We start from the raw sequence: 115,343 nt of genomic DNA, 5'->3' as shown, positions 1-115,343 counted from the left end.
GCTCAGCACTCTGGAGGAGCGCTGGCGGGACGCCGGGTTCACCCGGATCCACCGCAGCACGCTGGTCGCGCTGGCGCACATCGACGAGATGCGCGTCGACGGCGGCCGGTGCGCGGTCCGGGTCGGCGGCGACTGGCTCCCGGTCAGCCGGCGGCACACCCGCGAACTGCGCGACCTCCTGGTCCGATCGACCTCCCTGCGATGAGCACTCCGGAGGGACCGCGCAGGGTTCGGGTCACCAGCCCGCGCACCAGCGCGGCACGACGTCCGATCATCCCCACCGGCACCCGCGAGATCGACGAGCAGACCCGGCTCGGCGAGATCTACATGCTCTCGCTGGTGCAGTCCCAGCTCCGGCTCACGCTGGCCGTGATCGGCGGCGTACTACTCGTCCTCGGCAGCATCCCACTGCTCTTCTGGCTCGTCCCACCGACCCGCACCCTGTCCATCCTCGGGCTACCGCTGCCCTGGGTGATCCTCGGCATCCTCGTCTATCCGGTGGTGTACGTGGCCGCCCGCATCTACGTCCGCAACGCCGAGCGCATCGAGGCGGAGTTCACCGAGTTCGTCGGACGGCAATAGATGTCACCGGCAATCAGTCTTAGCGCGATCGGTTTGGTGGTCGTGGCGACGATCGGGATCGGGCTGTTCGGGTTGCGGATCTCGCGGACCACCAGTGACTTCTACGTCGCGAGCCGTGCGATCACCCCGCGCTGGAACGCCTCCGCGATCAGCGGTGAGTACCTGTCGGCCGCCTCGTTCCTCGGGGTCGCTGGTCTGGTGCTGGTGAACGGCGCCGACATGCTCTGGTTCTCGGTCGGCTACACCGTCGGCTATCTGATGCTGCTGGTCCTGGTCGCGGCCCCGCTGCGCCGATCCGGTGCGTACACCCTGCCGGACTTCGCCGAGACCCGCTTCGAGTCCGCCGCCGTACGCCGGATCTGCGCCGGGCTCGTGGTCGGCATCGGGACGCTCTATCTCCTGCCGCAGCTGCACGGAGCCGGTCTCGCCGTCCAGACCGTCACCGGCGCACCGCCGCAGGTCGGCGCGCTGATCGTCGCCGTGATCGTGGTCATCAATGTCGCCGCGGGCGGAATGCGGTCGATCACCTTCGTCCAGGCGTTCCAGTACTGGCTCAAGCTGACAGCGTTGGCGACACCAATCTTCGTGATCCTGCTTGCCTGGCATCAGCCGACCGGCGTCCTCGACTCGCTGCACGGCGCGGCCGCCGAGTGGGCCGAGCCGTTGTCCCGCGCCGGCGGACGCGACCACCCGCTGTACGCGACGTATTCGTTGCTCTTGGCCCTTTGTTTCGGGACGATGGGCCTGCCGCACGTCCTGGTCCGCTTCTACACCAACCCGGACGGCCGCGCGGCCCGTCGTACCACGGTCGTCGTCCTCGCGCTGCTCGGCCTGTTCTACCTCTTCCCGCCGATGTACGCCGTACTCGGGCGGACGTTCACGCCCGACCTGGTGGGGAGCGGCGGGGACACCGTCGTACTCGAGCTGCCGGGGCGGGTTTTCCCTGGCACAGCAGGGGATCTGCTCGGGGCACTGGTCGCGGCGGGTGCGTTCGCGGCGTTCCTGTCGACGTCGTCGGGGTTGACTGTCGCGATCGCCGGGGTGATCGATCAGGACCTGTTGCGGAGCCGGCTGCACCAGTGGACCGGTGCGGACTACGTGGCCGTGAACAGCTTCCGGATCGCGGCGCTGATCGCCATGGTCGTGCCGTACCTCGCGTTCACGGTGACCGGCGCACTGAGTCTCGCGGACACCGTCGGTCTCGCGTTTGCCCTTGCTGCGTCGACATTCTGCCCCTTGCTGGTATTGGGCATCTGGTGGCGGCGGATGTCGACCACAGGCGCCGCGGCCGGGCTGGTCGTCGGCGGGATCGCGGCCAGCGCAGCCGCTCTGATCAACGTCGCGGGCGCGCCGCAGGGCGGCTGGCCGCGGGCGCTCGTCGGGCAGCCGGCCGCCTGGACGATGCCGCTCGCCTTCCTCACCGTCATCGTCGTCTCGAAGCTCACCCCGGACCGCATCCCGGCCGGAACCGCCCGCAGCATGGTCCGTCTGCACACACCGGAGGCAGTCGACGTCGACCGCGGCCTGCCACCTCGGTAGACCGCTCGTCGCGTGATTCCTACCGCTCGGCGCAGCTGACCGATCCACCGGACGACTGGTCTGCTCCGCTGAGCGCTCGGTGCGCGCCGGTGCTGTCGGCGGCTGGTGACCCACGCCACAGTACGACGTGCCAGGCCTCTTCCGCCCGGCTCGATCCACCCTGGAGGCTCGCCGATGAGTGATACGCGCGATCCGGACCTCACGACGTACCGAGACGTCCAGCTGTCGCCGGACTTCTCCGAACTGCGTCGCCGGTTCCGGCGGTTCGTGTTCCCGATGACCGCGTTGTTCCTGGTCTGGTACTTCGCCTACGTCCTGCTCGCCGCTTACGCGCACGGCTTCATGTCGCACAAGGTCGGCGGGAACATCACCGTGGCCCTGCTGTTCGGCCTCGGCCAGTTCGTCTCGACGTTCGCGATCACGATGATCTATGTCCGCTGGGCCGACCGCCGGCTCGACCCGGACGCCGAGAAGCTGCGCCACCAGATCGAGGGAGAACCGCAGTGACCGCCCCACTGATGTTGCCATTGGCAACAGACATCGGAAACCCGACCGTCAACATCGTCATCTTCGCGCTGTTCGTGGTGGCCACGCTGGCGATCGTGTTCCGGGCCTCCCGCAACAACCGGACGGCGGCCGACTTCTACGCCGGCGGCCGGTCCTTCACCGGCCCGCAGAACGGCATCGCGATCTCCGGTGACTACCTGTCCGCCGCGTCGTTCCTCGGCATCGCCGGCGCGATCGCGCTCAACGGGTACGACGGCTTCCTGTACTCGATCGGCTTCCTCGTCGCGTGGCTAGTCGCATTGCTACTAGTTGCAGAGCTACTACGAAACACCGGCCGCTTCACGATGGCCGACGTACTGTCGTTCCGGCTCAAGCAGCGGCCGGTCCGGATGGCCGCCGCGATCTCGACCCTCGTCGTCTGCTTCTTCTACCTGCTGGCGCAGATGGCCGGCGCCGGGGGTCTGGTCGCGCTGCTGCTCGGCGTCAGCCACCGGGCCGGACAGAGCATCGTGATCGCCGTTGTCGGCATCCTGATGATCACCTACGTCCTGGTCGGCGGCATGAAGGGCACCACCTGGGTGCAGATCGTCAAGGCCGTGCTGCTGGTCATCGGCGCCGGAATCATGACGCTCTGGGTGCTCGCGAAGTACACGTTCAACCTGTCCGCACTGCTCGGCGCGGCAGTCGACAAGAGCCCGGCGGCGGGCGAGAAACTCCTCTCACCGGGCCTGCAGTACGGCGTCAGCGGCATCACCAAGCTGGACTTCATCTCGCTGGCACTGGCCCTGGTGCTCGGCACCGCGGGCCTCCCGCACGTGCTGATGCGCTTCTACACCGTGCCGGACTCCAAGGAAGCCCGACGCAGCGTCAGCTGGGCGATCTGGATCATCGGCATCTTCTACCTGTTCACCCTGGTCCTCGGGTACGGCGCTGCCGCGATCGTCGGACCGGACCGGATCAAGGCCGCACCGGGCAAGGCCAACTCGGCCGCGCCGCTGCTCGCCTTCGAGCTCGGTGGCGAGGTGCTCCTCGGCGTCATCTCCGCGGTCGCCTTCGCCACGATCCTGGCCGTGGTGGCCGGGCTGACCATCACCGCGAGCACGTCGTTCGCGCACGACATCTACGGCCAGATCATCAAGAAGGGCCAGATCAGCGGCGACGGCGAGGTCCGCGTGGCGCGGTACACCGCGGTCGTGATCGGCATCGTCGCCATCATCGGCGGCATCTTCGCGAACGGCCAGAACATCGCGTTCCTGGTGGCGCTCGCGTTCGCGGTCGCGGCGAGTGCGAACCTGCCGACGATCCTGTACTCGCTGTTCTGGCGGCGCTTCAACACCCGCGGCGCCCTGTGGAGCATCTACGGCGGTCTGGCCTCGGCGATCATCCTGATCGTGTTCAGCCCGGTCGTCTCCGGCAAGGTGGACAAGAAGACCGGCGCGAGCCTGTCGATGATCACCGATACCAGCATCGACTTCCACTGGTTCCCGCTCGACAACCCCGGCATCGTCTCGATCCCGCTGGCCTTCCTGCTCGGCTGGCTGGGAACCGTCACCAGCAAGGAGCCGGTCGACGTCGACCGCTTCGCCGAAATGGAGGTCCGCTCCCTCACCGGAGCCGGCGCCGAGAAGGCGGTCCACCACTAAAGACCTGTCAGGCAGGCCCTGCTGAATCGACGCGGACCTGCCTGACAGCCCCAATCCACCCCAAACTCCGGGCGGTCAGGTAGGCGAGTACCTGATCGCCCGGCTCACGTTCCGGGGCCGGTAGTCAGAACTCGAGGGTCGGCCAGAGTTGGTAGAAGGCCTCGCGGGAGGTGTTGCCGCGGTGTTCTTCGGTGGCGTGCAATCGGCCGAAGGTGAAGGGGTTGCCGCCGTCGGCGTACACCTCGAGGGCCAGGTGGTGGAGGAGGTCGCGGGAGACGACGGAGTCCTGGTGTTCGCCGAGGATCTCCTGGACCTCTTCGGCAGATCCCGCCAGCACACTTCCGGAGTCGCCGAGGACGGGTACTGCGGACTCCGCGGCGTACCGCAGGCGCTTCGCGGCCTTGCGGACCTCGTGGAGCTCGTGGTCCTGCTCCGCAACGGTTTCCGCGGCCTCGGAGCGCTTGACGGCCTTGCGCATCCGTTTGCGGTCGTGGTGGAGGAGGTCGCTGATCTGCTTGCTCGCCTTGCGGTCGTCGTCCGTGATCGGCGGTTTCGCGATCAGCTCGTCGAGCGTGTCGAGCAGCCGGAAGTACCGCGGGCTCTCCAGCGCCGCGAGCGCGCCCGCGCGACCGTCCTTGTAGACCCGGCGCAGGTGGTCGTCGATCCGGCCGGCGACGCGGCCCATCACGAGCTCGACCGGCTGCTCCGCGACCTCGGCCGCGAAGTGTTCGCGCTGCACCTCGGCATCGCGCGCGACACCGAGTTCGCCGGCGAGCCACTTCAGTTCGGCCCGGATCTCGTCCCCCGCCTCGCGATCGATCACCGGCCGGTACGTCGCCAGCGCCGACCGTAGTCGCCGCGTCGCGACCCGGAACTTGTGGATCGAGTCCGGGACGTCCCGCCGTACCTCAGGGTCCCGCTCGTGGATCGCCTGCACCTGAGCCGCGGCGTACGCGCGGAACAGATCGGAGGTCCGCGGCTTCTTCGGCATCGTCCACTCGTCCGGCGCCGGCACCCGACCGCCGAGCGCGCGGGCCAGCTTGCTCGGACCGGCCGCGGGTCGCGCACCGGCCGACTTCAGCAGCTCCCCGGCGTCCTCGAGCAACAGCTTGTCCCCGCCGACCAGCTCGACCTCCCACTCGCGCCAGCTCTCCGGCTCACTGCCCTCGACCGTCGCGGTGACGTGATCGTCGGCGAGCTCCGCGAGTACGGCGCCGTCGGCGTCGAGCAGGCGGTGCACGACGCGCCTGGTCTGCAGCGTCACGACCGGCGAGAGCGTGTGGTCGCGTACGTGGACCCGAACTGTGCGCACGACCGCGATCGGCACACTGCGCGCCGACCGGCCGAGCGGATGATGCACCTCGAGCCGCTCACCCGACGACACCGGGAACTTGACGTGCCAGCCGTCGTCCTCACCACCGGTACGGCGGCGCAGGGTCACCTTGTTCGCGGCGAGGTCGAGGTCGGGGGTGTCGTAGTACACCGCGACCAGGTCCAGCTCGACCGGTTGGGCGACGCTCGCGACCCCGGGCAGCTCGTGCAGCGCCGGCAGGATCACGCTCTCGTCGACGTCGTACTTCGTCTCGATCTCAAGCTGCTCAGTCGGGGCCATCCTCCCTGTTTACCAGGCGTTCATGAACTGGTCAGGTGAGTGCTCGCAGATCGGCGACAAGTCGTTGCACATCACGATCCTCGATGCCGTTGACGGTCGGGCGGAACTGCTTGCGCTGGTTGCGATTCAGCGCCCGGCAGACCGCGGCGACGATGACGAGCAGTCCGATCATGTCCGACCGACCCCCTTGAAGAACGTGTAGTGGAAGGTGCCGCCGGGCCCGGCGGTCAACTCGAGATCGCGGATGCCCGCGTCCCATTCGGCCTTCGTCCGCAGACCGGCCGCGATCGCGCGGTCGCGAACGGACTCGACCATGGCGATGAACGTCTTGCGGGTGAAGCCGTCGACCAGGTGCGGGAGGGTCTGGTCGGCGTAGACGGTGCGCGGCTCGACGTGTACGTCGTCGTACCCGGCCTGCTCGAGGAGCGGCTGGAGCCGCCGGCCGATGAGCGAGTCACCGCCCGCCTCGGCCTGGAGGTCGACGAGACAGTCGACGGCGGCCTGGGCCTGCGAACTGCGTGGGTGGTAGATCGCGGAGCCGTGGTCGCCTTCGATCACCGTGATCGTGCCGCCGGGATTCAGAAGGCTGCGCAGCTTCAGCAGGGCGTGGTGCGGATCGGGGAGGTGCTCGAGGACGAAGCAGACGAAGATGTGGTCGAACTGCTCGTCGGGCAGGTCGTGGAGATCCACATGGCGCCAGTCGACCGTCGCTTCCGGCGCGTGCGCTGCGACGCGGGCCTTGGCCTGGGCGAGCGAGTCTTCAGAGACGTCGACAGATACCAGTGAGATGCCGGGGCTCCGGGTCACCAGCTGCACGGTCTGCGCGCCCACTCCGCAGCCTGCCTCCAGCACTCGGCTGCCGGGCGGGTAGGCGGTGCCGCTGTGGAGCAGGTCGGCCAGCGTCCCGGCCTGATCCGTCAGTCGGCGGGTCTCCGCCGGGGTGTACCCGTGGACGTAGTCAGTTCCCATACCTCTACGGTCGCGCCACAATGGTCCTGTGAACAGGTCCAATCCAGCTAGAAGTGGCAGGTCCATTGGAGGTGCCGACTTCCTTCAACTGGATCCGGCCGAGGCACCCGCCGGCGGTCTCGCGGACTGGCTCACCGACCGCCTCCGCACCGCCATCTCCACCGGCCACCTCCCGGTCGGCACCCGCCTCCCCGCCACCCGCACCCTCGCTGCCGACCTCGGCATCTCCCGCGGCGTGGTCACCGAGTCCTACCAACGCCTCACCGAAGACGGCCACGTCACCGCCCGGGGCCGCGCCGGCACAGTCGTCGTCGGCGCGCCGATCGGCACGAGTTCAGAGACCGCCAGTTCGACAGGACGTAGTCGTGTACGCATACGCCCTCGCCCGCCTGGCGCACCGACTGAAGTCGGCGGAACGGGCCATACCTCCTGTCCTTCGGCAGATCTGCACGACGCCGGACTCAAGATCTTCGACAACCTGCGGGCACTTCCGGCGCGGATCGACCTGACGCCGGGCGTGCCCGACCTCGCCGCGTTTCCGCGCAGCGCGTGGTTGCGGGCCGAGCGTGCGGTGCTCAACGATCTGCAGGCAGCGGACTTCGGGTACGGCGACCCGGCCGGCACACCCGCGCTACGACGGGCCGTCGCGACCTGGCTGACGCAGAACCGCGGGATCGCGGCCGACCCGGACGACCTGATCATCGTCGCCGGTGTCGCGCAGGCGATCGGCCTGGTGGCGCAGGTCCTCGATCAGCGTGGCGTGCACGAGATCGCGGTCGAGGACCCCGGCTCGCTCGGCTCCCGGCAGCACTTGCAGAACTGGGGCATGCACACGCCGCCCATCGCGGTCGACGACCGCGGCCTACAGGTCGACGTACTGCGGAAGTCCGGCGCCAAGGTGGTGATGGTGACGCCGGCGCACCACTTCCCGACCGGCGTCGTGCTCGACGGTGAGCGTCGGCGTGAGCTGATCCAGTGGGCCGCGGACGGTGGGCTGGTCATCGAGGACGACTACGACGCCGAGCACCGGTACGACCGCCCACCGGTGCCGGCGCTGCGCGCGATGCTGACGGACCAGGTGATCTACACCGGCAGCATCTCCAAGCTGCTCGCGCCGTCGTTGCGGATCGGGTGGATGCTCGCACCCCCGCAGTACAAGGACGACCTCATCGGCCGCAAACGCCTGGCCGACCTTGGCAACGCGGCGCTTCCGCAGCTCACCCTCGCGCACCTCATGGAGTCAGGCGAACTCGAACGCCAACTGCGCTTCCTCCGTCGCCGGCACCGCATCCGCCGCGACGCGATGGTCACCGCCATCCGCCACTACTTGCCCACCGCGACCATTCACGGCGCGGCCGCCGGTCTGCACCTCACCATCACGTTCGACGACGCGACCAACGACCTCGCCCTGGCAACACAGGCCCTGGAGAAAGGCGTCAAAACCCACCCTCTCTCCTGGCACAGCCAGCTCCCCCACGCACCCGGGCTGGTCCTGGGCTACGCCGCCCGCACCACCACTGAAATCACCGAGGCGATCGCCACCATCAGCGGGTGTAAAGCGAGGACATAGCCAGCGCGAACTGCGTCATCAGGTCCGGGTTGATCGCGCGCGCCGGGAGCGGGACGAGGTCGACGAGCTTGTCGTCACCGACGCGGATCGTGGTGCGGCCGGTCGCGGTGTCGACATACCCTTCGTCGCCGAGCGGGATCGACTGGGCCGTCGCCGCCTTGCGCATCGGGGCCATCAACGCCTTGGCCTGCGCCGTACGGCGGACCGAGGTGTAGAGCACATTCGTCGAGCTGACCCAACCGCAGACCGGGTCGCCCAGAAGCGTCTCACCGTCCCGCCGGACCATCGCCGGCGCGCCCATGACCTTCTCGGCCGCGGACGAACCGCGCTCACACTCCGCCCGCGTGACCAGCAGCTGCGGCTCGGGCAGCCCCGGCACCTGCCGGATCACTTCCTGACCGAGCACGGCGTACTTCGCCAGCGTCGCCTTCGGACCGGCGATCTTGTACAGCCTGCCGTCCAGCAGGAAGACCACGAACGTGCTCGTCCCGTACCCGCCCTCGCCAAGGACTACCGGCTTGGCGGGCTCGCGCTTCGTCGCGGCGTACGCCTTCTGGTTCGCCGCCAGCGTCGCTTTCGTTGCCGGAAGCACCGAAGTTTCGACGTTCAGCATCGGCCCGTTCGGAGCCGTGCTGAGCTTCAGCTGACAGACGTCGTACGTCGGGATCCCGAAGTCGGTCGGCGGCGTCTCGGGGTGGATGTTCGCGACTGGCACCGCGAGCGTCGACCGCACCAGCGTCGCGTCCATCCGCACGCACACCGTGTCCGCGACCTTGGCCGGCCCGCTCGGCGTCACGGACGGCGTTGCCGACGGGGTCTCCGAGGGCGTCTGCGACACCGACACCAGCGGCGGCGCACTCGGCGCATCCTCCTGCCCGGGACGGCTACAGCCCGCAAGGAGCACGGCGGCCAGCCCGGCGGCGATCAGGATACGCATGATGATTCAGAGCCTAACGGGCCGCGCGGAGGTCTCTTTCGCGGACGGCGTGTTCGTCGGTGCGGGCGTCGTAGCGCCAGAACTCGCGTAGCCAGGCGGCGGTCCCGACCACGCCGATGACGCAGAGGGCGCCGCCGCTGACGATCGCGGTCCGGACGCTGGTGAGGTCGGCGACGACACCGGATCGGGCCTGGCCGCCGAGCGGGCCGAGCGAGTACCCGAGCATCTCGATCCCGGCCAGCCGGCCGCGCATCTCGTCGGGGATCGTCTGGTTCCAGATCACCGAGCGGAACAGCACCGACACCATGTCGGCCGCTCCCGCCAGCGCGAAGAACCCGATCGCGAACCAGATGTTCGGCGCCAGCCCGGCGATCCCGACCGCGGCACCCCAGCACATCGTGGCCAGCACCACCGCCCGGCCCTGGTGATGGACGTGTTTGGCCCAGCCGCTGGTCAGGCTGGCACACATCGCCCCGATGGCCTCCGCGCTGTACAGGAGACCGAGCAGTTTCGGTTCCTTCAGGATCTCCGTCGCGAACGCCGGGAACAGCACGATCGGCATCGCCAGGAACATCCCGACCATGTCCACCAGGTACGTCGCCAGCAGGTCCTTGCGCCGGAACGCGTAGACGATTCCGCCACCGATCGCCCGCAGACTCGGCGCCGTGGTGTGATCGCCCGCCCTGTACGAGCCCAGTCGGGTGTAGAGCAGCGTGGCGAACACGATTCCGGTCAGCTCGATCGCAAACGCCCAGGTCACGCCCGCTGTGCCGACCAGAACGCCACCCAGCGCCGGACCGGCCAGCTGACCGATCTGCCCGGTCAGGGAGCTCAGCGCGACCGCCGCCGGGATCTCCTGGTGGCGGACCACTCGCGGGAGGAGCGCCTCCCGGCTCGGGCGCTGCAACGAGGACGCGATGGCGTTCAGCGCGCCGCAGACGTAGATCAGCCAGATCTGCGGGTTCGGCAGCAGGGTGTTGGTGACCATCAGCGCGGAGATGACGATCTGGGCCATGCCGGTGCCGACGAGCAGCTTCCGCCGTTCGACGTGGTCCGCCAGCGCACCGCCGTACAGCCCGAACACGACGAGTGGGGCGATCGTCACCAGGCCCATCGCCCCGACGGCGAAGTTCGATCCGGTGAGTTCGTACAGCTGGTACGGCAGAGCGACGTACCCGACCATGCCGCCGAGGAAGAAGACCGATCCCGAGACCAGCAGGATGCGGAAATCGCGGGAACCACGCCACGGGGTCAGATCGACGCGCAACCGGGCCAGTCGCGTGCGGAGACTTGCTGCCACCGGCCCATAGTGTCAGGTCCGACCGGCCTGGACGAACCTGATTTCCACCCACCCTTTCGAGCAGGGCCGAAACGTCCGGGGGCGGAACCCGCGGCGTCCTACGGTGGAGCCGGTTGGTTGCCTAGGGCGTCAATCTCCGGCCCGGACGGCCCGGCCGGATCCACCGTGGACAGGAAGAAGAACCGCATGATCTCGATCAAGTCGGCCGGCACCCGGCTGCTCGCCACGCTCGCCGCGGGCGCGGCGGCCGGTGCCACCCTGCTTGTTCCCTCCGCGGCCCAGGCCGCCGGTACGGCGTCCGCCGCCGCCACCAGCACGACCGCAGTCTCGTCCTTGCTCACGTCCGGCCAGTACCTGAAGCCGGGCCAGTACCGCCGCTCGCCGAACGGGATCTACACGCTCCTCATGCAGACCGACGGGAACGCCGTGCTCTACAAGGGCCGCACCGCGCTGTGGGCCTCGATGACGAACCGCAAGGCCTCCAGCCTGATCATGCAGCGCGACGGCAACCTGGTCGTCGTCTCCGGCCGTACGCCGGTCTGGGCCAGCAACACCGCGGGTAGCACCGGCGCGTTCCTCGCCGTGCAGAACGACTCCAACCTGGTGATCTACAACACCCGCAAGAAGGCCGTCTGGTTCCGGCACATGGTGATCGGCACGCTCGGCTCCGGCAGGCTGCTGAATCCCTACGACATGCTGTTCTCGCCGAGCCGGGTCTACCGTCTGCAGATGCAGACCGACGGCAACCTCGTGATGGTGAAGAACGGCAAGACCCCGGTCTGGTCCACCAAGACGATCAGCAAGGGCGCGTACGCCGTCATGCAGCAGGACGGCAACTTCGTCGTCTACAGCGCCGCCAAGCGTGCCCTCTGGTCCTCCAAGACGGTCCGCAAGGGCTCCGTGCTGCAGATGCGGGACGACGGCCGCCTGGTGATCGTGTACGGCCGCACCGCGATCTGGTCCACCTCGGCCCACTGATCGCCTGAGAACGTGTGCCGCGGCGCCAGCGGGGACGCCGCGGCACATTCACGTCCGGACCAGCGGCAGCAGGCTGCTGAGGTCGGTCCGCTCGCCGCTGGCGCGGAGTCTGCCGGTCAGACGGGCGTCGGCCCAGGTGGTGCGGCCCAGCGCCACGTCGATCCACAGCTCAGGCGGGAGCTCGATCACCGCGCCCGGCGTACCCCGGGTGTGCCGCGGACCTTCGATGCACTGCACCGCGCCGTACGGCGGGACGCGGACCTCGACGGCGTGACCTGGCGCCTTTGCCACCAGGAGTTTCAGCAGTTCCTTGGTGAGCAGTTTCAAGTCGGCGCGGTCCGCCGTACTGTCGTTGTAGCGCTGCAAGGCCTGCTGGAACGGGGGTTCGGACATCTCCACGACGTGCCAGCGTACGCGCGGGTTTGCGGTGACGCCCCTCTCGTCAGCGATAATCGGCCGGGAGAGAGGGAAGCGAGGTCGGGATGCTCACGCCCAGGCACCAGGCGCTGCTGATGACGCTGGCGGGAATGACCGTCGGCGTAGCCGTGTTCGGCACGGTGCTCGCCATCAACGGCGGCAATCCGTTCGCCGCCGACAACAACACCTCGGTGGGGATCGTGAGCTCGGCCCCGCCCAGCACCCCGGCCTGTGCCGGTTGTCTCCAGCCCGGCTCGCTGCAGTACGCCGTGCAGAACTTCGGCACCGACGACGACCCGGTGTCCGCCGAGGTCCCGACGGGGTGGAAGAGCCCTCAGGACGGCACCCGGCCGAAGTTCCTCGACCCGACCGGGGTCTGGCAGATCCGGTTCGACACGCGCGGCAGCAAGCAGACCCCGGATCAGTTGGTCGCGGGCCGCGAGCACAGCATCGACGAGCGCAACCTGAAGGTGCTCAGCCGCGATGACGGCACGCTGGTCTACACCTACACCGACCAGGCCCGCGGGCCGCGGATGGGCCTGTCGCGCTGGATCTCGACCGACGGCGGCAAGACCTCAGCGGTCGAGATCACCGTCGGCGGCCGCCCGCGGGACGAGGCCGGCCTCCGCGCGATCCTCCAGCACGCGACCGACACGCTCAAACTGCCGGTCGCGTCCGGCGACACCAGGCCCAACTAACACTTGATGTCGGTGGCCGGTGTGTTGCCCTGCACGAGGTAGCTCTCCACGACGTTCTTCACACAGGCGTTGCCGGACAGGTACGCCGTGTGCCCGTCGCCGTCCCGCGTGACCAGGACACCGCTTTCCAGCTGGTGCGCCAGGCTGACCGCCCACTCGTACGGCGTGGCCGGGTCGCGGGTCGTGCCGAGGACCATGATCGGCTTCGCGCCGGCGGCCTTGATCTTGTGCGGCTGGTTCACCGGCTTCACCGGCCAGTTCACGCACGACACCGACGACCAGGCCAGGAACTCGCCGAACCGCGGTGACGCCGTCTTGTACGCCGGCAGGTTCGCCTCGATCTGCGCGATCGAGGTGAAGTCCGGGTGATCGAGGCAGTTGATCGCGATGTTGACCTCGTTCGAGTTGTCGGCGTACCCGCTCTGCTGCCGGTCGGTGTACTCGTCGGCGAGCGCTAGCAGGCGGGCCCCGTTCCCGGCGAGTCCGTCGGCGACAGCGTCCTCGAGCCGCGGCCAGAAGTCCTTCAGGTAGAGCGGGTAGATCAGGCCGAGGATGACCAGGGCCTGGGTGACCTTGCGGTTCCCGTCGCCTGGCAGCGGGTTCGCGTCGCTGTCCTTGATCAGCTGGTCGACCTTGGCGAGGATCTCGGTCTTGCTGCTGCCGAGCTTGCAGGACCGCTGCGCGCAGTCCTCCGCGAAGGCGTCCAGCGCCTTGTCGAAGCCCTTCGCCTGCGCGATCCCCAGCTGCTCGTTGGTGATCGACGGGTCGACCGCGCCGTCCAGGACCATCCGGCCGACGTTCTTCGGGAACAGCTCGGCGTACGTCGCGCCGAGGTACGTGCCGTACGACATCCCCAGGTAGTACAGCTGCGGGTCGCCGACGATGCCTCGCAGTACGTCGATGTCGCGGGCCGCGTCCTTGGTCGACAGATGGGGCAGCAGGCGGCCCGAACGCTGCTCGCACGCGGCGGCGAACGTCTTCGCCTCCTTGTCGAGGTCGGCGATCTCGGTCGCGTTGTCCGGGCTGCCGTCGGCGGCGATCATCGTGTCCAGCTGCTCGGTGTCGAGACACTTGACCGGCGTGGAGTCGCCGACGCCGCGTGGATCCCAGCCGATGATGTCGAACTTGCGCAGCAGCGACGAGCCGAACAGCATCGGCGCCTGCCCGGCGAACTCCTGACCGGACGCGCCCGGACCGCCCGGGTTGATGAACAGCGTGCCGAGCCGGCCGCCGCGGTCCCGGGCCAGCACCTTCCGCGCCCGCAGCTCGATCGTCTGGCCGGTCGGTTTCGTGTAGTCCAGCGGGACGAGGATGGTCGCGCACTGCTGGTTGGAGCCGCAGCGTTCCCAGTCCGGCTTCTGCTGGTAGAACTTCTCCAGCCCGGCCGGGATGGGGCCGACAGGTGCGCTGGGCGGGTTGCTGCCGATGCCGGGCGCCGGCGCGCCGTCGTCCGCGTTCTGGGCGCGACTGGCAACACCGCATCCGCTCGCCAGGACCGCAAGAGTTGCCACCAGAACGGTCGACCTGCGGAATCTCACTGCGCGGTTTCTCCCTCGTCGTCATGGTGCAGGCGGCGGCGCCGGCGCGGTTTCCGGACCCGCCGCTCCTCGCGGGCCTCCTCGTGCTCATCCGGTGCTGCCTGCGCTTCCGGTACTGCCTGCGCTTCCGGTACTGCCTGCGCTTCCGGTACGGCGTCCTCGACCGGGGTCGTCGTACCGGGCGGTTCGACCGGGGCGGCGTCCGGGGTCGTCGTACTGGACGCCTCGTACTGCTGCCGCGGCGAGCACACGTCCGCCCGGCTGCAGGCGCAACGCCGGCCCGAGGCCGCCAGCCGGACGACCACGGTGTCGCTCGGCACGTTGTGCCCGACCACCACTCCATCACCCGCGGGGGTCTCCACCGCGGACCCGACCGCGGGAGCCTTCGCGTTGAACTCCTGGTACAGCGGGTGCTCGTACTTCAAGCAGCACATCAGCCGGCCGCAGGCGCCGGAGATCTTCAGCGGGTTCAGCGGGAGGTCCTGGTCCTTCGCCATCCGCACGCTGACCGGCTCGAAGTCCTTCAGGAACGTGGCGCAGCACAGGTCCCGCCCGCACGGCCCGATCCCGCCCTGCAACCTCGCCTCGTCCCGGGCGCCGACCTGCCGCAGCTCGATCCGGGCCCGGAGCGCCCGCGCGAGATCCCGGACGAGCTCGCGGAAATCCACCCGGTGCGGGGCCGAGAAGTACACGATCACCAGCTGGTCGACGTCCGGCCGCCGGTCGACGAAGTCGATCCCGACCACCTTCATCGGCAAGTCGTGCTGCCGGATCGTCCGCTTGGCGATCACCCGCGCGTCGGCCCGCCGCTGCCGGTTCTGCTCGTCCCGGTCCAGGTCCGCCCCGGTCGCGATCCCCTCACACAGCGGCAGCCCACCAACCTCCTCGGTGACGTACTGCGGCGCCCACACGCACTCCGCCACCTCGGGCCCGTCGTCAGTAGGCACGAGCACTTTGTCCCCCACCCGGGGCCGAAACTCACCCGGGTCCAGGTAATAAAGCCGCCCGTACCGCTCGAACGACACCGCCATCACCATACCCACGCCGTCAGAGTACTTGCAGAACCGCAATCCGCCCCACGAACCAGCCAGCGCCCAAGCCACGGGGACTGCGGACCAGCGGTGGGGACTGCGGACACGCAATGCCTTGTTCAAGGTCCCCGACAGCCGCACGAGGCTCGCCGAAGCAGCGGGCGTGCGTTGTGGATGGTCGGCGGTATCAGCGCGCGGCGATAGCTAGCGGTGGCTGTTTTTCACTGTGGTGGTTAGTTTTTCGTGGTCCGGGCCGTAGGCGGCGCAGACGACCATGCGGTCGTCGTGGGCCCAGAGGGACTCGGTGGGAGTCCAGTAGAAGAGGTCCAGCTCGGAGTCGTCGGGGGACTTGCCGATGTAGCTGGTGAAGTCGGGGGTACAGGCCCGGTCGGCTGCCTCGTCCACGCCGCTGTCGCCCGGGTACGGGCCGTCCGCGAGGGTGACGTCGGAGATGATCTCGCCGTCGTGGGCGGCCGTACACGGCTGGCGGACGACCTCGTCCTCTGCGTTGCCGTCGTCGAAGCACTCGCCGACAGCCAGGTCGTCGACGGTGGTCGTGGGGCCGCTGGAGTACGACGAGACCGGTTCGGGTGAGCCGTAGTCGTCGGCGGTGGAGCCGAGCGCGATCAGTACCCCGATCAGGACGACGTACCCGATGGTGACGAGCGAACCGATCACCAGCCCGGCGATCGCCATCCCCTTGCCGGCCTGCTGGCGACGATTGATCTGTACGAGCGCGGCGATGCCCAGCCCGATCGCGACCGGCGCGGACAGGCCGATGAAGATGCCGCCGATCCCGGTCGCCAGCGCCGCGGCCGCGAGCCCGTTGGTCCCGCCCGAACCCGTGTAGCCGTACCCGTACGCGTACGGCGCCGGCGCCTGCCCGTACTGCGGCGGATACTGCCCCGGACCGTACCCCTGCCCGTACGGAGCCTGCCCGTACTGCGGCCCCGGCGGCCCGTACGGCGCCTGCGCGGACTGTCCGTACTGCGGCTGTGCCTGTCCGTACTGCGGTTGCTCCGGAGCCGGTTGCCCGGGAGCCGGTTGTCCCGGAGCCACCCACGGCGAACCGCTCTGGGCCTGCTGCTGATGCGCCTGCTGAGGCCGCCCGTACGTCGGAAACGCCCGCGTCGGGTCCTGTGAAGGAAAGACCCGGGTCGGATCCTGCGACGGAAACGCCTGGGTCGTGTCCTGTGGCCGGTCTTGTGGTCGGTCCGGGCCTGGTTCGTCCGGGACTGGCTCGTACGGTGGCTGAGTCACGCTATCCCCACTGCTCCCCCGCGGGCATTACCGCTGTGATCCGCGCATCGTACCTGTCAGCTTGCTCCCCGGCATCCCGACCAGGCACAAGACGTTGCCGTCAGCAACGTCACGATTTTCCAGTACGACGTAGTACATGTCCAGCTCGGACCGCTCGTACGGCTTGCCCACGAACTCGACGAACGCGCCCGCGCACTGCTGCGTCGCCACCGTCCCGGTCTGCGCGACCGACAACCCGGCCAGCGCCGCGCTCACCTTCGCGTACGCCTCCCCGGTGTGCGGCGCGGCGCAGTCCGCGATCCGCACCAGTCGCAGCGCGTCGGCGTCCAGGTCCGCGTCGAAGCAGCGGCCGACACCGACCTGCGAGATCGACACCGTGCGGCCGATGCCGGCCCGGTGCTCACCAACCAGGTTGAGCGTCACCGCGACCCCGATCGCGATCACCCAGCACAGCGAGACCACCAACGCACAGTAGGCGAGCCGCTTCCCGCGAGCGCCGGTCCGCTTGACCCGGCGCAGCGCGATCCCGGCCAGCACAACAGCGATCGGCACGAGCCCGGGCAGGCTGGTCGCGAGTGCCGCGACGGCATACCCGTCCTGCCGCTGTTGTGCCGGGGTCGGGACTCCCTCAAGCCACGACTCAGCCGACGGCAACGGCTGCCGCACAGGCTGGATCTCGGACGGCGGCTGATTCATCGGTGTCCGTTCGGCGAAAAGTGCCGAGCGATCTGCTTCACCCGGACACCCAGTCATCGGACCCGCCGGTCTCGGTGTTACAGCACCTGCCCAGTTATCGGACGTGGACCCCAGAACGTGACCAACGCCTCAGCGCAGCACCCGGCGCGGGATCGTGAACCCGTCGCTGCGCCCCTCGAACAACGACACCGTCATGGCCTCGAGCGCGACCAGCGGTGCGACGTTGGCCTCGATCGCCTCGCGGCACATCCCGATCGCGTCGATCCGGCGTACGGTCTGCTCCGGCGTCGTCCGCGCCGCGAGCTGCTCGATGTTCCGCTGCAGCTCCGCGTTGATCAGCTCGGTGCCGGACCGCGTCTGCACCACCATCACGTCGCGGTACAGCGCCATCAGATCTACGAGTGAGCGGTCGAGGACGTCCCGTTCCCATCGTTTGGCGCGGGCCTTCTGCTGGTCCTCGAGCTCCTTCAGCGCGGCGTTCGCCTCGCGCGGTTTGGCGCCCTTCGTACCGACTCCGAGCGCCTGCTCGAGTGCGGCGCGTTCTTTCTCGTCGACCTTCTCGGCGCTGGCCTTCGCCTCCACCTTCGCGGCCTCGACCAGCTGCTGCGCCGCCTTCAGGCACGCTCCGAGGTCGCGCAGCGAGAACGGGACCTCGAGCACCTTGTTGCGCCGCTCGCGGACCTCTTCGTCGCGGGCCAACGCCCGCGCCCGGCCGATGTGCCCCTGCGCGGCGCGCGCCGCGAACCAGGCCAGGTCCTGATCCACCTGTAGCGTGCGGCTCAGCATCTCCGCGACGGCGGCGACCGGCGGCGTACGCAGCACCAGCAGCCGGCATCGCGAGCGGATCGTCGGTACGACGTCCTCGACCGTCGGGGCGCACAGCACCCAGACGGTCCGCGGCGCCGGCTCCTCGATGCTCTTCAGCAACGCGTCCGCGGCCTGCTCGGTCAGGCGGTCCGCATCCTCGACCACCATCACCTGCCAGCGGCCTTGCGTCGGGCTCATCGCGGCCCGGCGGACCAGTTCGCGGACTTCGCTGACGCGGATCGACAGCAGCTCGGTCCGGATCAACGACACGTCGGGGTGCGCGCCGCTGAGCGCCGTCCGGCACTCGTTGCACTCGCCGCAGCCTTCGTTGGCGCATTGCAGCGCGGCCGCGAACGCACGGCCCGCGTTCGACCGGCCCGATCCGGGTGGACCGGTGATCAGCCACGCATGCGTCATCCCGGCAACCGCCGCGCCCTTCTCTCCCCGCAACACCCCGGCCGCACCAGCGACCGCCTTCCGCAGTACTGCGACCGCGGGCTCCTGTCCGACCAGGTCGTCCCAAACACTCATAGGTCCACCTTCGGGAGGATCGGCTGCAGTCGGGCGCGGATCTGTCTGGCGATGTCCTCGCGGTCCTGGGCGGCGTCGATGACCAGGTAGTACTGCGGCTCGGCGGCAGCCAGCTCGAGGAACGCGTGCCGGACCCGCTCGTGGAACTCGTCGGACTGGGCCTCGATCCGGTCCCGCTCCTCGAACCGGCCGAGACCGCGCTTCGGCGGCAGGTCGAGCAGGATCGTCAGGTTCGGCCGGAGGTCGTCGGTGGCCCAGCGGTTCACCCGCTCGACGTCGGACACGTCCAGATCCCGCCCAGAGCCCTGGTATGCCAGCGCGGAATCGACGTACCGGTCGGTGATCACGACTGCCCCGGCCTTCAGCGCGGGTTTGATCACCGAGTCGACGTGCTCGGCCTTGTCGGCGGCGTACAGCAACGCCTCCGTCCGGTGCGAGATGTCGCCGGTCGCCGGGTCGAGGACGATCTGCCGCAACGTCTTGCCGAGCTCGGTCGCGCCGGGCTCACGCGTCAGCAGGACCTGTTGCCCCTGCTCCTCCAGCCACTTCACGAGCATCGCGGACTGGGTCGACTTCCCGGCCCCGTCGCCACCCTCGATGGCGATGAACAGGCCAGTGGTCGGATAGTCGCCACGCGTCTTCCCGAAGCTCCGTCGGACGTCGCGCCAGAACGGCACGCCCGGCCGGTCGTCCATCTGCCGCCAGGCGAGCAGACCGATGACCCCGGCCAGGATCGCGGCCGCGAGCATCGTCATCGAGGCGCCGTTGTACGTCGCCGAGCGCCCGCCGATCGTCCACGTGTGCCGGCCGATCGCACCGGCGGCGAACGGCGCGATCGCCAGCGTTACCGCGAGCACCGTGCGAACGGCGGACTGCACGAACGCGAACGTCCGCCCGCGCACCGCATCCGGCACCTCGAGACCGAGCAACGTGTACCCCGACACCCACGACCCGCCGGCGCAGAACCCGAGCAGGATCGCGATCATCGTCGCGATCTCGATCTGCTGGATCAGCGCGAGCCCGGCCAGGCAGATGCCCGACCCGACCAGCCCGGCCGCGAACAGCCGGCGCCGGGACAGGCCGGAGAAGATCCGCGGCGCGAACCCCATGCCGAGCGCCAGACCGCCGAAAACGGCGCCGAACAGCACGCCGTACCCAGGGTCGCCGGCGCCGAGATCCTCGACGTACGTCCGGCCCAGGCCGATCACGACCGCCCCGGCCGCGAACGCGCCGGAGATGCCGACCACGAGCCCGCGGACCACCGGCGTGCCGGTGACGTACGACCAGCCCTCGACCATGGTCCGCCACAGGGTCGGATGATCCTCGTGATCGTGGACCGCGCGGCCGATCTCGGCGACCGACACGATCGCGAACGCGGAGATCGCGAACGTCGCGGCGTTCACATACACGGCGAGGTCGATGGAGAAGTCGCCGGCCCAGCGCGTGACCAGGGTGATCGCGGTGAAGATCACCGCGGCCGGGAGCGCCGTGCCGTACGTCGTGATCAGGCTGATCTGGTTGGCCGCCTCGAGCCGGTGCCGGGGAATCAGGTTCGGCACGCTGGCGTCCTTGGCCGGACCCCAGATCAGGCTGACGATCTCGATCAGCACGGTCGCGATCAGCAGCCAGGTCAACGTGCCGACGATCGGGATCGTGACGAAGAACGCGGCCCGGATCAGGTCGCCGAGGATCATCGTCCAGCGCCGGTCCAGCCGGTCCGCGACCCAGCCGGCCACCGGGCCCATCACCAGCGCCGGCAGCACGCGCAGGAACAGCACGCTGCCGATGGCGAAGTTCGCCGCCTGGTAGTTGTCACCGGCGAACGACTTCGCCATCGCGGTCAGCGCCAGCAACCCGATCCAGTCGCCGAGACTCGACAGCCCGAACCCGATCCACAGCCGCCGGAACGCCCGGATCCGCAACACCGCGCGCACATCGTGCGCCGGTGCAGGATCAGTCAGCGGGTCGTAGGCCTCCGGCACGCCTAAAGACTAGTGGGCCGCGTGGACAGCCTTGCGCAGCGCGTCCAGTGCCACCTTCAGCTCCGCCGCCGACGGATACCCGAACCCGAGCCGGAACACCCGGGGCTCGTCCCCGAACCAGTCCCCGTCGGCCAGCCGCACGCCGAGATCCCCGGCAGCCACCCTGAACAGCTCGAGATCGACCGAAGGCTTCAACCGAATCACGCACAACGCCCCGGCATCCGGCCGAACCCATTCGACGACGTCGCTGTTCTCCCGAACCCAGTCCTGGGTGATCAGCAGGTTCTCCGCCAGCCACGACCTTCGTACACCGAGGATCTGCTCCTCCTGCTCGAGCACCCGCAGCGCAAGCGCCTCAGTCACCGGCGACGCAGACACAACCGTGTTGAACTTCGCCGTAGACAGCTCCTCCACCAGTTCGTCATCCGTGCTCACGACCCACCCGATCCGCAACCCGGCGGCCCCATGGCACTTCGACAACGACGCGACCGACACCACCTTCGGCCCGAGTTGTACGGCGGGCTCCGCGACCGCGTCATCGCCGTACGTCGCGACCCGGTACGTCTCGTCGACCATCAGATACGCGTCCGGGCAGACCTCGCTCATCGCAATCACTATCTCCTGCAGGGTTTCCGGCGAGATCGCCACCCCGGAGGGGTTCTGCGGAGTCGTCAGGCTGACCAGCTTCGTGTCCGGGGTCAGCTGCGCCCGGACGGCGTCGGCGGTCACGCGGTACCCGTCGTCGAAGGTCAGCGGAATCGCCCGCACGTCGGCGCCGAGCGACGCATAGACGTTACGCGTGTTCGGGAACAGCGGATTGGTCGTCACGACCTGCCCGCCGCGCTGCAGCAGCAGGTAGGAGAGCAGGAAGATCCCGTGCATCCCACCGATCGTGACGACGACCTGATCCGGGCGTACGCCGTGCCGGTCCGCGATCGCGGCGCGCAGCCGCGGGTCACCGGCCGCGGTGCCGTAGCTGAGCTCGAGGTCCGCCAGCTCCGGGGTCAGCAGGTCGGCCAGCCGGAGGTCAGGACCGTAGCTCTCGCCCAGTTCGTGCTGGGCCTGCTCGGCCGTCAGGGACATGATCTCGTTGCGCGGGAAGGTGGGCATATCTCCATCGTTCTGGGCTTCTACTGGCGGCCCCAGAGCCAATCGGGCAGAATTGGTTCGCAGATGAGACCAATCGAGGTAGTTGACCGCTTGGGCCGCTGGTCGTCCGGCCGCGGCCCGCTGTACCTGCTGCTCGCAGGCCGCATCCGCCACCTGATCGACGACGGTGAACTACCGCCAGGTGTGCTCCTACCGCCTGACCGTGCGCTGGCAGGTGCGCTGGCGGTCGGCCGTACGACGGTGGTCGCCGCGTACGACCTGCTCCGCGCCGAGGGGCGGATCACTCGCCAGCAGGGCAGTGGCACGCGCGTGGCCGGCGTACCGTCCGGAGGCCCGGTCGAGGATGCTCCGGTCGACCCGATCTTCCTGGACTCGCTGGAGGCGCGCGACGACGACGTACTGCTGGCCGTCTGCGCCGCGCCGGGCGATCCACCCCCGCAGCTTGCCGATGCGTTCCTGCAGATCGCTCCGGAGCTCAGCCGGATCAGCGACGACATCGGCTACTACCCGTACGGTCACCCGGCGCTGCGGAAGGCGCTGGCGGCCCGGTACACGGCTCGCGGCGTACGGACGTCCTTCGAGCAGATCCTGGTCACCAACGGGGGTCAACAGGCCCTGTCCCTGCTGGCGCATGCTCTGGTGTCGCCCGGCGACCAGGTGCTTGTTGAGGCGCCGACGTACCCGGGCGCCTTGGAGGTGTTCCGGGAGGAGGGCGCAGTACTGCGTGGGCTGCCGGTCGGGCTGGACGGGTTCGAAGCCGCCATGCGTGAGCGGCGTCCGGCGGTTGCCTACGTGATTCCGACGTACCAGAACCCGACGGGCTCGGTGCTGTCTGCGCTCGCCCGGCAGCGGTTGGCCGGGGCCGGCGTGCCGATGATCGAGGACGAGGTGCCGGCTGACCTCGGTTTTCCTGGTGCGGAGAAGCCTGTGCCATTGGCGGCGTACAGCGAGTCCGTCATCTCGATCGGCTCACTCAGCAAGAGCATCTGGGGCGGCCTCCGCATCGGGTGGATCCGCGCGTCCACGCCCCTGATCAACCGCCTCGCCCGCCTGCGCGCCGTACACGACCTTGGCGGCAACGTCCCCACCCAGCTGGCCGCAGTACATCTCCTGCCGCTCCTGGACGGCCCTGAGCTCCACCAGACCCTCAAGGCCCGCCACGACCACCTGCACGCGCTCCTCACCCAGGCGCTGCCCACCTGGGACATCCCCACGGTCTCCGGCGGCCAATGCCTGTGGGTCGGCCTCCCGTACGGCGACGGCGCGTCCTTCGCCCAGACCGCCCTACGCCACGGCCTGGCCATCCTGCCCGGCGGCGGCCTCGACGTCACCGGCGCCAGCGACTCCCACGTCCGCCTGCACTTCCGGGCGCATCCCGACGCCCTGACGGAGGCCGTCCACCGCCTGACCACCGCCTGGTCCGCCTACCACCCACCCATGCAACGACTGCACCCCCGCCCGACCATCGCGATCTGATCCGGAGAGGGCGGACCTGTGGCACTCACCAACCCGCTCGTTCGCCCCTACGCGGACCGCGGCTGAGCGTGGGGCTGCCCGGTAAGGGCTGCTTGATGAGTGGCACAGGTCCGGGGTGTTGCCGGTCGTCAGCTGGTGAAGCGGAGGGTGAGGGTCGCGGGGGCGGTCTTCAGCTTGTCCCGGTCGGGGAGGGCCGGGCCGCAGGCGGCTGTGCCTACGCCGGTCTGGGCGATGTCCAGGGTGACGTGGGTGGTGTCGCCGGGGACCAGGTCCGGGGTGTGCTTGGCCGTCTCCAACGCGTGGCTGGTCCAGTCGCGGACGGTCAGGCCGAACAGTTCGTCGACTGCCTCGATGCGCAGACCGTCCAGCTGGGCCCAGCGGGTGTCAATGCGGTGGCCGTTTTCCTGGGGGCGGACGTACGGCGTCTGCAGCTCGGCGACGGTGGCGGAGTACTTGCCAACCGCGGCAGCCTCCCGGGTGTCGACGTACGCCTCGTTGGGGCCGGTGCCGAACCACTCGACCCGCTCCACCTTCGGCAGCTCGAACGTGATGCCGAGCCGCGGCAGCACCTCCGGGAACAGGCCTTCCGGCACGATGCTGAGGTCGAGAAGCACGCCGATGTCGTCAGCGGTCCAACGCCACGTACTGCGCAGACCCCACTGCAGCGCGGGCGGCGCGGTCCGGGTGACAACCTCCCAGGCGCCGTCGCGCTCGCCCTGCGAAACGATCCGGTGCTGCACGCGGTGCAGCCCCTGCTCACGCCACGCCGCAGCAACCCCAGGAATCGCGTCGTTGTCGATCGGCGCCCGCCACACGTCCAGCCGAAGGTTCTGCAGACCGGAGATGTTGATCCCCTGCACACCAGCGGTTCCTTCAGCCGGCGAACCAGCCGGAGCAGCAGCAGCCGGAGCCGGCTCGTCCAGGCGGATCTGGCCCCAGGCGATGCGGTGGCCCGCGTCGGCCCAGGATGTCGACTCGGTAAGCGTCGCCCTGACGGTCAGCCAGGTCTCCGGCCGGCCGGCGTCACGGAGCTTCTCGATCGCCGGAGGCAGCTCGACCGAAACCGTGTCCCCGGCAGCGATCGCCGGCACCTGCAGCCCGCCGCCACCGACGATCTCGCCCTCCGCCTCGACGCGCAGCTCGAAGGTCAGATGGCTCGTGTCCAGCACCTCGTAGCGGTTGGTGATCGCGATACGGTTGCCATCAGCAACGATGCGCAGCGGCTCGATCACCTTCACGTACTCGTGCATGCCCGGCGACGGCGTCCGGTCGGGGAACAGCAGCCCGTCGCAGACGAAGTTCCCGTCGTGGATCGCCTCGCCGAAGTCCCCGCCGTACGCGTAGACCTCGCGCCCGTCGATCGTCGTCCGCAGACCGTGGTCGATGAACTCCCAGATGAATCCACCCTGGCAGCGCGGGTACTTCTCGAACACCTCGCGGTAGTCGAGCAGCCCGCCCGGCCCGTTCCCCATCGCGTGCCCGTACTCACACAGGATGAACGGCAGGTTCCGGTACTTCGAGGTGTCCGCGCCGATCTCCGCGCATCCCTCGGGCGAGGTGTACATCCGCGAGTAGATGTCGACGAACTCCGCCTCGGTGTCGCGCTCGTAGTGCACCGGCCGCGACGGGTCGAGCTCCTTCACCAGGTCGTACATGGCCTTGAGGTTCTCGCCCATCCCGCACTCGTTGCCGAGCGACCAGATCACGATCGACGGGTGGTTCTTGTCGCGATGCACGGTCCGGCGCATCCGCTCGACCAGATCGTCGCGGAAGCGCGGATCCATCACCGGGTTCGGCAGCTTCGGCGGTTGCGGCTCGTACCCGAACCCGTGCGACTCCAGGTCGCACTCGTCGATGACGTACAGCCCGTACTCGTCGCACAGCGACAGGAAGTACGGGTGCGGCGGGTAGTGGCTGGTGCGGACCGCGTTGATCCCGGCCCGCTTCATGATCAGGACGTCGTCGAGCATGTCCTGCTCGGTCACCGAGCGGCCGCGGTCCGGGTGGAACTCGTGCCGGTTGACGCCGTTGAAGAGCACCCGGTTGCCGTTGACCGTGAAGATCCCGTCGACGACCGCGACGGTCCGGAACCCGATCCGCAGCCGGACCTCGCCGCCGTCGGTCCGCAGTACGGCGTCGTACAGCCGCGGCACCTCGGCGCTCCACGGCTGGACGCCGTCGACGCGCACGTGCTCACCCGTCGGCACCGACAGGTCCAGCTCAGGCACCGTAACGGTGCCCGGTACGTCGGACTCGACGAGCAGCGTGCCCGCGCCGTCGATGTGGTCCCACGCAGCCTTGACGAACACATCGGTCGGCGCGCCCGGACGGAGCGCGAGCAGGTTGACCTCGCGGAAGATCCCGGACAGCCACCACATGTCCTGGTCCTCGACGTAGCTGCCGGCCGACCACTGGTGCACCCGGACCGCGATCCGCACTTCCTTGCCCGGAGCAACCAACGACGTGACGTCGAACTCCGAGGCCAGCCGCGACCCCGACGACCAACCGACCCACGAGCCGTTCACGTACACCGCGAACCGCGAGTCCACGCCCTCGAACCGGAGCACGATCCGCGCGCCGTCCCAGTTCGCCGGCACGGTCACGGTCCGGACGTAGTCGCCGGTCGGGTTGTCGGTCGGCACGTACGGCGGCTCGAGCGGGAACGGGTAGACCACGTTCGTGTACGCCGGGGCGCCGTACCCGCTCAACTGCCAGTGACCGGGGACCGCGATCGTGTCCCAGCCGGACGTGTCCGGGTCCTTCAGATCGTCCGGCGCGTCCGCCACCGTCGGCGACAACCGGAAGCTCCAGTCCCCGCTGAGCGGCAGCCGCCCGGAGTCGTCATCCAGCCAGGCGCGCGGCGCCAGCACGTTCTCACCGGAAGCAAAGTCCTCGACATAGGTCACAGCCACCGACCCTAAGCCAAGTCTGTTCATGAATCCACACCGATGAACAGATATGGACAGGGAGCCTCAGCCCTGGCAGTTCTTGCACACGCCGACGAGGGCCACCTGTTCGGGTGCGAGGTGGAAGCCGAGCTCGCGGGCGACCTTCTTGCGGGCCGATTCGAGGATGTCGCCGGGGGCGTCGTACACGGTGCCGCACTCCGAGCAGCGCAGGTGCAGGTGGCGCGGGGCGAGGTCCCCGGCCAGGTGGTACGTCGTGCCCGCGCGACCGAGGTGGACGTGGGTCACGAGGCCGAACTCGCCGAGCGCGTCGAGGGCGCGGTACACGGTCGCGCGGTGGATCCCGGGACGCAGCTGCTCGGCGCGTTCGCCGATCTGCTCGGCGCTCAGGTGTTCCTCGGTCCCCGCCAGTACCTCGACGACCGCGAGCCTGGCCGGCGTCACCCGCTCACCCCGCTCCCGCAACCGCTGGGCGCTGACCTCAACGGCACTGGTCATGGGGCTCCTTTGCGGTTGCGTCTCGGCCTACCTCGCGGCCACCAGGAGGCGGCGAACCCAATGTACTTTCCGGGTACCACATCTCACACCTGGGGGAACTCCGATGAGTGACCAGTCGAATGCTCTCGCCCGCCGGGGCGCCGCAGAGCTCCGCGGCGTCGTGCGGAACGTGCAGTTCCGCTCCGAGCGTCACGGCGACGAGGGCTCCGTACAGGTGCTGACCTTCCACCTGGAGCAGCACGACGCGGTCGGCAAGCAGCTGCAGCCGACGCTCGTCGAGCTGCGCGGGACCTCGCTGGAGGGTCAGGTGACCGACGGCGAGGAGGTGACCGTCGCCGGGAAGTGGCGCAAGGGCCGCATCGTCGCGAAGCAGGTGACCAGCCAGACCACCGGCGCCACTGTCGGCGCCCGGCGGCCTTCGGTCTGGCTGATCGTCCCGTTCGTGATCCTGCTGCTGGTCGTGCTGGCGTTCATCGCGTTCGTGATCCACGGGATGGTCACGAGCGACTTCTAGCTCTTCTTGGCGGCCGTCTTCTTCGTTGCCGTCTTCTTGGCGGCTGCCTTCTTCGTCGTGGTCTTCTTGGCGGCGGTCTTCTTGGCCGCCGTCTTCTTCGCCGTCGACTTCTTCGCGGTCTTCTTCACCGGCCCGCGGGCCCGCTTGTCCGCCAGCAGCTCGGCCGCCCGCAGCAGCGAGATCGTCTCGACCGCGTCGTCCTTGCGAAGCGTCGCGTTCGTCTCCCCGTCGGTGACGTACGGGCCGAAGCGGCCCTCCTTCACCACCACCGGCTTGCCGGACTCCGGGTCCTCGCCCAGCTCCTTCAGCGGCGGCGCAGCGGCGCGGCGGCCCCGCTGCTTCGGCTCGGCGTAGATCTTGAGCGCCTCTTCGAGCGTGATGTCGAACATCTGCTCCTCGGACGACAGCGACCGCGAGTCCGTGCCCTTCTTCAGGTACGGCCCGTAACGCCCGTTCTGCGCCGTGATCTCGTCGCCCGACTCCGGATCCTTGCCGACGACCCGCGGCAGCGACAGCAGCTTCATCGCGTCGTCGAGCCCGACGTTCTCCAGCGTCATCGACTTCAGCAGCGACCCGGTCCGCGGCTTGGCGCTCTTCGGCGCGTCCTCCGGCAGCACCTCGGTCACGTACGGCCCGAAACGACCCGCCTTGGCGACGACGCGAAGGCCGGTGTCCGGCGCCGTACCGAGCTCGAGCTCGACGCCCGACGGCTGGGCCAGCAACTCGTGGGCCTTGTCGACGGTCAGCTCGTCCGGCGGCAGGTCCTCCGGCACGTTCGCGCGGCGCTCGTCCTTGTCCTCGACGTACGGCCCGTAGCGGCCGACGCGGAGCACGATCCCGGTGTCGGCGCCGCCGACCGGGAAGGTCGACATCTGCCGGGCGTCGATGTCGCCGAGATCGGTGACCATCGACTTCAGGCCCTCGAGCTGGTCGTCACCGAAGTAGAACCGCGACAGCACGCCCTCGCGCTGCAGGTCACCGGCCGCGACCTCGTCGAGCACATCCTCCATCGTCGCCGTGAACGCGTAGTCCACCAGCCGGGTGAAGTGCTCCTCGAGCAGCCGGACGACCGCGAACGCCAGCCAGGCCGGAACCAGCGCCTGACCCTTCTTGTAGATGTACCCGCGGGCCACGTTGGTGCCGAGGATCGTCGCGTACGTCGACGGGCGCCCGATCTCGCGCTCTTCCATCTCGCGGATCAGCGTGGCTTCGGTGTATCGCGCCGGCGGCTTGGTCTCGTGCCCGGACGCCACCACCTCGGACGCGGGCAGTACGTCGCCCTCGGTCACGTCCGGCAGCCGCGTCTCCTGGTCGTCCGTCCCGGCGGACGGGTCGTCCGCGCCCTCGACGTACGCCTTGAGGAACCCGTGGAACGTGATCACCCGGCCGGACGAGGTGAACTCACACTGCTCGCCGGTCGCCGCGGTCGCGTCGATCTTGATCGAGACGCTGTTCCCGACCGCGTCCCGCATCTGGGACGCGATCGTCCGCATCCAGATCAGCTCGTACAGCCGGAACTCGGTGCCGCTCAGACCGGTCTGCGCCGGCGTCTGGAACGTCTCGCCGGCCGGCCGGATCGCCTCGTGTGCCTCCTGGGCGTTCTTCACCTTGGAGGTGTAGACGCGCGGCTTGTCCGGCAGGTACGACGCGCCGTACAGCTCGCGGACCTGGGCCCGGGCGGCGGTGATCGCGGTGTCCGACAGCGTGACGCTGTCGGTACGCATATAGGTGATGTTGCCGTTCTCGTACAGCCGCTGGGCGACCTGCATGGTCTGCGACGCGGACATGCCGAGCTTGCGGCCGGCCTCCTGCTGCAGCGTGGTGGTCCGGAACGGCGCGTACGGCTTGCGGGTGTACGGCTTGGACTCGATCGACCGGACGGTGAACTGCGACTCCCGCAGCGCACCGGCCAGCGCGGTCGCGGTCGCCTCGTCCAGATGGACGGTGTTCGCGCCCTTGAGCTCACCGATCGAACTGAAGTCGCGGCCCTGCGCCACCCGCTTGCTGTCCACCGAGACCAGGCGGGAGGGGAAAAGTCGCGGGTTCCGGTCCTCGCCGGCGTCCAGCGTGGCGTCGAGATCCCAGTACGACGCGCTGCGGAACGCGATCCGCTCGCGCTCCCGGTCGACCACCATCCGGATCGCGACCGACTGCACCCGGCCCGCCGACAGCCGTGGCATGACCTTCTTCCACAGCACCGGCGAGACCTCGTACCCGTACAGGCGGTCGAGGATCCGGCGCGCCTCCTGGGCGTCGACCAGGTCCTCGTCGATGTCCCGGGCGTTGCCGACCGCGTCCTGGATCGCCTTCGGGGTGATCTCGTGGAAGACCATCCGCTTGACCGGGACCTTCGGCTTCAGCTCCTCGAGCAGGTGCCAGGCGATCGCCTCGCCCTCGCGGTCCTCATCTGTCGCCAGGAAGAGCTCGTCGGCGCCCTTGAGCAGGTCCTTGAGCTTGCGGATCTGCGCCTTCTTGTCCGCCGGTACGACGTACAGCGGGTCGAAGTGCTCGTCGACATTCACGCCCAGCCGTGCCCACGGCAGGCCTTTGTACTTCGCCGGGATCTCGTCCGCCCCGCTCGGCAGGTCGCGGATGTGGCCGAAGCTGGACTCCACCACGTACCCGGACCCCAGGAAGCCGGCGATCATCCGCGCCTTCTTCGGCGACTCGACGATCACCAGACGGGTCCCGGCCGCTGTTTTGGTCCCTGCTGCCCCTGCCACTGCGCTCCCTACTCTCGTCCTGCCGACATCGCCCCGAATCCAACGACGCCGTCTCCGCGTCTGTTCCCCCGAACACACGACCGACCCCGCCCGAGGACAGAGTACGGCCGACGGCAACGCATTTCTCAACGCACCGTAACGGGTGAGGCCCCGGGTCCGCCTCCCAGGATTTCAGAAAGTGGCGAACACCCCATCGTCACCGCGCGTCGCGAAGCCGCCACGGTGGGCGTGGCGAATCTCTGTCGAGAGTACGCCGTCTCAGCGGGCGAAGCGCACTTCCGGGAACTTCGGGGAGTTACCGCGGAGCAGAAGTGACGGCCGGCGACGCAGCGTCTGGTCGAAGAATGCAGCGGTGTACTCCCGCTGCGCCAGCACGCTCCGGGCCGGTTTCGCACTGCCGACGAGAGCCTTCATCACCGAGGTGATGATCGGGTCCTCGCCGTAGATGTCGTGGAACAGCTGGGAGAAGACGAACTGGTAGTCGGTGAACGCCTTCTGCTTGGTGCTCGCCAGCGCCAGGTTGATCTTCCCGCCGCGCTGCGCCTTCCAGAAGCTCGCCCAGGACGGGTCGTAGTTGTCCTTGGCCGGGTCGGTCCGCTGGGTCTCGTCCGAGCCGAACAGCAGCAACGGCCGGTCCAGACCGCTCTGCGCGACCTCGCCGAGCGGACCCTTCGCCCGGTCGTCCTGGAGCGTGCCGTCCAGGTCGATCCCGGCCGAGATCCGCTCGTCGGAGAGCATCGTGTTCGCGGTCGTGTAGCCGCCGAGCCCGAAGCCGAACATGCCGGCCTTGCGCAGGTCCAGCCCGTCCGCGAGGTCCTTCGGCAGATCCTTGCCCTCGGCATCGACACTCCGGCCGCCGGCCATCCGCTCCAGCTGATCCAGCACGAACCGGGCGTCCGCGGTCCGGGTCTCGACCGCCGCCCGGACCTGGTCCGGACCGGGCGGTTCGGACTCCGGCGCGCCGGGCAGGAACCGCCCGCCGGGGAACTCCACCGGGGCCTCGTGCGAGTGGTCCATGGTCACCACGACGTAGCCGCGGCTGGCCAGATCCTCGACCTGCGCGGTGTTCACGAACCGGCTGTACTGGAATCCGGGCGAGAACAGTACGACGGGATGCCGCATCGGCTGCGCAGGTACGTCGACCCGCGCGTGCGTCTCGGTGCCGGCGAAGTCGAACGACCCGCTCGGCAGCGCCAGCCCGTACTCACCCGTCCACGCGTCGTCGACCGCGACCGAGGTCCGCGGCGGCATGTACTTCGCCAGCGGCGCCGACCCGAACATCCCGGCCGGGTACCAGAGGCTGATCATCAGCTCCCGCTGCCCGCTGGGCATGGTGGGATCCGGCCGCGACCGGTCGACGAGATGGATCGCGGTCGTCCCGAGCGCCTTCCGCCCGGTCGGCTCCGGCAGCCGGAACTTCACCGGATGGAAGTTCGGGTCGTCCTGCGCACGGAGCCGGTCGGGCGCGGGGCCGGCGGGGTCGTACGGCGAGGCGTGCGCGAGCCCCGCGGCAGCCAGCGTGAACCCGCCGGCCAGGCCTGCCGTCAGGAGGTGCCGCCTGGTCAGTCTGTGACTGCTGAGGCTGGTGGGACGCGAGTTCGCCATGCGACTCATCGTCATCGCCTTGTTTCACCCCGTGATGGCGACACTGTCTCAACTTCATGAAGGCCGACCTGGTGACAACACGTCGCCGGTGGGTTTCAATGTGCGCATCTTGTTCATTGATGCGTGAAGTGAGGCACTCGTGAGCATCTTTGTCCGCATGAAACGTTCAGTAGTCGCCCTGCCCTTAGTGGCGGGCGCACTTGTGTACACCGCGGCTCCCGCCCGGGCGGCCGCGACCACGCTCGGTGACGTGACCGGGTTCGCCGCCGACCAGGCGACGTACACCCTCAGCGCCGGCGCGGCGAAGGTGCGGGTGGTGTTCCTGAAGGACGACGTGTTCCGGCTCTGGATGGCGCCGGACGGGAACTTCACCGACCCCGCGAACACTCCGCCCACCGATCCCGGCGCCCCGGCGTCCAACATCGTCACCAAGACGGACTACGGCACGCCGCGGACCTCCTGGCGGGACCGCGGCACCTACTACTCGCTCACGACCGGCAAGATCGAGGTCCGTGCGCAGAAGAGCCCGCTGAAGTTCTCGCTGTACCGGTCGAACGGGCAGCTGGTCTGGTCCGAGACCGCGCCGCTGTCCTGGACCGACACGTCGACCACGCAGACGCTGGGCCGGAGCGCGAACGAGCAGTTCTTCGGCGGCGGCATGCAGAACGGCCGCTTCTCGCACCGCGACCAGACGATCAAGATCTCCAAGGACTTCAACTGGGAGGACGGCGGTAACCCGAACGCGTCGCCGTACTACATGAGCACCGCGGGCTACGGCGTGCTGCGGAACACGTTCAGCCCCGGTAGTTACACCTTCACTAGTCCGGTTGTAACTACGCACGACGAGAAGCGGTTCGACGCGTACTACTTCGTTGGCGACCTCAAGACCTCGCTGGACCGCTACACCGAACTCACCGGCCGACCGTTCATGCCGCCGATCTACGGACTCGAGTACGGCGACTCGGACTGCTACAACCGCGGTCACTACGCGACGGATCCGGACCCCAGCAACGATTGGAAGGTCAACCCGGACAAGGTGACCACCCTGGACGCGGTGAAGGTCGCGCAGCGCTTCAAGGACGAGGACATGCCCGGCGGCTGGATGCTCGTCAACGACGACTACGGCTGCGGGTACTCCGCCAACACCGACTCCGAGCAGGTCGACGGCACCTGGTGGGGCAAGCGGGACATCCCGGCGCTCAAGCAGGCCGGTGACGAGCTGCGGGCGCGGAACATCCAGATGGGCCTGTGGACGCAGTCCAACCTGGACAGGCAGCCGGCCGAGGTCGGCGACGCCGGTGTGCGCGTGCGGAAGCTGGACGTGGCGTGGGTCGGCCCTGGCTACCGGTACGCGCTGAGCGCCTGCGACACGGCGCATGACGGCATCGAGCAGTACAGCAACGCTCGCGGGTTCGCGTGGATGGTCGAGGGCTGGGCCGGCGCGCAACGGTGCGCGGTGCAGTGGACCGGCGACCACAGCGGCTCGCTGGACGCGATCAAGTGGCAGATCCCGGCGATCACCGGGTCGGGCAACTCCGGTATCGCTTACAGCGCGGGCGACGTGGACGGGATCTTCGGCGGCTCCGCCACGTCGTACGTGCGGGATCTGCAGTGGAAGACGTTCAACCCCGCCTTCATGAGCATGTCCGGCTGGTCGACGCCGGCGTACAAGCAGCCCTGGGCGTACGGCGACCCGTACACCTCGATCAACCGCAAGTACCTGAAGCTGCGCGAGCGGCTGCTGCCGTACTTCTACACGTACGCCGCCGAAGCACACCGGACCGGCGCTCCGCTGAACCGGTCGCTGGTGCTGGAGTACCCGAACGACCCCAAGACGTGGGACGACACGACCAAGTACGAGTTCCTGGCCGGCAAGGAGTTCCTGGTCGCGCCGATGTACGGCGCGGACGAGGTGAAGAACGGGATCTACCTGCCCGCGGGACGCTGGGTCGACTACTGGACGGGTCGCGTGTACCAGGGCCCGACGACTGTCAACGGGTACCACGCTGCCTTGGACACGCTGCCGCTGTTCGTGAAGGCCGGCGCGGTCGTGCCGATGTGGAAGGCCGGCATCAACAACGCAGCCGAGCAGAAGCCGAGCGACACCATCACGGTCGACGTGTACCCGTCCGGCAAGTCCTCCTTCAGCATGTACGAGGACGACCGCGTGACCCGCTCGACGAAGTCCGCGACGCAGACGTTCGCGGTCGACGCACCCACACATGGCCGTGGCGACGTGACGGTCAAGATCGGCCCGAGCGTCGGCACGTACGACGGCAAGCCGGCGGCGCGCCCGTACGAGCTGACGGTCCACACGGGCACCGCGCCGCACAACGTCACCGTCGACGGGCACCCCGCCAAGTGGGGCTTCGCCAACGGCATCGTCACCGTGCAGACCGCTTCGATCGCCACCTCGCGGTCCGCCGTGGTCCGCCTCGCCGGCGCCTCGTCGGTGGGCGGCCCGGACGTCACCAACACCTTCGGCACCCCGGAGCTCACCACTCCGTCGCTCTGGAACGCCCCCGGCCAGGCCACCGAGGTGACCGCGACCTTCCGCAACGACAGCCCCACCACCTTGCGCAACGTCGACCTGGCCATGCAGGTCCCGGCCGGCTGGACTGTCACCGGCGCCAACCGCTTCGCCTCGGTCCGCTCCGGTCAGACCGTCACGACCAAGCTGCAGGTGACGCCCGGCGCGGACGTCGAACCGGCGAGCTTCACCCTGCAGCTCAAGGCAAGCTATGTTGCCCAAGGCAAGAGCTACTCCAACACCACGTCAGCAACAGCCGAGCTCCCCTACGCGTCGCTGTCCCAGGCAGCCAATCTGGTCGGCATCACCGACGCAAACACCTACGAACAAGGCAATTTCGACGGATCGGGTGACAGCTTCAACGGCGAAGCACTCGCGGCCGCCGGCTACTCGCCGGGCGCCAAGGTCACCGTCCAGGATGCCGAGTTCACCTGGCCGACCGGAGCGCCGGGGACACCGAACGTGGTGAAGAACCAGTCCGCGCCGATCCTTGTCTCCGGCACCGGCTCGCACCTCGCGCTGCTCGGAGCGGGCGCCAGCCTGAACGCCAAGGGCACCGTGACGATCATCTACACCGACGGCACCACCTCCGAAGGCACCTTCCAGTTGCCGAACTGGTGTTGCCAGGACCCGACCACCGGCGGCGCCAGCCTGGCCGTTTCGGTGAAGGGTCGTTACACACCGGCCGGTCTGGGCAATACGACGACGGACTACCGGGTCTTCTACACCGCCGTACCGCTCGATCCCGGGAAGACCGTGAAGGCGATCAAGCTGCCCGGCGGCGGGCTCGGGTTCTTCGCCGCCACGATCGCCGACAAACCGTTGCCGCCGGCACCCACCGGGGAGAACTGGGTGAGTGACCTGGAGTTCCTGGACTCCACGAACGGCTGGGGGCCGGTCGAACGCGACCACAGCAACGGCGAGGACGGCACCGGCGACGGCGGCCCGATCACGCTCGACGGAGTCACTTACGCCAAAGGGCTCGGCGCCCATGCCCCGTCGTCGGTCAGCGTCCGGCTCGGCGGCAACTGCACGTCGTTCACCAGCCAACTGGGCGTCGACGACGAGATGGAGGACCGCGGCAAGGTCACCTTCAAGGTCCTCACCGACGGCACCGCGAAATACACCTCCGACCAACTGACCGGTACCTCCCCGACAGCCACCACCACAGTCGACGTAACCGGCGCCCAAACCCTGACCCTCCAAGTAACCGACGGAGGCGACGGCAACACCAGCGACCACGCCGACTGGGCCAACCCCAAACTCACCTGCAACCCCTAACCCCACCCACCGCCCCACCCCCTGCCGCAGACCGCAGACCGCAGACCGGGGCCATTTGAGTGGTGAACCACTCAAATGGCCCCGTCACCCCCTGCATGCGAGCCGCGAACCGGCCATGTCAGTGGTTAACCATCGAAGTGCGGTGGGGCGGTGGGGCGGTGGGGCGGTGGGGTGGGTGGTGGGAGGATGGCGGCATGCGGGAGTCGACGGGGTACGACGTGAACGGGCTGCGGGGAGCGTTTGCGGGCGCGGGGTACACCGTGGATGGGGTTGCTGAGCGGCTCGGGGTGGAGGCCAACGGGGCGTTGGCGCGGAACGAGACGGCGCCGGCTGCTCGCCGTACTGGGTCGGGGGATGCGCTCGACACGATGATCCGGCTGTTCTTGTTGCAGCGGGTCGTGCCGGAAGCCCTTGTCAGCAAGGCGTTTCCGGGTGTGGATCTGGTTGCCCTGGGCATCGTTGAGGTTTCGGCGGGTGAGGCTCGGGCTGTGCTCGATATCCGGCCGTTCGTGGAGGATGAGCGAGAGTGGTGGGTGGTTGCCGACCTCACCCCGGGGCTCGATGGACGGCGGGCGCCGATGCGGCCCGACTACGTGTTGGGCATCGCGCCCGCCAGCCTCAGCCTCATCCACCTCACCGTGCCGATCAAGGCCGACCGGGCGCTCGACATCGGCACCGGCTGTGGCATCCAGTCGCTCCACCTCGCCGACCGCGTCAACCAGCTCGTCGCCACAGACGTCAACCCACGTGCCCTCCAGCTGGCCCGCTGGACGGCCGCCCTCAACCACCTCGACCTCGACCTCCGCGACGGCAGCCTGTACGAGCCGGTCCGCGGCGAGCGGTTCGACCTGATCGTGAGCAACCCGCCGTACGTCATCTCGCCGCCCGGCGGAGACCTGACGTACCGCGAGACGGGGTACGCCGGCGACGCGGTCGTCGAGCAGCTGATAAGGCAAGCGCCTGACCACCTCACCGACGGCGGCTGGTGCCAGCTGCTCGCCAACTGGACCTGTGTCCGCGGGCAGGACTGGCAGGACCGCATCGCCACCTGGACGGCGGACCGCTCCGCCTGGGCCGTCCAGCGCGAACAGCTCGACCCGTCCGAGTACGTCGAGCTCTGGCTGCGCGACGCCGGTCTCCACGGCTCGCCGCAGTACACCAGCCGGTACGACGAGTGGATGCGCTACCTGGAGGATCAGAGCGTCGAAGCGATCGGCATGGGCTGGATCACCCTCCACAACGTCGCAGGCACCCTCGACGCCGAGCCCTGGCCGTACGAGATCGAGCGCCCGATCGGACCGCACGTTCTGCACCGCTTCGAACGTCTGGAAGGCCTCCCCGCCGATCTGACCGCTCTGCACCTCCGCGCGGCCGACGACGTCATCCAGGAGACCACCGGTCAACCGGGCGCCGACGACCCCGCCACGATCGTCCTGAGGCGCCAGCGTGGCATGCGCCGGGCAGAGCAGGTCGACACAGTCCTGGCCGGCTTCGTCGGCGCGTGCGACGGCGACCTGAGCACAGGCCAGATCCTCGCCGCCCTGGCCGACCTGATGGAGCGCCCGGTGGTCGACGTACTCTCCGAATACCTTCCGCAGGTCAGACGCCTCGTCACAGAAGGCTTCTTGAACTACTGAGCAGTCCTCCGACGCCGGCGCTTCTCGGCGTACATCCGCCGGTCTGCCTCGGTCAGCAGGTCAGCGACCGACGTACCGTCGGTGCTGCTCGCCTGCCCGACGCTCAGCCGCAGCATCGCGAACCACGGCGCCTCCGCCCGCGCCGCCTCCCGGTCCGCCGCGATCCTGATCCGCTCGACCAGCTCCGGCGCGCCCCGCTCGTCCGGGTTGTCCAGTACGACGACGAACTCGTCCCCGCCCGCCCGCGCCACCACATCCTCCGCACGGCACTGCTCCGACAGCAGCTGCCCGACACGTCGCAGCACCTCGTCCCCGCACGCATGCCCGTAGCTGTCGTTGACGATCTTCAGGTTGTCCACGTCGATCGCGATCACCCCGACCGATCGGCCGGAGTCGCGCGCCACCGACATCCGCTCGTCCAGCGCACGCCGATTGCCCACACCGGTCAGCGGATCCTCCCGGGCCGCCCGCCACTCGGCATCGTGCCGGATCGAGAGCTCGTGGTTGGCCAGCGCACTCCGTACGGCGTACAGCCCGCGCAACCGCTCCGCCCACCACCCTCTGCTGATCGCCCGCGCGTACTGCAGCCCCGTCGACGCACCGGCGTCACCCGACGCGGCCACGATCTGTACGGCGGTGTGGCGGATCAGTGCCTCCACCGGCGGATCCGACGTCGGCGGCAGATCACTCGCCGACCGGCCCGCGGCCTCCATCGCATCGTCGGTCCGCCCGAGCGTCAGGTAGGCCCTGGCAAGGTAGGCGCCCGCGATCGCGGCGAGCTCGAGATCGCCGAGCTTCGCCAGTTGGTCGCGGCAGTCCTTCAGAATCACTGCCGCCTGGGCCGGATCCCCGGCATCGTTGCTCGCCGCCAGCCACATCCGCCCGGCCATCGGCCAGTACCCGAGCAGGTCGGCCGCCAGGATCACATCGACCGCCTCACCCGCCCACCGGTGCGCCGCCCGCCGACGCTCGCGGATCTCCCCGTCGTACGATGTGTCGCCGAGCCGCTCGAGCTCGTGCGCCCAGCGCAGGTTGGACTCGGCCAGGTTGAGCCGGTTGATCGCCGGCGCCTCGGCCAGGCCGAGCGGATCGTGATCGCCCTCGGCGGCGAGCTCGAAGTGCGGGATGCACAGCTCGTAGAGCCGGAGCAGGTCGTAGGCGTAGCCGAGACCGGTGTGCGCCCAGGCGGCCAAGCCGAGATCCCTGGTCCGCGACAGTGCGTTCTCCGCCGCGACCAGGTCAGCGACCGAGTCACCACCCTCGCCGGTGCGGATCAGGGTGACGATCCGGAGCGCGATCGCGTTCGCCTCCCAGCCCGGCTCGTCGATCGCGCGGGCGACCCGGATACAGGCGTCGACGGCGTCCAGTGCCTCGACCGAGTCGGTGGCGTGATGCGCCGCGACAGCTCGCACGTACTCGGCCGCCGCCCGCTCGTGGGTCGGCTCCGGACCCAGCTCGGCAAGCAGCTCGTTGAGCTCCAGCGCGGCCTCGGCCGGACCGCCCGACTGCGCCAGCGTCATCGCTGCCGCGATCCGCGCAGTCACCCCCGACGTCTCGCGCACCACACCTCCCCTCACTGCCTTGCTGCCGGTCACTTGTTGCGGCGTTTGTCCTCGTACAGGCGCTGATCCGCGCGGGCGACGAGCTGGTCCACACCGAGACCTTCGGCGGTCGCGGCGTACCCGAGACTCAGCCCGAGCCGGCGCAGCCACGGTTTCTCCGTCGCCGCCGCGATCGCCTCGACGGCGACCCGGATCCGCTCGGCCAGCTGGGCGCCGCCCTTGGCGTCGGGCTGGTCGAGGACCACGAAGAACTCGTCGCCACCCGATCGAACCACGGCATCGGTCGCTCGCGCCTGTTCTACCAGGAGATTTGCCACAACCTGCAGCAATTCGTCCCCGCAGGCGTGCCCGAAGGTGTCGTTGACGATCTTCAGATCGTCTACATCGATGGCCAGCAAGGTGACCGCTCGCCCCGAGTCGCGGGCCGCGGTCAGTCGCTCTTCCAGGGCGCGGCGATTGCCCACGCCGGTCAGCGGATCCTGCCGCGCCGCGTGCCACTCGGCGTCGTGCCGGGCCGGCAGATCGTGCACCGCGAGCGCATGCCGTACGGCGTTCAGCGCCCGCTGCCGCTCCTTCCACCAGCTGCGCGCGACCGACCGCGCGTACTCCAGCCCGGCGTGGGCGCCCGGGTCGCCGTCGGCCGCCTCGATCTCCGAGCGGGTCTGCAGGACCAGAACATGGGTCGATGGGTCAGCCATCGGAATCAGGTCGTCGGCCGCCCGGTCCGCTGCGGCCTTGGCCTCCTCGGACTTGCCCTGTGCCTGCAGCGCCCGGGCCAGGTAGGCGCCGGCGATCGCGAGCCGCTCGGTCTCACCGAGCTTGCTGATCTCGTCGCGGATCTCGGTCAGGTCGGCGACCGCCTGGTCCGGATCCTCGGCGGTCGCCGCCGCGGCGAGCCACAGGCGGGCGCTGAGTCGCCAGAACTCCTGGCTCTCGTCGTCGACCACCACTCGCGCGGCCTCCCGCGCCCAGTACGCCGCGGACGCCAGGCGCTCCTCGATCTCCCTTGTATACAAAGGATCACCGAGCCGCTCGAGCTCGTGCGCCCAGCGCAGGTACGTCTCGGCCAGGTTCAGCCGATCGATCGCCTCGGACTCGGCCAGCTCGAACACGTCGGCGTCGAGCCCGGTCGCGAGCTCGTAGTGCGGGATGCACAGCTCGAACAGTCGTAGGACGTCGTAGGCATAGCCCAGGCCGGTGTGTGCCCAGGCGGTCAGTCCTGGATCCTTGGTCCGGCTGAGGGCTGCTTCGGCCGCGACCAGATCGTTCACGGTGTCGCCGCCGCGGCCGCTGCGGGCCAGGTTGATGATGCGGATCGGGAGCGCGTTCGCCTCCCAGCCGGGCTCGTCGATCGCGCGGGCGACCTCGATACACGCGTCGACCGCCCGCAGGGCCTCGTCGGCGTCGCTCGCGTGGTGGGCCGAAACGCCGCGGACGTACTCGACGGCGGCCAACCGGTAGCTCGGCACCGCACCCAGCTCGGTCCGGATCGCCTCGATCTCGGCCGCCGCAGTCGCATGCCCACCCGACTGGGCGGCGGTCATCGCGGCGGCGATCCGGGCGGTCAGCACGTCACCCGTCGCCATCTCGCCAATCCCCATACCGCCGACGGCCCTTCCCCTGTTCCGTCACCCGCACTTCGGGCCGGACCGCCCATTGTGACCACCCACCCCGCATCCTGTCACGACCCGATCCGGCCAACGACCACCTAGTGCCACAAAGACACTACTCACGAGAACCATCAGTGCCGCAATTTGCCTTGCTCTCAGGGGCAGGGTTCTAGGGTCGGCGGGTGAAATTCGCCGTCACTTACAGCACTCCAGCGCTGGGGATGGATCCGCAGCGGCTGGTCGAGTTCGCGCAACACGCGGAGGCCTGCGGGTTCGAGGGGCTGTACGTGCCTGAGCACGTCGCGCTCTACCGCGGGGCGTCCTTGAGCGGCTTCGAACTGCCGACCACGCTCGAGTACGCCGATCCGCTCGACCTGCTCATGTACGTCGCCGCGTCCACGCAACGTCTCCTGCTGGGTACCGCAGTACTGCTGCTGCCGTACCACCATCCGGTCACCCTGGCGAAGCGTCTCGCCACGGTCGACGTGCTGTCGAAGGGGCGGATGCGCTTGCTGACCGTCGGCCTGGGCAGTTTGCCGGGTGAGGCGCGCGCTGTCGGCGTCGACTTCGCGACACGTGGTCGCCGTACGGACGAAGCCATCGACGTACTGCGTCTGCTGTGGTCGGGCGGACCGGACGGGGTGAGCTATTCCGGCGAGTTCTTCGAGTTCGAGGACCTGACCAGCTACCCGCATCCGTTGGCCCCGCTCTCCATCCACATCGGCGGCTCCAGCCGAGCCGCCGCCCGCCGAGCCGGCCTCCGCGGCGACGGCTACTTCCCGGGCGGCAACCTCTCACCCGCCGAACGCGCAGCCCAATGGGACCTGGCCCGCGAAACCTCCACCCGCGACACCCTCGAATACACCCGCTGGGCCTCCACCGACCTAACACCCGAAGCCCTCAACTCCTACGAGCAGCAGGGCGTCACCCGCCTGGTAATCAACCCCCCATCCCTGGACGCCCTAACCGCCTTCGCCCACCGCTTCAACCTCACCTAACCCGCTCCACAGCACACGTCCTGTTGGCCGCTCCACGGGTGATAGGGCTCGGGATACGCGGACCCCGCCGGTGACCGTGAACAAGTAATGCCGTGTCCACACCCCCCACTGGGTGTCCACAGTCCCTGCTGGGCGTCGCCGTGATGCGGTTTGTGCCGCCGCGGAGCGGTGTCGTCTACACGGCGGCTTGGTTCGTGAAGGTGGCTTGGAGTTGGACGGGGAGGGCTTCGACGCCGTACACGATGGAGAAGTCGCGGAAGCGGAGTTGTTCCTCGGGTACGGCGAGGGACAGGTCCGGGAAGCGGTGGGCCAGCGCGGTGAACGCGGCGCGGAGCTCCATCCGGGCCAGTTCGGCGCCGACGCAGCGGTGCATGCCGTGGCCGAAGGCGAGGTGGGCGGACGACACCGTACGGCGGGGGTAGAAGTCCTCGGCGTCCGCGCCGAAGATCTCCTTGTCGCGGTCCGCGCCGGACAACGACACCGCGACCAGGTCGCCCTTCTTCACCTGCTGGCCGAACAGCTCCTGGTCGTGCCGCGCGAACCGCGGGAACGCGACCTGCACGACCGTCAGGTACCGCAACAGCTCCTCGACGATCCCGTCGACCGAACCGGGCTCGGTCCGGATCAGCTCGAAGTTCTTCGGGTCGCGCAGCAGCACCAGCGTGCCGAGCGCGAGCATGCTCGCGGACGTCTCGTACCCGCCCAGGAACACCCCGTCCGCGAGACCGCCGAGCTCGATGTCGTCGATCTCGTCGCCCTGCTCGCGAATGATCGACCCGATCAGCCCGTCGCCCGGGTTCGTCCGCTGCTTGCGCACGATCTCGAACAAGAAGTCCCTCGACTCCGAAGCCGACCCGAACACCCCGATCCCGCCACCGGACAGGTCGAACCGGGCCGGCCCGAGCGCGCGGAACCGGTCGCGGTCCTGCTCCTCGACGCCGAGCAGGTCGGCGATCAGCAGGAACGGCACGTTGAACGCGAAGTCGGAGACGATGTCGACGACCGGCCCCTTGGCCTCCATCAGGTCGAGCTGGTCGTTGACGATCTTCTCGATCGCCGGCTCCAGCCGGGCCAGCTTGCGCTTGGTGAACTCGGGCGTGAGCAGCTTGCGCAGCCGGGTGTGGTCCGGCGGGTCGGTGAACCCGAGCCCGCCGATGCCCTCGGACGGCTTGTTCGGGTCCGAGCCGACCAGCGGCCGGATGTCGTTGCTGAAGTTCGTCGTGTCGGCGAGCACGGCCTTCGCCTCGGCATGTCCGCTGACCACCCACACGTTCAGCCCGAACAGGTGGGCCAGTTTGTGCACCGGCTCGGCCTCCCGCACCTGCGCCAGCGCCGGCACCGGGTCGAGACCCTGCCGGCGCAGCGGCATCGAGACCGAGCTGGGGAACATCCGCATCTTCGACAGGTCGAGACCACCCTTGCGGGTGGTCCTACTGAGAATGCGGTTGCCGACCCATCTCTTCAGGTATGTCGCAACCATGACTTCCACGCGCCCTCTCTAGAACCCGCTGCCCCCGACGGCTTTGTAGCTCAAAGCTAACCTCGCCGGGGACCAGATCTGATGGTGTTGGCACTACTCAGGTAGTGGCGTTGGCACCACCATGGGAGGGGGCCATGGCCTGCCAGCAGAGACCTTGTCACGGACGAGCCCTCCACTGCCACCTGACTTCACCTGTACTCCGCCCTGGTCCTCGACATGCCGTTGCTCGGGGAGGATTCAGGGAAAATCAAGACGAAAGTCGGATGCGTCGTACCTCATCAGGTCGTTGCCCCGAGCCTGCATCACCTGAGCGCGTTCAGAGATAGTACGGCGTGACGATCCGGAACACGTCGGCCAGCTTCGTCTTGACCTGGTCGCGTCGCGGGATCGGGGTGAGCTTTTTCTCATCCCCGACCCGGAGACCGTGATCGGCCAGCACGTACAGCACCCGCAACGTCCGGATGGTGTTCGTCACCTGAGGGGTGATCCCTTCGGCCGGCGGATTCGACAGCGCCCGGATCGCCGGGTCGAGCCAGGACTCCGCGTCGGCCTCGGTCAGGTCGTCGCGGGTCAGCGTCGCCGCCAGCGCGTACCCGAGCCGGTCGTCCTCCATGTCCCGCAGCACGTACGGCGTCGGCGTCAGCAACCGCCCGATCCCGAGCCGGAGCATCTGCACCGGCTCCACCGCGGGATGCAGCCCGAGCGTCCCGAGCAGGTCGGCGCCGTGCGCGATCGCATGCAGCCAGCCGAGCTTCTCGTCGTGCCCGCGCAGATCCTCCTCGGCGACGTACCAGCGCTCGAACGGCGGCACCCAGCTCGGCTCGAAGACGCCTGCGGAAACGATCGAGTCGAGGATCAACGGCGCGAACGTCCGTACCTGGATCTCCGGGTCGCCGAACCGCGGCACCATCTCGTCGCCGAGTGCCCGCAGCTGGTCGGCCGTCAGCACGCCGCGGCCGATCCAGGTCGCGAGTACGGCGTACCCGTGCCGGTCCCGGACGACGGGATCCGGGGATCTCAGCATGCCCACCAGCTCGGCCACCATCTCGCCCGTGGAGCGGCCCTCAGGGACCGCGTAGCCCGCCTCGCGCACCTGCGCCCAATCGGTCATGCGCGGCACCGTAGACGGTCTGCGGGGCCACTCGCCAGCCCTGACCGGAAGGAGAAAACGGCCCGTGGTTCATCCGGTCTCCCGGATGCACCACGGGCCGTCGCGGCCAGGACCCCTCAGCCCGACCGGGCCCCATGCCCCGGCCAGGGCCCCTCAACCTCGGCCGGGGTGGCTTGTCTACGCGTCGCGCTTGCTCGCCGAGAAGAGGGCGATCGCCATCAGCGCGGCGGCCCAGCCGGCGAAGTACAGCAGCGCCCACCACGGGCCCAGGGCGAAGTCGCTGCCCCCGGCGCCCGCGCCGGCCAGACCGAAGTCCTGGCCCTGGTTCAGGAACGAGCTGCCGTTCGCGAACGGCGCCCACTTGGCCAGGTCGTCGCCGACCTTCGGGATCAGGGTGACCAGGTTCTCGACCAGCAGCGGCCAGAGGATCAGGATCGCGATCGCACCGGCGCTCTGCCGGATCAGGATGCCGACCGCCACCGCGATCACCGCGGAGATCGCGAAGATCAGGCCCTGACCGGCCAGCAGCCGCCACTCGGCCGCGGTGTTGATCGACAGGTCGGCGTTGCTGGCGAACAGGCTGCCGACGGCCCACGCGCCGAAGGACGCGATCAGGCCGATGACACCGGACAGGAACGCGACCACCGCGGTCTTGCCGAGCAGCAGCGCGGCGCGCTGCGGGACGGCCTGGAAGCTGGTCCGGATGGTGCCGAACCGGTACTCCGTCGTGACGGCCAGCGCGGCCATCACCATCATCACCATCTGGCTGAGCTGTGCGCCCGGCTGGGTGATGAAGATCGTCGCCTGCTGCTCGTCGGCGCCCTTGAGGAAGCCGGTCGTCAGCGCCGCGAACCCGACCGTCAGCACGGCGGCGACGATCATGCACCACCACGGCGAGCGGGTGGAGAAGAGCTTGATCCGCTCGACAGTGATCACCGACATGTCAGTTGTCCTCCTTCGGACCCGCGGCCACCTCGGCGCCCGACGGCGCGTCGAGCTGGGTCACGGCAGCGATCTCGTCGTGCGCGTGGTACTCGACCGAGTCACCGGTCATCTGCATGAACGCCTGCTCCAGCGAACCGCGCTGCAGCGTCAGCTCGTGCAGCACGATGCCGTGCGCGGCGGCGGCCTCACCGATCTGGTCGGTGGTCAGATCGCCCTCGACGAACAGGACCTTGCCCTCGTTCTCGACGTCCTCGATCCGGGTGACCATCTGCTGCTCGTGCAGTACGCCGGCCAGCTGGTCGAGCTGCGGCGTCCGGACCTTGACCGTCGTGCCGCTGGCGCGGTCGACGAACTCCTGCGTCGTGCTCTGCGCGATCAGCTTGCCGCGGCCGATGACGACCAGGTCCTCGGCGGTCAGCGCCATCTCGGACAGCAGATGGCTGGAGACCAGCACGGTCCGGCCTTCGTCGGCCAGCCGGTGCATGAAGGTACGGATCCAGACGATGCCCTCGGGGTCGAGGCCGTTGACCGGCTCGTCGAACAGCAGCACCTCCGGGTCACCGAGCAGCGCGCCGGCGATACCGAGCCGCTGCGACATACCCAGCGAGAAGGCGCCGGCCCGCTTGTTCGCGACCGCGGACAGGCCGACCATCTCCAGGGCCTTGTCGACGGAGTCCTTCGGCAGCTTGTTGGACGCCGCCATCCAGGTCAGGTGAGCGCGCGCCGAGCGGTTCGGGTGCACCCACTTCGCGTCCAGCAGCGCGCCGACCTTCGTCAGCGGCTTGTGCAGGTCGCGGTAGCGCTGCCCGTCGATCGTGACCTCGCCGGACGTCGGGGTGTCGAGTCCGAGGATCATCCGCATGGTGGTCGACTTGCCGGCCCCGTTCGGGCCGAGGAAGCCGGTCACCTTCCCCGGTTTCACCTCGAAAGACAGGTTGTCAACGGCAACTGTTGCGCCGTATCGCTTGGTGAGGCCCTTTGCCTCGATCATCGCCGTACTCCTCTTTCGGTGGCGCACCTGGTTTTGGACTGTGTAGCTCTCAGTATCGAGGTCACCGGGGTCCTGATCATCGGACCCCGGGCGGATCCGGTGTGTCCACCCGTGGGTTGATTCTGCCGTCCGCCCGACGCCGCCTGCTATCGGTTAAAGCCCTGACCACGACCCCGACGATCCCCTACTCACGGGGTTCACCACATCAGCCGAAAGTCGACAGCCTGCCGTACTTCGGTCTGCCTCAGGTGGAAGTGACTACCAAACGGCTCAGACCACCGGGACGCCGTACAGCACCAGGTTGTGGGAGTACCGGTGCGCCTTGTGGTCGTATGCGCCGGTGCAGGTGACGAGCACCAGTCGAGGCTTCCCAGCACCCTGGAAGAGGTCTGTCGGTAGAGCAGTCTGCGGATAGACGCGACGAGCCACGATCTTGTACCGGTGCACGTCGCCATCCCCACCGGTCACCGAGACTTTGGCGCCGATCGGCACTTCCGACAGTCCGGCGAACACGCCGAGCCCGGCGCGCGCAGTGTCCACGTGGCCGGCCAGCAGTACGGTGCCGCCGTCCGAGCCCGGCGCCGCACCGGCGGCCCACCAGCCCACGGCGTTCGGCGACGAGGGCATCTGCAGCTGGCCATCGGCACCGGTCGCAACGGCCTGCACCGGCGCGTTCGCAACACCCTGCAGCTTGACCCGGACCGGTGGAATCGCAGCCTCCCGTTCCGCGGCAGTCGTCCCGGCCTTCGGAACCTGTCCGCTGTCACCGGGATGCCCTCCGAACACCATGACCAGTCCCGCTCCGACCAGAGCCACTCCGAGGAGACGCCGGCGCATGGAGATCGCTTTGCCGAGCAGGAGGATGACTCCGATGCCGAGGAGGACCAGGGCGGCCCGCGAACGCGCCTTCTGGGCGTCGGCGACCTGTCCACCGTCGCCAGTAGGTACCACTGGCTTGCTGGTGACGATGCGACAGGACCCAGACACCATGCTCAGGTGCATCTCGACCACAGGCTTGGCGCCGTCGGCCAGTGACTCGACGGCGGGTGAGGCGCTCTTCGGCAGGTCGCCCTCGATCAACCTCAGATACTGCTGGTGCAGCTCCCGCTGCAACGCGAGCCACGCCGCGTCGTACCCAGGGGTCCCGGCCTTGGCTCCGAGGGCGTCGAGCTGGTCGCGCTGGGCCAGTGAAGGCAGCGTCGCCAGCTTGATGCCGAATCTGCCGGCGAGCTCGGACTCCTGCGCGGCAAGCCGGCGATGGTCGCGTTCCATTACCGTGCCGACGCTTCGCACGCACGAGCTCTGGCCTTGGGCATTCGCCGCGTGGGCGGCCTGGATGATCGTCAGATTGAGCTGGTGGGCGGTGTTGAGGTAGGTGACATCCGGCGTCGCGGCGTCGGCCGGCTGCGCGGTTGCCGCCAGGCCCGCCAGGACCAGCAGCAGCAAAGCGATCGCCCGCCGGGGAGACATCGGCACTGCCACCTCCCAACGGACGTTTTCGTCGTACCGACGACAGTAAAGCGGTGACCCGTCCGGGTCCAGACATGCGGAACGGCCCGCCGATCAGATCGGCGGGCCGCTCCATCAGGTACTGCGAACTACGCGGCCGCGTTCACCTCGGCCGGGGTGTCGGAGATGACCGACTCCCGGCGCTTGGAGACGTAGACCGCGGCGGCCAGGATGACCACCGCGACGACCGCGATGATGATCCGGAGCGCCTTGTTCGGGTCGTCGCCGATCGCGGACATCCCGACGACGGCCGGAGCGATCAGTACCGAGACCAGGTTCATCACCTTGATCAGCGGGTTGATGGCCGGACCGGCGGTGTCCTTGAACGGGTCGCCGACAGTGTCACCGATGACGGTGGCCTCGTGCGCGGGCGAACCCTTGCCGCCCCAGTTGCCGTCCTCGACGAGCTTCTTGGCGTTGTCCCAGGCGCCACCGGAGTTGGCCAGGAAGACCGCCATCAGCGTGCCGGCGCCGATCGCACCGGCCAGGTAGCCGGCCAGGGCCGCGGCGCCGAGGCCGAAGCCGACGGCGATCGGCGCGGTGAGCGCCAGCAGACCCGGCGTGGCCAGCTCCCGCAGCGAGTCCCGGGTGCAGATGTCGACGACCTTGCCGTACTCCGGCTTGCCCGTCCCCTCCATGATCCCGGGGATGTCGCGGAACTGGCGACGGACCTCGTAGACGACCGCGCCGGCGGCGCGGCCGACGGCGTTGATGGCCAGACCGGAGAACATGAACACCACGGCCGCACCGAGGATGATGCCGACCAGCGTGCCCGGGTTGAAGACCAGTGCGTCGGCCTCGAACTTCGGGTAGTTGTCGGCCAGCGAGGTGCGGATCGCGTCGGTGAACGAACCGAACAGCGCGGTCGCGGCCAGTACCGCGGTCGCGATCGCGATGCCCTTGGTGATCGCCTTGGTGGTGTTGCCGACGGCGTCCAGCTCGGTGAGGATCTGGGCCGCCTCGCCGTCCACGTCACCGGACATCTCGGCGATGCCCTGCGCGTTGTCGGAGACCGGACCGAAGGTGTCCATCGCGACGATGACGCCGACGGTGGTCAGCAGACCACAACCGGCCAGCGCGATCGCGAACAGCGCGACCACACCGGAACCGCCGACCAGGAAGGCGCCGTACACGGCCGCCGCGATCACCACAGCGGTGTAGACGGCCGACTCGAAGCCGACCGAGATGCCGGACAGGATCACGGTCGCGGCACCGGTCAGCGAGGTCTTGCCGACATCCTTGACCGGCTTGTCCTCGGTGCCGGTGTAGTAACCGGTCAGGGCCAGGATGACGGCCGCGAGCACGATGCCGATGATCACCGAGACGGTGGCGATCAGGCGCGGGTCGCCGTCGTAGGCGGCGATCGTCCCGGTGGCGCCGGTCAGGTCCTTGAAGCTGCCCGGCAGGTAGACGAAGGCTGCCACCGCGCAGAGCACGGCGGAGATGATCGCCGAGATGTAGAACGCCCGGTTGATCGTGCGCAGACCGTTCTCGCCGGTGCGCGGGCGGGTCAGGAAGACGCCGATGACCGCGGTGATCGCGCCGATGGTCGGGACGATCAGCGGGAAGATCAGGCCCTGCTCGCCGAACGCGGCCTTGCCCAGGATCAGCGAGGCCACCAGCATCACGGCGTACGACTCGAACAGGTCGGCCGCCATACCGGCGCAGTCGCCGACGTTGTCACCGACGTTGTCGGCGATCGTCGCGGCGTTGCGCGGGTCGTCCTCGGGGATGTTCTGCTCGACCTTGCCGACCAGGTCGGCGCCGACGTCGGCGGCCTTGGTGAAGATACCGCCCCCGACACGCATGAACATGGCGAGCATCGCGGCGCCGAAACCGAAGCCCTCGAGCACGGTCGGGGCGTCACCCTTGAAGAAGAACACCACTGCGGCGGCGCCCAGCAGGCCCAGGCCAACGGTCGCCATACCGACGGTGCCGCCGGTGCGGAACGCGACCCGCATCGCGGGGTTCCGGCCCTCGTCGCGGGCGGCCGCGGCGACCCGGACGTTGGCGCGCGTCGCGAGCCACATGCCCAGATAGCCGATCGTCGCGGAGAAGCCCGCGCCGATCAGGAAGAAGATCGAGCGCCAGATCTTCAGCGCCGTCCCGTTGTCGCCGTCACTGTGCGCGGGCAGCAGGAACAGCAGCAGGAAGGCGACCACGGCGAAGATGGACAGAGTCCGGAATTGCCGGTTCAGATACGCCGAGGCGCCTTCCTGAACCGCCGCGGCGATCGTCTTCATGTTCTCGGTGCCATCGTTCGCGGCAAGCACCTGGCCCCGGAAGACCATCGCGATGACGACCGCGAGGATCGCGATCACCCCGACGACGATCACCAGTGTGGTGTTGCTCGACGAAAGATCCACCGCTTGTGGCACAAGCCGTGCGGACATCCGTCCTCCTTGTAGGCAACCCATCCAGGCGTGACGGCCCCCGTCTGCCGCAACCGAAGGGTTGGGGAAATACGACACAGCGCCAATGGACTGGCGCGGTGGGCTACTCTAACGGGTTCCCGACCAGACCTGACGACAGGGTGGTCTACGCCATACCCGGGTGCCTGAGCAAGCAGCTCACTCTTCGTAGCACCGGGGACACCTTTTCGCTTCGATTCGCCGGCGTCAGATCGCCGAGGCGACGTCCGGATGGATGTCGAAGACCTTGGTCAGGCCGGTGATCCGGAAGATCTTCAGCAGCCGTTCCTGGGTGCAGACCAGGGACAGTGATCCGTCGTGGGTGCGCACCCGTTTGAGTCCGCCGACGAGAACGCCGAGGCCGGTGGAGTCCAGGAACTCCACGCGTTCCAGGTCGACGACCAGGTCGTAGACCCCTTCGTCGACCAGCGCGGCGATCTTCTCGCGGAGCTTCGGTGCGGTGTAGACGTCGATCTCCCCCGCTACCTCGATGACGGTCCGCCCGCCCTCGGCGCGCGCGGTCAGCGACAGATCCACTTCGGCCTCCGATCCCGTGAACTGCTGCATTCAACCATGTACGGACCGTGAGTGAGACCCGCTACCGAAAACTCTTTCATCTCGTCAGACCGAAGTCGATTCCCCTCCGCAAAAAGCCGTGTGCATCCGACCGTGCACGAAGCACGTGCACGCTCAGTTCGTTCTCAGCAGATTGCTGTCCGTGCCGCGCACTAGGCTCACGGTATGCGTGCAGGTGGTGAGGCGGAGGCTGTCCTGAAGCGCCTGGCCGCTGGTCGCGACGACCGGTTGACGCACGTCGAGTCCGTGCCGCCGCGGCTGGGTCAAACGTGCGATTGGCCGCGCTGGGTTCCCGACGAGGTGCTCGGCCAGCTGCGTGACGCCGGGATCACGGCGCCGTGGACCCACCAGGTCGCCACGGCCGAAGCGGCGTACAGCGGGAAGCATGTCGTTGTGGCGACCGGGACGGCGTCGGGCAAGTCACTCGGCTATCTGCTGCCGGCCTTTGCCACGTTGAGCATTGCGCAGGCAGCGTCCCCACATCGCCGGACGGCCTCCTTGTTGTACCTGTCTCCGACCAAGGCGCTGGCCCACGACCAGCTCCGCGCGGTCTCGTCTTACACGGTGCCTGGCCTGCGGGCGACGACGCTGGACGGAGACTCCGAGCGGACGGAGCGCGACTGGGCGCGCGACCACGCGACGTACGTGCTCAGCAACCCGGACATGCTGCACCGGTCGGTCCTGCCGAATCACCAACGCTGGGCGCGTTTTCTGGGCTGCCTGCAGTACGTCGTGGTCGACGAGTGCCACCACTACCGCGGCGTCTTCGGTGCACATGTCGCCGGCGTACTGCGTCGGCTGCGGCGGGTCTGCGCGCAGTACGGCGCTCATCCGATCTTCATCTGCGCTTCGGCCACCGTTGCCGAGCCGGCGGTGTCAGGCGAACGTTTGACCGGCCTGCCGATGGTGGAGGTACTCGAGGACGGCTCTCCGCGCGGTGGCATCGCCTTCGGCCTCTGGGAGCCACCGCTCACCTCTCTGCGTGGTGAGAACGGCGCACCGGTACGCCGTTCCGCCACAGCCGAGGTGGCTGACCTGTTGAGCGATCTGGTCGTCACAGGTGTCCGGACTGTCGCGTTCGTCCGTTCGCGGCGCGGTGCGGAGTCGGTAGCGATGACAGCCCGGGACAACTTGGCAGAGATCGACCCGACGCTGACCAACCAAGTGTCGGCGTACCGGGCCGGGTACCTGCCGGAAGAACGCCGACGGCTCGAGGGGATGCTGCAGAGCGGTGAGCTGACTGGTGTCGCGGCTACCAATGCGCTTGAGCTGGGCATCGACATCGCCGGACTGGACGCCGTACTGCTGTCTGGTTGGCCCGGCACGCGCGCATCGCTGTGGCAGCAAGCTGGGCGGGCAGGTCGAGCCGGCGGGGACGCGTTGGCGTTGCTGATCGCGCGCGACGACCCGCTGGACACCTATCTGGTGCGCCACCCGGGTGCCATCTTCGGCCGACCGGTCGAGGCGACGGTGTTCAACCCGGAGAACCCTTATGTCCTGGGGCCACAGCTGTGCGCGGCGGCACAGGAGGTTCCGCTGACCCCGGACGACTTCGAGATCTTCGGCGAGACGACGCCGCGGATCATCGCCCAGCTCGTGCAGCAAGGCGCGCTGCGGGAGCGGCCGCACGGCTGGTTCTGGACGCGCCGGGAGCGCGCTGTGGACGCCATCGACATCCGGTCTGCCGGTGGGAAGACGGTTCAGATCGTGGAGGACCAGACGGGTCGTCTGCTCGGGACGGTCGACGGCGGCTCGGCGCACTCGTCGGTCCACGAAGGTGCCGTGTACGTCCACGCCGGCGAGTCGTACTTGGTCAGGTCACTGGATCTCGAGGAGCACGCCGCTGTCGTCGAGCCCGCCTCGCCGGACTACACGACGTTCGCACGGGACACGACCGAGATCAGCATCCTGGCGACCGAGGAGACGTGCAACTGGGGTAGTGCGGAGTTGTCACGCGGCTGGGTGAAGGTGACGAGCCAGGTCATCTCGTACCAGCGCAAGCTCATCGCGACGGGCGACGTACTCGACGAGCAGCCGCTGGACCTGCCCGAGCGCACTCTCCGGACCAAGGCGGTCTGGTGGACGATGCCCGACACCGCGGTCGAGGCGCTCGGGCTGGGCGACGTGCCGGGAGCGGCCCACGCCGCCGAGCACGCGTCGATCGGCCTGCTGCCGCTGTTCGCGACCTGCGACCGGTGGGACATCGGCGGCGTGTCCACAGCCCGGCACGCCGACACCGGCCGCCTGACCGTCTTCGTGTACGACGGCCACCCCGGCGGGGCCGGATTCGCCGAACACGGGTACGCCGCGGCGCGCGAGTGGTTGACCGCGACACGCGAGGCGATTGCACACTGTGAATGTACGGACGGCTGCCCGTCGTGCGTACAGTCGCCCAAGTGTGGGAACCAGAACAACCCACTCGACAAGAGCGGCGCGGTGGCGCTGCTCTCCGAATTGCTGAGCAGTGAGAGGGGGTCTGGGGACCGTGAGCCGTAGCGAGCAGGTGCTCGGTGGGGTGCCTCGGTGTGCTGGAGGCGAGGGTTCGATGCGGAGCATCGTGCCCTCGCCTTCAGTGCAGCGAGGTGCGCCGCCGAGTGCCGCGCAGTAGGCGCACGGTCCCCAGACCCCCTCTAAGCCTGAAGGGCCGGCCTGAAGCCGGCGGAAAGGCAGCTTGCCATGGCCGTCCTTGGAATTGTTCTGATCGCCCTCGCGGTGCTCTTCGGCCTCGGGGTCTCGGTGTCGTCGACCGAATCCACCAAGCTCGAGGTGTTCGGTGTCGACTTCGGCGTCTCGGTGCCGACCCTGTTCTTCCTCGGCGCCCTCGCCGGCGCCGCACTGATCGTCGGGCTGTGGCTGCTGAAGAAGGGGCTCGGCCGGGGCTACCGCCGGCGTAAGGAGATGCGCGAGCTCCGCGCCCAGGCATCGACCACGCCGAGTGACACCGTCGGCGGCGAGATCACCGAGGGTGACGCCTCCAAGCCCACTCTGGAGACCACTGCGGATACACCGGCGGACGAGCGTCTGGCCACCGAGCAGGAGCTCGCCCCGGACCCCAATGACACCAAACAGCCGCACTGACAACTCTGTTGCCTATGGCATCAACTAACTCGCTGAACTACCGGAACATCACCGAATTGCCGTAATATCTCGATCACCTCACAGCGGTCGCACGGCGACCCGGCAGCCCGATTTCGATGCCTTGCGCAACGAGATCGGGATGGCAGTTAGTTGCCATTGGCATCAAGTTTCGCGAGATCGGCATAACCTCCCCGGTCGCACCTGTGCCTTACTTGTTGTGGCGTCAACGTCGCGCTGAGTCACTGCCGGCGTACCGGCATGCGCACGGGGTCCCGACGACCTGACGCTCGTTGCGATAGCACGACCTCTGGAGGTTGTCTTGATCATCCGTAAGCTGTTCAGCCGCACCGGCGTGGCAGTACTCGCGGTCAGCGTCGCACTCGCCACCGCCGTACCGGCCCAGGCTGCCAACCCCGTCTCCGGCGGTTCGAAGGCACCGGGCGTCACGGTGGGCGTGGCACAACAGATCGCCACCCGCTCCGACACGCGCTACTGCCTGACGTTCGTCGCGGCCGCCAAGGTCCCGATGGCCGTCATGATGGCGTGTGCTCCAGGTAAGGAGGGCAAGACCCAGGAGTGGATCTACACCGAGTCCGGCCAGCTGCAGGTCGCGATGAGCAAGAGCGTCGGTGGCGCCCTTGCGACGACCGGAGCCTGCCTGGACAGCGGTGCGGACCTGGCGAAGGTTCCGGCCGCCGCGCCACTGCTGGTCCTGCCCTGCCGCAACGGTGACGGGCAGAAGTGGAGCTACGACGAGAACGTCGGCACGTTCGTGAACGCCGCCAGCGGTCTCGCCCTCACATCACTGCTTGGCAAGGGGAAGGCCAAGCAGGCACAACCGACCGGCAGCATGAACGCTGCCGGCACGCCGATCCAGGCCTGGAGCGGACTCCCGATCCCGAGCCTGGACATCCTGGGCGCGGTGCTGGCGCTCGTGAACGCGCTGCTGGCGTCGCTGGGCCTGGCCCTGCCACTGCCGATCGCGGGCGCGGCGGCCAGCCTGCTGACGCTGCTGCGCCCGCAGCTGCCGATCCCGGCCCAGATGACGGTGCTGCCGAAGCAGATGATGGAGCTGGCGCAGAGCTGACCCGAGGAGGTTCCAGCCAGACAGACGGCCGGCCCCGACATCATGTCGGGGCCGGCCGTTCTCTCTCCTTCGGATCGTCGTATGCCATTCAGTTGTCTCTGGTGAATCGAACGACGGGCGGTCGGTGCTCGGGGATGACGCCCGGAATCCTCGCTGCTTGCGCGTCAGCGGGAGCCCGGCGTCGTCGTCACCGCTCGGCCGTCAGGTCCGCGGCCGTCACCAGGCGGCCACGGTCACCACCAACACCAGTGATGGCAGTGATCAAGCAGGTCGTCGAGAAGGCAAGCAACTCCGTGGAGCAGCCCCATGTCTTTCACCTCCGATCCACTGAACCGGTCGGCAAGACAGTAGCTCCGAATTTCACTGTCTGTATCTACTCAACTACCTGTTGCCACAGAACCTTGAGCATCCTTTAACTCTTCCGCAATGCACACCACGGGATCCCGGCTTGACAGTCCGCGGTTGGTTGCCTATAGCACCTGACAACGTTCTTCCCCGGGTTGGGCAAAAGTCTTCACATAGTCGCCCGAGAGTGCCAATGTTTGACCGGCAGTCTCGCTGGACCACTTTTTGCTAGGAGCCCTGATGCGATCTCTCTCGCGGTTGACCACCGCCGGCGTGCTCGGCGCCGCCGCCCTCGCCCTGCTCACCGGATGCCTCGGCTCGTCCGACAAGGACACCAGCAGCGGCCAGGACGCGAACCGCAACGCCGACGCCAAGAAGGTGGAGCTGACCATCGGCTCGAACTCGGTCAAGGGCGGCAAGAGCAGCGCCGGGGCGACGTTCACCGAGGACGTGCTGATCCCGAAGTTCGTCGCCGACCAGAAGGGCAAGGGCGTCGACGTCACGGTCAAGTTCCAGGGCGACGGCTCCGACGACGAGGTCTACAAGCAGAAGCTGTCGCTCGACCTGTCGAACAAGTCCGGACCGGACCTGTTCCAGATCGACGGCATCTGGGTCGGCGAGTTCGCCCAGGCCGGGTACATCAAGCCGCTCACCGACACCGTCGGCGACGCCGCCAAGGTGAACGACTGGGACGGCTGGAAGCAGATCCCGGAATCGGTCCAGGCGCTCGGCAGCTACAACGGCAAGCGGTACGGCGTCCCGGGCGGCACCGACGGCCGGGTGCTGTACTTCAACAAGAAACTGTTCCAGCAGGCCGGACTGCCGGCCGACTGGCAGCCGAAGTCGTGGGACGACATCATCTCGGCCGGCCAGGCGCTGAAGAAGCTGCCCGGCGTCACGCCGATCCAGATCAACGCCGGCACCGCGATGGGCGAGGCGACCACCATGCAGGGCATCCTGCCGCTGCTGGTCGGCACCGGCGCGACCATCAACTCCGACGGCAAGTGGCTGGGCAACACCCCGCAACTGCGGCAGGTGCTGGACTTCTACCACCAGGTCTACAGCACCGGTCTCGGCGACCCTGTGCTGCAGAAGGAGGCCAAGGGCCGGGACAAGTCGTTCGCCGAGTTCGCGGCGAACAAGATCGGCATCCTGGGTGAGAGCGACTACTTCTGGCGCAGCGTGGTGGAGCCCAAGCAGGGTGTCGCCAAGATGGCCGACCGCGACACCGCGGTGGGCTGGGCGATGATCCCGGCCAACAAGCCAGGCGCCGGCGTCAAGGGTCAGGACTTCGTGTCGATGTCGGGCGGCGGCGCGACCGTGATCAACCCGAACACGAAGTTCCCGCAGCAGGCGTGGGAGCTGTTGCAGTTCATGAACTCCGCCGACATGGTGAAGGCTTCGCTGGACGGAGCGGCCAAGATCACGCAGCGGTCAGACGTCAACAGTGAGGTGCTGGCGAGCGACCCGATGCTGAGCTTCATCGCCGAGAAGGTCCTGCCGATCACCCAGTTCCGTCCGGGTCTGGCGGAGTACCCGAAGATCTCGGCCGCGCTGCAGCAGGCCACCGCGGACGTCGTCGCCGGTAAGAGCACAGACGCGGCGGCGACGGCGTACGAGAAGGCGGTCGAGACAGCGGCCGGCAGCAAGGACAAGGTCACCAGCAACTGATGGCCTCCGCTACTACGCCCGCGCGGGATCGTGCCCCCGCGCGGGACGTGGCCGGGCTCGGCATCGGCCGGGCCTTCGGCTTCGTCGCTCCCGCGTTCCTGCTCATCGGCGCGTTCCTGATCTTTCCCGCGGTCTGGACGATCTACATCGGGATCACCAACTACCGGCTGACCGGTGTCGAGGCCGTCTCGCCGTCGATCGTGGGATTGTCGAACTACACGAAGGCGCTGAACGACGCGCTGTTCCACAACGCGTTGTGGCTGACGCTGGTGTTCGTCCTCGGCTCCGCGATCATCGGGCAGAACGTCCTCGGGTTCACGCTGGCCTGGATTCTTCGACGGGCCCGCCCGGCGGTTCGCCGTACGGTCGAGGCGTTCACGCTGCTGGCTTGGATCCTGCCGTCGACGGTGGTCGCGTACCTGTGGGTCGCCTTCTACGACCGCGACGGCGGCACACTCAACAGCATTCTGAATACGCCGGGAACCGCGTGGCTGATCGACTACCCGATGGCCTGTCTCGTGGTGTTCAACACCTGGCGCGGTACGGCGTTCTCGATGATGCTCTACTCGTCCGCGCTGCAGGCCGTTCCGCCGTCGCAGCTCGAGTCGGCGCGCATGGTCGGGGCATCGGGCTGGCAGGCGCTGCGGGACGTAGTCTTCCCGCACATCCGCGGGCATGTGCTGACGAACACGCTGCTGATCTCGCTGTGGACGGCGAACGACTTCTCGCCGTTCCTGCTCACCAAGGGTGGACCGAACCACGAGTCCGAGACAGTGCCGGTCTACATCTACAACGTCGCACTGCAGGGCGGTGAGCTCGGCTACTCGTCGGCGATCTCGTTCCTGCTGCTGATCGCGAACCTCTTGGTCTCATTGGTCTACTTGCGGCTGCTGAGGAGGCGCTCATGAGCACGCGGTCATTGCCGCCAACCCCCTCCTTCGTCCTGCGGCGCATCGGCTTCTACGTGCTGATCTGTGCGATCACGCTGTTCTTCGCCGTACCGATGCTGTGGATCGCGTCGGCGCCGTTCGACGCTTCGCCGGGCCTCGGCGTGCATTGGCCGGACTGGACGCTGGAGAATTTCCGGAAGACGTTCGAGCATCCGTATGCGATGCACTCGATGGTCAACTCGCTGCTGATCTGCGTGACGACCGCTGTTGCGGTGACGGCCTTCGCGGCGCTGGCGTCGTACGCCTTGTCCCGGGTGCGCATCCCCGGGCGGGACGCGCTGCTGTACGGGTTGCTGCTGCTGTCGTCGGTCGTCACCGGGACGGCCGCGATGGTGCCGATCTTCGTGATGATGTTCCAGCTCGGGCTGATCGACTCCCGGTTCGGGGTCGCGCTGGTGATGACCGGCGGGTTGTTGCCAGCAGCAATCTTCATCCTGAAGGACTTCGTCGACGCGGTGCCGAAGTCGTACGAGGAGTCGGCGCGCGTCTTCGGCGCGTCCACGGTCCAGATCCTGCGCGACGTCGTGCTCCCGGTCGCACGGCCCGGGCTGGCGACCATCATGGTCTGGGCGTTCGTCAATTCCTGGGGCAACTTCCTGGTGCCCTTCCTGCTCATCCGGTCGATCGACAAGCAGCCCGGTGCGGTGCTGATGCAGACCCTCACCGACGAAGGTGGCAGTGTGAACCTGCAGGTGCTGCCCGTGTTCTCGCTGCTGTTCTCGATCCCGGTCGTCGTGCTGTACCTGTTGGTGAACTCGCGGTACGGGTTCCGCTTCCATGGAGGGATCAAGAGCTGATGGCGGGCATCGACATCGAAGGCCTGGCAACCGTCTACCCGAACGGCGTCCGCGCCGTCGACGGGCTGGATCTGCACGTGGCCGACGGCGAGTTCTTCGCCCTGCTCGGCCCGTCCGGTTGCGGCAAGACGACACTGCTCCGGACGATCGCCGGCCTGGAGGCGGCCACCGAGGGGACCGTCCGCATCGACGCGGCCGACGTCACCCGCACCGAGCCGGGCAAGCGCGGCGTGGCGATGGTCTTCCAGGACTACGCGCTCTTCCCACACATGAGCGTGTCCGAGAACATCACCTATCCCTTGAAGGTACGCCGCGTCGCCGCGGCCACCCGCTCCGAGGTCGCCACGCACACCGCGGGCGAACTGTCCTTGCAGGGGTTGTTGGAGCGCAAGCCCGCCCAGCTGTCGGGAGGCCAGCAACAACGTGTCGCTCTGGCCCGCGCCATCGCCTCCAAGGGCAAGGTGTTGCTGCTGGACGAGCCGCTGTCGAACCTCGACGCCCGGCTCCGCCTCGAGGCCCGTACGTTCCTCAAGAAGCTGCAGCGCGACCTGGGCATCACCACAGTCTTCGTCACCCACGACCAGGCCGAAGCCCTCGCTCTCGCCGACCGCATTGCCGTGATGGACTCCGGCAAGCTCCGCCAGCTCGGCTCCCCCCGCGAGGTGTTCGCCCGCCCCACCAACACCTTCGTGGCCAACTTCATCGGCTCGACCCCGATGAACCTCCTGCCCGGCAAGGTGACCTCCGCGTCGGACGGCGGTGTGGTCGCCGTCGCCGGTGGTTCGTTGCCTGCGACCACGGTTTCTGTTCCGACCGACGCCGAGGTGACGGTAGGCATCCGGCCGGAGTACCTCACCGTCGCGTCGGGTGACATCAGCGGTCCCGCCCTCCGCGGCGTCGTGGTCGTCGCCGAGAACCTGGGCACCCAGTCCCTGGTCACCGTCGACTGCGACGGCACCCTCGTCGGCGTAACCGTTCCCGAAGAGACCGAACCCTCCCCCGGCAGCGCGGTGGTCCTCACCGCCCCCGCCAGCCGAGTCCTCCTCTACGACCGCGCCACCGGCGAACTCCTGGCCCGCCAACCGGCCCCCGTCGCCTAATGCACCACCACCCCCACCACCGCCACCACCGCTCGACGCCGAAGAGCTGGGAGATCGTCTGATGGCCGTGACCTCGTATCGCCGCCGTTGGACGCTGGACGATCGGGCCGAGTCGGTCTGGCACTCGCTCCCCGTCGACATCCCGGCCGACTGCCCCGGCCTCCTCGTCACCCTCACCGTCCCGCCGGTCGAAGGCGCCGTCATCGACATCGGGTGCGAGGGCGCGGCCGGCTGGCGCGGGTGGTCCGGCGGCGCCCGTCAGACTTTCGCCATCACGCCCGACGCCGCCACCCCCGGCTACGTGCCCGGCGACCTCGAGCCAGGCACCTGGTGGATCATCCTCGGCCTCCACCGAGTCCCACTCGAAGGCGTAGAACTCCTCGTCGAAGCCACCACCGGGCCGGTCACCACCATCCCCGGCCTCACGGAGTACGCCGACGCCTCCGCCGCCATCGCCGTACCACCACGGCCGCCGCGCCGTACCCTGCCCGCCTCCTCCGGGCTGAAGTGGATCGCTGGTGATTTCCACGCTCACTCGCTCCACTCCGACGGTTCCACCCCGATCGCCAACCTCGCCGCACTCGGGGCCTCGGCCGGTCTCGACGTACTCGCGGTCACCGACCACAACACCGTCGCCCACCACGCCGAACTCCCCACCCTCAGCAACCGCTTCGGCATCGGCCTCATCCCCGGCCAGGAAGTCACCACCGACACCGGCCACGCCAACGCCTTCGGTGAAATCGGTGCGATCGACTTCCGCAAACCGGCAGCCACCTGGGTCACCGAAGTCGCCCGCCGCGGCGGGCTGCTCTCGATCAACCACCCCCTCGGCGGCGACTGCTCCTGGCGCCAGCCGCTCCCCGAACACCCGCCCTTGGCCGAGATCTGGCACTCATCCTGGCTGGACCACACCTGGGGCGGCCCCATCGCCTGGTGGCAGGCCTGGGACCTCGAAGCCACAACGCCCATCGGCGGCAGCGACTGGCACAACCCCACGTCCATCACCCCACCCGGCACCCCCACCACCTGGATCGCCATCGACGCCTCCGCCGAAGGCCCCAACGAACTGCCCGCTGCCACCCTGGAAGCCCTGGCCGCCGGCCGAACCGCCCTCTCCTGGTCCTACACCGCGCCCGTCCTAGTACGAGTCGACGACGAGCTCGTCGCCCTGGACGCCCCCAACACCCTTGTCATCTCCCCCGACGGCACCCGCCACCCCGTCAACTCCACCCAAGCCCACCTCCCCGCCGGTCCCGGCCCCCACCTCCTCGTAACCCACACCGGCGAATTCCTATCCGCCTGCGCCTAACCCGAACGGGTTAACCCGGCGGCGGGCTCGCGTTGGCTCAGGTGCTCGTGCTGGCGCGGAGTGCGCCACGGGGTGCACGGCAGCGTCTCCGCATGCCGGCGCCTACGCGGCGGCCAGGACAACCGCCGCCTCCAGCGGGCCTGCCCTGGTACTCACGGTGGCGCCGGTGGCGATCGAGTGGGACGGCACGTGTTCGCATGCCGGAGCCAGGCGACCAGCACACATGACCGACGCCGGCCACACATCTCCCTCACAGGCCGAGGACGCCGGAAAGGTCCGCACAAGCGGACGACGGGCAATCAGGCGAATCACGCGTAGATCCCGGGTCAGCATCGGCCAGGTCGCTTGAGGTCGCCGCGATGCTCGGCTATTTCGGCAGGTCGTCGAGCTGGTCGAGGAGCCAGCGGGGGCCGGTGGTGGTGGCGCCGATGGGTTCGACGCGTTGGCGTAGGCCGCGGTCTGCTGTGACGACGGTGACCTCGGGATGGTCTGGCTGCCCAACAACCTCCGCGGTCACATCCACGATCGCGTCGTCACCAGACGCCGGCGCGAGCACTACCCGAACGTGTCCGGTGTCAGGCGCGTCCTCCCCGGATGCCGCCCGATTAGCAGCGCCTTCCAGTACGACGACCAATTCCGTCTCCGGCAACCGCTCCTGCAAAGCAGCAACCCGCACAAGCAGCCGCCGAGCAGCCCCCACCCGATCCCGCCACCACCCATCCGGCCGAGACCCCACCACGTTGGCAGCATCAACCACAACCACCCGACTCCGCCCACCGTCCACCGCCCCAGTCTCCCCCCACCAACACCCACCCCAACCACCCGACGCGCACACAACCCGAGCCAACCCCTCACCACCCATCGACCTCGTACGCAGCGGAACGCACTTGCTCGCAAAGACGGAGCTCCCTCGGCGGAGCGGCCGGTGGGAGCGGCTGGTGCAAAGCAGCTGGGGGGGCGCGGCTGTGCAAAGCAGCTGGTGCAAAGCAGCTGGGGCAAAGCAGCTGGTGGGGAGAGGTACGCCGTAGAAGGCGCGCGGCGGCAGGTACGCCGGGAGCAGGTACCCGGTTCGTCGGGAGCAGGTGCAGGGGGAGCCGCGACGCGAGGGCGGGTGCGCGAAGGCGCCGGCTGGGAGCGTGGGAGCAGGTACGCCGGCAGCACGTACGCCGGAGCAGGTAAGCGGGCCCCGGTACGCCGGGAGTAGGCCGCCGGAGCAGGAGCAGCCGCGGCAGCACGTACGCCGGACCAGGCGTGGGACCCGAGAGCAGCTGCTCGGGAGCCGGGACGCGAGGGCGGCGGGGCGCGGGAGCAGGTACGCCCGGACCAGCGCGCGGCAGCGCGTACGCCTGGTCCAGGTACGCGGCAGCACGTACGCGGGAGCAGGCGAGGGACCCGAGAGCAGCCGCGCAGGAGCCGGGACGCGAGGGCGGCGGGGCGCGGGAGCAGGTACGCCGGGAGCAGGCGCGCCGGACCAGGTACCGGAGCAGGCGAGCGGGACCCGGTACGCGGGAGCAGGTAGGCGGCACCCGGTATGCGAGGGCGGTGGCGGGGAGCGCGGGAGCAGGTACACGGGAGCAAGCGCGATGGCACGTACGCCGGACCAGGCGCGCGGCGGCACGTGCGCCGGAGCAGGAGTGGGACCGAGAGCAGCTGCGCGGGAGCCGGGACGCGAGGGCGGCGGGGGCGCGGGACCAGGTCCGCCGAGAGCAAGCCCACCGAAGCAGGCACGCCGGACCAGACGCGCGGCAGCACGCACGCCGGACCAGGCGCGCCGGGAGCAGGTATGCCGGACCAGGTACGCGGGAGCAGGTACGCCGGGAGCAGGCGAGTGGGACCCGATGCGCGGGAGCAGGTGTGCGGGAGCAGGCGTGCGGGACTCGGTACGCGAAGGCGGGTGCGCGAGGCCGGCGGCGGGGAGCAGGTACACCGGCAGCACGTACGCCGAAGCAGGCGCGCGGCAGCACGTGCGGCCGGAGGCGGGTACGCCCGAACAGGCCTGCGGGGGCGGGTGCCGCGGGGAGCGGGTACTCGGGAGGTGCGGGTACCCGCAGCAGGTACTCGGAGCAAGGTACGCCGAAGAAGGCGGGTCGCAGCACGCGCGGTGAAGCGGATGCGCGAGGGCGGGTATGCGGGAGCAGGTGGGTGGGAGGGGCCGGGTGTTGTGGTTGGGGTTAGTCGAGGAGCCAGCCGTTTTGTTCGGCTCGTTGGATGGCGTCGGAGCGGGTGCGGGCTCCGGTTTTGCCGATCGCGGACCAGAGGCGGGTGCGGACTACGCGCTCGGAGACATCGAGCTTGCGCGCCATCAGCGCGACGGAGCCGCCCTCGCGGGCTGCGCGGAGGGTTTCGGTTTCGCCCTCATTCAGCGGGGTCTCGGAGTATTGGAGGGTTTCGGCGGCCAGGTTTGCGTCGACGACGCGGAGGCCCAGGTGCACCCGGCGTACGGCATCCGCGAGCTGGGGTGCCGGACAGCCTTTCAACGCGAACCCTTTGGCGCCGGCGTCGAGTCCACGGCGCAGGTGTACCGGTCGACCGTACGTCGTGAGCATGACGACCCGGCACTCCGGCATCGATGTACGGAGCTTGGTGGTAACGGTGATGCTGTCGCTGCCCGGTCCGCCCGCGTCGAGTAGAGCGACGTTGGCGCGATGTCGCTTCGCCGCACCGACGACGTCGTCGGTTCTGTTGAGCTCGGCAACGACCTCCAGATCGCGCTCGCGCTCCAAACCGCTGCGAAGCAAACCTCGGCTGAGGATCTGGTCATCGACCAGCAGCAGCCGAATCCGGTCGGGCAAGCGGGACCTCCGAGGTAGCTGTCCGGGCGTCGGGGAAGTACGTCCGGGAACATGAGCAGGACTCGGTTCCAGATCATGGAGCGCGGTCCCGCACGTCGTCCACATCAACGCGGCATCTCTACCAGATTGCGACCAGATCGCGACCACACCAGGACCGGGCTCGGCACATCGACGGCTGACCGACAGCGGACGGGGTCAGAGCGGGCCGGCTCGGGAGGTCGCCGTGAGCGTCGGGTGAGCCACCGGAAGGTTGAGCTCGAGTGACACCACGACGGTTACAGCGTTGCTGGTCACGTCACAGTTGGCGAGCCTGACCTTGTTGAGGATCGCTGCTCGTGCGGCGACCTCGCAGGGTGTGGCAGGTGGCGTGACGGGCGGAGGTTGATCAGCACTCGGCGGGCCCTTGGCAGGAATTTGCTGCGTAGTCAGTGAGACCTCGCTCGTGCGTCCGGAGTCGGTGGTCTGAGCGACCTCGGCGGTCCGTGCTGGCTCGGTCGCCAACGGAGAGTTTGTGGGGTTGGTGGGTGACGTGTCGGCTTGGGTGGTGGCGAGGGATTGGGCGGCGCTTAGGGCGGTCAGGTCTGCCGCGGCGGTCAGTCTGTGGCGGGCGGTGGAGATGGAGGACCAGATCGTGGCTGCGGCTACGGCTGTGAGGAGGAGTACCGCGGCGAGCAGGGTGTGGAGGGTGGCGCTGCCTCTTTCGGAGTGGGTCATGGGGCCGCCTCTGGTTCGGCTTGGAGGGTGGCGGTTGCCGTTAGGCGGGTGGGGGTTAGAAGGGCGAGGAGAGGTGGGGTGTGGGTCGGAGTGGCGATGACGGTTACGTGGATGTCTGAGGCTTCGCGCGTGATGGTGATGGTGCCGGTTGGGATGGTGCGGTGGCCGATGGCTTTCGCTTGATCGGGTGGTTCGCCGCGGGCTACCGCGCGCGCCACGTCGCGAGCGGCGTCGATGCAGCGGATGTTGAGTACGACGAGACCAATGGACCAGATACCTAGCAGGAGCAGGGAAAGCAGCACGGGGAGAGCAATCGCCAGCTCCGCGGTGACCGCGCCTCGCTCGGTGCGGCGTGAGTTGTTGGTGCGATCGGAGCCGTTGGTTTGAATTGTGCGCGGGGGTCGGCTGGGCATCTTGAGTCCTTGGGTGGCGACCGGTCGGGGAGGGGTCGGGCCGACCGGTCGCCGGTTTGGGGGTTAGAGGTGGACGCCGTCTACGCCGGCGATCTTCAGGGCGTAGTTGATGAGGGCTTTGAGGGCGTTCTGCATCAGCGGGGATTTGAGGAGAGCTACCAAGATTCCGCCGAGGCCGCAGGCGGCGACGATGGTTACGGCGTACTCGGCGGTTGCGGCGCCGCGTTCCGTACGAGCGCGCAGGGCGCTGAAGGTGCGAGTGCGCATGCGGCGCAGGGTGCGAGGACGGCAATCCTGGGGGGTGTGGGAGCAGACGGGCTCCACGGTCTGGGTGTGGACAGGCTCGGAGGTGTGGGTGTCGGTGGGCTCGGGGATGCGGGCAGCGGTCTGAGCGTGGGGCTCCGGAGTGTGCGGGCGGTGGATAGGGAGATGGTTGCTGGGGGCCACTACTGAGATGGACATCTGGGATCTCCTGGGTCGGGGTAGTTGCGGGGCTTGTTGACAACATGCCGTTGTGGGGTTGGGTTTTTGCTGGGGAGTTTGGGGTTGTGGATTACGGGGTTAGAGGTTGGTGAGGTAGGGGACGAAGAAGTCGGCGATGGTGGGGACTATTGAGAGGAGGACGAAGGCTGGGAGGAAGCAGAGGCCTAACGGGAGGGCTGCGCGGGACTCTGTGGCGCGGGCTTGTTGGTCGGCGGCGTGGTGATGGGAGCGGCGGGTTTCGTCGGCCAAGTGTTCGAGGGTTTTGGACAGTGGAGCGCCGGAGCGGAGCGAGCGGGTGATGGCTCGGGCCATGGGGGCGCAGGCGGGCTCGGCGCGTAGGTGAGCCCAGGCGGTGGCTGGGTCCGCGCCGAGGGTCAGGTGGCGGGCGATCTTGGTGAAGAGGTCGGCTAGGGGACCGGGGAGGGCTTCGGCTACCAGGGCCAGTGCGTGTTGGGGTGGGCGGCCGGCTCGGAGGCAGGCGGTCAGGAGATCGATGGCAAGCGGGAGATCGCTTGTCAGCTGGGCGTTCCGTTGCTTGGTGGCGGCCGGTTCCAGGCGAGAGAGGGCCCGCGGGACGGCGTACCAGGCAACGGCGGCTGGGATCGTGCCCCAGGGGAGGCCGATGAGGAGTAGGGCACCTAGGGCCGTGATGGTTGCGGCGAGGCGGTGGAGGGGTGGGGTTCGAGGGCGGGTGCGGGGTCGGGGTTGGGTCAGGCGGCGGAGGTTGGGACGGGGCGGGATCAGGAGATAGGTGCTTAGGGCAACGGCTATGGGGGCGGCGAGGGTGTGAGGCATGCGCGGACCTCTGGGAGGCGGGTGGTTAGGTCGGGTGGTTGGACAGACGGGTGGTCCAGCGGAGACCTGCGGCGGTGAGGGCTAGGCCGGCGGTCAGGCAGAGCCAGCCGGCTGGGGTGGCGGTCAGGAAGGTGAGGGGGTGGGCGCCTAGGGAGTAGCCGAGGGCAATGCCGAAGACCGGGAGGACGGCGAGGATTCGGGCGGTGGAGCGGGCGCCGGCGAGGCTGGATTCGGTTTGGCGGTGGATTGCTTCGTCGGCGCGGAGAGAGTTGGCGAGGCGTTCGGTAAGGGCGGCGAAGGCGGCGCCGGACTCTTCGGTGACGCGCCAGGCGGCGGCCAGGGCTCGGAGGCTTGTTGCGCCTGGGTTGTTCGAGGCTTGGATCAGCGCGGTGGGTACGTCAGCGCCGAGCTTGGCTGCGGCGTGGGCTACTTCTAGGTCGGGGCTGATGGAGGCTGCGCCTTCGAGGGCGGTGATGGGTGGACGGCCGGCGGAGAGGTCGGCGGCCAGGACGTCGAGGGCTTCGATGATGTTCGCGCGACGGGCTGCGGTGGATTTCTGGTGCTGATGCTGGGTTCGTTGGCTGGCGATGAGGATCAGTACGGCGGAGATCGCGAGAGCTGAGACAAGGGCTTGGGCACCGAGGATCGCTGTGGCTAGGGCCGTCGGAGGCGCGAGGAGGCCGGCGCGGGTTAGCCGCGTACCGAGACCGCGGGTTGGTTGGCTGTCCGCGGCGCTGGGTTGTGCCTGGGCCAGTGATGGGCGCAAGCGGTTGGTGGATTGGGTTTGTAGGCGGTGGAGGGCGGCGGCTGGTCGCGGGAGAGCGAGGGCGCAGGTGAGCAGGGTTAGGAGCGCGGCGAGGAACGCGGGGGTCATGCGGCACCGGCTGCGGGCTGAGGGAGGTTGGTGAAGAGGTGAGCGGGTGGGTGGAGGGTGAGGGTGTTGTTGGGGTGGAAGGTGACGGCGGGATGGGTAGTCAGGCGGCCGTTGGAGTGGTGAGCGAAGGTGTGGACTTCGGCTATGCGGCGGTGGCCGGCCGGAGATCGGGTCAGGTGGATCACAGCGTGTAAGGCCGAGGAGACTTGGCTGTGGACGGCTTCTCGGGTGAGGCCGGCCAGGGCACCCAGAGCTTCGAGGCGCGCGGGGACGTCTGCGGCCGAGTTGGCGTGGATGGTGCCGCAGCCGCCTTCGTGACCGGTGTTCAAGGCGATCAGGAGGTCGACGACTTCTGGGCCGCGGACCTCACCTACTACCAGGCGGTCGGGGCGCATGCGGAGGGCTTGGCGGACCAGGTCTCGGAGGGAGATCTCGCCGCTGCCTTCTACGTTGGGCGGGCGGGCCTCGAGGCGGACGACGTGTGGATGGTCGGGGCGTAGTTCGCTGGCGTCTTCGACCAGGACCAGGCGTTCGGAGGGGTCGGCCAGGGAGAGCAGGGAGTTGAGGAGGGTGGTCTTGCCGGTACCCGTGCCCCCGCTGATGAGGAACGCGAGGCGGGAGTCGAGGAGGTCGCGGAGGATCGGCACGCCTGCTGCGGGCAGTGCGCCGGCTGTGACCAGGGCGTCGAGGGTGAAGACCTTGCGGGAGGGGACGCGGAGGGACAGGCAGGTGCCGGGGGCTGCGATCGGGGCGAGGATGGCGTGGAAGCGGGTGCCGTCGTTGAGACGGACATCGACGTACGGCGTGGAGTCGTCGAGGCGGCGGCCTGCTGCGGCGGCTAGGCGGGTGGCGAGGCGTCGGATCGCGGGCTCGTCGCCGGTGCGGATGGCGACGAACTCCAGTCCGTTGCCGCGGTCTATGTAGACCTCGTCGGGGCCGTTCACGAGGATGTCGGTTATGCCCGGCTCGGCGAGGAGGCTGTCGAGGGGGCCGGCGCCCAGGGCTTCGCGTCGGAGGGCGGTCACGACCGCCAGGACCATGGCGTCGCCGCAGATGGTGCCGTCGGCTCGGAGAGCTGCTGCTACGTGAACGGGAGTTGGTGCGGCTCCGGTCAGGGCGAGGGTGCCGCGGACGCGGTCGAGTAGGTCGGTGGGGACGGCCGTAGTTGTCACGAGATCACCAGTTCTGGGCGGTCAGGCGGGTGTTGGTTCGGGAAGGTTGAAGAGGTCCAGCACGGTGGTGGCGGCTTGGGTCAGAGGGCTTCGGGGGGTGGGGGTGAAGTGGCCTTGGTCCATGGCGGTGGGGAGGGTGCGGTCGGGGGCGAGTTTCGTTGCTAAAGGCAAGGAGAGATGAGCGGCTACGTCGGCGGGTGACAGACCGGGGCGGGAGGTGCGGGCAACTACGCGGAGGTCGCCCGCCACGGAGCGGAGCGGCCCGGAGAGGCGTTTGGCGGCGGCTACTGAGCGGACGTCGCAGGGGACGACGAGAAGGGTGGCGGTGGAGCGGATGAAGCCTTCCTCGACGGTGGGGTCGGCGCGGCGGGGTAGATCCAGGACGACCAGGTCGTTGCTGCGTTGGGCGGCGCCGATCACCGAGCTCATCGTGTCCGGCGGGAGGACGGTGACGTCGGACTGATCCCAGGACAGAACCGCGAGGCCGTCGACGGATGGCAGGGCCGAGCGGAGGGCGGCCGCACTGACGCGGCCGGAGGCGTTGAGGAGCTTGGGCCAGCGGTCACCCGGATCGCGTTCGATGCCCAAGGCAAGCTCGATGCCGCCGCCGAGTGGATCGCCGTCGATGAGCATCGTCCGGAATCCGCGCCGGTTGCCGAAGACTGCAACGGCAGCGGCGAGCGTGGTGGCGCCCGCTCCCCCGCAGCCGCCGACGAAGGCAAGCGTGACGGCTGTGCGACTGACGCCGTCCAAGGCGTCGGCCAGTTTGCCGGCGAGAACGGACTCGTCGTCGGGCAGGCGACAGACAACGTCCGCGCCGACGTCGAAGGCGCAGCGATAGAGATCGTCGCCGTCGAGTGCTGAGCCGACCACCACGACTCCTGATCGTTGAGCGGGTTGGAGGCGGGCCAGTGGCTCGGCCAGGTCGCGGCCGATCACGACCAGTGAGCAGCTGTGCCAGTTGCGCCTGAGGCCGTGCAGGTCCGGCTCGACCAGGGGTGTGATCGACGCGGCCGCGGCCAGGCGAAGGAGATCGTCGAGCAGGACTTCGTTGGTAGTTGCCATGAGCACCGAGGTGGTTGGTGAGTTCGTGTCCATGCCTAGAAAGATGCCGTTGTTCGGCCTGCTTCGAGCAGACGAGCGAATCCCTGTGGACAAAGCGTTGTCGGGTTTCCGTCAGCAGCGGGAACCCGCCACGACGAGCCCGCGACCAACACGTCGGGAACGGTTACGGTTCCTTTCGAAGCGTCTTTAACTAAATTTCACCGGACCGCTTCCGTCCCATCGCTCCGGAGGATCTCTGATGAGTCGATCCCGCCTGCTCGCCGCCACCTCAGCCGTCGCGGCCACCGCACTGCTCACCGCCGCCGGCGTCTCTCTCGCCGGTCCGGACGCCGCCACCACCGCCAACGCCGCGACCACGGCGCAGGCGAGCAGCGGTGGCGTCAAGACGGCGTACTTCACCCAGTGGGGTATCTACGCCAACGCCTTCTATCCCAAGAACCTGATCACCACCGGCGCCGCCGGAAAGCTGGACTTCCTGAACTACGCCTTCGCCAACATCGACCCGGCCAACCACACCTGCTTCATGGCCAACAAGGCCGCGTCGCAGGACGAGAACAACCCGAACGCCGGTGACGGCGCGGGTGACGCGTTCGCGGACTACGGCAAGTCGTACGGCGCGGACATCAGCGTCGACGGTGTCGGTGACGTCTGGAACCAGCCGATCCAGGGGAACTTCAACCAGCTCAAGAAGCTCAAGGCGAAGTACCCGAACCTGAAGATCCTGATCTCGATCGGCGGCTGGACGTACTCGAAGTACTTCTCCGACGCCGCCTCCACCGACGCCAAGCGCAAGGCTTTGGTCAGCTCCTGCGTGACCATGTTCCTCAAGGGCGACCTGCCGGTCATCGACGGCTTCGGCGGCGCCGGTTCGGCGGCCGGGATCTTCGACGGTGTCGACATCGACTGGGAGTACCCGGGCTCACCGAACGGTCACGTCGGCAACCACTACAGCGCCGCGGACAAGCAGAACTTCACGTTGCTGCTGGCCGAGTTCCGCGCGCAGCTCAACGCGTACGGCAGCCAGACCGGCAAGCGTTACTACCTGACCGCAGCCACTCCGGCCGGCCAGGACAAGATCGCCACGATCGAGACCAACAAGATCGGGCAGTACCTCGACTACAACAACGTGATGACGTACGACATGCACGGCGGCTGGGAGGCCACCGGGCCGACGAACTTCCAGGACCCGCTCTACACAGCGCCGAACGACCCGAGTAACCCGATCCCGCCGGGTCAGGGCAAGTACTCCGTCGACGCCGCGGTGAAGGCCTGGACGACGGGCGACTCGGCGTACGGCATCCCTGGTGGGTTCCCCGCGAACAAGCTGAGCATCGGATACCCCTTCTACTACAGGGGATGGAAGGGTGTACCGGCGACAGCCAACGGCAAGTACCAGACCGCGACCGGACCGGCCGACGGACATGCGTTGAGCGGCAACGTGCCTGGGGTCTCGTTCTACAAGGAGCTCACCGGCTTCGTCGACAACCCGTCGAGCACGTACTTCGACGACGCCACGAAGTCCTCGTGGTTCTACAGCAACGGCACGTTCTGGTCGGGCGACAACGCCCAGTCGATCAAGGCCAAGGCCGACTACCAGCACTGCAACGGGCTGGCCGGCGCGATGATGTACTCCCTCGAGGCACTCGACCCGGGCGTAACCCTCTTCAACAACGTGGTCAACTCGGTCAACGCCGACACCGCCGGCTGCAGCGGCCCTCCGACGACGCCGCCCACCACACCGCCCACCACGCCTCCCACGACACCGCCTACAACGCCCCCGACCACGCCTCCCACCACCCCACCGACGACGCCGCCGACATCGGCTACTCCGTGGGCGCCGAACACGACGTACGCGACCGGTGCGCTGGTGACCTATAACGGCGTCACCTACAAGTGCATCCAGGGCCACACCTCCCTGACCGGCTGGGAGCCACCGAACGTCCCCGCACTCTGGGGCCAGGTCTGATCACGTACCGCCCCAACTGATCGGAGCATCATGAAACGCATCTCCCTGGCGATAGCGGCCATCACGGCCGTCGTCATCGCATTGCTGACCGCACAGGCGGCCAGCGCGGCAGGAGTCTCTGCCACCTTCACCAAGGTGTCCGACTGGGGCACCGGCTTCGAGGGCAAGGTGACCGTGACCAACGGCACCACCAGCTCTCTCAGCACCTGGTCGGTCGCGCTGGACTTCCCGTCCGGCTACACCGTCACCAGCACCTGGGACGCCAACCACACCAGCAGCGGACAGACGCACACGTTCACCCCGCCGAGCTGGGCCGGACCGCTCGCTCCAGGCGCGACGGTGAGCTTCGGCTTCAACGGCAGCCCGGGCAACTTCGCCGGCCTGGCCGCCTGCCGGTTGAATGGCGGCTCGTGCTCCGGCGGTGGTGGCGGCACCGTCCCGGGCGCACCCACAGGGCTGTCCGGTACTGCGTCAGGCACGTCGGTCAACCTGTCCTGGTCCGCTGCCTCGGGCGCCACCAGCTACAACGTCTACCGCAACGGCACGAAGGTCGGCTCGCCCAGCGGCACGTCATACACGGACTCCGGTCTCAGCGCGAACACGTCGTACTCGTACCAGGTGAGTGCGTCCAACAGCGCAGGTGAAGGCTCGAAGAGCAGCAGCGTCTCGGTCACGACCGGCACCGGCGGCGGGAACACGGGCACCAAGCAGGCGGCGCCGTACCTTTACATGGGTTGGGGCGACCCGCCGAGCCCGGCCACCGTGATGAACGCCACCGGCATCAAGTGGTTCACCATGGCGTTCGTCCTCTCCGGTGGCGGCTGCAGCCCGGCCTGGGACAGCACCCGTCCGCTGCAAGGCGGTGCGGACGCCAGCGCGATCGCAGCGATCCGGGCGGCCGGCGGTGACGTCGTACCGTCGTTCGGCGGCTGGAGCGGGAACAAGCTCGGCCCGAACTGCAGCACCCCGGAGGCACTTGCCGGCGCGTACCAGCAGGTGATCAACGCGTACAACCTGAAGGCGATCGACATCGACATCGAGAACTCCGACGAGTTCGAGAACGAGGCCGTGCAGGACCGCATCCTCAACGCGCTGAAGATCGTCAAGCAGAACAACCCCGGCATCCAGACCATCGTCACGTTCGGTACGTCGACGACCGGCCCGACGTACTACGGCAACCGGCTGATCGACCAGTCGAAGGCGCTCGGCGCGAACATCGACATCTTCACGCTGATGCCGTTCGACTTCGGCAGCTCGAACATCTACAACGACACGGTCGGCGCGTCCCAGGGCCTGAACAACAAGCTGAAGTCCACCTTCGGCTGGTCCACCGCGGAGGCGTACGCGCACCAGGGCATCTCCGGCATGAACGGTCTGTCCGACCAGCAGGAGATGACCACGACCGCGACCTGGCAGAACATCACCAACTGGGCCAAGAGCAACGGGCTCGGCCGGCTGGCGTTCTGGTCGGTCAACCGCGACCGCGGTTGCGCCGGCGGCGGTGTGGTCTCGAACTGCAGCGGCATCGCTCAGGGCGACTGGGACTTCACCCGCATCACCGCAGGCTTCTGACCACAGCGGTACGGCGGGGTGCCCACGAGGCACCCCGCCGTACTACCGAAGGAGCTTCAGCCGGCCTTGATCGCGTCGATGATCAGACTGTTGCGGGCGTTCTGCCCGAGGGGGACCGACGGGTGCAGGCCGTCGCGGAGGTACCGGGCCAGCCGGTTCGGGCTGGAGGCCAGGTGCTCGGCCCAGTGCACAATGCGCAGGTTTTCGTGGCGGCGCTGTGCCTCGGCGAGCTGCAGGTTGATCCAGGCGCTGTTGCGCTGGTCGGCGACCCTGATCTCCGGGATGAACGCGGTGCGGGCAGCCTGGACGTTGACCCAGTAGACGGTCCGCTCCGGGCCGGCGATCTGCATGGTCCGGTCGACCTGAGCGGCCACTGCAGGCGGCGTGAAGATGTCGTTGGAGCCGACCGACATCAGGATCCGGTGCGGCAGGCCGTAGTCCTGGGCCCAGGTGTCCAGCGCGTCGACCGCGGGCGTCACCGGGCGACCGGCCCAGTTGTGCACGGCGGTCATGATGCCGAGCTTCGCCAACTGCCGGGCCAGCGCCGGTCCGTCCTGGACGCCGATGCTGTCGCCGAACATGAAGACGCCGTCGTTCTCCCGGGTCCGGCGGATCTGCGCCTCGTTCGAGATTGCGCGCGCCTGGCGCTCCCACGCCCCGAGCAGACCGGAGCCGTAGTTGCCCAGTGAACCCAGTCCGCTCGCTCCGGCGGTCGTGGCCTGTGGGGAGCCCGGGGCCGCCTCGGCCGCGGACGCCGCCGCAACCGTCGACGCAGCCGCCGCGGTCCCGGCTGCGAACAGCAGCCGCCGACTCGGCCGGAACGAACCCAGACGCTTCCTCACGCAGGAAAGAGTGCGGTGGAAAGCCCCTTCTCTGCAAGTCGACACCTGGAAAATTGGACGAACGCTACGGAAGTCGTTGTCAAAGCAGTCAGCTGGACGTGACCGGCCGGGATCGGACGAACGTCCGGAAACGCTCCGCCGCGGGCGTCAGCGGCGTACTCAGCCGCCATGCCATCCCGATCTCCCGCCGGGCCTGTACGCCGGCCAGCGGTACGGACACCGCGCCGCTGTCGGTCCCGCGGACCGCGCCGGCCGGAAGGATCGCCACACCGAGTCCCGCGCCGACCAGGCTGTCGATCGTGGCGAGGTCGGTCGCCTCGAACGCCAGCCGAGGGCTGAACCCGGCCGTCTGGCACAGCTTGTCGGTGATCCGCTGGAAGCCGAAGCCGGGCTGCAGCGCGACGAACGGCTCGTCGCGGGCCTCCTCCAGCTCGACCCGATGCCGCGCCGCCAGCGGGTGTCCGGGCGGCACATGCAGGCACAGTCGCTGCCGCTCGAGCAGGTGCCAGCCGAAGCGGGCAGGGTCAGGCCGGGGCGCGACGATCGCGATCTCGGCCTCGCCGGTCTCGAGGTCCTGGACGATGTCGTGCGCCGGCTCCTGTCGCAGCGCGAATCCGATGTGCGGCGCTTCCGCACGGAACGCCTTCAGCAGGTCCGGCATCAGGCTGGTCGCCACCGAGTGCAGGAACGCCAGCCGCACAGTGCCGGACTCCGGGTCGACAAGCGCGTCAATCCGCCGGCGAGCGGTGTCGACCGCCGCGGTCCCCGCACGCGCGGCCTCCAGCACAAGCCGTCCGTACGGATTCAGGCGTACGCCGCGGCGCTCCCGCTCGAACAGCGCCACCCCGAATGCCCGCTCGACCCGCTGCAGCGAGCGGGACAGATTCGGCTGACTGGTGCCCAACACAGCGGCCGCCTCGGTCAGGTGCTCGGTCTCCGCCAGCACGGCGAACCACCGCAGATCCTCGACATGCATACTGAAATCGTATCGATTTCTGCTGAGATTGACATTTTACGTATTGCACAAGCCGTGCGACCGTCGAAGACATGCACCAGTCCGTCGCTCACCAGACCGGGTACCTGCCCGGAGACCCGGAGTACCGCAAGCTCTCCGTCGCGCTGTTCGCGGCCGGACTGGCCACCTTCGCCCTCCTCTACAGCACTCAGCCGCTGCTGCCCCAGCTCGTCGACGCTTTCCACGTCTCCCCCAGCCAGAGCGCCTTCAGCGTGTCCTTCGCCACATTCGGCCTCGGTCTGGCGCTGCTGGTCGCCGGCCCGGCGTCGGAGGTCCTTGGCCGGACCAATCTGATGCGCTGGTCGGTCGCAGCGACCACCGGGTTCGCGCTGCTCAGTGCGTTCGCGCCCTCGTGGCACCTGCTGCTGGCACTGCGTGGCCTGCAGGGGATCGCGATGGCGGGCCTGCCGGCGGTCGCCATGGCCTATCTGCGCGAGGAGGTGCACCAGGACAGCCACGCGCGGGCCAGCGGCCTCTACATCGCCGGTACGGCGGTCGGCGGTATGGCCGGACGCCTCATCGCCGGCGGGCTGTCCGACCTCGGCGGATGGCGGTTCGCGACCGGTGGCATCGCCGCGGTCGGCGTACTGTGCGCGGCGGTCGTCTGGCTGCTCCTGCCAGCGTCGCGGAACTTCCGCCCAAGCCCGGCCCGCCGCCGTGAACTGTTCTCGATCCAGGTACTGCGGGACCCAGCGCTCCTGGCGCTCTACGGGATCGCGGCGACGGCGGTCGGCGCGTTTGTCGCCGTCTACAACGGCGCGGTCTTCCGGCTGTCCGGTTCGCCCTACGAGCTGAGTGCTGGTGCGGCCGGGCTGGTCTTCTGTGTCTATTTGCTCGGATCGGCGGGCTCGGCGACAGCCGGGACGCTCGCGGACCGCTACGGGCGGCGCAAAGTGGTCCCGGTCGGGTGTCTGATCACTCTGGCCGGAGTCGCGATCACACTGGCTGCTCCGCTGCCGCTCATCGTGCTGGGGCTGGCTGTGATGACGGCAGGGTTCTTCGCGGTGCACGGCGTGGCCAGTGGCTGGGTGCCGGCTCGGGCGCACGCGAGCGGAGTCGGGACCGGGCAGGCGTCGAGCATGTACCTCTTCTCCTTCTACCTGGGGTCATCGGTGTTCGGAGGGCTCGCCGGTACAGCGTGGAGTCGTGCCGAGTGGACCGGCGTGGCGGGAGAGGCAGGCGCACTGTTCGTCGTGACGTTCATCCTGGCGATCTTGCTCAAGAACGTTCCCAGCAAGGTGCCAAACTAGCTGGGTGACGAAGGCGACGGATGCGGCTGATCAGTTGGGTCTCACCTACGAGGTGACCAGGCACGGCCGGGTGAACTCGTTGGAGGAGGCCGCGGCGGCGCGGGGTATCGAGCCGGCGCGCTTGATCAAGACGATCGTGGTGCGGTTGTCTGACGACGACTACCGGTTCGTGCTGGTGCCCGGCGACCGGGAGATCGCGTGGCCGAAGCTGCGGACGCTGCTCGGAGTGAACCGGATCTCGATGCCGGACAAGGACACCGCGTTCGACGTCACGGGGTACGTGCGCGGCACGATCACACCGCTCGGCAGCACGCACGCCTGGCCGGTGATCGCGGACGAGCGGATCACCGGCACGATCTCCATCGGCGGTGGGGACCATGGCGTCGGCATCACAGTGGACGCACAGGCACTTGCCAAGGCTCTGAACGCAACAGTGGCTGACGTCACCGACTAGGCGAGCAGTCCGCGTTGGCCGGCGCGGAGACCGGCCTGGAAGCGGGTGGTGGCGTCCAGGGCCTTCAGGATGCGTTGCATTCGGCGTTCTACGGTTCGTTGAGCGACTCCCAGGCGGCGGGCTATGGCTTGGTCTGTCAGACCGGCTGCGGCCAGCGACAGGAGCTGCTGGTCCTCGGAGGTCAGCGGCCCTTCGGAGACCGCCGGCGTCAGCGGACTCGCCTGCTGCCACAACAGGTCGAAGAGCCGGAGCAGGGCGTCCAAGAGACTGGACGGGCCTAGCTCCACGATCACGTCGGAGGCCGTCGGCAGTAGAGCAGTCCGACGATCGACCACGATCAATTTGAGCGGGACGTCGCGCAGCATCCGGCAACAGCCCGCCGATCGCGCGGCGATCAGATCGCCAGGCTCCGACAGTGACGCCATGTCGTAGATCGTCCGGTACGTCACCCCGTGCGCCCGGCGAGGCTCCACGGCGTACGGCATCCGATCCAGCACGAGTACTTCGTCCTGCGCGCACTGCTGCGCCTGGTAGAACCGCTGCGCGATCGCCTCGGCTCCTCGAATGACCGTGAACGCGTCCGGTTGCCGGAACTCGGCAGTCAGCACCGAAGCACCCAGCCGGGCCTCGACGATCGCGGCCTGCCGCCGGAGTGCGAGCAGCTCGACCGCAGCCTCCGGTACTGCGGGCAGGTAGCGGGCCGGACGGCCTGGCGTACGCGACGCCAGGCCGAGCGACAGCAGAGACCGGAGATGGCGGCCGACCCGGTTGGCGGGCCAGTCGACGAACGCGGTCAAGTCAGTGGCGGTGGACTCCGGGCGGGCCAGAAGCGCCCGGTAGAGCTGCTCGTCCTCCGAGCAGACACCGAGCGCCTCCAGCACCGGAGCCGGTCGATAACTGTGCATGATCAGGGCAGCGAGTGCACGTGGCCGCCGACCTGGTTCGCGAACTGGTTGCCGTTCGCCGCGTCCCAGTTGGTCGACCAGGCCATCGCCCCGCGCAGTGACGGCCACGGGGAGCTCGGCTTGTAGCTGCCGCAGCCGGTGCCCTTGGCCAGGCAGTCCAGAGCGTTGTTGACCACCGTCGGCGACACGTACCCGCTGCCGGCCGCCCGCGACGACGCCGGCAGGCCGAGGCCGACCTGGTCGGGACGCAGCCCGCCCTGCAGCATGATGCAGGCCTGGGCGGTGATGAAGTCGACCGAGCCCTGCGAGTAGACCTGTCCGTCGCAGCCGTTCATCGAGCCGGAGTTGTAGTACTGCACGTTGACGATGGTCAGGATGTCCTTGATCGCCAGCGCGAGTTTGAAGTACTCGAACGACGTGCTCTGCATGTCGATCGTCTGCGGCGCCATCGTGATCACCAGCCCGCTACCGAACTGGCTCTGCAGGCTACGCAGCGCCTGCCCCATGTACTGCGCGTTGACGCCGTTCTCCAGGTCGATGTCGATCCCATCGAAACCATAGGTACGCAGCACCGACAACGCACTGGACGCGAAGTTGGCCGCGGCTGTCGGGTCCGCCACCGAGATGGTGCCGTTCTGACCGCCGACGGACAGGATGACCTTCTTGCCGGCCGCGTGCTTCGCCGCGATGTCAGCCTTGAACTGGTCGACCGTGTAACCACCGAGCCCGGCGCTGTCCAGGTTGAACGTGATGCCGCCCGGCCGTGACGCATCGGCATCCGCGAAGGCCACCGCGATCAGGTCGTACGCCGCAGGCACGTCGGAGATCTTCTGCACGGTCGCGCCGTTGTTGAAGTTCTGCCAGTACCCGGTGAGCACATGTGCGGGCAGGTTGCCGACCGGCGGGTTGGTGCCGCCGTCCGACGTGGTGCCCGACACCGCAGCGCCGTACGGCGAGCAGTTGCCACTGGGATCGCAGGCTCGCACCTTGAACGAATACGTCGTCTGAGCAGCCAGGCCGGTCGCGGTCCAACTGGTGACGTTCCCGACGCTCTGCGCCGCTCCGGTCCCGCGGACGACGTCGTAGTGGTCGATGCCGCTCGCGTCGGAGGCAGCAGACCAGTTGAGCTTCAGTGAGCTCGAGGTTGGGCTGCCCACCGTCAGACCACCCGGCGTCGACGGAGGAGTGGTGTCCTGAGTCCCACCGGGGCCGTCCAGTACGACGTCGTCGGCCTGGTACGCCGGGAGGGCGTACCAACTGTGGACGTAGATCGTCACCGACGTCGCCGAAGCGCCCGTGGTGAACGGCACGGTCAACTGGCTCCAACTGGAACTAGTTGTCCACGTACTGGGACCACCCTCCACGCCCAGGTAGACATTCGATCCTTTGACCCACGCCGACAGCGTGTACGCCGTATTGGGCTGGACCGCTATCGACTGGGAGCACTGGGCGATGTCGCTCCCGCTCGGAGTGGCCTGGAGGGCGTACGAGCCGGAGTGCGGGGAGGACGTCGTGACGCCGCCGGCCGGGCAGGACCAGCCGGAGAGCGTGCCGGACTCGAAGCCGGCGTTCGTGACGAGATTGGTGGCCGCGGAGGCGGCGCCGGGGGCCAGGAAGGCCATGAGTACGGCGAGCAGGCTGATGACGACCGCTGCCTGGGGGCGGTGTGCAGGCGGTTTCATGTTCTACAAACTGTGACCAGGCAATTACATTGTCAAGACCCTACATAAAATGAGAACGCTCCCATGCGCAGAAAAACGAGAATCTTTACAGGTACTTGGCGAAGAGAAGGCGCCGTCACCTGGAGGTAGAAAGGCGACGGCCCCCGGCGGGGGGGTGACCGGGGGCCGTCTTCGGCCACGGGCTCGGGGGGAGGAGCCGGGGGCCGTTCAGGAGGCGACAGTCTGCCACTGTCAGGGGGTATGTACCCCCCAAGACCAGGCTTCACACATCTCAGTTCGATTTCAACTGATTGTCTGCTGCCCGAGCGCCGATCGCGCCCGATCAGGCGCTTCCAGCCAGTGCCACTGTCACACTGCCCACCAGTCTAACGGGATACCGGCCCACGCAAAAGCCCGGGTCCCTCGGCGTTTCTTCCGGCTGCCTATGCTCGGTCCCATGGCGCACCCCGGGACGGCTCGTTCGGCGGCTTTCTTCGATCTGGACAAGACCATTCTGGCGCGCTCCAGCACCCTCGCGTTCTCGCGTCCGTTCTACGCCGGCGGGCTGATCAACCGCCGGACGGTACTGCGTAGCGCGTACGCCCAGTTCGTCTATCTGCTCGGCGGCGCCGACCACGACCAGATGGAGCGGATGCGCGAGTACATCTCCGCGATGTGCACCGGCTGGGACGTCGCGACGGTCAAGGCGATCGTCGCCGACACCCTCGACCACATCGTCCGGCCGATGATCCACTCCGAGGCCGTCGAGCTGATCGAGCAGCACCACGCGGCCGGCCGGGACGTGGTGATCGTGTCGTCGTCCGGCGCCGAGGTGGTCGAGCCGATCGGCGCGATGCTCGGCGCCGACAAGGTGATCGCCACCCGGATGATAGTTGCCGATGGCAAGTACACCGGCGAGATCGCCGAGTACGCGTACGGTCCGCACAAGGTGACCGCGATCGAGGCCCTGGCCGCAGCCGAGGGTTACGACCTCGCAACCTCCTACGGTTACTCGGATTCGATCACCGACGAGCCGCTGCTGGCCGCCGTCGGGCACCCCTTCGCGGTCAACCCGGACAAGGCGTTGCGGCGGGTCGCGGTCCAGCGCGGCTGGCCGGTTCTCGAGTTCGCGGAGCCGGCCGAGCGGCCGGGATTCCCTCGCGGACGACGCCCCGCCGTAGCCGCCGGCGTGGTCGCGGCCGTTGCCGCCGGCGCGCTGTTGCTGGCCTCCCGGCGGCGCTCCGGACGGCCCGAAAGCTGAAGATAGCTTCATTGTTCTCAACTCCATGAAGACACCGCTTCCCCTTCCCAGGAAGGGGTTTCAGGAGTACAAAGGAACCACAAAGGACTTTCGGGTCCGGTAGAGATTGCACGGCAACCAGGCACCCACGCGGCGACCAGCCCATCCCAAACGGGCAGCGCGACCCAGGCCAGTCCTGTGGCGGCAAACCGGTGCACGCATGGTAACCAGGATGTTGTGCCAGCGACGGCGTTCTCAATCTGAGAACGCCGTCCGCATGTGCGCTCAGGAAACCAGCGGGGACAGCTCGGCACCTTTTGTCACGACCTCGCAGGACCGCAGCAACCAATCACGAACACCGGTCAGTCCTCGCGCTGCGTAGTCGGTCAGCCCGCTCGCATACGACGCCCGCAACACATAGTGACCACCTTCCGGTACCGTGACCGCCACCGGATCGATGCCTCGGGCAACCAATAGGCACCGTTCGGCGGCCCGGGCCACGAGACCGTTGGCGCTCGGGAACGGCCGCAGGACGGCGAGCTCGGCATGCACGATCGCGGCCACCACCAGACCGGGCGCCTGGGTCGGGCGAGTCAGGTTCTGCGCCAGAGCGCTCAACCGCTCCCACATCTCGTCCGCACCGGGCGCCGGTGGCAGTCCGGCAATGTCGTCCGGCACCGGCTCACCGGCGGTCCGCAGGTGGCCGAGCTCCGCCTCCGGCCCCAGGTCCAAGGCAGCCAGCTGGTGCAGTCTGGTCCAGACCTGCACGGGTGCCTTGTCCAGCTGCGGCGCCAGCGCCATCAGCTCGCCGGTCATCCGGACCGCGCCGGAGGCCAGTCCGTCGGCCGCGCCACTGCGTACGTCGTCCGGTGTCGACGTACTGCCGGCCAGGGCGGCGGAGGCGTGGGCGCCGCGCAGCAGGGCCTCGGCGGTCAGGTCCGAACCGACCCGGCGCAGCCCCCGGTCCCGGAGCAGTACGTCGACCGCGTCCCGGGCCGCCCGCGCCGCCGACCCGACCCCCTCCAGCCCGGCCAACGGCTCGAACACATCAACACTCATGGCTGCAGCCTAGGATGACGTCGTATGGCGCTCGGCACCGTCCCCAAGTTCAGCATTGTGGTCCCCTGCCATGCCTCGCGGGCATGGTTGCGGCCCTGCTTGGACTCTGTGCTGAGCCAGTCGTTCACCGACTTCGAGGTGATCGGGGTGGACGACGCGGACCCGGACGGCTCCGGCCGGATCCTGGACGAGTACGCCGCCGCCGACCCACGGGTCCGGGCGCTGCACCTGGACGAGAACGTCGGACTCGGCCTGACCCGGAACGCCGGGCTGAAGGAGTGCCGCGGCGAGTACGTGCTGTTCCTGGACGCCGACGACGTCTGGATGCCCGGCTCGCTGGAGGCGATCGCGGCCCGGATCGACAACGCCCGGCAACCGGACATCGTGATGTTCGACTACGAGCGGATCTTCTGGGACGGCCGGGTGCTCGGCAGCCAGCGGGGCGACGCGTTCGCGCGGGAGGGCGCCGGGGTGTTCACCGCGGCCGAGCGGCCGATCTTCCTGACCTTCCTCGAGGTGGTCTGGAACAAGGCGTACCGGCGGGAGTTCCTCACCCGGCACGGGTTCGCGTTCACCTCCGGCTTCTACGAGGACGCGCCCTGGACGTACTCGACGATGCTGACCGCCGAGCGGATCGCCACCCTGGACCGGATCGTCGTGCACTACCGGCAGCACCGGACCGGCGGCAACATCCACGCCACCAGCGGCCGCCGGCAGTGGGACATCTTCGACCAGTACGACCGCGTCCACGCCTTCATCCAGTCCGACCCGGAGCTGGCCGGCTGGCGCCGGTTCGCGTTCGACCGGTCGCTGGACCACATCGTCGCCGTCCTCGCGAAGCCCGAGCGGATCGACACCGACGACCGGGCCGACTTCTTCCACGCGGCCCATGCGTTCGCCAAGCGCTGGAAGCCCGAGGGCTACACCACGGACCGGACCGCGCGCGGCTTCAAGCGCTGGCTGCTGATCCACGACGACTACGCGACCTACTCGACCCTCAAGCTCAGCGCCCGGATGCTGCACGTCCACAGCCCGCGCAAGACGGTCGGCAAGCTGCTCCGCCGCGGCAAGCTCGACCCGAACCTGGCCGCGTACACGGCGTACTGGTTCAAGCAGTACGCGTGCAACCCCCGGGCGATCTACGAGAAGGCCGCCGAACTGGCGCCGCACCTGCGCGGGGTCTGGGTCGTCGACAACGATCACCTGGGCGCCGTCCCGGAGGGCATCGAGTACGTCGTCGCGGACTCCCCGGCGTACGAGAAGCTGCTCAGCAAGGCGACGTACTTCGTCAGCAACATGAACTGGCCGAAGGAGCTGGACAAGCGCGAGGGCCAGATCCACCTGCAGACCCAGCACGGCACACCGTTGAAGACGATGGGCACCGACCTGCGCAACTTCCCGCAGGCCGCCAAGGGCCTCGACCTCGAGGAGCTGATGCGGCAGGTCGACCGCTGGGACTTCAACCTCTCCTCGAACCGCTACTCCTCGGAGATCTGGGAGCGCACCTACCCGGCGTACTTCGAGGAGCTCGAGTACGGCTACCCGCGCAACGACCGGCTGCTCACCGCGACCCTCGACGACGTCCGGGCGATCCGGGCCGGGCTGGGCTTCGACGACTCGCACCTGGTCATCCTGTACGCGCCGACCTTCCGTGACGGAGTCGACTCGGTCCGCCTGCCGACCGGTTTGAAGGACCTCGGCGGGACCGGCCTGCAGCTCGAGCCGGGCCGGCTGGCCGACGCGGCCGGCGAGCACGGCCGAGTGCTCGTGCGGACGCACTATTCGTTGTCCACGGCACCGGAATCGCACGACGGCAGGGTCCTCGACGTGTCCCGGCACCCGCGGGTCGAGGACCTGATGCTGGCGGCCGACGTACTGGTCTCGGACTACTCGTCGATCACCTTCGACTACGCGAACCTCGACCGGCCGATCATGCTGCACGTCGAGGACGAGGCTTTCTACACCGGCCGCCGCGGGACGTACTTCGACGTCGCCGAGTTCCCGCCCGGGGTGGTGGCACGGTCGGCCGACGAGTTGTTCGCCGCGTTGCGGAACGGCAGTTTCGCCTCGCCCGAGGCGGCCAAGCACCGGCATCTGTACCGGGAGAAGTTCTGCGAGTTCGACGACGGACAGGCGGCGGAGCGCGTCGTCCGGCGGGTGTTCCTCGGCCAGACCGACGTACCGGCGAGCGTGCCGTTGGCCGACCGGTCACCGGCGCCGTCGGCGTACTTCGTGCATAATGGCTGACATGTCGATCAGCCTGAAGCCTTCCCACGCCCTGCGCGTGAGCTTCAGCCTGCGACGACGACGCACTGTCTGAACACCCCAGCCTGTTCCAGTCGCGTCTCCCTCGAAGGACCTCTCATGTCCGCTGTTCTGCCTGTCCTTGCCACCAGACTGTCCGCTGCCGCCGAGGCCGCCTTCGGTACGTCGTACGACCCGGAGCTGAGGGCGGCGACCAAGCCCGAGTTCGGCCACTACCAGAGCAATCTGGCCCTGCGGATCGGCAATGCGCTCAAGCAGCCGCCGCGGGAGGTCGCCGCACGTCTCCTCGAGGACCTACACGTAAGCGACCTCTGCGAGCAGCCGTCCGTGGCCGGACCGGGGTTCATCAACCTGACGCTGTTGCCACAGACCTTGGCCAAGGCGGTCAACGAGCCAGAGACCTTTGCCCGCAACGGTCAGCGGGTCGTCGTCGACTACTCGCAGCCGAACGTCGCCAAGCAGATGCATGTCGGTCATCTGCGGTCCACGGTGATCGGCGACGCGCTGTGCAACGTACTGGCGTACGTCGGGTACGACGTGATCCGGCAGAACCACGTCGGCGACTGGGGTACGCAGTACGGGATGATGATCGAGCAGCTGCTCGAGGAGGGCCGGTCCGCGGAATCCCTTGATCTGGAGGGATTGCAGCAGCTGTACGAGCGGAGCCGGAAGCACTTCGATGCCGACGGCGCCTTCGCCGACAAGTCCAGACTGCGGGTCGTCGAGCTGCAGTCCGGCGATCCGGAGACGCTGGCGAGCTGGCAGCACATGGTCGACGTCTCGATGGACGACTTCGAGAAGGTGTACGCCCTGCTCGGCTCCGCACTCACCAGGAACGACGTTGTCGGTGAGAGCGCCTACAACGACGACCTGCCGCAGATCGTCGACGAGCTGGACCACGACGGCCTGCTGACCGAGTCGGACGGCGCCATGTGCGCCTTCCTGCCGGGCTTCCTGGGCCGCGACGGCAGTCCGCTACCGGTCATCGTTCGGAAGTCCGACGGTGGATTCGGCTACAGCGCAACGGATCTCGCCGCGGTCCGGCATCGGGTGAACGCCCTGCACGCCAATCGGATCGTGTACGTCGTCGACCACCGGCAGGCGCTGCACTTCGACATGATCTTCACCTTGGCGCGAACCGCCGGTTGGTTGCCGACGACAACACCCGCAGAGCACGTGTCGTTCGGCACCGTACTCGGGCCGAACGGAAAGCCCTTCAAAACAAGGGCAGGCGGCACGGTGAAGCTGGTCGAGCTGCTCAACAGCGCAGTCGCCCGGGCCGACTCCCTGCTGGAAGGCCGGGAGGGCGTCGACCGGGCCGCGACCGCACGTGCGGTCGGAATCGGCGCCGTCAAGTACGCCGATCTGTCGAGCGACCGGGGCAACGACTACGTGTTCGACCTGGACCGGATGGTCGCGATGACCGGCAACACCGGTCCGTACCTCCAGTACGCGCACGCCCGGCTCACCCGGCTCCTGTCGAAGGCCGACGCGTCAGCAGAGATCACCGAGCTCAAGGACCCGGCCGAGCAACGGCTGGCCCTGCTTCTGACCGGTTTCGCCGCCACCGTCGCCCAGGTCGCCGAGACGCTCCAGCCACACAGGCTCTGCACCTATCTGTACGACGTCGCGTCCGCTCTCTCGACCTTCTACGAGCAGTGCCCGGTTCTCGGCAGCGAAGGCGCGACCAGAGCAAGCCGGATCGCCCTCTGCACCGCAACCCGCAAGGTGTTGCAGGATGGACTCGGCCTGCTCGGTATCGAGGCCCCTGACGCGATGTGACCCACTGGAGGTACGGATGCTGCCGTGGTCGGCCGAACTCACCGGACGCTTGGACCAACTGACGTTCACGAGCGAACTGCTGCGGCGCAACCCGCTCGGCGATCCACATGAGCGTCCGGTGCTGGTCTACCTGCCACCGGGATACGACGACTCCGACGACCGCTACCCGTCCATCTACGTGACGATGGGGTACACCGGGCACGTCGGGATGTGGTTCAACCGGACGCCGTTCCGCCAGCCGTACCCGGAGTTGCTGGACGCGATGTTCACGGACGAGAGCGTGCCGCGGGCAGTAGTGGTGTTCGTCGACTCGTGGACGAAGTACGGCGGCAGCCAGTGCCTCGACTCGCCGGGCACCGGGCAGTACCAGTCGTACCTGTGCGACGAGATCGTGCCGTGGGTCGACGCGACGTACCGGACCATTCCCGACCGCGATCACCGCGCCATGACGGGCAAGTCGAGTGGTGGGTACACGGCGATGGTGATGCCGTTGCTGCGGCCGGACGTGTTCGGGGCGCTCGCTACCCACGCCGGTGACGCGCTCTTCGACGTCTGCTACCGCCCGGAGTTCCCGGAGCGCGCCCGGACGCTGCGGGACAAGTACGACGGCAGCTACGAGAAGTACTTCGAGGTGCTCGCAACCCGGACCGGCCGTACGACGAACGAGGACCTGCACCTGCTGGAGATGTACGGCTACGCGTCGGCGTACTCCGCTGAACCGGACGGTACCGTCCTGCTGCCGTTCGACGACCTGGGGTCGATCGTCCCGGAGGTCTGGGCACGCTGGCTGTCCCGCGACCCGGTCGAGATGGTCAAGGAGCCGCAGTACGCCGATGCGCTCCGCTCGCTGCGCGCGGTGTGGATCGACGCGGGCCGGCAGGACGAGTACTACCTCGACCTAGGCGCGACCGCGTTCCACCGGGCCGCGCGGCAGGCCGGTCTGCCGGACGCGAAGATCCACTTCGAGCTGTTCGAGGGCACCCATGGCGGCATCGAGTACCGCTATCCGATGGCAGTGCGCTGGCTGGCGGAACAACTCACCGCTTAATTGACGTGCCGTCACCCCATGTCCGTCGTACCTTCGTGCCATGAATTGGCCGGAGGGGATCCAGGCGCGCCCGATCGACAAGGGCGACGTCGAGGCGTGGGCGGAGCTGATGGCCGCCAAGGAGCAGGCCGACCAGGACGGCGAGAACTTCGGCGCCGAGGACCTGGCCGAGGAGCTGGAGCGACCGCACCTCGATCTGGCCAGGGACAGCATCGGCCTGTGGTCCGGCGACCGGATGGTCGGCTACGGCATCGCGCACGTCAAGACCGCTGTGGTGGACGTGGACCGGGTCAACTCCGAGGGCACCATCCACCCGGAGTGGCGGCGACAGGGCCTCGGCACGACGCTGATGCGCTGGCTGATCCGTCGCGCCGGCGAGCTGCACACCGCCACGCACCCGGACTCCCCCGGTCAGGTCGGCGTCGGCGCGAGCAGCACCAATACGGGCGCGGACCGGATGCTGCGCAACCTCGGGTTCGAGGAGGAGCGCTACTTCTTCGAAATGCGCCGACCGCTCGACCAGCCGATCCCGGCGGCGCCGGTGCCCGACGGACTGCAGCTCAGGTCGTACGACACGTCCTACGAGGAAGCGCTGCGGCAGGCGCACTTCGAGGCGTTCTCCGACCACTGGGGCTGGACACCGCCCACCACCGAGGCGTGGAGAGCCCGGAACGTCGGATCACGGACGTTCCGCGGCCGGCAGTCGTACTGCATCCTCGACGGCGACACCGTCGCGGCGTACGTCAACGGCTACGAGTGGGAGGCCGACACCGAGGCGACCGGGATCCGCGAGCTGTACGTCGGCCAGGTCGGCACCCGTCGGGCCTACCGCGGCCGCGGACTGGCCCGTGCGGCGCTGGCGAAGGTGCTCGCCAAGGCCGCACAGGCCGGGTACCAGCGGGTCTCGCTCGGCGTGGACGCCGACAACCCGACCGGAGCCCTCGGCCTGTACGAGGGCCTCGGCTTCGTCACTCACAAGAAGTTCATCAGCTACCAACTGCCGCTGGGTTGATGGTCGGGGGTTGTCCACAGGCGCGCTGATTCCCGTTTGGGCGGGAACTTCGGTGAGTGTCAGACTCGATGGCGTGAGTGACGAGGAAATCCTGCGATTGTTACCGATCACGGCTGCTGTCGTGGCGGTGCGCGACGATCGCGCTGACGAACACCTGGCCCGCCTGGGCGCGTACGACGAGCACGACCAGGCGCAGGTGGACCGTTGCGTGCAGGCGTTCCTCACCGGCCTGGTCCGGACCACCTGGGAGCGCGGCTGGGCGCCCGCCGACGTCGTGCAGCACGGCCGCCGCATTCTGGACCCTGGCGTCGAGCCGTTGCTGCTGGCCGCGATCGCTGCGGAGCACGTGGGCTACCGAGCCACCACCATCGACCCCCGCTGGCTCGACCAGCTGACCGACCTTGGTGTGCCGCAGCCCTTCACGGCGCTGAGCCTGACCGCGTGGGCAGCCGGTGCGCGCGTCGGCCGCTACCTCACCTTGCACCACGCCCTGTCGCTGGCCGGCTTCCTCCAGACGCTGCCGGTCCTGGCCCGGATTTTTCCCCTGCCAGGCACGCCGGTCCGCCGCGACCAGCCCGTCGTCCCGGCGAACGGGAAGATGCTGGCGCGGATCCGCGGCCTGCTGGCCAAGGCGGAGGCGACCGAGTTCCCGGACGAGGCCGAGGCGCTGTCCGGCAAGGCGCAGGAGTTGATGGCGAAGTTCTCGCTCGACAGTGCGCTGCTGGAGGCCGAGGTCGAGATCCCGGACGATTCCGCGGCCCGGCGTCTGTGGGTCGAGACGCCGTACGTTTCGGCCAAGGCGCAGCTGGTCGGGGCGGTCGCCGCGGCGAACCGGTGCCGGACGGTCGTGATCGACGACCTCGCTGTGGTCACCGTGGTCGGCGCCGAGGTCGATCTGCAGCACACCGAGCTCCTCAGCACCTCCCTGCTGGTGCAGGCGAACCGGGCGATGCTTGCCGCCGGCAAGCACATCGGCCATCGCGGCGAGTCCAGGACGCGCTCGTTCCGGCAGTCGTTCCTGATGGCCTATGCGCAACGCATCGGCGAGCGGTTGGAGCAGACGACAGCCGCGACCCAGGCCGCCGTACCGCAAGCCGATGCGGGTCGGCTGCTGCCGGTGCTGGCCAAGCGGGAGGAGCAGGTGGACGCCCTGTTCGCGCAACTCTTCCCGAACACGACGACCCGGCGGACACGCATCACCAACGGCGCCGGCTGGCACGCGGGGCTGACGGCCGCCGACCAGGCCCAGCTCGACGCCCGCCGGCAGGTCCGCCGGTGAGGATCGAGGAGACCGGAATCCCCGGCGTACTGCGGATCGGGCTGGAGGTGAAGCCCAACGCCGACGGCTGGTTCAAGGAGAACTTCCACCGCGAGAAGCTGGCCGAGCTCGGGATGGACGTCGTCCAGCACAACGTCGCGTACTTCGCCGACGCCGGGATCGTCCGCGGCATCCATGCCGAGCCGTGGGACAAGTACCTGTCGCCGTCGTCGGGGCGGGTGTTCGCGGCGATCGTCGACCTGCGGGAGACCGAGGCCTTCGGCCGGGTGGAGACGTTCGAGCTGGGTCCGTCGGACGCGCTCTACGTGCCGCGTGACGTCGGGAACTCGTTCTGCACGTTGACGCCGCACACGACGTACAACTTCCTGGTGAACGAGCACTGGTCGCCGGAGCGGGTAGCGGTGGATCTGTTCGACCCGGAGCTGGCGATCGAGTGGCCGGTCCCGGAGCTCAACTACACCGAGCGGGACGCCGCTAATCCTTCGCTGGCGCAGCTGAGGCAGCAGCGGGCCTGAGTCCACAGAGCACGATGTCGAGCAGGCGGTTGGCCTGCTCGGGCTCGATGTCGCGGCCCATGTTGATGCCGCCGACCAGCCGCATCACGTCCGCCAGCTCGAGCTCCGCCCGCACCTCGCCGGCCGCCTTCGCCTTGTCCAGCAGGAGCTTCCCGGCCTCCTGCACGTTCACCTTGCAGACCTGGAAGAACGGCGAATCTTTGCCTAGGGCAACCGTGAGCTCGCTGGCCAGAGTGCCCTTGGACAGGCCGTACCCGAGGAAGCTGCGCAACCACGCCGACAGCGCGTCGAACGGCTCCAGCTCCCGGTCGAAGTCGTACGCGCGGTCACAGACGGACTGGATCTCCTCGACGTAGACCGCCTCGAGCAGCGCTGTCCGGCTCGGGAACCGGCGGTACAGCGTGCCGATGCCGACGCCGGCGCGGCGGGCGATCTCCTCCAGTGAGGTGTCGGTGCCGTGCTCGGCGAAGGTCTCCCGGGCGGCCGTCACCAGGCGGTCGTAGTTCCGGGCCGCGTCCGCACGGGTCGGCCGCGTACACGGCAGCGGTTGCGGTGCCATCCACCCTCCTCACGGTCCGTGACGAATCCACGCCTCAAAGTTCAGCCACAATATCGCTTGCAAAAGCGGAGGCTGCCTCCGTATCGTATCCGGAGGAGCGCTCCGCTTTCCTCTCACAACTGTAGCCCCTCCGGGGTAAGGAGCAATATGTCGGCAACAGCCGCGGCGCCGGCCGGCGCCAGTCCCGGCACGCCCGCTCGGCGGCCGGGGGTAGTCCTCGCAGTCATCCTGGTCACGCAGTTGATGGTGATCCTCGACGGCACCGTGGTGAACATCGCGATGCCGCACATCCAGCGAGCCCTGCACTTCAGCCCGTCCAGCCTGTCGTGGGTGCAGAACGCCTACGCGCTCGCGTTCGGCGGTCTGCTGCTGCTCGGCGCCCGCGCCGGTGACCTGCTCGGCCGCCGCCGGGTCTTCATCACCGGTATCAGTGTCTTCACCCTCGCCTCGCTGCTCGGCGGCCTCGCGCCGAACGCCGACCTCCTGCTCGCCGCCCGCGTACTGCAGGGCATCGGTGGCGCCATCGCCGCTCCGGCCGCGTTGACGCTGCTCATGCTCACGTACCGCGAAGGCCCGGAGCGGATGAAGGCGCTCGGCTACTACAGCCTGGTGTCGTCCGGTGGCGGCAGTGTCGGCCTGGTTCTCGGCGGCATGCTGACGGAGTGGGCGTCCTGGCGCTGGGGCCTGTTCGTGAACGTCCCGATCGGTATCGCGCTGGTGTTCGCCGCGCGACGGGTGCTGACCGAGACCGCGCCGGAAACCGGCCGGTTCGACGTGGCCGGTGCGCTCACGTCGACACTCGGCATCACCTCACTCGTCTACGGCTTCATCCGGGTCGCCGAGGCGGGCTGGACGTCGGCCGAAGTACTCGCGGCCTTCGCGGCCGGTGTGGTGCTGCTGGTCTCGTTCGTGCTGATCGAGCGGCGGGTCAGCCACCCGATCGTGCCGCTGCGGCTGTTCAAGTCCGCGGCCCGGTCGACGTCGTACCTGACCATGCTGCTCGTCGTCGGGACCATGTTCGGGATGTTCTTCTTCCTGACCCAGTACCTGCAGGGCGTGCTCATGCTGAGCCCGCTGGCTGCCGGCCTGGCCTTCCTGCCGATGACCGGTCTGCTGTTCACGGCGTCGCGCGTCGTACCACGGCTGGTCGCCCGGATCGACGGCGCGAAGCTGATGCTGACCGGATCGACGCTGGTCGCACTGGGCACGGTGTGGCTGACTCGGTTGGACGCGAGCAGCACCTACCTGCACGACGTGGTCGGTCCGCTGCTGCTGTTCGGCGGGGGCGCCGGGATGATCTTCATCCCGCTGGTAGGCCGCGCGATCTCCGGTGTCGCACCGCAGGACTCGGGCGCCGCGTCCGGCATGCTGAACGTGGTCCAGCAGGTCGGCGGCGCACTCGGCCTCGGCATCCTGGTCACCATCTTCGGTACGGCGAGCCGCAACTCGACCTCGGTCGTTCCGCGCGAGGTCCTGGTCGACGGCGTCCACGCGGCCTTCGTCGGTTCACTGGTGTACGCGGTACTGAGCCTGACGATGATCGTGATCAGCGTGCGTCCGTGGAACTGGTTCCGCACCGAGCCGGAACCGGTCGAGAGCCTGCCTCAGATGGAGGCGGCACCGTCCACGACCAGCACCTGACCGTTGATGTTGGTGTTCTCCAGCAGGAGCATGCGGACGACCGGGAGCACGTCCTCCGGCTCGGTCAGCTGACCGGTCGGCGTACGGCGGACGATCTGGTCGAGTTGGGTCTGGCCGAGGACGGCTGACATCTCCGATGCGAAGAACCCCGGCGCGACGGAGTTGGCGAGGATGCGGCCACCGAGCTCACGAGCCAGTGAGCGGGTGGCCGCGTCCATTCCGCCCTTGGTGGCCGAGTAGGCGACCAGGCCGGGATAGCCGCGTTGCGCGCAGATCGAGGTGATGTTGACGATCCGGCCCTTCAGCCCCTTGGCGAGCATCCGGCGCAGGACGAAGCGGGTCAGGATCAACGGCGAGGTCAGATTGGTCCGGATGATCTCGGCCAGGTGCTCGGCCGAGGTGTGGACGTGCAACGAGTCCTGGCCGATCGCCGCATTGTTGACCAAGGCATCGATCGGCCCGAGAACCGCCTCGACCTCCTTGACGAAGGCCTGAGCGGCTTCGGCGTCGTTGACGTCGACCGAGCCGTGGTGCAGGTGGTCCGGGTACTTCTCGCCGAGCGCCGCCAGCTCGGGCGTGACGGTCCGCGCGAACGCGGCCACCTTGAGCCCGGCTCCGAGCAGGTCGGTGACGATCGCCAGGCCGAGGCCGCGGGAGCCGCCCGACACCAGCACGACCGAGGCCGGGGGGACACTTACTTCAGACATCACTCTTCAGGGTTTCCTTCTGCGGGATCTCGTCGAGGAACTTGATCCTCCGGGGTACGCCGTAGTCGGGCAGCCGGTTCGAACACCACTGCACCAGGTCGGCGTCCGTGATCGGGCCGAGCGCGCGGTTCGGGACGACCTCGGCGGCCACCATCCGGCCGACCAGCGGCGCCTTGCGCGCGAACACCCGCGCCCACGAGACGCCCGGATGGCCCATCAGCACGTTGCGGACGACACCGGCCGAGACCTTGGATCCGCCGACGTTGATCTCGTCGCTGTCCAGGCGGCCGGTGATCAGCACGCGGTCGTCGTCGTACTCGACCCGGTCGCCGGTGTGGACCGCGCCGACGAGACCCGCGCCGTGGTGCGGCGAGCGGATCACCAGCTCGTCGCCCTCGACGGTCAGCATCGGACGCTCAGGATCGGGCTCGCGGTCCAGCCAGGACCTGGGGAAGCCCGCCCTGCCGTCGTGCACCACGATCGACGCGCCGACCTCGGAAGACGCGTAGATCCAGGAGATCCGGGCCTTCGGGAAGATCTCTCGCAACTGGTCGAGGATCGCCTGGTCGACCGGCTCGCCGCCTAGCGTGAGCTGCTCCAGCGGCACCCGGCCGAGCGCGTCGGCGTCGCGGTAGATGGCCTGCCGCCAGAAGGTCGGCGTACCCGATGCGGCGGTGACGCCGTGCTCGGTGGCGATCGCCGGCCAGTCCTCCAACTCGCTCGGCTCGATGACGACCAGGCCCTGGTCGGCGTGGGTCAGCGAGAGCGTGACGACCTGCCACCACGCGTACGTCCCCGGCGAGTACGGCAGCAGCCAGGTGCGCGGCGGTTGGTCGCCGGTGACCGTGGTCAGCGACTCGAGGGTGTGGCCGATGCGCTTCGGGCGGCCGGTGGAGCCCGAGGTGAGCAGCCACGCGCGGCCGGACTCCTCGACCCGCTTCAGTTTCGCCGGGGTCACTGCCCCATCGGGCAGGACGACGGCGAACCCGGATTCGCCCAGCTCCTCGCGCATCCGCTGGTCCACACGGGACTCGGTGGCGACCAGCAGCTCGGTGCCGTGGACCGCGTGATGACGAAGCGCCGCGAGGGCGTCGGCGCCGCTGTCGACCAGGACAGCCGCGGGCGACGGCAGCTGCGGCAGTTTGTGCAGCGTCCGCCAGGTCAGGCGCTTGCCCGCGACGACGACGGTGTTGTCGTCACCGATCAGAGCGGTGGTCCTGCGGCGGCTGGTCACGGCGCCGTCACGCGGACTGGAGCTGCTCGATGAAGTCCAGTACGTCGCCGACCGTAGCGATCCGGCGCAGCCCAGGGGCATCGAAGTTCAGCTCGTCACCGAGTTCGTCCTCCACCCGGAGGGCCAACTCGGAGAAGTCCAGCGATCGGAACCCGATCTCGCGGAGATCCGCTGTGTCGTCGGCCGGCAACGATCGGCCCTGGGCCGTCATCACCTCACCCATCATCTCCCTGACCCGACCCCGCGCCACCGAACTCATAGTCCCGCAGCCTAGCGGGTCACCATCGAGCACCCGGGCTGTCAACCGTTTGACCATCGGGACCTCCCGGCGACTGAGGGTTCTGGGAGGTTACCGAGTGTAAATGCGAACTTCGTGGCGGTAAACGGCTCACCGGCCACGAACGCGACTCGTCGGACTCATACACTTGCGCGATGATCAGAGCGGGCAGGCGCCGTGCCGCGGGAGGCGGCAAGCGGATCGCGGCCGTGGCGAGCCTGCCCGTCCTGCCGCTGGCCTGGTTCGTGGCGCTGCAGGAGCATCCGCCCTGGATGCCGGCGGCGTACCTCGGTTATCTGCTGGTCGTGATCGTCGTACCAGGCACGATGTTCTGGCGGCGACTGACCGGCGGAGTCGGGTGGTTCTCGGCGGACGTCGTCCTGGGTACTGCGTTCGGGCTGGCCGTCGAAGCACTGGTCTACCCGATCGGGATGCTGTTCAACATGCCGTTCGCGGCCTTGCTGATGCCGGCGCTGGCCCTCGGGGTATGGAGGGCGTTGCCGCGGCGGAAGCTTGTGGAGCGACCGACTCCGTGGTGGTCGATGGCCGGCGCGATGGTCGCCGTCGGTGTCGCGGCGGCGTGGTTCGTACGCGCCGGCTCGCGGCTCATCCCACTCAACGGGTCGGAGGCGCTGCGACCCAACTCGGACGCTCCGCACAACCTCGCGCTCGCGGGCGAGCTGACGCATCACTTCCCGCCGCACGTGCCGTACGCCGATGGCGGGTGGCTGACGAGCCACTGGGCGGCGTACGACCACATCGCGTCGGCGCACTGGATCACGAGTGTGCCGCTCGACGTACTCACGCATCGGATGGCGCCGTTCGCCTGGATCCTGCTGACGGTGCTGGGCGCGGCCGCGGTCGGGATGGTGCTGACCGGTCGCGCTGTTGCCGCGCCGATCGCTGCGGGGCTCGTTGTGGCCGGAGGCGATCTGGTTGCTTGGCCGTGGGCAGTGTCGGATCGGGTGTTCGCGGACGGGCCGTTCTCGCTCGGTCAGCTGACCAATCCGCCGCAGGCGTTCTCCACAGTGCTGCTGCTGCCGTTGATCGCGGTCACGGCGGTGCTTCTGCGACGTCGTACGGCCAAGACGCGGGGTGAGTTGTTTCGGCTCTTCGTCGCGGCCGGTGTGCTTATTGCCGCGCTGGCATTGACGAAGGCGACCGCGTTGCCGGTCTATGCGACTGGACTCGCGGTTGCGTGGATCTATCTGACGGTCCGCGCGGGGCGGCTCAATCTGCGAGCGCTGGTGCTGGGCGTTGGCGTCGCGGCGGCGTACGCGTTGACGTTCTTCTTCGTACTGCGGGGCGCCGCGTCGAGTGTGCGATTCGATCCGGGGGCGACGTTCGACAGCCTGGCGGACCGGATGGGCGGTGGGTCCGCTGTCCCGGTGATCGCCGCTGTGGTCGTGGTCGGGTGGGTCATGCCGGTGGTCGGCGCATTGCTGATCAAGCGGCGGATGGCGCGGGACCCGATGCTGGTCTTTCTGCTGGCTGGGTTCGTCGCTGCGGTGCTGGGTGCGTCGCTGCTGGCCGATCGCGGTGACACCCAGCTGTTCTTCATTCGGACCGGGTTCATGTTCGGGGTGTTGCTCGCGACCTGGGGGCTTGGGTCGCTGGAGCGGCGGCAGTACTGGATTGCCGCGGTGGCGCTCGCGATCGGCGTGGCTGCCATCTACTGGGGTCGTTATCGCTCGGACAAGTCGTGTACGTCGGGGAGCTGCTTCGGGCAGGGGCTTGTCGTTGCGCTGGTGATCGCTGCGATCGGCATCGGTGTGTTCGGGCTGGTGTTGCGCGGCTCCCGGCGTACCTGGGCTGTCATCGCGGTGGCGGTGCTGGTGGGTACTACGGTGTCGCCGACGGTGGCGTCGATCCGCAAGTTCGCCAGCCCGCCGCTGACGGACTACGCGTCGATCGCACCGGGCGGGATCGAGGCGGCCCGCTTCATCCGCCGGAACTCCGGTGCGGACGACCGGATCGCCACCAACGTGCACTGCCACCAGGCGCGGGCGTCCCACTGCCTGACCGGGTCGTACTGGATCGCCGGGTACGCCGAGCGCCGCGTACTCGTCGAGGGGTGGTCCTACCAGGCGCGCGTCGACGACAGCTACCCCGACGGGGTCCAGGGGCCGTACCCGGATCAGGAACAGCTGCAGCTGAACGACGAGGTCTTCAGCAACCCCACCCGCCAGCTGATCGAGACGCTGCGCACGAAGTACGACGTCCAGTGGCTGCTGCTCGACGGCCGAGTCAGCGCACCCCCGAAAAACCTGGACAAACTCACCGAACTCAGATTCCAGCTGGGCACGGTCCGCGTGTACCAGATCTACCCGCCACCCCGGCAGAGCCCGCTCCCCACCAGAACCCCGACCCCCACAGGCACTCCCGCCGGCACCCCCAGCTCCCCGGGCTTCCCCACGAGCACACCAAGCTCACCAGGCTTCCCGACGAGCACACTGAGCTCACCAAGCTTCCCCACCGGCACCCAGTCGCCGGGACAGACCCAGCCGACGCAGCCCTTCCCCACCGGCAGCCTGCCCACCTCCGCCACTCCCCCGGTCCGCACGCCGTAAGCAACCTGACAGGGGTCATCCATCGGCCTTGGGGGTTCTCTGTTGGTGTACGAGGGCAGAACCCCCAAGGCGAGTGGATGACCCCTGCGACGGAGCTCAGCGGAGGGCCACCGTGGGGATGGCGATGCTCTGGTTGGCGAGGCGGTCCAGCGCTGTGACTGTGTAGAGGTAGGGCTTGCCGGGGGTTGCGGTGGGGTCGGTGTAGGACTGGGTGGCGCCGGTGGAGCGGATGGTGGAGACGAGGTTGCGGGCGTCGTTGTCGGGGCAGTGGTCACCGCCCAGGAGGTCGCGGCGGTAGATGGCGTATGAGGTGGTGTCCTTCGACGTGCGGGCCCACTTGAGTTGTACGCCGGATGCCGTGCGGGTCGCGTGGACCGCGTGGGCGGGCAGGGGCGGGCGGGAGTCGAGGGCGGGCATCGCGGGGATCAGCGCCGGCCTGGTGTACCAGGTGTTGTTGAGCAGCGTGGTCGCACCGAGACGGTCTGCGCGGACGTCCTTCGCGGAGAAGTAGATGTTGCCCTTCACCTCGGGGATCGCGCTGTCGAACGCCAGGTGATCACTCAGCTCGGCCGGGTCGGACCAGTCCGGCGACTGGGTCGACGTACCGACCTTGTACGTCGCCTCACCGATGTACAGGTGGACGTGCGTACCGCGGACCTGGTCGGCCCACCACGGCACGATCTTGTTGTAGTCGGCCGGTGCGAACCCGCCGGCCCAGTACACCTGCGGGACGATGTAGTCGATCCACTCCTCACGCACCCACTTGCGCGTGTCCGCCGCCAGGTCGTCGTACGTCTGCACGCCGGCCGTCGTGTCGGTGCCCTCCGGGTCGGTCGCCTTGTTCCGCCAGACCGCGAACGGCGAGATGCCGAACTTGATCCACGGCTTGATCGCGTGCATCTTCTGGGTCAGCTCGTGGATCAGCAGATCGATGTTGTGCCGGCGCCAGGCCTGCAGATCCGTGTAGCCGTCGGCGTACTGCGCGAAGGTCGCGGCGTCGTCGAACGTCTGGCCGGCCACCGGGTACGGGTAGAAGTAGTCGTCGAAGTGCACGCCGTCGATGTCGTACCGCGAGACGGCGTCCATGATCGCGTCCTCGACCAGCTTGCGGGCGGCCGGGATGCCGGGGTTGTAGTACAGCTTGCCGCCGTACGAGACGACCCAGTCCGGGTGGAGGCGGGCCGGATGCGTCGGGACCAGCGCGTTGATGTCGGTGCCCATCGACAGCCGGTACGGGTTGAACCACGCGTGCAGCTCGAGGTTCCGCTTGTGCGCCTCGGCGACCGCGAACGCCAGCGGGTCGTAGCCGGGGTCGCCGCCCTGGTGACCGGTCAGGTACTGCGACCAGGGCTCGACCTTTGACGGCCAGAACGCGTCCGCGGTCGGACGGACCTGCAGGATGACGGCGTTGTGGTGCTGCCGGACCGCGTCGTCGAGCCAGCCGATGAGCTCGGCCTGCTGTTGCGCGGCGCTCAGACCGGTCTTCGACGGCCAGTCGATGTTCACCACCGTCGAGACCCAGCTCGCCCGGAACTGCCGCAGCGGTGTGGTCGCGCTCGGCGCGCACTTCTGCTGCTCGGCGGGCGTCTGCGCGGCCGACGCCGTACCGGTCAGCCCACTCAGCAACAGCCCTGCTGTCACGCCCAGAACACCCATGGCTCGCCAGACTCTCATGTCACTCTCCGACCGTCGTTCAAGGTGAAGTCGAAAGATGTTTACACATCAAGGCGCTTGAAGAACAGCGCTCGACACCATGGCGCTAGGTTAGGTGCATGCTGCGGACTGCGACCGACACCGATGTCGACACGATCCGGCGGTTGCGCAACCAGCAGGCCAATCGCGAGGTCAGCATCACCTCGCACGAGATCTCGGCGGACGAACACGCCGCGTGGTGGGCGAAGACGTCGAAGGACCCCAGCCGCCGCGTCCTGATCTACGAGCGGGACGGCGCGACCGCCGGCGTGGTGAACTTCTTCGACCTCGAAGGCGCGTCCGGCGCGTGGGGGTTCTTCCTGGACGCCGACGGGCTGGCCGAGCGCGGCGAGACGCTGCCCGCGTGGATCGAGGTGATGCGCGAGGCCACGGCGTACGCGTTCGACGAGCTCGGCCTCGACGTCCTCACCGGCGAGGTGCTCGAGCACAACGCGGTGGTCCGGCAGATGAACCGGCGCTTCCGGTTCGCCGAAGGTACGCCGGAGGTCCGGTACGCCGATGGACGCGAGCTCACCGTCATACCGATCAGCCTGCGCAAGCAGGATCGACGCAAGGGGAAGTAATGAGCACCACCATCGAGATCGGCGGCGTGCCGGTCGGGCCGGATCACCAGCCGTTCGTGATCGCGGAGATGTCCGGGAACCACAACGGAGACCTGGATCGGGCGCTCGACATCGTCCGGGCCGTCGCGGAGTCCGGCGCGCAAGCGCTGAAGCTGCAGACGTACACCGCGGACACGATGACGCTCGACCTCGATCTCCCTGCGTTCCGGCTGCCGGCGGAGCACGAGCTGTGGAGCGAAGCGCGGTTGTACGACCTGTACGAGGAGGCGCACACGCCCTGGGCGTGGCACGAGCCGATCTTCGAGCTGGCGACGTCGCTCGGGCTGGTCGCGTTCTCGTCGGCGTTCGACCAGACGGCCATCGACTTCCTCGAGAAGCTCAACGTACCGGCGTACAAGGTCGCGTCGAACGAGATCGGTGATCTGCCGCTGGTGCGCGGGATGGCGGAGACCGGGAAGCCGATCATCATCTCCACCGGTTCCGCGACGCTGACAGACATCGACGCTGCTGTCCGGGCCGCGCGGTCGACCGGCAACGAGCAGATCATCGTGCTGTCGTGTACGGCAAGCTACCCCGCTCCGCCGGAGCAGTCCAACCTGCGCGGGATCCCCGTACTGCGGGACGCGCTCGGCGTGCAGGTCGGTCTGTCGGACCACACGATGGGCATCGGCGCCGCGGTGGCTGCGGTCGCGCTGGGCGCCACGGTGATCGAGAAGCACGTGACGCTGAAGCGCGTCGACGGGGGTGTGGACTCCGCGTTCTCGTTGGAGCCCTGGGAGCTGGAGCTGCTCGTCGAGAGCACCCGCGTCGCTCAGCTGTCACTCGGCAAACCGGTCATCGGCCCGAAGCAAGCCGAGGAGAACGTCCTTCGCTTCCGCCGCTCCCTCTACGTCACCCAGGACGTCCGGGCAGGCGACCCCATCACGCCCGAAAACGTCCGCTCCATCCGCCCCGCCGGCGGCCTCGCCCCCGACCTCTTCCAACAGGTCGACGGCCGCCCCTTCCGCACAGACGTCACGGCCGGCACCCCGCTCACCTGGGATCTCCTCTAACCCAGATGCCCGCTGCCAACCACCGACTTGGCGCGGCCCCTCCCCCTGGGATCATGTTCTGTCTGACGCATGGTGCGCAGGGAAGGTTGGCGGCGTGGCGGAGTACTTGTTGTTTCCGGGGCGGCATCATGTGCTGACCCGTTTCCAGGCCGGGTTCCTGGCGCAATTCACCGATCGGACGATCGTCTGGGCGGTGACGTCGGCCAATCATCAGACGACCAAGCGGAATCCGGTGGCGTTCGACCGGCGGGAAGCGGCGATCGAGCGGTTCAGTGTCGAGAGCGGGATCCGGTCGTTGGTCGTGGGGGTGGTGGATACGCCGCCGACGGACGACTTCGCCGAGGTGACGGTGAAGGCGATCGAGGCGGGGACCGATGATCTGGTCCGGCTGACGCGGGAGAACACGGTGGTGGCTTGTTCGACGCCGGCCGTGAGCAAGTTGTACGAGCGGTTGGGCTTCACCGTGATCGGGGTCGAGACGGACGGTGTCGCGCAGCCCTGGGACGTCCTGCTGATGATTGCTGCGGGCAACGAGCAGTGGAAGGAGCTCGCGCATCCGGCGACCGTGGATGTGTTCGAGCGCTACGCCCTGGACGCGCACGTCGCGCGGTGCGTCAACGACCCGGTGGTCGGCGACGACGGTGGACTCACCACGACCCGCGACTACAAGACGTACGCCGACGCCTTCGAGACGGCCGCGGACCGCAAATGGCAGCAAATCAAGGGCTTTGTCCGCCCCGGCCGGATTCTCGACATCGGCTGCGCGACCGGCGCGACGCTGCAACTGATCGATGCAGACCCGCGCTTCCACGAGTCGGACCTGATCGGCGTCGAGGTCGCGCGGCATCTGTACTCCGAATGCGTGCACAAGAAGGAGCAAGGCCTCTTCACCAACCCGAACGTCTACTTCTACCAACGCAACATGCTCGGCTCGGCCGTCTTCCCGCCGCGGTCGATCGACACCACGCTGACGCTCGCACTCACGCACGAGATCTGGTCGTACGCCGACGGCTCACGCCCCGACACGGTCCAGCGGTTCGCGGACGCGCTCTTCGCGCACACGGCGCCACACGGCGTCTGGATCAACTCCGATGTCTGTGGCCCCGACGAGCCCGACCGCCCCGTCGTACTGCGGCTGGACGACAGCGACGGCATCAACCCGGCCGATGTCGCCGAGCTGGAGACGCTCGACGACCCTGCGGCGTACATCACCAACCTGTCCACGCGGGCACGGTTCTTCCAGTTCGCGCACGACTTCCGGCGCAACGCCGAAGTCCCGTTCGACTTCGATGCCACCGGCGACAAACTCACGCTCCGCCTGGCCGACGCGATGGACTTCCTCACCCGCAAGGACTACGTCGACAACTGGCTGAGCGAGACCCACGAACAGTTCTGCGGCCTGAACTTCGCCGGCTGGTCCGCCGTCGCCGAGCGCGCCGGCTTCACCGTCGACCCGGCATCGAATGCCTGGCGCAACGACTGGGTCATCGACAACCGCATCGCCCCGGTCTCGTCCATCACCACTCCCGACGGCGACGCGCTCGAGTGGCCTGTCACCCACCAGTTGCTGGTGGCGCGGCGCTAGTGCCGCCCCGGGCACCAGATCTGGCGGAGGGATCTGCATCTCGACAGGAGGTGTGCGGTGATCGGGTCTGGTTTCAGGCGCGCGTGAGCGGGCGCTGGCCAGCTGTGTGGGTACACGTCCTGTCGAGCTGCAGATGGCGGCCCCGAGCAAGCACCACCTCGTGCGCCTCACCGAACCGGCGGGCGTGGCGAATGCGAGACCTGCGCCTCTTCGTCTTTGTGCACGGTTCGACCACGAAACCAGCGGGGAGATGGTTGATGGGTGCCCAAAGAAGCTGTTGGCGGGGGGGTGCGCGCCTCGTCTCACCAACTGAGACAGGGAGGCGCTAGCTCACTTCGAGATGCAGGGTGCCGGCGAGTGGTCGTACGGCGAAGGCGTGCCGCCCGCGCGTGATCGTCAACGGCAACCGGCTGGACAGGAACGGCTCGCACTGCACCGCGTGCGATGTGCCGTCGGGTGCGGTCGCGAAGAGGATCCAGGTCGCGGGCTCCAACGATGCCATCTCCACAACGGCCGCCCAGCCGTCGTCGGAGACCGTACGACGGCACGCAACGTCAACGTGGTCGTCGGAATCAGGCAGGTACCGGCGCCAGCCGAAGTCGACCTCACCCCAATCGGGGCCGCGCACCACCAACACGTTGCCAGCAGCAACTGCCGCGGTCGCGGTCATCCGGATCGGGGACTCGTGCAGGTTCACATATCCGCCGGTCGACCGGGTCAGCATCACCACGCGACCGCCTTCGGCGTGCGAGACCAGGCGATCGCCGGCCGTCCACAGCAACACCTGCTCGCGGCCTTCGGGTCCACGCATCCGGAACGCGCGGGTCGTCCGCTGGCTGAACGGATCGTCCGGGTTGATCTCCTCGAGCATCGGACGGATCGGCACTCGCGCGGTGAAGTCGCGGCCGTGGACCTCGAGCGGCAGCTCTTCCTCGCCGCCCGACAACGGCCGGCTGACGAACAACGACGGCTCGTCGAACGCGGACCGGCCGTGCAGCACCAGCGCGTCGGGCGTCTGCTCGACCGAGGTCAGCCGGCACGGATCGGACAACCGCCGTACGGCGAAAGCCCCGTCCTTGCCCGGACCCGGCTGGATCCAGCTTGTCCCGTCGATCCACATCCCCGGCGGCCAGCCCGGGCTGCCCGCCTTCTGCCCGCGCAGCAGGTCCTGGCGGCGGATCCCGCCGACGCGCATCCGCACGTCGAAGTGGGACGGACCAGCCGGGCACTTCGCGAGCAGCTCCCGGCTGACGCGGACCTCGAACCCGACAAGGCCCTCCTCGCCGCGGAGGTCGGTCGCCGGGAACCGCCGTACCGGAAGGCGATGGTGCCGGCCGGCGATGACGAGACCGATCCGGAGAGTCGACTGGTTGGACTGCAGGTGACGGATCTCGGCGGTGCCGCGGACCGACAGCTCGTCGTCGAGCCAGGTCACCTCGCGGATGCTCGTCGCCAGCGTGAAGTCGGTCTTGTCACGCTGCAGGTGTTCCTCGGCCGCGTCCGGGTCGAGGGCGGCCAAGCGCAACAGCTCGACGTCACCGGTGCGGACAGCGGCGAACTGCAGTTGTGCGACCCGAGGCGCGCTCTCGAGTACGGCGTTGTCCAACCGGCCCAGGAGTTCGTTCGTGAGCTCGACCAGGTGCTGCTCTTCCTCCGACGGGACCGTGCCGAAGGCCGACAGGATCGAGTGCAGGTCGATCTGACGGAAGTGCGCATGTACACGATGCCGGATCTCCGGAATCGCGTCCTCGATCTCGTCCAGGACGAGGCCGGCCGAGGCGACGCGGTCGCGGATGTTGGCGAGCTGGAATTTCTGCTGCGTGATCGAGTCGCCCGACTCGCGCTCGCGCCAGAAGTACACCGGCGCCGCGACGGTGTCGACGGTGACGGCGTCGAGGTGCGCCTTCAAGGTGACGGGATAGTCCTCGTACCGGATCGCCGGGAAGCGGTACGCGTACTCGTCCCAGAACGACCGGCGGTAGACCTTGTTCCACACCATCCGGTCGAGCACGAGTTGCGGCGTCTCGGAGATGTGCGTGGCCAGCCGGTCCTCGGTGAACACCTGCCCGTGCAACCACGACGGCCGTACTCCGTAGCTGTTGTTGAACCGTCGCGCGTTGCCGCCGGCGAAGTCCGAACCGCTCCGGTCGAGCGCCTTGAGCAACAGCCCGAACCCGTGCCGCGTCACCAGGTCGTCACTGTCGACGAAGGTGATGTACTCCCCGGTGGCGTGCTCGACGCCGGTGTTGCGCGCCGGACCGAGCCCGGCGTTGTCCTGCTGGACGATCCGGAACCGCGCGTCGCGGGCGCACATCTCCTTCGCGATCACGGCACTGTCGTCGGGCGAACCGTCGTCGACCAGGATCGCCTCGAAGTCGGTCCAGGTCTGCCGCGCGATCGAGTCCAGGCAGTCCCCGATGTACGCGCCGACGTTGTAGAACGGCACCACCACACTCAGGCGCGGCGCGGTCATCGCTTCCGGATCCGGCGGGCGAGCTTGCGGGCGACTGTCTTGGGCTTGCGGACCTGGGCGGCGTGGAAAATCACCCGCGAGACGGCGTACGTGCGGGAGCCGCGGATGCGCTCGTGGGCGGTGGTCACCCGCTGCAACTGGCCGCGGAGCTCGCGGATGCGGTTCTCGCGCGTCTTCATCGCCTTGTTGCGGAAGCCGAGCGTGCGCTCGAGGCCGTAGACGTGACCCTTGAGCTCGAACAGCTCCTGCTTGGCCTCTTCAGCCGCCGCGAGGGCCGTGCGTACGTCGACGGTGTCGGTGCGGGTCTCGAGTACAACGTCCAGCGCAGCTGCGAGTTCATTGCCGCGAGCAACTTGTTGGGCAGTGGCCGGCGCGGTGTCCGGGCTCGTGGCTTGAATCTGCTCGGGCGGCTCGACACCGGACATGCCCAGCCAGGCGGACACCAGGTCGTCACCGACCATCCACGGCGGCCACGGGTGGCGACGGTGTTGCCCGAGCAGGCGGTCCTGGAACCGGACCCAAGCGGCCGCCAGCAGATCTTCCTTGTCCACGCATTCCTCGGCCACCCACGGCGAGACCCCGAAGGCAAAGGATTCGCCGTCGAAAATCACGTCGTCCCAGCGCACGATCACGCGAGAAGCGGTGACCCAGTCACCCAGGTCGGCCGCCAGTTTGCGGAAGGCGGGAACGTCCTCAGCTGCAGCGAGCCGGAAGAGCACGGACTCGACGGAGACGCCCGAGGGAACGGCGGCGGGGACGACGGACGGGTCGAAGGAGAGCGCGCAGTCGGTGGCGGGGGTGGATGGGCCGACCGTGCTCGTGGTGTCCCAGCCCGTGAGGTTCTGGTCGGCAGTCAGGACGGCTTGAGCCGTCTGGGCATACACATCATGCGACGGCCGCGCCCCGGAGATCGCCAGCCAGCCGGTGGGCACCGACGCCAGCAAGCCTGCCCGCGCGGCCGTGTCGATGCCCTCGTTCGGCGGGGAGAGGAGCGGTACGTCGACGGACTCGAGCGCGCCGACGGCCAACCGGGTGGGCAACTCGCCGGGGCCGGCGCCCGCGGCCACGTCCGCGCGGATGAAGGTGCGGGACGCGAAGTCGGCGTACACCTCGGACTGCCACGGAAGGGCGCTCTTCAGCTGGGCGACCGAGACCGGGCGCGTCGGGTCGTCATGGAGGGGACGCCATTCGTTGTCGCCGTGGCGCTCGTGCGCCGGGCGGCTGTCGAGGAGGTTCAGCAGGGAGAACTCGTTCTCGACAGCCAGTACGACGACCGCGTCCGGCGCTGCGAGCCGGGACAGCGCGGCGAGCCGCTCGGTCCACGACAGGTCGGCGCTGTCGTACCCGAGCACCCGGTCAAGACCATCGGTCGCGATGATGACGTCGTACGGCTCGCCCTGCAGCCCGTCCAGCGCGCCGGCGATCACCCGCAGACACGGGCCGAACTCCTCGCCCAGCTGCTGGGCATCTGAAACCGAGCGGACCAGGATCGTCACGTCGGCGGAGTGCGCCAGCACCGACTCGATCTGCTGCGGCGCGTGCGGCCCGAGGATCAGCGTCCGCCGGTTGGCCGGGACGACGTCGGTCAGCAGCGCCGCCAGCGCCGGTCGCGGCGTCGTGTGATCGGTCCACGGCTGCATCTCCCCGAGGACCACCTGAACCTCAGACACGCTCTCTCCAATCGAACAGGCTCCGCAGTTCCGCGGGTGGCATCATCCAGGGCTTCCCGAGCTCGAGGTCGGTGGTGGCCCGGGCGGCGTCAAGGTCGATCGACTTGCCGAGCAGCTCGGGCCACAGCCGTTCGATCCGGCTCTGACCGCCGAACAACGGGTTCTCGCCTTCCATCTCCATCGGGTCGCCGTACACCGCCGGTTCGCAGCCGGCCGCGATGCCGTAGAAGATCGCGGTCGACAGCCGGTTGGCCGCGACCCGCTTGTGCTTGCGCAGCTCGGCGAGCTGCTTGAACAGGAAGCGCCGGTCGGTCCCCTCGTAGGAGAACCCGCGCCGCCCGAACGACACCACCCGGAACCCGGCGTCCTCGTAGAACCCGCGCACCTCCGGCCGGTCGTACTCCGTGTAGTACAGGCTGAACGTCACCGGGCCGGGCTCGGTCTCGCGGATCTCGTCGATCAGCCGCCGGTGGTCGCCCTGGATCTTGCCGCCCTCCCACCCGTGGAACAGGAACCAGAGCGTGCCCTCGCGCTCGACCGGCTTCTCTTTCTCCGGCTCGAGCTCCATCAGGTACAGGAACGGCGCACCGATGCTGTGGTAGTTCCGCCGGCCGAGCGCGTGCCCGCGGCGACGCGGCGCATCGCTCCACGTGAACCGCCACGCGCCGTCGTAGAACTCGTGCACCGGGTTCCAGCCGCAGCCGATGTTCCAGCCGTGCTGCAGGTATCCCCGGAGCCGCGGCGGGTGGTCGAAATCGAACCCGGCATACCGCGACAGGATGTGCGTCTGACCGTAGTAGTGGTTGTGGTGATGCATCAGCGCACCTCGACGTGCAGAGTGCCGGCATGGGGTCGGACGGCGAGCGCGTGCGTGCCGTGCGTGCCGTGGGTGATTGCCAACGGCAACCGGCTGCACAGGAAGGGCTCGCACTGTACGGCGTGCGCCGCACCGTCGGGGGAGGTTGCGAACAGGATCCAGTCGGCCAACGCGGCCAGCGGGTCGGCCGAGACCTTCACCGCGGTCACCGGGATCAGCGAGTCCACCTCGACCGCGGCCGACCAGCCGTCGGCCGATTCGGTGCGGCGGCACAGGACGTCCAGGTGGTCGTCGGATTCGGCCAGGTACCGCCGCCAGCTGAAGGTGACGTCGCCGCCCTCCGAACCGCACACCACCAACTGATTGCCCTCAGCAACAGCCCGGGTGGCGGTCGTCCGGATCGGCGACTCGTGCAGATTCACGTACCCACCGGTCGACCGGGTCAGCGTGACGACCCGACCATCGACGGCACTCGAAACCGCCGAGTCACCCGCGGTCCACAGCAGCACCCGCTGCTGCCGGTCGGGGCCGTGAACCCGGAACACGCGGGTCGTCCGTTGACCGAAGGGATCGTCGTAGTTCGCCGCCGCGACGATGTCCCGGATCGGCAGCCGGGCGATGAAGTCACGCCCGTCGACCTCCAGCGGAATCTCTTCCTCACCACCGACGACCGGCCGGCTGAGGTGCAGCTCCGGCTCGTCGAACGACGCCCGCCCGTGCAGGACCAGCTCCTCGGCCGTCCGCTCGACCGCCGTCAACCGGCAGGGATCCGTGAGCCGACGTAAGGAGAACCAGCCGTACTTGCCCGGACCCGGCTGGATCCAGTTCGTCTCGTCGATCCACGCCCCCGGCGCCCAACCGGGACTTCCCGGCCCTTGACCTCCGAGCATCCCGGTCCGGTCCCGCCGCCCCGACCGCATCCGCACCTCGAAATGCGCGGGCGCACCGGTGCACCGCCCGAGCAGCTCCCGATCCAGCAGTACTTCGAAGCCGACGAGCGACGTGTCGCCGTGCAGGTCCAACGCGCCGTACCGGCGTACTTCGAGGGGGTGTGACGTGTCGTCGTCGACAACCAACGCGATCTGCAGGTCCGACGAGCGGTCCGTCGCCAGGTGGCGGATCTCCGCGGTGCCCTTGACCGAGAGCTTGCCGTCGACCCAGACGACCTCGCGCACGCTCGTCGCGAGCGTCAGATCCTGCTCGCGCAGCCCGTACAGCGCCCGCGGTACGACGGTCTCGCCCTGCCCCGGGTAGTTGTAGTCGAGGTGCCGCGACCGCATGCCGCGCGAAACCGCCCGGGCGCCGCCGCGGAGTCCGCCGGAGTTGCGGAAGACCGCGAGCCGGCGGAGCAACTCGACGTCACCGGCGCGGAGGGCGGCGTGCTGGATCCGGTCGTACCGATGCGTGGCGGCCAGTACGTCGCCGTCGAGCCGGTCGAGCAGCTCGCGGGACAGGTCGACCAGGTGCTGCTCCTCCTCCACCGGGACGGTGCCGAACGCGGACATCAGCGTCAGTACGTCGATCTGCGCCAGGTGGGCGTGCGTGCGCCGGCGGACCACCGGTACGGCGTCCTCGACCAGGTCGATCACCATGCCGGCCGAGGTGACCCGGTCGCGGATGTTGCCGAGCTGGAACTTCTGCTGGGTGATCGACTCCCCGGACTCCCGCTCGCGCCAGTAATAGACGGCCTGCGTGATGGTGTCCACGGTGACCGCGTCCAGGTGCGCCTTGAGCGCGACCGGGTAGTCCTCGTACCGGATCGGGGGGAACGTGTAGCCGTACTCGGTCCAGAACGAACGGCGGTAGACCTTGTTCCAGAGCATCCGGTCCAGGACCAGGTCGGGGAACTCCGTGACGTGCGTGGCGTGCCGGACCCGGGCGAACGGCTGCTTGTGCAACCAGGACGGCCGGACGCCGAAGCTGTTGTTGAATCGCCGGGCGTTGCCGCCGGCGAAGTCTGAACCGGTTCGGTCCAGAGTGCGGACGAGGGCGGCGAAGCCGTACCGCGAGACCAGGTCGTCACCGTCGACGAACGCGAGGTACTCACCGGTCGCCTCGCTGATCCCCCGGTCGCGGGCGGGGCCCGGACCGGCGTTGTCCTGCTGGATCAGCCGGAACCTCGGGTCCCGGTCGCAGAACTCCTTGGCGACGACGGCGCTGTCGTCCGGCGAACCGTCGTCGACGAGGATCGCCTCGAAGTCGGTCCAGGCCTGCCGGACGATCGATTCCAGGCAGTCTCCGAGGTACTCGCCGACGCCGTAGAAGGGCACCACCACGCTCAGCCGCGGCGTCACTCCGGTGTTTCCTCCCTCGACAGCGGTACGCGGGCCCCCAGGGGACTACGTAGCGGCAACGAGGTGAACGGTCAGGAGGTTATGCACGGGTTCGAACCCGTAGCGGGCCCAGATGCGCTGGATGCCGGTTTGGTGGCCTTGCGTCGAGACGACGAGCCGCCTGGAGGTGCAAGCGTCCTCGATGGCGGCGAGCAGGTGACCGTACCGCCCGCGGCCCTGCTCGGCCGGTACGACGCCGGCCAGCTGGATCTCGGTCCACGAGCGCTGCTGGTCGACGGCCGCGAGCGCGAGCACCCGCCGGTCGGGACCACGCAGTACGACGGCGCCGGCGTCGGCGATCCGCCGCCGGGCCCACTCCTGCCGGCCGGCCAGAGCGAGCGTCCGGTCGAACACGGGGTCGGAGCAGTAGTGGTTGCCGGAGTCGCCGAAGACGTCCGCGACCAGGTCGTCGACCAGATCGTCGTCGGCAGCGGGCTCGAGTTGCGCGCTGAATCCGGCCAGCGGCGCCGGCCGCCGGCCTTTGCCGGTCGGCAACGACCAGTAGACGACGGTGTCGGCGAGCAGCGCCTGCCGCGGGCCGCTCGCGAGGGCGGCGAACCAGGTGGTCTCGCGGGCCGGGTAGCGCAGCACGATCACATCAGCGGTCGACGCCTCGACCGCGCCCAGCACCTCGGCGAGCGGCGTACCGGCCGAGGCCGAGACGGACATCCGGTCGATCGAGACCCCGAACCGCTTCGCCGCGTCAACGGACGGCCGGACGGTCAACTCACCGGCCTCGAGCGCGTCGTACCAACTCATAGGCCGTCGAGCTTAAGGCATCGCCGCGGACCGGGAGGTGACCACCCGTGAATCGCCGGGCACGCTCTGCGGCGAATTTCACATTAGTGTTACGGCATGCGGGCGAGAGCGAGGCGGCGGGGGCCGCGTACTGCGGGGCCTTCCCTGTCCGGGCTGGTCGCCGGGCTGGCGGTCGTGGTGCTGGCGCTGGTCCTGCTCGCGCTGCATGCCACGCTCTTCGAGCTCGCCCGGTTCGTGCTGTTCACCGGCGTCGTGGTGATGCTGCCCGGGTTCGCGCTGTGGCGGCTGATCGGCGGGTACGGGCGCAACCTGGTCGAGGACCTGTCCGCCGGGTTCGCGGTCGGGACGGCCGGGCAGGTGCTGGTCTATCTGGCCAGCGCCTCGATCGGTCTGCAGGCGTGGTCGTGGGTGTGGGCGCCGGTGGTGCTGGTGGTCGCGTTCGTGGACAGCGACGCCCGGGCGCGGGTCTGGCGGCGGGTCGAGAAGCCGCTGCGACCGCTGCAGGCGTGGCTGCTCGCGGCGTCGACCGCGGCCGTGCTGCTGATCGTGTACCGGCGCGGTCCGGGGCAGTTCCTGCCGGCGTACACCGATCCGCTGCGCGCGTACCCCGATCTGGCCTTCCAGCAGGCGCTGGCCGCGAGCGCGAAGTACGACGTACCGATCGCAACGTTATGGCTCGGCGGGGAGCCGATGAAGTACCACACGTTCTTCCACCAGGCGACTGCTGCGACGCAGTGGGGGACGCGGATCGACCTGACCGACCTGATCCACTCGCTGAGCTGGCTGCCGCTGTTCCTGGCGGGCTGCGGGATGGTGTTCGCGCTGACCAGTCGGCTCGCGCCCACCGCGGAGTCGGGGGCCACCTGGGCCGGGCCGCTCGCTGTGTTCGTCGCCGGCCTCGGTGGGGCGGTGCAGCCGCTGGCGGGGACCGGACTGGGTGGCATATCGACCGCGGTAGCGGCGTACCTGAGTCCGACGCAGAATCTCGGCGTACTGATCGCACTGGCCGTGTGCGTGGTGGCGGTGGACCTCCTGCGGTCCGACGGCCGGCAGCGCAGCCGGTGGGTGTTACTGGTCCTGCTCGCACTGGTCGCGGCCGGTGCGAAGTCGACGATCCTGCCGCTGGTGGGGATCGGGTTCGCCTTCGCGTTCTTGCAGTTGGGGCTGGCGCGGCGGAGTACACGGCCGGCGTTCTACGGTGGGTTGCTGTCGCTCGCGGTGTTCGTGGCCGCGTTGATCACGATCTTCGGCGGGAGCACGTGGGGGACGGAGATCAAGCCGTTCGAGACGTTCGTGCAGCTGGCGCCGTACTCGATGCTGACGCCGGGCCCGCACGCGCAATTGTTGTCCGGGGCAACGACTCTCCTGAGCTGGGGACTGGCCGCGTCCGGGTTGTTCTTCCTCGGCCGGAGGTGGCGGGACACCGGCGCGGTGTTCCTGGCCGGCTTCGTGGTCGCGGGGTTGCTGGGGACACTGCTGACGACACAGTCCGGCGTCAGTCAGCTGTACTTCCTGCGCACGGCGTTCCCCGTCGTCGCCGTACTCGCGGCGGTCGGGCTGGCGAACCTGGTCGGGAAGCTCGGCGATCGGCGGTCCGTGGTGCTCGTCGGTGCGGCCGGACTGCTCGGTCTGGTGGCGCTGGCCGTCGCCCGGTCCGAGTCCGCCGACCTGCGTGGCATCAAAGGCCCGTGGCTGTGGACCCTTGGCGCCGTGCTCGCGGTCGCAGTGCTCGTCGCCGTTGTCTGGAAGCTGGCGAGGCGACCGGGCAACTTCTTCGTCGCGTTGCTGGGCAGTGCGGTGGCGGTGTGCATGATCGGCGCTGCGCTGGTGCCTCTGCAGGCATTCGTGTCGGACAAGGAGTCGAATCTGGTCTTCGCCCATCCGTTCCGCGGCGGTGCGACCGCTGCGGAGGCCGGAGCGGCGGAGTGGCTCCGGCGGAACAGCACACCTGGCGATCTGGTCGCGACCAACGCGCACTGCATCATCGAGCGCAACGGCCTGTGCGACAGCCGGCACTTCTGGCTCGCTGCGCTCTCCGAGCGGCCCGTCCTGATCGAGGGCTGGTCGTACTCCAACCAGGCCAACCGGATCGCTCTCACCACCGGCGGCAACCCGAGCCTCATCCCGTACTGGGACAGCAGCGAGCTGGCCGCCAACGACATCGTCTTCAAGTCGCCGACCCCAGCGGCGATCGAGCGACTCCGCCAGACCGGAGTGCGCTGGCTGTACGCCGACAACCGTGCCGGCGGTGTATCCCCCGCACTCCGCAACTACGTCCGCCTCCGCCACGCCACGCTCGACGCGACGATCTACGAGCTCAGATGAGCCCCAGGAGGGCGTCGGCGACCCGCTCCCGCCCTCTGCCGTCGACCAGCTCCCACCCGGCACTGGCCAAGCGGCCACGCTCGGCCGAGTCGGTGAGCAGTCTCTTGAGCGTCGGCACCACCGAGGATGTGTCCGCCTTCAGTGCGCTCAACAGACCCAGTCCAGCCGCCGCACCGGTGCCGACGGCACGCTCGTAGCCCATGACCTGGTTGTCGACCACACACACGAGCCCGGTCGTGGCGCCGAGGCAGAGGAGTTCCCAGGTCGACGTGCCCGACGCGCTGATGGTCAGGTCGGCCGCGCGGACCTCTGTGGCCAGCTGAGTCGTCGGACCGATGACCTGGAGGTGCTGGTGCGGTTGCAGCTCGACCGCAGCGACCTGTGCGGCGAGGTCCGGACCGGGTGCGACGACGGTGGCTTCGAACGGGAGGCCGGTCGCCGCGAGCGCGCGGGCGACGTACGGACCGGCCCCGAAGGCATCCGTGCCGCCGAAGAACGCGAACACCTTCGGTACTGCGGTGGGCCGGGACGTCGGCGGTTCGTCGGGACGGTGCTCGAGGACCTCGTCGCGGATCATCACGTACGGCAGGCCCGCCAGCCGCACCGAGCCCGGCGGCAGGGTCGGGTGGTCGAGCTCGGCGGCGAGATTCTGGTCCACGAGCACGTCCGCCTCGGCGCCACGCAGGTCGCCGTCGACGATCGCCAGCGTGGGCAGCGCCCGAGCGGCCGAGTAGACCGATGCGTCCAGGTCGTAGGAGTCGAGAACGACCGCGTCGAGCTCCAGCCGCTCGAAGAGCTCGACGTGCTCGGCGGCAGTCCAGACGGCCGGATGTACGTCGATGCCGCGCGCCGCGATCTGGTCGGCGGCCCACGGCACCGTGTGGGCGTCGCAGACGAAGACCAGCTCGACATCCCGCCGGCGTACCTCCTCGGCGAGCGCCAGGCAGCGCATCACGTGCCCGATGCCCCTGGCCGGCCCCACATCACATCGCACCCCGACGCGCTTCACGGCGCACAGTGTCCCGTATACGGGGCACGAACGTACGTTTGATCGTCTGGGGCTGAGACGGTGGATTGAAGTACTCGCTCACGGGGCAGCTATTGTTTCGAGGTCCGTACCGCGTGTGTGCGATTCGGAACTGTCCGTCAGAAGGGTCCCGCTCGAGTGTCAATCCTCACCGGCTCCGACATCCTGGTCACCGGCGGCACCGGGTCGTTCGGCCGGACCTTCGTACGGCACGCGCTGGATCAGCTGAACCCGCGCCGCATCATCGTCTTCAGCCGCGACGAGCTGAAGCAGTGGGAGGTCCGCCAGCTGTTCGGCGACGACCCGCGGCTGCGGTTCTTCCTCGGCGACGTGCGGGACCGGTCCCGGTTGCTGCGGGCGATGCACAGGGTCGACTACGTCGTCCACGCCGCCGCGCTGAAGCAGGTGGACAGCGGCGAGTACAACCCGTGGGAGTTCGTCCAGACGAACGTGATCGGCTCGCAGAACGTCATCGAGGCGGCGATCGACTGCGGCGTGAAGCGGGTCGTGGCGCTGTCCACCGACAAGGCGTCCAGCCCGATCAACCTGTACGGCGCGACCAAGCTGACCGCGGACAAGCTCTTCATCAACGGCAACCACTACGCGGCGGCGTACGACACCCGCTTCAGCGTGGTCCGGTACGGCAACGTGATGGGCAGCCGGGGCTCGATCATCCCGAAGTTCCGCGCGCTGCACGCGGCCGGGCAGTCGCTGCCGATCACCGACCTGCGCTGCACCCGGTTCCTGATCACGCTGCCGGAGGCGGTCGAGTTCGTGGTCGACTCGTTCGACCTGATGACCGGCGGCGAGCTGTACGTGCCGCGGATCCCGTCGATGAAGGTGACCGACCTGGCCGAGGCGATCGCACCCGGTGCCCTGATGCACGACGTCGGCCTGCGCCCGGGCGAGAAGCTGCACGAGGAGATGATCAGCCCGGAGGAAGGCCGCCGGGCGCTGTCCCTCGGCAACCGCTTCGTGCTGCAGCCCGACCTGGCCACCTGGGGCTACCAGCCGCCCGCCGACGGCCGGGCGGTGGCGGGCGACTTCCACTACGCCTCCGACACCAACGACCAGTGGTACTCGATCGAGGAGATCCGCAAGATCCTCGAGAGCGACGTCTGACCATGCTTCCGTACGGACGCCAGTCGATCTCCGAGGAGGACATCGAGGCGGTCACCGCGGTACTGCGTGGTGACTGGCTCACGACCGGCCCGGCCGTCACTGCCTTCGAGCAGGCGGTGTCGGAGCTGGCCGGCGGACATCGCGCAGTCAGTTGTACGTCGGGCACGGCGGCACTGCACATCGCGTACGCCGCGCTCGGTGTCGGACCGGGTGACGAGGTCATCACCACCCCCATGACCTTCGTAGCCACCGCCTCCTGCGCCGCCATGCTCGGCGCTCGCATCGTCTTCGCCGACGTCGACTACGACACGGGCCTGATCGACCCCGCCGCTGTGGAAGCTGCTCTCACCGAACAGTCCAGGGTCATCGGCGCGGTCGACTATGCCGGCCAGTCCGCCGACTATGCCGCGCTACAACCACTGGCAGATCGGGTGGGCGCGCAGACGCTGGCCGACGCCGCCCACTCTGTCGGCGGATCAGCCGACGGGCGCCCGGTCGGCGACCTGGCAGATGTCACGACCATGTCCTTCTTCCCCACCAAGAACCTCACCACCGGCGAGGGCGGCGCCGTGGTCTGCAAGGACCCAGTTGTCGCCCAGCGAGCCCATGAATTCCATTTCATCGGCCTCGTCCGCGACCCTTCCCGCTTCGAACTCACCGACGAGGGCCCGTGGCACCAGGAGGTCCACGCGTACGGCGTGAACTACCGGCTCACCGATCTCGGCGCTGCGCTCGGTCTGTCACAGCTTGCCCGGCTCGCCGAGTTCAAGCGCCGCCGCACTGAGATCACTGCGCGCTACAACGAGGCCTTCGCCGGTGTGGACGGCCTGCGTACGCCGGTGCAGCGGGCCGGCGTCGATCCGATGTGGCATCTGTACCCGATCCGCGTGCTCGGCGGGCGGCGGCGCGAGGTGTTCGAGCGGATGCGGGCGGCGGGCATCGGCGTACAGGTGAACTACATTCCGGTCTACTGGCATCCGGTGTTCGCACGCCAGGGCTACCAGCGCGGCCTGTGCCCGAACGCGGAGCGCTTCTACGCCGAGGAGCTGTCCTTGCCCCTCTTCCCGGCCCTCACCGACAGTGACGTCGACCGGGTGATCGAGACTCTCGTGGAGTTGGTTAGCTAACGTGACGGACGTGACCCGATCGAACCTGATCGGCGGAGAGATGCTCAACTGGTCGGATCTGCACCCGGGCGACGCCCGTCCCGCGGCCGGCGGACCCGCAGCCGTGGCACTTCTGGCCGCCGTCCTGCAGCCGGAGGACTCCGTCCTGATTGCCGGCGCCCACGCCGCCGACCTGATCACCGCCGTCGCCGCCCAGGTGACGTCGGTCGACCTGCTCGTGCGCTCCGCGCAGGACGCCGAAGAACTGGCTGAACTCCTGTCCGAGACCAAGGGAGAGGTCTTCTGCGGCTCCCTCGACCGCTTCGAGGTCGAGAAGAAGGACGGAGGGGCAGCGAGCCAGCACGCCACGGGCGGCGCCGGAGCACCGGGTGCTGGTTATGACGTGATTGTTGTGCTGGATGGGATTGATCGGCTGGTGGGGCCGGACACCGCCGGGTTCGGGTGGGTTGCCGGGGTCGAGCGGTTGCTCGGGCGGCTGCGCGCGGGTGGACGACTGCTCCTCGGGGCCGAGAATGCGTTCGGGTTCCAGCGGTTGGTGCAACCGGACATCACCGCGGCGCTTCCGCGGGATGAGGACTGGGGACGGGACGTCGCCGACCGGGCCCCGGCTGGGCTCAAACCCCTCACCGCCGCACTCCGAGCAGCAGGCGTTGCCGACGCAGGCACGGCAGGCACCGTGCAGACCTACGCCGTCTTTCCGTCGCTGACCCAGGCAGACGTCGCGCTCGGCGCCGTCGACGGACTCGCCGGCGTCGTCGCCGCGCGGGCTGTTGCCTCGCGCAACGAAGGTCCGGTGCTGATGGATCCGTACCGGCTGGTGCTGGATGCGGCCGGGGCGGGATTGGGCCTGGAGCTGGCACCCGCCTGGTACTTCGTGATCGGCGCCAATGCTCCCGCCGTGCTACCTGAAGGTGTTGTGCCGGCAGGCGAAGGTGTCTTGCTGGAGGAGCACCTTCTGATGGCCCTGCGATCTGACGATCAGGCTGAGCTTCGGCGGGTGATTCCTGGGTATGTCGCCTGGCTGGCGTCAGGGGGTGCGGGTTCGCCGGACAACGTGATTCTGGACGGGACGTCGTACCGGCTGTTCGGTGACGCGCAGGAGCTGGACGTCGTGGAGCACCTGGCCCGGTTTGCGCGACGGGCGCTCGAAAGTGGCTCACGGCAACCATGGCCCGCGGCGGCCGATCCGCACGCGTTGACCGCGCGGCT

92 protein-coding genes (2 of these 92 cut by a window edge) are annotated in these 115,343 nt (G+C 68.7%); 41 read left to right on the top strand and 51 right to left on the bottom strand.

Annotated elements, in window-relative coordinates; genetic code table 11:
• The 5 genes from ACIA58_RS09870 to ACIA58_RS09850 all read left to right on the top strand — a co-directional run.
• Positions 1 to 205, top strand: partial view of a LytR/AlgR family response regulator transcription factor gene (locus ACIA58_RS09870; RefSeq protein WP_396403183.1) — the 3' portion only. It extends 542 nt beyond the left edge of the window; the window shows 205 of its 747 coding nt (coding positions 543-747); its start codon lies beyond the left edge, outside the window; the stop codon is at positions 203 to 205.
• A complete protein-coding gene (locus ACIA58_RS09865; protein WP_396403182.1) occupies positions 202 to 582 on the top strand; it encodes a hypothetical protein in 381 nt (126 codons plus the stop codon). Before ACIA58_RS09870 ends, ACIA58_RS09865 begins: the two co-directional genes overlap by 4 nt.
• A gap of 42 nt (positions 583 to 624) precedes the next feature.
• Positions 625 to 2,121: a cation acetate symporter gene (locus ACIA58_RS09860; RefSeq protein WP_396403181.1), complete on the top strand. Its 1,497-nt coding sequence runs from the start codon at positions 625 to 627 to the stop codon at positions 2,119 to 2,121.
• A 174-nt stretch (positions 2,122 to 2,295) separates the two neighbouring features.
• Positions 2,296 to 2,628 (top strand): DUF485 domain-containing protein, encoded by a 333-nt coding sequence (locus tag ACIA58_RS09855; RefSeq protein WP_396403180.1) that lies wholly within the window; start codon positions 2,296 to 2,298, stop codon positions 2,626 to 2,628.
• A gap of 11 nt (positions 2,629 to 2,639) precedes the next feature.
• Complete coding sequence (locus tag ACIA58_RS09850; RefSeq protein WP_396403336.1) at positions 2,640 to 4,271, top strand: cation acetate symporter; 1,632 nt, start codon at positions 2,640 to 2,642, stop codon at positions 4,269 to 4,271.
• Between the two features lie 124 nt (positions 4,272 to 4,395).
• On the opposite strand, the gene ACIA58_RS09845 is transcribed toward ACIA58_RS09850, so the two are convergent.
• The 3 genes from ACIA58_RS09845 to ACIA58_RS09835 are packed head-to-tail and all read right to left on the bottom strand — an operon-like array spanning position 4,396 to position 6,852.
• The gene (locus ACIA58_RS09845; RefSeq protein WP_396403179.1) at positions 4,396 to 5,883 is read right to left on the bottom strand and encodes a CHAD domain-containing protein; all 1,488 of its coding nucleotides are present in this window, start codon (positions 5,881 to 5,883) and stop codon (positions 4,396 to 4,398) included.
• A gap of 31 nt (positions 5,884 to 5,914) precedes the next feature.
• Complete coding sequence (locus tag ACIA58_RS09840) at positions 5,915 to 6,055, bottom strand: hypothetical protein (RefSeq protein ID WP_396403178.1); 141 nt, start codon at positions 6,053 to 6,055, stop codon at positions 5,915 to 5,917.
• The gene (locus tag ACIA58_RS09835; protein ID WP_396403177.1) at positions 6,052 to 6,852 is read right to left on the bottom strand and encodes a methyltransferase; all 801 of its coding nucleotides are present in this window, start codon (positions 6,850 to 6,852) and stop codon (positions 6,052 to 6,054) included. The genes ACIA58_RS09840 and ACIA58_RS09835 overlap by 4 nt, the downstream gene beginning before the upstream one ends.
• A gap of 28 nt (positions 6,853 to 6,880) precedes the next feature.
• Here ACIA58_RS09835 and ACIA58_RS09830 point away from each other — a divergent pair, with 28 nt between their 5' ends.
• Positions 6,881 to 8,422, top strand: coding sequence for a PLP-dependent aminotransferase family protein (locus ACIA58_RS09830; RefSeq protein WP_396403176.1), 1,542 nt, complete (start codon positions 6,881 to 6,883; stop codon positions 8,420 to 8,422).
• Here the strand turns inward: ACIA58_RS09830 and ACIA58_RS09825 are convergent.
• Together ACIA58_RS09825 and ACIA58_RS09820 are read right to left on the bottom strand one after the other, a co-directional pair.
• On the bottom strand, positions 8,397 to 9,359 hold the full coding sequence (locus ACIA58_RS09825) for a hypothetical protein (RefSeq protein WP_396403175.1): 963 nt from the start codon (positions 9,357 to 9,359) through the stop codon (positions 8,397 to 8,399). The two genes, ACIA58_RS09830 and ACIA58_RS09825, sit on opposite strands and share 26 nt — an antisense overlap.
• Before the next feature lie 13 nt (positions 9,360 to 9,372).
• Positions 9,373 to 10,659, bottom strand: a complete 1,287-nt coding sequence (locus ACIA58_RS09820; protein ID WP_396403174.1) for an MFS transporter — start codon at positions 10,657 to 10,659, stop codon at positions 9,373 to 9,375.
• A gap of 186 nt (positions 10,660 to 10,845) precedes the next feature.
• Between ACIA58_RS09820 and ACIA58_RS09815 the strand changes: the two genes are divergently transcribed.
• Positions 10,846 to 11,637: a hypothetical protein gene (locus ACIA58_RS09815; RefSeq protein WP_396403173.1), complete on the top strand. Its 792-nt coding sequence runs from the start codon at positions 10,846 to 10,848 to the stop codon at positions 11,635 to 11,637.
• Between the two features lie 48 nt (positions 11,638 to 11,685).
• Here ACIA58_RS09815 and ACIA58_RS09810 read toward each other — a convergent pair whose 3' ends face one another.
• Entirely contained in the window at positions 11,686 to 12,030 is a 345-nt protein-coding gene (locus ACIA58_RS09810) for a sterol carrier family protein (RefSeq protein ID WP_396403335.1), read from the bottom strand.
• Positions 12,031 to 12,119: 89 nt separating this feature from the next.
• Between ACIA58_RS09810 and ACIA58_RS09805 the strand changes: the two genes are divergently transcribed.
• Positions 12,120 to 12,752 carry a hypothetical protein gene (locus tag ACIA58_RS09805; protein WP_396403172.1) on the top strand — a complete coding sequence of 211 codons (633 nt, stop codon included), beginning with the start codon at positions 12,120 to 12,122 and terminating at the stop codon, positions 12,750 to 12,752.
• Here the strand turns inward: ACIA58_RS09805 and ACIA58_RS09800 are convergent.
• The 7 genes from ACIA58_RS09800 to ACIA58_RS09770 form a co-directional block, all read right to left on the bottom strand.
• A complete protein-coding gene (locus tag ACIA58_RS09800) occupies positions 12,749 to 14,290 on the bottom strand; it encodes an alpha/beta hydrolase (RefSeq protein ID WP_396403171.1) in 1,542 nt (513 codons plus the stop codon). The genes ACIA58_RS09805 and ACIA58_RS09800 overlap by 4 nt on opposite strands.
• The gene (locus ACIA58_RS09795) at positions 14,287 to 15,327 is read right to left on the bottom strand and encodes a stage 0 sporulation family protein (RefSeq protein WP_396403334.1); all 1,041 of its coding nucleotides are present in this window, start codon (positions 15,325 to 15,327) and stop codon (positions 14,287 to 14,289) included. The genes ACIA58_RS09800 and ACIA58_RS09795 overlap by 4 nt, the downstream gene beginning before the upstream one ends.
• A 198-nt stretch (positions 15,328 to 15,525) precedes the next feature.
• A complete protein-coding gene (locus tag ACIA58_RS09790) occupies positions 15,526 to 16,581 on the bottom strand; it encodes a DUF4190 domain-containing protein (protein WP_396403170.1) in 1,056 nt (351 codons plus the stop codon).
• Between the two features lie 27 nt (positions 16,582 to 16,608).
• Positions 16,609 to 17,277 (bottom strand): DUF4190 domain-containing protein, encoded by a 669-nt coding sequence (locus ACIA58_RS09785; protein WP_396403169.1) that lies wholly within the window; start codon positions 17,275 to 17,277, stop codon positions 16,609 to 16,611.
• A 129-nt stretch (positions 17,278 to 17,406) separates the two neighbouring features.
• Complete coding sequence (locus ACIA58_RS09780; protein WP_396403168.1) at positions 17,407 to 18,615, bottom strand: DNA polymerase III subunit delta'; 1,209 nt, start codon at positions 18,613 to 18,615, stop codon at positions 17,407 to 17,409.
• Positions 18,612 to 20,597: a dTMP kinase gene (gene tmk / locus ACIA58_RS09775; RefSeq protein WP_396403167.1), complete on the bottom strand. Its 1,986-nt coding sequence runs from the start codon at positions 20,595 to 20,597 to the stop codon at positions 18,612 to 18,614. Before tmk ends, ACIA58_RS09780 begins: the two co-directional genes overlap by 4 nt.
• Positions 20,598 to 20,606: 9 nt before the next feature.
• On the bottom strand, positions 20,607 to 21,707 hold the full coding sequence (locus ACIA58_RS09770; protein WP_396403166.1) for a pyridoxal phosphate-dependent aminotransferase: 1,101 nt from the start codon (positions 21,705 to 21,707) through the stop codon (positions 20,607 to 20,609).
• Positions 21,708 to 21,770: 63 nt separating this feature from the next.
• On the opposite strand from ACIA58_RS09770, the gene ACIA58_RS09765 reads away from it, so the two are divergent.
• Complete coding sequence (locus ACIA58_RS09765) at positions 21,771 to 23,183, top strand: PLP-dependent aminotransferase family protein (protein ID WP_396403165.1); 1,413 nt, start codon at positions 21,771 to 21,773, stop codon at positions 23,181 to 23,183.
• A gap of 128 nt (positions 23,184 to 23,311) precedes the next feature.
• On the opposite strand, the gene ACIA58_RS09760 is transcribed toward ACIA58_RS09765, so the two are convergent.
• Together ACIA58_RS09760 and ACIA58_RS09755 are read right to left on the bottom strand one after the other, a co-directional pair.
• Positions 23,312 to 26,089 (bottom strand): glycoside hydrolase family 2 TIM barrel-domain containing protein, encoded by a 2,778-nt coding sequence (locus tag ACIA58_RS09760; RefSeq protein WP_396403164.1) that lies wholly within the window; start codon positions 26,087 to 26,089, stop codon positions 23,312 to 23,314.
• Positions 26,090 to 26,155: 66 nt separating this feature from the next.
• A complete protein-coding gene (locus ACIA58_RS09755; protein ID WP_396403163.1) occupies positions 26,156 to 26,587 on the bottom strand; it encodes a Fur family transcriptional regulator in 432 nt (143 codons plus the stop codon).
• A 103-nt stretch (positions 26,588 to 26,690) separates the two neighbouring features.
• Between ACIA58_RS09755 and ACIA58_RS09750 the strand changes: the two genes are divergently transcribed.
• Complete coding sequence (locus tag ACIA58_RS09750; protein WP_396403162.1) at positions 26,691 to 27,101, top strand: hypothetical protein; 411 nt, start codon at positions 26,691 to 26,693, stop codon at positions 27,099 to 27,101.
• Here ACIA58_RS09750 and topA read toward each other — a convergent pair.
• Positions 27,098 to 29,824 (bottom strand): type I DNA topoisomerase, encoded by a 2,727-nt coding sequence (topA, locus tag ACIA58_RS09745; RefSeq protein ID WP_396403161.1) that lies wholly within the window; start codon positions 29,822 to 29,824, stop codon positions 27,098 to 27,100. The genes ACIA58_RS09750 and topA overlap by 4 nt on opposite strands.
• A 258-nt stretch (positions 29,825 to 30,082) precedes the next feature.
• Positions 30,083 to 31,438 carry a hypothetical protein gene (locus tag ACIA58_RS09740; protein WP_396403160.1) on the bottom strand — a complete coding sequence of 452 codons (1,356 nt, stop codon included), beginning with the start codon at positions 31,436 to 31,438 and terminating at the stop codon, positions 30,083 to 30,085.
• Between the two features lie 148 nt (positions 31,439 to 31,586).
• On the opposite strand from ACIA58_RS09740, the gene ACIA58_RS09735 reads away from it, so the two are divergent.
• Entirely contained in the window at positions 31,587 to 35,240 is a 3,654-nt protein-coding gene (locus tag ACIA58_RS09735; protein ID WP_396403159.1) for an NPCBM/NEW2 domain-containing protein, read from the top strand.
• 194 nt (positions 35,241 to 35,434) lie between these two features.
• Entirely contained in the window at positions 35,435 to 36,877 is a 1,443-nt protein-coding gene (locus tag ACIA58_RS09730; protein ID WP_396403158.1) for a methyltransferase, read from the top strand.
• Here ACIA58_RS09730 and ACIA58_RS09725 read toward each other — a convergent pair.
• Both ACIA58_RS09725 and ACIA58_RS09720 read right to left on the bottom strand, forming a co-directional pair.
• Entirely contained in the window at positions 36,871 to 38,439 is a 1,569-nt protein-coding gene (locus ACIA58_RS09725; protein ID WP_396403157.1) for a diguanylate cyclase, read from the bottom strand. The two genes, ACIA58_RS09730 and ACIA58_RS09725, sit on opposite strands and share 7 nt — an antisense overlap.
• 29 nt (positions 38,440 to 38,468) lie before the next feature.
• Positions 38,469 to 40,025, bottom strand: coding sequence for a diguanylate cyclase domain-containing protein (locus tag ACIA58_RS09720; RefSeq protein ID WP_396403156.1), 1,557 nt, complete (start codon positions 40,023 to 40,025; stop codon positions 38,469 to 38,471).
• Between the two features lie 206 nt (positions 40,026 to 40,231).
• On the opposite strand from ACIA58_RS09720, the gene ACIA58_RS09715 reads away from it, so the two are divergent.
• Positions 40,232 to 41,047 (top strand): TIGR03619 family F420-dependent LLM class oxidoreductase, encoded by an 816-nt coding sequence (locus ACIA58_RS09715; RefSeq protein WP_396403155.1) that lies wholly within the window; start codon positions 40,232 to 40,234, stop codon positions 41,045 to 41,047.
• A 175-nt stretch (positions 41,048 to 41,222) separates the two neighbouring features.
• On the opposite strand, the gene ACIA58_RS09710 is transcribed toward ACIA58_RS09715, so the two are convergent.
• From ACIA58_RS09710 to ACIA58_RS09680, 7 genes are all read right to left on the bottom strand, one after another.
• Positions 41,223 to 42,527, bottom strand: coding sequence for a cytochrome P450 (locus ACIA58_RS09710; protein WP_396403333.1), 1,305 nt, complete (start codon positions 42,525 to 42,527; stop codon positions 41,223 to 41,225).
• 316 nt (positions 42,528 to 42,843) lie between these two features.
• Entirely contained in the window at positions 42,844 to 43,638 is a 795-nt protein-coding gene (locus ACIA58_RS09705) for a DUF2785 domain-containing protein (RefSeq protein ID WP_396403154.1), read from the bottom strand.
• Positions 43,639 to 43,815: 177 nt separating this feature from the next.
• Positions 43,816 to 44,580 carry an ABC transporter permease gene (locus ACIA58_RS09700; RefSeq protein WP_396403153.1) on the bottom strand — a complete coding sequence of 255 codons (765 nt, stop codon included), beginning with the start codon at positions 44,578 to 44,580 and terminating at the stop codon, positions 43,816 to 43,818.
• Position 44,581: 1 nt separating this feature from the next.
• The gene (locus ACIA58_RS09695; RefSeq protein ID WP_396403152.1) at positions 44,582 to 45,574 is read right to left on the bottom strand and encodes an ABC transporter ATP-binding protein; all 993 of its coding nucleotides are present in this window, start codon (positions 45,572 to 45,574) and stop codon (positions 44,582 to 44,584) included.
• 270 nt (positions 45,575 to 45,844) lie between these two features.
• On the bottom strand, positions 45,845 to 47,044 hold the full coding sequence (locus ACIA58_RS09690; RefSeq protein WP_396403151.1) for a DUF4142 domain-containing protein: 1,200 nt from the start codon (positions 47,042 to 47,044) through the stop codon (positions 45,845 to 45,847).
• Between the two features lie 128 nt (positions 47,045 to 47,172).
• A complete protein-coding gene (locus ACIA58_RS09685; RefSeq protein ID WP_396403150.1) occupies positions 47,173 to 49,476 on the bottom strand; it encodes a sodium-translocating pyrophosphatase in 2,304 nt (767 codons plus the stop codon).
• Between the two features lie 225 nt (positions 49,477 to 49,701).
• Positions 49,702 to 50,031, bottom strand: coding sequence for an STAS domain-containing protein (locus tag ACIA58_RS09680; RefSeq protein ID WP_350279391.1), 330 nt, complete (start codon positions 50,029 to 50,031; stop codon positions 49,702 to 49,704).
• 204 nt (positions 50,032 to 50,235) lie between these two features.
• On the opposite strand from ACIA58_RS09680, the gene ACIA58_RS09675 reads away from it, so the two are divergent.
• From ACIA58_RS09675 to ACIA58_RS09640, 8 genes are all read left to right on the top strand, one after another.
• Positions 50,236 to 52,566, top strand: coding sequence for a DEAD/DEAH box helicase (locus ACIA58_RS09675; RefSeq protein ID WP_396403149.1), 2,331 nt, complete (start codon positions 50,236 to 50,238; stop codon positions 52,564 to 52,566).
• A 180-nt stretch (positions 52,567 to 52,746) separates the two neighbouring features.
• Positions 52,747 to 53,148 (top strand): hypothetical protein, encoded by a 402-nt coding sequence (locus tag ACIA58_RS09670; protein WP_396403148.1) that lies wholly within the window; start codon positions 52,747 to 52,749, stop codon positions 53,146 to 53,148.
• Positions 53,149 to 53,467: 319 nt separating this feature from the next.
• Positions 53,468 to 54,235: a hypothetical protein gene (locus ACIA58_RS09665; RefSeq protein ID WP_396403147.1), complete on the top strand. Its 768-nt coding sequence runs from the start codon at positions 53,468 to 53,470 to the stop codon at positions 54,233 to 54,235.
• 585 nt (positions 54,236 to 54,820) lie between these two features.
• On the top strand, positions 54,821 to 56,251 hold the full coding sequence (locus ACIA58_RS09660; protein ID WP_396403146.1) for an extracellular solute-binding protein: 1,431 nt from the start codon (positions 54,821 to 54,823) through the stop codon (positions 56,249 to 56,251).
• Positions 56,251 to 57,159 (top strand): carbohydrate ABC transporter permease, encoded by a 909-nt coding sequence (locus tag ACIA58_RS09655; protein ID WP_396403145.1) that lies wholly within the window; start codon positions 56,251 to 56,253, stop codon positions 57,157 to 57,159. The genes ACIA58_RS09660 and ACIA58_RS09655 overlap by 1 nt, the downstream gene beginning before the upstream one ends.
• Positions 57,156 to 57,998, top strand: a complete 843-nt coding sequence (locus ACIA58_RS09650; RefSeq protein WP_396403144.1) for a carbohydrate ABC transporter permease — start codon at positions 57,156 to 57,158, stop codon at positions 57,996 to 57,998. Before ACIA58_RS09655 ends, ACIA58_RS09650 begins: the two co-directional genes overlap by 4 nt.
• A complete protein-coding gene (locus ACIA58_RS09645) occupies positions 57,998 to 59,098 on the top strand; it encodes an ABC transporter ATP-binding protein (RefSeq protein WP_396403143.1) in 1,101 nt (366 codons plus the stop codon). The genes ACIA58_RS09650 and ACIA58_RS09645 overlap by 1 nt, the downstream gene beginning before the upstream one ends.
• Before the next feature lie 61 nt (positions 59,099 to 59,159).
• Positions 59,160 to 60,407 (top strand): CehA/McbA family metallohydrolase, encoded by a 1,248-nt coding sequence (locus ACIA58_RS09640; RefSeq protein ID WP_396403142.1) that lies wholly within the window; start codon positions 59,160 to 59,162, stop codon positions 60,405 to 60,407.
• A gap of 367 nt (positions 60,408 to 60,774) precedes the next feature.
• Here ACIA58_RS09640 and ACIA58_RS09635 read toward each other — a convergent pair whose 3' ends face one another.
• The 9 genes from ACIA58_RS09635 to ssd all read right to left on the bottom strand — a co-directional run bounded on the left by ACIA58_RS09635 (position 60,775) and on the right by ssd (position 68,748).
• Positions 60,775 to 61,107, bottom strand: a complete 333-nt coding sequence (locus ACIA58_RS09635; protein ID WP_396403141.1) for a hypothetical protein — start codon at positions 61,105 to 61,107, stop codon at positions 60,775 to 60,777.
• Positions 61,108 to 62,578: 1,471 nt separating this feature from the next.
• Entirely contained in the window at positions 62,579 to 63,199 is a 621-nt protein-coding gene (locus ACIA58_RS09630) for a response regulator (RefSeq protein WP_396403140.1), read from the bottom strand.
• Between the two features lie 195 nt (positions 63,200 to 63,394).
• Positions 63,395 to 63,913 carry a pilus assembly protein TadG-related protein gene (locus ACIA58_RS09625; protein WP_396403139.1) on the bottom strand — a complete coding sequence of 173 codons (519 nt, stop codon included), beginning with the start codon at positions 63,911 to 63,913 and terminating at the stop codon, positions 63,395 to 63,397.
• Entirely contained in the window at positions 63,910 to 64,326 is a 417-nt protein-coding gene (locus ACIA58_RS09620; RefSeq protein ID WP_396403138.1) for a TadE family type IV pilus minor pilin, read from the bottom strand. Before ACIA58_RS09620 ends, ACIA58_RS09625 begins: the two co-directional genes overlap by 4 nt.
• 63 nt (positions 64,327 to 64,389) lie before the next feature.
• Positions 64,390 to 64,593: a DUF4244 domain-containing protein gene (locus ACIA58_RS09615; RefSeq protein WP_396403137.1), complete on the bottom strand. Its 204-nt coding sequence runs from the start codon at positions 64,591 to 64,593 to the stop codon at positions 64,390 to 64,392.
• A gap of 294 nt (positions 64,594 to 64,887) precedes the next feature.
• The gene (locus ACIA58_RS09610) at positions 64,888 to 65,604 is read right to left on the bottom strand and encodes a type II secretion system F family protein (RefSeq protein ID WP_396403136.1); all 717 of its coding nucleotides are present in this window, start codon (positions 65,602 to 65,604) and stop codon (positions 64,888 to 64,890) included.
• A gap of 25 nt (positions 65,605 to 65,629) precedes the next feature.
• A complete protein-coding gene (locus ACIA58_RS09605; protein WP_396403135.1) occupies positions 65,630 to 66,478 on the bottom strand; it encodes a type II secretion system F family protein in 849 nt (282 codons plus the stop codon).
• Positions 66,475 to 67,650, bottom strand: coding sequence for a TadA family conjugal transfer-associated ATPase (locus ACIA58_RS09600; protein ID WP_396403134.1), 1,176 nt, complete (start codon positions 67,648 to 67,650; stop codon positions 66,475 to 66,477). The genes ACIA58_RS09605 and ACIA58_RS09600 overlap by 4 nt, the downstream gene beginning before the upstream one ends.
• 21 nt (positions 67,651 to 67,671) lie before the next feature.
• Complete coding sequence (gene ssd, locus ACIA58_RS09595; protein WP_396403133.1) at positions 67,672 to 68,748, bottom strand: septum site-determining protein Ssd; 1,077 nt, start codon at positions 68,746 to 68,748, stop codon at positions 67,672 to 67,674.
• A 205-nt stretch (positions 68,749 to 68,953) separates the two neighbouring features.
• Here ssd and ACIA58_RS09590 point away from each other — a divergent pair, with 205 nt between their 5' ends.
• Together ACIA58_RS09590 and ACIA58_RS09585 are read left to right on the top strand one after the other, a co-directional pair.
• The gene (locus ACIA58_RS09590) at positions 68,954 to 70,681 is read left to right on the top strand and encodes a glycosyl hydrolase family 18 protein (RefSeq protein WP_396403132.1); all 1,728 of its coding nucleotides are present in this window, start codon (positions 68,954 to 68,956) and stop codon (positions 70,679 to 70,681) included.
• 30 nt (positions 70,682 to 70,711) lie between these two features.
• Positions 70,712 to 72,253, top strand: a complete 1,542-nt coding sequence (locus tag ACIA58_RS09585) for a cellulose binding domain-containing protein (protein ID WP_396403131.1) — start codon at positions 70,712 to 70,714, stop codon at positions 72,251 to 72,253.
• Positions 72,254 to 72,309: 56 nt separating this feature from the next.
• Here ACIA58_RS09585 and ACIA58_RS09580 read toward each other — a convergent pair whose 3' ends face one another.
• Entirely contained in the window at positions 72,310 to 73,095 is a 786-nt protein-coding gene (locus ACIA58_RS09580; protein ID WP_396403130.1) for a hypothetical protein, read from the bottom strand.
• A gap of 88 nt (positions 73,096 to 73,183) precedes the next feature.
• A complete protein-coding gene (locus ACIA58_RS09575) occupies positions 73,184 to 74,071 on the bottom strand; it encodes a LysR family transcriptional regulator (protein ID WP_396403129.1) in 888 nt (295 codons plus the stop codon).
• 71 nt (positions 74,072 to 74,142) lie between these two features.
• On the opposite strand from ACIA58_RS09575, the gene ACIA58_RS09570 reads away from it, so the two are divergent.
• Together ACIA58_RS09570 and ACIA58_RS09565 are read left to right on the top strand one after the other, a co-directional pair.
• Complete coding sequence (locus tag ACIA58_RS09570) at positions 74,143 to 75,360, top strand: MFS transporter (protein ID WP_396403128.1); 1,218 nt, start codon at positions 74,143 to 74,145, stop codon at positions 75,358 to 75,360.
• 4 nt (positions 75,361 to 75,364) lie between these two features.
• Entirely contained in the window at positions 75,365 to 75,814 is a 450-nt protein-coding gene (locus ACIA58_RS09565; protein WP_396403127.1) for an aminoacyl-tRNA deacylase, read from the top strand.
• Here the strand turns inward: ACIA58_RS09565 and ACIA58_RS09560 are convergent.
• Positions 75,811 to 76,719 (bottom strand): helix-turn-helix domain-containing protein, encoded by a 909-nt coding sequence (locus ACIA58_RS09560; RefSeq protein ID WP_396403126.1) that lies wholly within the window; start codon positions 76,717 to 76,719, stop codon positions 75,811 to 75,813. The genes ACIA58_RS09565 and ACIA58_RS09560 overlap by 4 nt on opposite strands.
• Positions 76,720 to 76,721: 2 nt before the next feature.
• Complete coding sequence (locus ACIA58_RS09555) at positions 76,722 to 78,401, bottom strand: chitinase (protein ID WP_396403125.1); 1,680 nt, start codon at positions 78,399 to 78,401, stop codon at positions 76,722 to 76,724.
• Between the two features lie 424 nt (positions 78,402 to 78,825).
• Between ACIA58_RS09555 and ACIA58_RS09550 the strand changes: the two genes are divergently transcribed.
• A complete protein-coding gene (locus ACIA58_RS09550) occupies positions 78,826 to 79,641 on the top strand; it encodes an HAD family hydrolase (protein WP_396403124.1) in 816 nt (271 codons plus the stop codon).
• Between the two features lie 264 nt (positions 79,642 to 79,905).
• On the opposite strand, the gene ACIA58_RS09545 is transcribed toward ACIA58_RS09550, so the two are convergent.
• Positions 79,906 to 80,679 carry a cell filamentation protein Fic gene (locus ACIA58_RS09545; RefSeq protein ID WP_396403123.1) on the bottom strand — a complete coding sequence of 258 codons (774 nt, stop codon included), beginning with the start codon at positions 80,677 to 80,679 and terminating at the stop codon, positions 79,906 to 79,908.
• Positions 80,680 to 80,703: 24 nt separating this feature from the next.
• On the opposite strand from ACIA58_RS09545, the gene ACIA58_RS09540 reads away from it, so the two are divergent.
• The 6 genes from ACIA58_RS09540 to ACIA58_RS09515 all read left to right on the top strand — a co-directional run bounded on the left by ACIA58_RS09540 (position 80,704) and on the right by ACIA58_RS09515 (position 88,580).
• Positions 80,704 to 82,926: a CDP-glycerol glycerophosphotransferase family protein gene (locus ACIA58_RS09540; protein WP_396403122.1), complete on the top strand. Its 2,223-nt coding sequence runs from the start codon at positions 80,704 to 80,706 to the stop codon at positions 82,924 to 82,926.
• 129 nt (positions 82,927 to 83,055) lie between these two features.
• Entirely contained in the window at positions 83,056 to 84,726 is a 1,671-nt protein-coding gene (gene argS / locus ACIA58_RS09535) for an arginine--tRNA ligase (RefSeq protein WP_396403332.1), read from the top strand.
• Positions 84,727 to 84,742: 16 nt separating this feature from the next.
• Positions 84,743 to 85,774 (top strand): alpha/beta hydrolase-fold protein, encoded by a 1,032-nt coding sequence (locus tag ACIA58_RS09530; RefSeq protein ID WP_396403121.1) that lies wholly within the window; start codon positions 84,743 to 84,745, stop codon positions 85,772 to 85,774.
• Positions 85,775 to 85,814: 40 nt separating this feature from the next.
• Positions 85,815 to 86,786, top strand: coding sequence for a GNAT family N-acetyltransferase (locus tag ACIA58_RS09525; protein WP_396403120.1), 972 nt, complete (start codon positions 85,815 to 85,817; stop codon positions 86,784 to 86,786).
• A gap of 73 nt (positions 86,787 to 86,859) precedes the next feature.
• Complete coding sequence (locus tag ACIA58_RS09520; RefSeq protein WP_396403119.1) at positions 86,860 to 88,065, top strand: DUF2786 domain-containing protein; 1,206 nt, start codon at positions 86,860 to 86,862, stop codon at positions 88,063 to 88,065.
• Entirely contained in the window at positions 88,062 to 88,580 is a 519-nt protein-coding gene (locus ACIA58_RS09515) for a dTDP-4-dehydrorhamnose 3,5-epimerase family protein (RefSeq protein ID WP_396403118.1), read from the top strand. The genes ACIA58_RS09520 and ACIA58_RS09515 overlap by 4 nt, the downstream gene beginning before the upstream one ends.
• Here ACIA58_RS09515 and ACIA58_RS09510 read toward each other — a convergent pair.
• Entirely contained in the window at positions 88,540 to 89,139 is a 600-nt protein-coding gene (locus ACIA58_RS09510) for a TetR/AcrR family transcriptional regulator (RefSeq protein ID WP_396403117.1), read from the bottom strand. The two genes, ACIA58_RS09515 and ACIA58_RS09510, sit on opposite strands and share 41 nt — an antisense overlap.
• Positions 89,140 to 89,286: 147 nt before the next feature.
• Between ACIA58_RS09510 and ACIA58_RS09505 the strand changes: the two genes are divergently transcribed.
• Entirely contained in the window at positions 89,287 to 90,780 is a 1,494-nt protein-coding gene (locus tag ACIA58_RS09505) for an MFS transporter (protein ID WP_396403116.1), read from the top strand.
• On the opposite strand, the gene ACIA58_RS09500 is transcribed toward ACIA58_RS09505, so the two are convergent.
• From ACIA58_RS09500 to ACIA58_RS09490, 3 genes are read right to left on the bottom strand one after another with little or no spacing between them, the layout of a single operon-like run.
• On the bottom strand, positions 90,744 to 91,487 hold the full coding sequence (locus ACIA58_RS09500; protein ID WP_396403115.1) for an SDR family NAD(P)-dependent oxidoreductase: 744 nt from the start codon (positions 91,485 to 91,487) through the stop codon (positions 90,744 to 90,746). The two genes, ACIA58_RS09505 and ACIA58_RS09500, sit on opposite strands and share 37 nt — an antisense overlap.
• Positions 91,480 to 92,721, bottom strand: coding sequence for an AMP-binding protein (locus tag ACIA58_RS09495; RefSeq protein ID WP_396403114.1), 1,242 nt, complete (start codon positions 92,719 to 92,721; stop codon positions 91,480 to 91,482). The genes ACIA58_RS09500 and ACIA58_RS09495 overlap by 8 nt, the downstream gene beginning before the upstream one ends.
• A gap of 7 nt (positions 92,722 to 92,728) precedes the next feature.
• Positions 92,729 to 92,980 (bottom strand): phosphopantetheine-binding protein, encoded by a 252-nt coding sequence (locus ACIA58_RS09490; RefSeq protein WP_134105965.1) that lies wholly within the window; start codon positions 92,978 to 92,980, stop codon positions 92,729 to 92,731.
• Positions 92,981 to 93,153: 173 nt separating this feature from the next.
• Between ACIA58_RS09490 and ACIA58_RS09485 the strand changes: the two genes are divergently transcribed.
• On the top strand, positions 93,154 to 95,568 hold the full coding sequence (locus ACIA58_RS09485) for a hypothetical protein (protein WP_396403113.1): 2,415 nt from the start codon (positions 93,154 to 93,156) through the stop codon (positions 95,566 to 95,568).
• Positions 95,569 to 95,664: 96 nt separating this feature from the next.
• On the opposite strand, the gene ACIA58_RS09480 is transcribed toward ACIA58_RS09485, so the two are convergent.
• Positions 95,665 to 97,242 (bottom strand): glycoside hydrolase family 10 protein, encoded by a 1,578-nt coding sequence (locus ACIA58_RS09480; protein WP_396403112.1) that lies wholly within the window; start codon positions 97,240 to 97,242, stop codon positions 95,665 to 95,667.
• Between the two features lie 98 nt (positions 97,243 to 97,340).
• Here ACIA58_RS09480 and ACIA58_RS09475 point away from each other — a divergent pair, with 98 nt between their 5' ends.
• The 3 genes from ACIA58_RS09475 (at position 97,341) to ACIA58_RS09465 (ending at position 100,481) form a co-directional block, all read left to right on the top strand.
• A complete protein-coding gene (locus tag ACIA58_RS09475) occupies positions 97,341 to 97,844 on the top strand; it encodes a GNAT family N-acetyltransferase (RefSeq protein WP_396403111.1) in 504 nt (167 codons plus the stop codon).
• Complete coding sequence (gene pseI, locus ACIA58_RS09470; protein WP_396403110.1) at positions 97,844 to 98,896, top strand: pseudaminic acid synthase; 1,053 nt, start codon at positions 97,844 to 97,846, stop codon at positions 98,894 to 98,896. Before ACIA58_RS09475 ends, pseI begins: the two co-directional genes overlap by 1 nt.
• Before the next feature lie 94 nt (positions 98,897 to 98,990).
• Entirely contained in the window at positions 98,991 to 100,481 is a 1,491-nt protein-coding gene (locus ACIA58_RS09465; RefSeq protein ID WP_396403109.1) for a class I SAM-dependent methyltransferase, read from the top strand.
• Between the two features lie 325 nt (positions 100,482 to 100,806).
• Here ACIA58_RS09465 and ACIA58_RS09460 read toward each other — a convergent pair whose 3' ends face one another.
• From ACIA58_RS09460 to ACIA58_RS09440, 5 genes are read right to left on the bottom strand one after another with little or no spacing between them, the layout of a single operon-like run.
• Positions 100,807 to 102,954 (bottom strand): glycosyltransferase family 2 protein, encoded by a 2,148-nt coding sequence (locus ACIA58_RS09460; protein ID WP_396403108.1) that lies wholly within the window; start codon positions 102,952 to 102,954, stop codon positions 100,807 to 100,809.
• Positions 102,951 to 104,624 (bottom strand): hypothetical protein, encoded by a 1,674-nt coding sequence (locus ACIA58_RS09455; protein WP_396403107.1) that lies wholly within the window; start codon positions 104,622 to 104,624, stop codon positions 102,951 to 102,953. Before ACIA58_RS09455 ends, ACIA58_RS09460 begins: the two co-directional genes overlap by 4 nt.
• A complete protein-coding gene (locus tag ACIA58_RS09450) occupies positions 104,617 to 105,441 on the bottom strand; it encodes a hypothetical protein (RefSeq protein ID WP_396403106.1) in 825 nt (274 codons plus the stop codon). Before ACIA58_RS09450 ends, ACIA58_RS09455 begins: the two co-directional genes overlap by 8 nt.
• Entirely contained in the window at positions 105,441 to 107,735 is a 2,295-nt protein-coding gene (locus tag ACIA58_RS09445; protein WP_396403105.1) for a glycosyltransferase family 2 protein, read from the bottom strand. The genes ACIA58_RS09450 and ACIA58_RS09445 overlap by 1 nt, the downstream gene beginning before the upstream one ends.
• A 45-nt stretch (positions 107,736 to 107,780) precedes the next feature.
• The gene (locus ACIA58_RS09440; RefSeq protein WP_396403104.1) at positions 107,781 to 108,533 is read right to left on the bottom strand and encodes an N-acetyltransferase; all 753 of its coding nucleotides are present in this window, start codon (positions 108,531 to 108,533) and stop codon (positions 107,781 to 107,783) included.
• Between the two features lie 96 nt (positions 108,534 to 108,629).
• On the opposite strand from ACIA58_RS09440, the gene ACIA58_RS09435 reads away from it, so the two are divergent.
• Complete coding sequence (locus ACIA58_RS09435; protein ID WP_396403103.1) at positions 108,630 to 110,858, top strand: hypothetical protein; 2,229 nt, start codon at positions 108,630 to 108,632, stop codon at positions 110,856 to 110,858.
• Here ACIA58_RS09435 and ACIA58_RS09430 read toward each other — a convergent pair.
• The gene (locus ACIA58_RS09430) at positions 110,851 to 111,867 is read right to left on the bottom strand and encodes a PseG/SpsG family protein (RefSeq protein WP_396403102.1); all 1,017 of its coding nucleotides are present in this window, start codon (positions 111,865 to 111,867) and stop codon (positions 110,851 to 110,853) included. The two genes, ACIA58_RS09435 and ACIA58_RS09430, sit on opposite strands and share 8 nt — an antisense overlap.
• A gap of 156 nt (positions 111,868 to 112,023) precedes the next feature.
• Here ACIA58_RS09430 and pseB point away from each other — a divergent pair, with 156 nt between their 5' ends.
• The 3 genes in view from pseB to ACIA58_RS09415 are tightly spaced (at most 10 nt apart) and all read left to right on the top strand, a layout consistent with a single transcriptional unit that may run on beyond the window.
• Positions 112,024 to 113,007, top strand: a complete 984-nt coding sequence (gene pseB / locus ACIA58_RS09425; RefSeq protein ID WP_396403101.1) for a UDP-N-acetylglucosamine 4,6-dehydratase (inverting) — start codon at positions 112,024 to 112,026, stop codon at positions 113,005 to 113,007.
• Between the two features lie 2 nt (positions 113,008 to 113,009).
• Complete coding sequence (gene pseC, locus ACIA58_RS09420) at positions 113,010 to 114,134, top strand: UDP-4-amino-4,6-dideoxy-N-acetyl-beta-L-altrosamine transaminase (RefSeq protein WP_396403100.1); 1,125 nt, start codon at positions 113,010 to 113,012, stop codon at positions 114,132 to 114,134.
• 10 nt (positions 114,135 to 114,144) lie between these two features.
• On the top strand, positions 114,145 to 115,343 hold the 5' portion of the coding sequence (locus ACIA58_RS09415; RefSeq protein ID WP_396403099.1) for a hypothetical protein. The gene runs 265 nt beyond the window's last position; the window shows 1,199 of its 1,464 coding nt (coding positions 1-1,199); it begins with the start codon at positions 114,145 to 114,147; its stop codon lies beyond the right edge, outside the window.

This window comes from Kribbella sp. NPDC051586 (genome assembly GCF_044453965.1).
GTDB lineage: Bacteria > Actinomycetota > Actinomycetes > Propionibacteriales > Kribbellaceae > Kribbella.
The sequence above is the reverse complement of the archived record's forward strand: the minus strand, read 5'-3'. Positions and strand labels throughout refer to the sequence as shown.

What these genes read in the sequence shown, in the direction of transcription:
- ACIA58_RS09865 (WP_396403182.1), top strand. Translation starts at nt 202, where the DNA reads ATGAGCACTCCGGAGGGACCGCGCAGGGTTCGGGTCACCAGCCCGCGC.
- ACIA58_RS09855 (WP_396403180.1), top strand. Translation starts at nt 2,296, where the DNA reads ATGAGTGATACGCGCGATCCGGACCTCACGACGTACCGAGACGTCCAG.
- ACIA58_RS09850 (WP_396403336.1), top strand. Translation starts at nt 2,640, where the DNA reads ATGTTGCCATTGGCAACAGACATCGGAAACCCGACCGTCAACATCGTC.
- ACIA58_RS09845 (WP_396403179.1), bottom strand. Translation starts at nt 5,883, where the DNA reads ATGGCCCCGACTGAGCAGCTTGAGATCGAGACGAAGTACGACGTCGAC.
- ACIA58_RS09840 (WP_396403178.1), bottom strand. Translation starts at nt 6,055, where the DNA reads ATGATCGGACTGCTCGTCATCGTCGCCGCGGTCTGCCGGGCGCTGAAT.
- ACIA58_RS09835 (WP_396403177.1), bottom strand. Translation starts at nt 6,852, where the DNA reads ATGGGAACTGACTACGTCCACGGGTACACCCCGGCGGAGACCCGCCGA.
- ACIA58_RS09825 (WP_396403175.1), bottom strand. Translation starts at nt 9,359, where the DNA reads ATGCGTATCCTGATCGCCGCCGGGCTGGCCGCCGTGCTCCTTGCGGGC.
- ACIA58_RS09815 (WP_396403173.1), top strand. Translation starts at nt 10,846, where the DNA reads ATGATCTCGATCAAGTCGGCCGGCACCCGGCTGCTCGCCACGCTCGCC.
- ACIA58_RS09810 (WP_396403335.1), bottom strand. Translation starts at nt 12,030, where the DNA reads ATGTCCGAACCCCCGTTCCAGCAGGCCTTGCAGCGCTACAACGACAGT.
- ACIA58_RS09805 (WP_396403172.1), top strand. Translation starts at nt 12,120, where the DNA reads ATGCTCACGCCCAGGCACCAGGCGCTGCTGATGACGCTGGCGGGAATG.
- ACIA58_RS09795 (WP_396403334.1), bottom strand. Translation starts at nt 15,327, where the DNA reads ATGGTGATGGCGGTGTCGTTCGAGCGGTACGGGCGGCTTTATTACCTG.
- ACIA58_RS09785 (WP_396403169.1), bottom strand. Translation starts at nt 17,277, where the DNA reads ATGAATCAGCCGCCGTCCGAGATCCAGCCTGTGCGGCAGCCGTTGCCG.
- ACIA58_RS09780 (WP_396403168.1), bottom strand. Translation starts at nt 18,615, where the DNA reads ATGAGTGTTTGGGACGACCTGGTCGGACAGGAGCCCGCGGTCGCAGTA.
- ACIA58_RS09770 (WP_396403166.1), bottom strand. Translation starts at nt 21,707, where the DNA reads ATGCCCACCTTCCCGCGCAACGAGATCATGTCCCTGACGGCCGAGCAG.
- ACIA58_RS09765 (WP_396403165.1), top strand. Translation starts at nt 21,771, where the DNA reads ATGAGACCAATCGAGGTAGTTGACCGCTTGGGCCGCTGGTCGTCCGGC.
- ACIA58_RS09755 (WP_396403163.1), bottom strand. Translation starts at nt 26,587, where the DNA reads ATGACCAGTGCCGTTGAGGTCAGCGCCCAGCGGTTGCGGGAGCGGGGT.
- ACIA58_RS09750 (WP_396403162.1), top strand. Translation starts at nt 26,691, where the DNA reads ATGAGTGACCAGTCGAATGCTCTCGCCCGCCGGGGCGCCGCAGAGCTC.
- ACIA58_RS09740 (WP_396403160.1), bottom strand. Translation starts at nt 31,438, where the DNA reads ATGAGTCGCATGGCGAACTCGCGTCCCACCAGCCTCAGCAGTCACAGA.
- ACIA58_RS09735 (WP_396403159.1), top strand. Translation starts at nt 31,587, where the DNA reads ATGAAACGTTCAGTAGTCGCCCTGCCCTTAGTGGCGGGCGCACTTGTG.
- ACIA58_RS09730 (WP_396403158.1), top strand. Translation starts at nt 35,435, where the DNA reads ATGCGGGAGTCGACGGGGTACGACGTGAACGGGCTGCGGGGAGCGTTT.
- ACIA58_RS09720 (WP_396403156.1), bottom strand. Translation starts at nt 40,025, where the DNA reads ATGGCGACGGGTGACGTGCTGACCGCCCGGATCGCCGCCGCGATGACC.
- ACIA58_RS09710 (WP_396403333.1), bottom strand. Translation starts at nt 42,527, where the DNA reads ATGGTTGCGACATACCTGAAGAGATGGGTCGGCAACCGCATTCTCAGT.
- ACIA58_RS09705 (WP_396403154.1), bottom strand. Translation starts at nt 43,638, where the DNA reads ATGACCGATTGGGCGCAGGTGCGCGAGGCGGGCTACGCGGTCCCTGAG.
- ACIA58_RS09700 (WP_396403153.1), bottom strand. Translation starts at nt 44,580, where the DNA reads ATGTCGGTGATCACTGTCGAGCGGATCAAGCTCTTCTCCACCCGCTCG.
- ACIA58_RS09695 (WP_396403152.1), bottom strand. Translation starts at nt 45,574, where the DNA reads ATGATCGAGGCAAAGGGCCTCACCAAGCGATACGGCGCAACAGTTGCC.
- ACIA58_RS09690 (WP_396403151.1), bottom strand. Translation starts at nt 47,044, where the DNA reads ATGTCTCCCCGGCGGGCGATCGCTTTGCTGCTGCTGGTCCTGGCGGGC.
- ACIA58_RS09685 (WP_396403150.1), bottom strand. Translation starts at nt 49,476, where the DNA reads ATGTCCGCACGGCTTGTGCCACAAGCGGTGGATCTTTCGTCGAGCAAC.
- ACIA58_RS09675 (WP_396403149.1), top strand. Translation starts at nt 50,236, where the DNA reads ATGCGTGCAGGTGGTGAGGCGGAGGCTGTCCTGAAGCGCCTGGCCGCT.
- ACIA58_RS09670 (WP_396403148.1), top strand. Translation starts at nt 52,747, where the DNA reads ATGGCCGTCCTTGGAATTGTTCTGATCGCCCTCGCGGTGCTCTTCGGC.
- ACIA58_RS09660 (WP_396403146.1), top strand. Translation starts at nt 54,821, where the DNA reads ATGCGATCTCTCTCGCGGTTGACCACCGCCGGCGTGCTCGGCGCCGCC.
- ACIA58_RS09655 (WP_396403145.1), top strand. Translation starts at nt 56,251, where the DNA reads ATGGCCTCCGCTACTACGCCCGCGCGGGATCGTGCCCCCGCGCGGGAC.
- ACIA58_RS09650 (WP_396403144.1), top strand. Translation starts at nt 57,156, where the DNA reads ATGAGCACGCGGTCATTGCCGCCAACCCCCTCCTTCGTCCTGCGGCGC.
- ACIA58_RS09645 (WP_396403143.1), top strand. Translation starts at nt 57,998, where the DNA reads ATGGCGGGCATCGACATCGAAGGCCTGGCAACCGTCTACCCGAACGGC.
- ACIA58_RS09640 (WP_396403142.1), top strand. Translation starts at nt 59,160, where the DNA reads ATGGCCGTGACCTCGTATCGCCGCCGTTGGACGCTGGACGATCGGGCC.
- ACIA58_RS09625 (WP_396403139.1), bottom strand. Translation starts at nt 63,913, where the DNA reads ATGACCCACTCCGAAAGAGGCAGCGCCACCCTCCACACCCTGCTCGCC.
- ACIA58_RS09620 (WP_396403138.1), bottom strand. Translation starts at nt 64,326, where the DNA reads ATGCCCAGCCGACCCCCGCGCACAATTCAAACCAACGGCTCCGATCGC.
- ACIA58_RS09615 (WP_396403137.1), bottom strand. Translation starts at nt 64,593, where the DNA reads ATGCGCACTCGCACCTTCAGCGCCCTGCGCGCTCGTACGGAACGCGGC.
- ACIA58_RS09610 (WP_396403136.1), bottom strand. Translation starts at nt 65,604, where the DNA reads ATGCCTCACACCCTCGCCGCCCCCATAGCCGTTGCCCTAAGCACCTAT.
- ACIA58_RS09605 (WP_396403135.1), bottom strand. Translation starts at nt 66,478, where the DNA reads ATGACCCCCGCGTTCCTCGCCGCGCTCCTAACCCTGCTCACCTGCGCC.
- ssd (WP_396403133.1), bottom strand. Translation starts at nt 68,748, where the DNA reads ATGGACACGAACTCACCAACCACCTCGGTGCTCATGGCAACTACCAAC.
- ACIA58_RS09590 (WP_396403132.1), top strand. Translation starts at nt 68,954, where the DNA reads ATGAGTCGATCCCGCCTGCTCGCCGCCACCTCAGCCGTCGCGGCCACC.
- ACIA58_RS09585 (WP_396403131.1), top strand. Translation starts at nt 70,712, where the DNA reads ATGAAACGCATCTCCCTGGCGATAGCGGCCATCACGGCCGTCGTCATC.
- ACIA58_RS09575 (WP_396403129.1), bottom strand. Translation starts at nt 74,071, where the DNA reads ATGCATGTCGAGGATCTGCGGTGGTTCGCCGTGCTGGCGGAGACCGAG.
- ACIA58_RS09570 (WP_396403128.1), top strand. Translation starts at nt 74,143, where the DNA reads ATGCACCAGTCCGTCGCTCACCAGACCGGGTACCTGCCCGGAGACCCG.
- ACIA58_RS09560 (WP_396403126.1), bottom strand. Translation starts at nt 76,719, where the DNA reads ATGCACAGTTATCGACCGGCTCCGGTGCTGGAGGCGCTCGGTGTCTGC.
- ACIA58_RS09555 (WP_396403125.1), bottom strand. Translation starts at nt 78,401, where the DNA reads ATGAAACCGCCTGCACACCGCCCCCAGGCAGCGGTCGTCATCAGCCTG.
- ACIA58_RS09550 (WP_396403124.1), top strand. Translation starts at nt 78,826, where the DNA reads ATGCTCGGTCCCATGGCGCACCCCGGGACGGCTCGTTCGGCGGCTTTC.
- ACIA58_RS09545 (WP_396403123.1), bottom strand. Translation starts at nt 80,679, where the DNA reads ATGAGTGTTGATGTGTTCGAGCCGTTGGCCGGGCTGGAGGGGGTCGGG.
- ACIA58_RS09540 (WP_396403122.1), top strand. Translation starts at nt 80,704, where the DNA reads ATGGCGCTCGGCACCGTCCCCAAGTTCAGCATTGTGGTCCCCTGCCAT.
- ACIA58_RS09530 (WP_396403121.1), top strand. Translation starts at nt 84,743, where the DNA reads ATGCTGCCGTGGTCGGCCGAACTCACCGGACGCTTGGACCAACTGACG.
- ACIA58_RS09525 (WP_396403120.1), top strand. Translation starts at nt 85,815, where the DNA reads ATGAATTGGCCGGAGGGGATCCAGGCGCGCCCGATCGACAAGGGCGAC.
- ACIA58_RS09510 (WP_396403117.1), bottom strand. Translation starts at nt 89,139, where the DNA reads ATGGCACCGCAACCGCTGCCGTGTACGCGGCCGACCCGTGCGGACGCG.
- ACIA58_RS09505 (WP_396403116.1), top strand. Translation starts at nt 89,287, where the DNA reads ATGTCGGCAACAGCCGCGGCGCCGGCCGGCGCCAGTCCCGGCACGCCC.
- ACIA58_RS09500 (WP_396403115.1), bottom strand. Translation starts at nt 91,487, where the DNA reads ATGTCTGAAGTAAGTGTCCCCCCGGCCTCGGTCGTGCTGGTGTCGGGC.
- ACIA58_RS09490 (WP_134105965.1), bottom strand. Translation starts at nt 92,980, where the DNA reads ATGAGTTCGGTGGCGCGGGGTCGGGTCAGGGAGATGATGGGTGAGGTG.
- ACIA58_RS09485 (WP_396403113.1), top strand. Translation starts at nt 93,154, where the DNA reads ATGATCAGAGCGGGCAGGCGCCGTGCCGCGGGAGGCGGCAAGCGGATC.
- ACIA58_RS09480 (WP_396403112.1), bottom strand. Translation starts at nt 97,242, where the DNA reads ATGAGAGTCTGGCGAGCCATGGGTGTTCTGGGCGTGACAGCAGGGCTG.
- ACIA58_RS09475 (WP_396403111.1), top strand. Translation starts at nt 97,341, where the DNA reads ATGCTGCGGACTGCGACCGACACCGATGTCGACACGATCCGGCGGTTG.
- pseI (WP_396403110.1), top strand. Translation starts at nt 97,844, where the DNA reads ATGAGCACCACCATCGAGATCGGCGGCGTGCCGGTCGGGCCGGATCAC.
- ACIA58_RS09460 (WP_396403108.1), bottom strand. Translation starts at nt 102,954, where the DNA reads ATGACCGCGCCGCGCCTGAGTGTGGTGGTGCCGTTCTACAACGTCGGC.
- ACIA58_RS09450 (WP_396403106.1), bottom strand. Translation starts at nt 105,441, where the DNA reads ATGCATCACCACAACCACTACTACGGTCAGACGCACATCCTGTCGCGG.
- ACIA58_RS09440 (WP_396403104.1), bottom strand. Translation starts at nt 108,533, where the DNA reads ATGAGTTGGTACGACGCGCTCGAGGCCGGTGAGTTGACCGTCCGGCCG.
- ACIA58_RS09435 (WP_396403103.1), top strand. Translation starts at nt 108,630, where the DNA reads ATGCGGGCGAGAGCGAGGCGGCGGGGGCCGCGTACTGCGGGGCCTTCC.
- pseC (WP_396403100.1), top strand. Translation starts at nt 113,010, where the DNA reads ATGCTTCCGTACGGACGCCAGTCGATCTCCGAGGAGGACATCGAGGCG.